Below are 109925 nucleotides of genomic sequence, written 5' to 3' on the forward strand. Positions count from 1 at the left end.
CTACGGGAAAAGCGAGACAATCAAGACCCCGCAGGAAATTTATTTGCGACGAAAGCGCAGCGACAGGAGCAGCGAAGCATGAGCGACGAGGAGGCTTGATCTCGCCCGTGGAAAGCGAGTGCCGCAGCGGAAAGCAACGGTTACTCAGATGGTAATATGTGTTTATAGATTTACTCGTTATAAGTTTAAAATGAAGAAGGCAAACGACCACCTGTAATGGTCGTTTGCCTTTTTTCTATTGAATCATAATTTGTTTCACTTTAATTTGTGGTTTGTTAAAACGATATTCGAGGAGCCCTTCTATATAGACAAAAGCTTCTTCTTGTAACCTTTCTCGTACTTGTTGATATTCTTTCGGGAATAAGGTTAAAGAGATGCTACCAAATTCATCTTCTAACTGAACAAATGCCATTAACTCCCCTTTTTTTGTACGTAATTGACGGACATCAATAATAACCCCAATACATTTTACATAACTATTTGGTGGCATCGTTCTCATTGTTTGCATCGTGACATTTACTTGCGGGCTCTGTTGACGAAGCTTTGCTACTGGATGTTCCGACAAATAAAAACCGAGTACTTCTTTTTCAAATTGTAACTTTAGCTTCTCTGACATCGGCTCCACTTGTACGTATTTTGGCTTCCCGAACGTAAGGAACAAATCAGAAAATAAGCTTTCCTCTTCATTCGGACGTACAAGCTCTGCCTGCTTGATGGCAGCTTCAATCGTTTCTAAAAGGACCGCACGATCACGTCCTAATTCATCAAGTGCCCCTGCTTTAATAAGCGGCTCGATTACTTTTCGATTAAATGTAGCCGCACTTAGCGATACGGCCAAATCAAATAAATCTTCAAATGGCTGCTGTCGCTCGTCTCGGACCGTGATGATCTTGTGTAAAAATGGCTGCGGAACTCCTTTAATGGCCGATAAACTAAATCTGATACATCCGTTTTCTACTTTAAAATGGCGGACTGATTTATGAATGGAAGGTGGTAGAATTTCAATCCCACGTTGCTTTGCTTCCGTTAAAATTTGTAATAGCTTTTCTTGATTCCCCGTGGCATTCGTTAGTAATGCCGCATAAAAATTGACCGGATAATTCGCCTTTAAATAAGCAAGTTGATATGAAATCATACTATAAGCTACGGCGTGACTTTTCGGGAATCCATAGTCAGCAAAGCGCACAATCAATGCATAAATATCTTCTGCCGTTTGGGCATCATAGCCTTGGCGAAGCGCTCCTTCTACAAAATGCGCCCGCTCTTTTTCAAGTACTTCCCGATTTTTCTTACTTACAGCACGACGGAGTAAATCCGCTTCCCCTATTGTAAATCCAGCAAACACATTCGCAATTCTCATAATTTGCTCTTGGTATACGATAACGCCATACGTTTCACGCAAAATAGGCTCTAATACTGGATGTGGCATTTCCACTCGTTCCATACGGTGCTTACGGCGCGCGTAAACGGAAATAAACTCCATTGGTCCTGGACGATACAAAGCATTTACGGCAACAATATCTAAAAAATGCGTTGGCTGTATTTCACGTAAAGCATTGCGCATCCCTTCTGATTCTAATTGGAAAATACCCGCTGTATCCCCTGTAGCAAGGAGTTGAAATGTTTTGGCATCATTCATTGGAAGTCGATTTAAGTCGAGTGTGATCTGATGGGTAAACTGAATAGAACGGCAAATTTGCTCTAAAATCGTTAAATTTCGCAACCCTAAAAAATCCATTTTTAACAGTCCACTTTTTTCAACCTCTTGCATTGGCCACTGCGTTAAATACACACCATCATGCCCTTCTTCAATCGGGATGACTTCTACAAGCGGCACAGGGCTTAACACAACACCCGCTGCATGAGTAGAAGCATTACGTGGTAACCCTTCTAAACTTTGCGCAGCAGCAAACCATTTGGCGCGAACCGGTTGCTGTCCAATCCACTCCCGCAACGCTTGCGATTCTTCATACGCTTGTGATAGTGTAATGCCTTGACGATTTGGAATCGATTTTGAAATCATTTCCAGTGCTTCATTATCAAAATGGAACATACGGGCCACATCTCGTGCAACGGCTTTAGCAGATAACGTACCAAATGTAATAATTTGCGCGACATGCTGCTTCCCATATTTTTGTGCGACATACTGTATAACTTCTTGGCGACGTGTATCTACAAAATCAATATCAATATCAGGTAAAGACACACGTTCTGGATTTAAAAACCGCTCAAATAATAAGTCGTATACAAGTGGATCGACTTGTGTAATGTGCAATGCATAGGCGACTAAAGAACTGGCGGAAGAACCACGTCCTGGTCCTGTTAAAATATTAGCTTCCCTCGCAAAACGCATAAAGTCTTCAACAATTAAAAAATAATCCGCATATCCCATCGAGTTAATAATCGCTAGCTCATACTGCAAACGCTCTCTATACGCATTCGGAATATCATCCGTTTGCAATCGATACTTTAAACCTGCCATTGCATGCTTATATAATACTTGTTCGGCTGTTTCCCCTACATCAACCGGGAATTTTGGCATATACGTTTGATGAACGCTTACATCAACTTGGCAACTAAGTAACAGTGTACGGGTATTTTCCAACCACTCTTCCCGATCACTAAATAGCGCATAAAATTCATCGGCGGTTGGTAAAAATTGATGCTTTGATTTATTACCTTGTAATGAATCACCAAGTTTTACTCCTGTATCAATGGCCCTTGCTACTTCATAAGCAAAATGGTCCTCTCGATATAAAAATGTACTTTCGTGAAGTGCGATAATATGACAGCCGATGTTCTGCGCAAGTTGCTCTATTACCTGTTCTTCTGGCGCACGCTCATTTCTTCGTGCAACACCGATATATAGCTCATCATTAAATAATGCTTTTAAGTCTTGAATAAACGAACGGCTATCTTCTCGTAGCCAGCTACACTGCTCATTCATTGCTGGAATAACAGCCACACATCCATTTGCATATCCAGATAACCAACGCCACGGAAGCAGTCCATCTTCCCGAATCGCTACCGCACTACTCATTTTCAATAAACTTTTGTAACCTGTGTTATTTTTCGCATATAGCACGAGTGAACGTGACACGTCTTCTGTAAATTGTACGTGCACCGATAACCCAATGACTGCATGAATGCCTGCCTTTTGGATTGCAGACATAAAAGGCAAAAGCCCGTACAATTTAGAATGAACCATTGCACAAGCTTCCGCCTTTTGCTGTTGTAAAAAAGGGATGAGCGTTTCTAAACGAATCGTACTTTTTAATAAATCGGCACTTGTCCGTACTTGTGGATAAACGATTGGTCGCACTATTTCATCCCCTCCTCCTATTTATCGATAGTTACGACAAAGCTCTTTTAAATCTTCAATGACACGGTCTGCCTCTTCCCAAGAATAAACAGTCGCACCCGAAGCTAACGGGTGACCCCCACCTTTATATTTCTTCGCTAATTGATTAATAATTGGTCCTTTTGAGCGTAAACGTACTCGAATCGAATCTTGTTCTTCAATGAAGATGATCCACGCACAAATCCCTTTCACATTCCCTAAAGAGCCAACAAGCAGTGATGTTTCAGCAGGCGTGACATCAAATTCTTTTAAGACATCTTGTGTTACTTTAATATAAGCAGCACCATTTTCATCAATAATAAAGTTTTGATATAAGTAGCCTTGTAAATGTAATAGCTTGCGATCCATTTCATACATACCATCATAAACCGCATTACGATCGAAATTATACTGGATTAAGTGACCGGCTGTTTCAAATGTTTTTAATGTAGCACTCGGGAACAAGAAACGTCCTGTATCGCCAACGATGCCTGCAAATAACAGACGCGCCGCTTCATCCGAAAGCGTCCAATTTTTGTACGCTTTCCCTTCCTCATAAAGTTCATAAATCATTTCTGAACAAGAGCTAGCTGACGTATCTACCCATAGGAAATCACCATATTGGTCATCATTTGGATGATGGTCGATTTTCATAAGAAAGTCCCCATTTCTGTAACGCTCGTCATCAATACGCTCTGTATTGGCTGTATCCGTTACAATGACTAATGCCCCTGTATATACTTCATCTGCTACTTTTTCAGGTGTACGCATAAATGTTAAGGAATCATCATGTTCTCCGACTGTATATACTTTTTTAGTCGGATAATTGTGTTTGATTATTTCTGCTAGTCCAAATTGCGAGCCGTATGCATCAGGATCTGGACGTACGTGTCGATGTACAATAATGCAATCATATTTTTCAATTGTGTCAATGATTTGTCTTTTCAAAACTATTCCTCCTGTTATTTAGTGAATTCCGTTCGCATTTTTCTACCAAAATCGTTACAATAATATCAGCTTTGCTTTAAAAACGGGAGGTTCACCATGAATATACTAAATTCTTTATTCGTTGTGGGTATTATCGTATCTTTCGTTGCGTACTTCTATTATAAAACGAAACAATACCGTTCAACACTACCTATTCGAAAAAAATGGTATACAGCTAAAGCTGGTGTCGCATTAGGTGTATTTATGATCTTTTTGGGGCTAAATGTACCTATTATCTACACTACCTTGATTGGTTATGCTGTTGCTAGCATTTTTATCCTCATGGGCGCAGGACTAGCATTCAGTAACTATAAACGCGCACGTCACGAAGGAATGTACGTGGAAGAAGAATACGAATTAAATAAATAAAGCAAGGGGCGTGTATAGCACGCCCCTCTTTTGTTGTATCAACGTTCTAGTAATTGGAACATCATCATCGCTTTTCCGACAAGCACGGAGCCATTGAATACTTCGAAATCCATTTTTACGAATTTACGACTCATATCTAAAATACGAGGCTTCACCATTAATACGCTCTCCATTTGCACGGGCTTAATAAAGTAAACCGTCATATTTTCAGCAACAGCGTCACCGCGCTTACGACGCTTTAAAGCAAATGCTCCCACTTCTGATAGCAACGTTGTAAAAGCACCATATGAAAGAGAACCGAACTGATTTGTCATTTGCGGGGTTACCGTAAACTCTACAACTACGTCTTCTTCTCCCATCACTTTCATTTCATTCTTTACTAAATCATCAATCGTTTCGCCATGTTGCGGCTGGCGTTGTGCTGTTTGGATCGCCTTTAATACATCTTGACGACTAATAACCCCTTGCAACACTCCGTCTTCTCCTACTACAGGAATTAAATCAATCCCTTCCCAAATCATGCGGTGACCTGCCGATGCAACACTTGTTTTCATAGAGGCGGCAATCGGATTTTTCGTCATGACCTTTTCAAGTAACTCATCATCTTCCTTACCAAGTACGTCCTTTGTTGTAATCATCCCGACTAATTTATTTTGCGTGTTCACAACTGGGAAAGCACCGTGACCTGTTTGTGCATTTTTCTTACGGAAATGCATAATCGTTTGGTCATTTCGTAAAACAGCCGTATTTTCAATCGGAATGTAAATATCTTCGATTAATAAAATATCTTTTTTAATTAGTTGGTCATAAATAGCGCGGTTAATCATTGTAGCTACTGTAAACGTATCGTAACTTGTTGAAATAATCGGCAATTCCAACTCATCCGCGAGACGTTTATTTTCATCTGTCGTATCAAAACCGCCTGTAATGAGTACCGCGGCCCCTGCTGTTAATGCTTGCTCATGCGCTTGGGTACGATTGCCGACAATCAGTAAGCTGCCTGAATCTGTGTACCGCATCATATCTTCTAACTTCATGGCCCCGATTACAAACTTTGTTAACGTTTTATGTAAGCCATCTTTTCCACCTAACACTTGTCCATCGACAATGTTTACAATTTCCGCAAAAGTTAAACGTTCGATATTCTCTTTCTTTTTCTTTTCGATCCGAATTGTTCCAACACGCTCAATTGAACTTACGAGGCGACGATTTTCGGCTTCTTTAATCGCACGGTAAGCCGTTCCCTCACTCACTTGCATTTCCTTTGCAATTTGTCGTACTGAAATTTTATCTCCAACAGGTAATGATTCTATATATTGCAAGATTTTTTCATGTTTTGTTGACACATTATCACCTATTCCTCATCATTCATTCCTGCACATAGTGTAACATATTTCTACAATTTATTACGAAAAATAAAAGAAAGCGCTTTAATTCACTGAAAATTGTTACATAGCAACAACCTTATACCTACTAAGATGTTTGAATGAAATAAAAAGTGTAAACAGAGCCTAAATTGCGGCTTTGTTTACACTTAGTGAAATACTAACTAAACTTTACATATTCACCTGGTTTTAAAATTTGGACTTCCGCATCCTCTACTAAAGACGCAAAATAGTGTGGATCTACTTTAATATAATCGAACGTGTTGTAGTGAATCGGCACGACAATTTTCGGTTTAATTAATGATACAGCATATGCTGCATCATCAGGACCCATTGTAAAGTTATCGCCAATCGGAATTAATAACACATCAACTGGATGACGTTCAGCTAATAATTTTAAATCTGAAAATAGCGCTGTATCTCCCGTATGCCAAATATTGAGCCCCTCTGCCATAAACATAATTCCACCTGGCATGCCTGTATAAATAATGTCGTTATTTTCTGTTACATATGACGAACCGTGGAAAGCTTGTGTAAACTTCACTTTCCCAAAATCAAATTGACGGGAACCACCGATATGCATCGGATGCGCATTAACCCCTTGCCAACTAATGTAATTCGCCAATTCATTCGGTGCAACGACTAGTGCGCCACTTTGTTTGGCAATCGGAATCGTGTCACCGAAATGATCATTATGACCATGCGTTAAAAGAATCGCATCGGGCATTTGTTCCTCCACTTTTAAATCGCATAATGGGTTTCCATTAATAAACGGGTCGATTAAAATCGTTTTTCCTTCCGTTTCGATTTTAACAACCGAGTGACCATGGTATGAAATTTTCATAATCCTATCCTCTCCTTGAAACTTTCTCATCGTATTTATTTCGCTAATCGTGCAAGAAACCCTTTTTTTTGATATGCTTTTATAGCAATTAACACACAATTGCAAGGAGGTACTATTATGACAAAACTTGAATTATTACAAACTTATTTAAAAGAACAACAATTGGATGCTGCTTTTATTACAACACCAGATAATGTGTTTTATTTTTCTGGCTTTCATAGCAACCCACATGAGCGCTTACTAGGGGTTATGGTCTTCCAAGAGGCAGAGCCCTTTTTAATTTGTCCACAAATGGAAGTACCGGATGCGAAGGCTACGGGCTGGTCATTCGAAGTAGTAGGACATGTTGATACAGAAAATGCATGGGATGTTGTCGCAAAAACACTGGCTAAACGTCACGTAAAAATTTCAACAATGGCTATTGAAAAAACGCACTTAACAATCGAACGTTTAGAAGAATTAGTCGCACGCTATCCAGATGCTAAATTTGCACGATTAGATGATCAAATCAATGCGATGCGCGTCATTAAATCCGAAGAAGAGCTCGTAAAAATGCGCAAAGCTGCAGAACTAGCAGACTACGCCATTCAAGTAGGCTGTGATGCAATCGCTGAAGGTAAAACAGAGATGGATGTATTAAATGAAATCGAATCAGCGATTAAAGCAAAAGGCTATGCTATGAGCTTTGATACAATGGTTCTTGCTGGGGAGAAATCCGCATCACCACACGGAGTACCAGGAAACCGTAAAATCCAACGTGGCGATATGATTTTATTTGATTTAGGTGTTATATACGAAGGCTATTGCTCAGACATTACACGTACGGTCTCTTTTGGCGAAGTGAGTGAGGCACAACGCGCTATTTATAATACGGTCCGAAAAGCAAATGAAGACGCAATTGCTGCCGTCAAACCTGGTGTAACAGCCGCTACTTTAGATCAAATTGCACGTGACGTAATTACCGAAGCAGGTTACGGAGACTATTTTACGCATCGTTTAGGTCACGGTCTTGGTATCTCGGTACACGAATTCCCTTCGATTAACGGCGCAAACGATCTTGTGCTGACAGAAGGCATGGTTTTCACAATCGAACCTGGTGTATATAAATCAGATGTCACAGGTGTTCGTATTGAAGATGATGTCGTTGTGACAAAAGATGGCGTTGAAGTATTAACAACATTCACAAAAGAATTAGTCATTATCGAAGGATAAAAAAATCCCGCAGTTGTGAATGAACTGCGGGATTTTAGTTACCCCATTAATCGATTGACTACATCACTAGCTGGTGTATATGGAAGTCCTTGCGCATCGGCTATTGCTTTGTATACGAGTTCCCCATCGATTGTATTGAGTCCAAGCATTAAAGCTGGTTGATCTACACAAGCTTGTAAGTAGCCTTTATTAGCAATTTCAAGTGCATATGGAACCGTGTTATTTGTGAGTGCCATTGTCGATGTGCGTGGTACAGCTCCCGGCATATTCGCTACTGCATAATGGACAACGCCATGTTTTACATACACGGGATCATCATGTGTCGTGACACGGTCGCTCGTTTCAAAAATCCCCCCCTGGTCAATCGCAATATCAATCACGACCGAACCCGGTTGCATCGACTTCACCATATCTTCTGTCACTAATTTTGGTGCTTTTGCTCCAGGAATTAATACGGCACCGATCACTAAATCCGATGTACGTACACTTTCGGCAATGTTAAACGGATTTGACATTAATGTTTGTACATCACGACCAAATAAATCTTCTAACTGGCGCAGGCGCTCCGCACTTAAATCAATAATCGTTACATCCGCACCCATGCCAACCGCGATTTTAGCAGCATTTGCTCCGGCTATGCCACCACCAATCACCGTTACTTTTGCACGTGGTACACCAGAAACGCCACCAAGTAAAATCCCTTTTCCACCACCCAATTTTTCTAAATATTGTGCACCAATTTGCGTTGCCATCTTCCCCGCTACTTCGCTCATCGGTGTTAATAATGGTAGTGAACGATTCGGTAATTGTACCGTTTCATATGCAATCCCGATTACTTTATTTTTCAGTAATGCCTTCGTTAGTGCTGGCTCTGGTGCTAAGTGTAAATATGTGAATAAAATAAGCCCTTCCCGTAAGTACTTATACTCGCTTTCAATGGGCTCTTTTACTTTCATAACCATATCGACATCCCAAGCTTCGGCTACTGTATTCACAATAACAGCCCCTGCACGTACATAATCTTCGTCTGTAAACGAAGAACCTAGACCTGCCCCTGTTTCAATTAACACGGTATGCCCTACAGATGTGAGCGTCATTACCCCTGCTGGCGTCATTGCGACACGATATTCATTATTTTTTATTTCTTTTGGTATGCCAATTTTCATATAAAATCCTCCCTCGTTGAACGACAATCCTTTATCCCACTTTCAGTTCTATTGTATCATTTTTTACAATAAATACATGAAAATTACAACAGAATCTTTAAATATATTTTTTCTCTTTATATCACGTAGAACATACTTAAAAAACAAGATTATTACGTAAGCAAGAAAAAAGTGAGAATATTTTTTATTTTTTGTTGCGAGGTATTTTTTTCTATAAAACATTTGATATAATGAGGATATACACATAAAGGAGGAAATGGAAAATGGCAAATCATTATAAAAATATCGTAGTAGCAGTAGACGGCTCTAAAGAAGCTGAATACGCATTCCGTAAATCAATCGATGTAGCAAAACGTAACGTAGGCTGTACTTTAAACTTAGTAAACGTAATCGATACACGCTCATTCGCAGCAATCGAAGCATACGACCGTTCAATTGCAGAGCGTGCTCAACAGCATTCTGAAGAATTACTAAGCGGCTATAAAAAGCAAGCTGAAGAAGCAGGCGTTGACAGTGTAAAAGTAGTGATTGAATATGGTTCACCAAAAAATATCATTACGAAAGAGCTTTCTAAACTTGTAGATGCAGACTTAATCATCTGTGGCGCTACTGGTCTTAACGCTGTGGAACGTTTCTTAATCGGTTCTGTATCGGAAGCAATCGTTCGTTCAGCAAAATGTGACGTACTAGTGATTCGTACACCAGAGTGATTTCCATTCATTCCAATTGAAAACACTTAAAAAAGGTTGCCGACTTTGGCAACCTTTTTCTGCTCTACACATCATAAAAAAACCGCCCTCCTGAGAAAGCGGTCACTTCATCCATTATTTATTTTCCTTCCATAGCTGTACTTTTTCAAAGAACATCGCTAGTGCTTGTTTATTCACCATATTTGGTACTTTCGCTAATAACACTTCCCTAGGTGCCTTTATGTCTGCACGTTGCTTTTGTAAAATTAAAATACTCTTCTCGTGTGCTTTACTCGAGAACATCGTTTCCGGTAATTGAATAACCGCTTGAATCCATGCATGTTTTTTAATGTATTTGTGTAAGTGTTTAGCTTGTTCCGATTCAAATAATGCTGCTGGAATGAAGAAAAACAAATAGCCGCCTTCTTTCGTATGCTTAAGCGATTGCTCAATAAAGAGATGATGCGAGTAGCTCATTCCTTCTTCCGCACACAGTTCATAATCAAGGGCCACTTCCTCATTTGGATAATAGCCTACCGGTAAATCACACACAACCGCGTCAACAGGGTCAACAAGTAGTGATTCCAATGCATCCTGTCGATATAATGAAATCGGTTGCTCCGTTAAATCGGCGGTAGCCGCCGCCAAGCGAATAAGTAGTTCATCTACTTCTACGCCTGTCGCTTCCACTTTACCATCCAATGCATTCATTAAAGTGAACATTAAATTTCCTGTCCCTAGCGCTAAATCAGCAACCGAAATCGATCCTTCTGCCAACTCTTTTTCATAAAATTGCTCAACAAAATAGCTTACTAGTAAGCCTAATGTATCAGGAGTCATCTGATGATTTGGCTGCGTATTTTTTCGCATGCCTTTTAAAATAGCAATCTGGATCGCTTTACGCATATCTTCTTTCGTTGCACCTGCTACTTCCCATTTAAATGCACCATCTAATGTCCCTTCAAGCATCGCAAGCACACCGTCTAAATACGTCATGTCTTGCTGCTCAAATTTCTCCGCTTGCTCGTTTATAATATTAAAAATTTGTTCGAACTTTTCCACGTAAAAACTTCCTTTCGAAATGAAAGAACCCACCCGAATGAGTGAGTTCGTCATGGTTCTTTGTTCACTTTACTACAAAAATGAAAAAAAGAATATTATTTCGTTAGCTCTTTTACAGCTGCAACGGCTGCCTCGTAGTTTGGATGATTTGTTGCTTCTGATACGTACTCTACATATGTTACTTGATCATTAGCATCTACTACGAATACAGCGCGAGTTAATAAGCGAAGGGATTCGATTAAAACGCCATACGCTTCACCAAATGAGCCTGCACGGTGATCAGAAACTGTTACGACATTTTCGATACCCGCTGCACCACACCAGCGTTTTTGTGCGAATGGCAAGTCCATAGATACTGTGTAAATAACTACATTGTCACCAAGCTCTGCAGCTGCTTCATTGAATTTACGTGTTTGTGCATCACATACACCCGTATCAAGTGAAGGCACTACGCTAAATAGACGGATTTTCCCTGCTGAATCCTTTAATGTTACTTCTGATAAATCGTTAGCTAATACTTTGAAATCTGGCGCAGTGTCGCCTACTTTCACTTCGTTACCAATTAATGTTACTGGGTTATTTTTGAATGTTGTTTGTACCAATTTAAAACGCCTCCTTAGTTATGTATTTAATCTTACTAGAATCGCCTTCCTTCATGCAACTGCCAAAGCTTCTAAAAAAACGAAAAACCACCTACGGATAGGCAGTTTTCCAAAGTTACATAGAAGTTGTGGATACCGTATCGAGCTCCATTACCTCTTGTTTGAACACTTTTTTCTGAGAAAATACTTCTTCATGTACAACGACCGTATCTGCTGCAAAATCATGAATCGCTTTATGTTGCGGTGTAAAAATAACGAGTAAATACGGTACTTTTAAAAACGTATTACTAATAAAGCGCCCGATACATTCTCGAAAAATAACCGTCATCCAATCGAGCTTCTCACCATTGTCCTTTTTCACACGCAAACCAAAAATCATTTTACCGATTGTTTGGCTCCACCACTTTGTTAAAAGTACAAAATATGCATAATATACAATCGCTGAAATAATAGAGATTGGGGCATACCAGACAGAGTCATTAAAGCTCCAATCCATTAAATAAAAGATTGGATTAATGACAATCCCGATTACTGCCGAAATGACAAGCAAATCGATGATAAACGCCCAAAAGCGCATCCAAAACCCTGCTGCTTTTTGCTCATAACTCTCTATTTCTCGAACGATAGGCTCGTTAGGAATGACCGTTGTTTCTTGCTTTTCAAGCATCCAAAATCACTCCTTTCTTAATAATCACCGTATAAATACATCATGCGCGGTGAATTGCTCGTCGATAAAATCTTTTTCAATAATTGCTCTTCTTGAGATGGTCCAAAGAATGAGCTTACCTTTACACCTAATAAGCTTCCAAGGCTATCATTTGTTGTCGTATACTCAAATAACTCTGCCTCTTCTAAACCATAATCTGTTCGAAGCATCGCAATCGTATCATCTAGCTTCCCAATTTCATCTACTAAGCCTGCTCGCTTCGCCTGTGTACCACCTAAAATACGTCCGTCCGCTACTTTCTTTACGTCCGCTTCTGTCATGCCACGTCCTTGTTCAACAACATCCACAAAATCTTCATACGATTCATCAATAATCTCTTGAAGCATTGCTAACTCTTCTGCTGTTGAAGCACGCGAGCCACCGAACATATCTTTATGTGCACCGGATTTAATCGTTTCAAATTCAATCCCTACTTTTTCTGCAAGCTTTTCATAATTAAACGCTTGCATAATGACACCGATTGAGCCTGTAATTGTTTCTTTTTGGGCAAAAATTTTATCTGCTGGTGCGGAAATGTAATAGCCCCCTGAAGCGGCATATGTACCCATTGATACGTAAATTGGAATTTGTCGTTCTTCTTTAATTTGCACTAACTTTTCATAAATTTCAGCTGATTCGATGACGCCTCCACCTGGTGAGTTAACAGATAATACAATCCCTTTCACTGTCTCATCATTTAAAATGGATTCTAATTGATTCATAAACCCTTGATGGTCATACTCCACTTCTTCCCACCATGAACCCGAACCAACATCTAAAATCGTTCCTTCTACTTCTAATAATGCAATACGGTTTTCTGTATCACCAATTTCAATCGGCATTTCATACGCTACCGTATCCACCGCTTCAAACGTACTTTCAAAGCTAGAGAAAAAATCTGCCTTAAATAAAGCCATAATGGAATTTAACCCTAGGGAAAAGAATAGTAAAACTGCTGCTGCAATAAGCGCAATCCACCTTTTTGTATTCATTTAATCGCCTCCTAGTAAAGTGTATACGAATTAATTCAATAAATGTTTCGTAATTTTAAAATGTTATTTTTAGGAATAGTAACAGAACACAAATCTGCCACAATAATGCTAACTTTTTTAAAGATTGCCCGAAATGAAAAAGTTGCTTTGAGAAAATTTTTCTTCTCAAAGCAACTTTCCACAGAAACAGTTTAACTATGTTGTTTCGCAAACTCTGCATTGCGCAGTTCTACACGACGAATTTTCCCTGAAACTGTTTTTGGCAGTGCATCCACAAATTCGATTTTACGTGGATACTTATATGGTGCTGTTAAGTCTTTTACATGCTCTTGCAGTTCTCGAATAATCGTTGGACTGTTTTTCAGCTCTGGATCACGTAATACAACAAATGCTTTTACAATCGCACCACGGATTTCATCCGGACTTGCTACGACTGCACATTCCTGCACAGCTGGGTGTTTTACAAGTGCATCCTCTACTTCAAATGGCCCTATCGTGTAACCAGATGAAATGATGATATCATCACCACGGCCTTCAAACCAGAAGTAGCCATCTTCATCTTTTTGTGCACGGTCCCCTGTAATATACCAATCTCCGCGGAATTGCATACTTGTACGCTCAGGATCTCTTAAATACCCACGGAATAATGCAGGCGTTGATTTATGAACAGCAATGTTTCCAACCTCACCTGATGGTAATACATTCCCTTCGTCATCAATAATATCTACCATATTTCCTGGTGTTGGTTTCCCCATCGAACCTGGACGTGGTTCCATCCCTTTCAATGTACCAACAAGTAATGTATTTTCCGTTTGCCCATATCCATCACGCACTTGCAAGTTAAACTCACGTAAAAACGTATTGATGACTTCACGATTTAACGGTTCACCAGCTGATACAGCACTATGTAATGCCGCTAAATTATATTGTGCTAAATTTTCTACTTTTGCCATTAAACGATACTCTGTTGGTGTACAACAAAGTACGTTCACTTTATGTTGTTGTAATAACTCTAAATATGTGGCAGCATCAAATTTCCCTTTATATACGAATGCGGTTGCCCCACTACCTAACGACGCTAAAAACGGACTCCAAATCCATTTTTGCCATCCCGGTGCTGCGGTTGCCCATACAATATCACCATTCTCCACGCCTAACCAGCTTTTTGCTGTTGTACGGAGATGTGCATATCCCCATGCATGTGTATGGACTGCACTTTTTGGATTACCTGTTGTTCCACTTGTATAGGCTAAAAACGCTACATCCTCTGCCTTCGTTTGTACTCCTTCAAACGTAGTTGCTTGTCCTTTTGCCTCATCAAATAGTCGTGTCCAAGGTTCGTTTGCATCCCCAACAACATATAATTGTAAATTATGTAAATGCTCTACCTCATCAAATTCATCTACATACGTCTCATACGCAACAACCGCTTTTGCCTGTGCATGTATAATACGATAATCAATATCTTTTGCACGAAGCAATTCTGAACTTGGAATAATCGTAAGACCCGCTTTTAATGCACCTATATATGTGACATATGCTTCAAGCGAACGTGGTAACATCACGAGTAACACATCGCCTTTTTGTAATCCGTTATTTTTAAAAACGTTCGCGACTTGATTGGCCTTTTGAATGAGCTCTACATAGGTAACTTCCTCAATGGCATCATTATCATGATGAATGAGCAACGCTGTTTTCTGTTCTGTGGCGTGCTTTTCAATTTCATCTACAATGTTATACAATTCCGGTGCTAATAGATCTTCTCGCTTCATATTCGATCTCCCCCTTGTTCTGCATGTTACAATTTATATTATATCGCTATATACTTCATTCTTCAAAAAAATCCAACATTTTGAAAGGTAAATTTTTTTATAATATCTCTAAATGAGCAAAAATTCATCCTAAAAATACCATTTAAATAGTGAAAGGTTTATATCATAGCCTCCGCGCTTTGCCACAGCCTACACAGGAGCTAAAACAGGCGCGGCCTGTTTGGATCTCCTGTTACGGCTCCTGTGGCTAGGGCGCACTACGGCAAAAGTGAATACTTCTCGATATGCTAGAAAAATATTTCTTTTATCTATATAGAAGACATTTGTTTTTTAGAGTCAGAAAGAGTATTTGAAATAGGTGAGGTGAATGCGCTACCTTCGTTAAATTAGCCTACTTTTTTAACTCTAAATTTTAAAAACCGACTATATAAAAGAAATCATTTTCTTTCTATTTGCAGTGTAATTACCCAGCCTCTACCGTCATGCATGAGAATCTTTCTTTATTTTTAGCCAGGTGTGTTGATTAACAAAATATTCCCTTTATAGAAGCGCGTTTTTTAGCAAAACGTGATCAAAAATGACTTGCTAGTTGATTGCAGCGGAATCGGCGAGACTCCTACGGGAATAGCATGAGCTGAAGACCCCGCAGGAGCGAGGTACGAGCGACGAGGAGGCTGAAGCCATGTCCGTGGAAAGCGAGCCGAATGGAGCGGAAATCAACGGTTACTCAACTGGTAATATATGTTTATAAATTTGCTCATTATGAGTAATATCTTTTTCTACGGTACATACTAAAAGGAAAAAGACATCTCGTTAACACGAGATGCCTTTCCCCTTTGTTATTTTATTGACCTTTTAATTGTTGCTCAGCCATTTGGACAAGACGTTTTGTAATCTCGCCACCAACTGAACCGTTTGCACGTGCAGAAGCGTCTGCTCCTAATTGTACGCCAAACTCTTGTGCAATTTCATATTTCATTTGGTCTAATGCTTGTTGCGCACCTGGTACGCTAAGTTTGTTTGAACTACGATTGTTGTTTGTCATCGTGTTTCACCTCCTTGTGCAATTAGAATGCTCAGGAAGATATTTTTCATACACATTTTTTTAGAGGTAAATTATTCTTCAAAAAGGAATTATAGAAAGTCAGCAAATTGGTCTTCTTGACGCTTCTGTTCAGGTAACATGTGTACTTCACGATTACGTACTGCACGCTCAATATACTCATCAAATTCCGTAAAGCTTTCGTAGTGCATTACCTTTTCTAATTTCGGCTTTGTTTTCGGACTTGCTGGTGTAAAAATTGTACAGCAATCTTCATACGGTTGAATGGATGTCTCATACGTACCGATTCGTTCTGCAATATCAATAATATCTAATTTATCGTTAGCGATTAACGGACGTAAAATGGGCGTTGATGTCACATCATTAATAGCTGTTAAGCTTTCTAATGTTTGCGATGCTACTTGTCCTAACGATTCACCTGTCACAATCGCTAATGCCCCAATCTCTTCTCGCACTTTGTCCGCAATACGTAACATCATACGACGTGTTGTTGTCATCGTTACATTTTCAGGTACACGTTCTTTAATTAAAACTTGCAACTCTGTAAACGGAATAATGTGTAAACGAATTTTTGCGCCAAATTTCGTTAATTCATTTGCTAAATCTTTTACTTTTTGCAATGAATGTTGACTTGTATAAGGTGGGCTATAAAAATGAATCGCTTCTAACCGAACGCCGCGCTTCATCATTAAATAACCAGCTACAGGACTATCGATGCCACCAGATAACATCAGCAATGACTTACCATTTGAACCAACAGGCATACCACCTGCACCTGGAATCACTTGTGCCATCATATACACTGCATCTAGACGTACTTCAATACGTAGCTCTACATCCGGCTTTTTCACGTTGACCGATAAGTTTTGATAATTACGAAGAACCGTACCGCCAATTTCACGTTGAATCCCATGTGAATCTAGTGGGAAATTTTTATCTGTCCGGCGCACTTCTACTTTAAATGTAATCTCTTCCTCTTTGTAAAGTTCCATAATTTGAATGGCTAAAGCTTTCATTTGCTCCATATCTTTGTCACAGGAAGCAACCGGACTAAATGACTGAATACCGAACACTTCTGGCAGACGTTGCATTAATACATTCATTTTTCCTTCATTTTCGATTTCAATGAACATACGATCACGCTCAGCACGAATTTTTAATGGCATGATATCATGAAATGAATAACGAATATTTTCGCGTAGGCGATTAATAAAATCGTTTTTGTTACGCCCTTTCGTTGAAAGCTCACCATAACGAATTAAAATTTCTTTCCAAATCATTTGACTAAATCTCCTTTTAATTGCTTCATCACTTTAGCAAATGCTTGTTTAAATGCGGTGATATCAGCCTCTGTTGTTTGCATACCAAAACTAATCCGTAATACACCTTTTTTGAACGCTGGATCGATATTAAGTGCTTCTACAACATGACTTGTTTTCGTTTGCTTAGATGAACAAGCACTCGATGTAGAGACAATCACACCTTGTTTTTGCAATGCATTAATTAAAATTTCCCCTTTTAATCCACGTACGCTAAATGATGTGATATAAGGGGCACTTTGCTTCGTTGACAATAAATAAATGTCATGATCAAAGCCTTTTAGGAATGTGTAAATGTCTTGCTGCCATGCGGCATATTTTTGATATGTGTTGTCCATACTTTCCACTGCTAAGCGCGCTGCTTTCGCAAAAGCTACTGCTTGTGGAACAGCTACTGTACCACTACGAAGTCCAAATTCTTGACCACCGCCTACGATATAAGGAGCTATTTTAAACGATTTACGTAAAGCAATAACACCTGACCCTTTCAGCGCATGAATTTTATGACCTGAAATGGATACAATATCTGGACCCGCTTCTCCGTTAAATGCTACTGGCAATTTCCCAAAGCTTTGTACTGCATCAACATGAAACATAGCACGACTGTTTTCGTGAATAATGGTTGCTGCTTGTTCAATTGGTTGAATCGCACCCATCTCGTTATTTACGTGCATAATGCTTACTAAAATGGTATCTTTCCGTACTTTCTCACGCAGTTCATTTAACGAAATCACACCATTTGCATCTACACGTAAATAATCTACTTCAAATCCTTCTTCTTCCAAGCGTTTTACCGCTTCTAATACAGAAGGATGTTCTATTTGAGTTGTGATAATATGCTTTCCTTTATGCATGCTTACACGAGCAATGCCGAAAATCGCCATATTATTCGCTTCCGTCCCCCCTGCTGTAAAGATAATTTCTTTAGCTTCGGTATTTAAAAGCTGTGCCACTTGTTCTCTGGCACGCATTAACAACGTATTTGCTGTGACACCGGCTTCATGAATAGAGGCAGGATTTGCATAATACTGCTCATTCACTTGCACAAATGTCTTTAATATATCTGGATGCGGCTTTGTTGTTGCGCTATTATCTAAGTAAATCATACTGCTCGCCTTTCTTTATATAGCATTTATTCGAAACGTATCTCTCAAAGTTGCTTATAACTTTCCTATGTTCCAAACAAAACCACCTACACAAAATGTGCGGTGGTTTTTTGCAACGTATTTTATTATAACGCTAATCATTCAAGGATGTAACCTTTATGTTTATGATTTTAAAGCCATTTCTTCCTGCATCAGCTCTTGAACCCTTTTAAGGGCACCTGGTTCTGCGGATTCAACGGCGGCAGCTGCATCTTCAAGCGCCTTTATATAACGGCATTGATGAAATGCGTCTTCAGCTTCTCGTAATTGCATATGCATTTGCGGGTTGGACGCACGATAACGATTGCCATACTGAATAATCCGTTCGATGTACATGACATTTTCAATCATTTCTTCCGCTTTGGCCCTTACTTCCTCAATACATCTTTTCGCATTATTTAAGTTGCTGTTAATTTGCTCCATATTAAGCGGTGTTTCTTGTAAGCTTTGCATCACAATAAACAACTGTTCTTCCGCTTCTTCTAGGCGCACATCCATTTCTTCTGGAATACCAGGTATATTTGCCTTTCCTAGCATGCGTTCTGTTTCTTGCAGTAATTTACTTAATGCTTCAAGCTGTGTACGTGCCGTATTTTCATCAACACGTAAGTTTTTCAAACGGAGGGAGAAGTTTTCTTGCTCCTCATTCACACGTGCAAGCTCTTCGCTAATCTCTTCTAACTCTTCTTTTAAGCTAGAATAAGCAGATTTTTCTTCTGTTACACGCATAGCTAACAGTTCATAACGTCTATGTAACACTTCTAATTGCTTTAAGCAATTACGCGGAGTTTCTGCATCTTTTTCAGGCAAACGATAGCTATGTTGTACATATGTTGCCTCATCACTCACTTCACGTGTTATAACCATTAAATTTTGCAATGTATCGCGAAGTGGCGAGCAATGATGATCGACATATTTCTTCGCGATGACTTCTTTTTCAAGTAAGTCATAAAAATGATCAATTTCTCCATTTATTTCATCAATACGTGGCTTCACTTTTCCAATATCTAAATCCGCGATCATTTTCTTTAACTCTTCTAATTCCTTTTCAACACGATCTAAATATTCGGTCAGTTCTAAATGACGTAAATAATAATTTTGTTCTTCCATCTCTTGTTGACCCATCCGTAATTCGTGAATGGCCGTTGGAATTTTCGTTTGAACTTCGGATAATAGCGACGGGATATCGCTGAGCAATTCAAAAATCTCTTGCGCCTCTGTATTAAGTAAAAGGACAATTTCACGTGCTTGCAAGTAATTCCCTTCCGCTGTTAAAATGTCGAACTCGTCAAATTTAGGACTAAATTGCTCTAAACGCTTTTCCAACTGTTCAAGTGCGGAACCAAATGAATGTTGGTGGGCTAAAACTGTTTTACGAGCGGAGCGATGATATTCTTTCAACTGCTCCATTTCAATTCGATTTTTTTCTTCACTACCGATTAACTCTTCCAATTCAGCTAAAATTTTAAGACGTGTTTTTTCGCATTCTGCAATTTTCTCTTCAATTGCTTTTTCAATTTCAGTTGCTTTTTTAAATTTGAATCGATCTATGTATTCCTCTGCATCAAACAATAAAGCGTCAATTTTTATAACATGGACATCTGTTACTTCTACCCATGCATTGCGCCAGTTTTCAAAGAGTTCCTCTGTTTGACCGTTCATATTTAATACTTTTACTTTTGTCAACTCTTCGTAAATTGGATAATGCTGAACTTCCAGCTTTTCCTTCTCTAGCCGTGCTATAATCACATTATGTTTTCGTCTATAAAATAGACCTACTGCTAATAATGCTAATAGTACGACTGCAACAATGATGATATACTTTATCATTGTAAGCCCCCTATTCCAAAAATATCTGAATTGGCTAATGTATCTATAATAATACCATGTTTTTAGTTTTTTTGTTTTAAATAATTACAAAGTTAAGTAGGCTAATTCAACAGGAGGTATCACATATGAAAAAAGATGGACATATTCATACACCTTTTTGTCCACATGGCTCACCTGATTTATTTGAACATTATATTGAAAAAGCGATTCAGCATCAGTTTACCGAGATTACCTTTACAGAGCATGCGCCTCTTCCATCATCTTTTAATGACCCAACACCAGATCAAAACAGTGGGATGGACGCGAATCATCTTCAGAGCTATTTATCGCAACTAAATGACTTAAAATCACATTATAAAAACAAGATACATATTAATATCGGATTAGAAGTGGATTATATTAGAGGATACGAAAAAGAAACAACGGCCTTTCTGAATAAAATCGGTCCACAATTAGATGATGCTATTCTTTCTGTCCATTTTCTACAATATGAAAATGAATATTGCTGTATTGACTTCTCGGATGAAGTGTATTTACAATTTGCTGAAAAAGTCGGTGGCATCCAGCAACTGTATGGTTTATACTACGAAACCGTTCGGGCATCCATTACGGCGGATTTAGGTCCATATAAGCCAAAACGAATTGGTCATCCAACATTAATTCATAAATTTCAGCATGCACACCAGCAACAAATCGATGATGATGCACAAGTGAAAGCAATTTTTCATCTTATGAAAGAATCCAATTACGAACTCGATTTGAATAGTGCGGGGCTAAGCAAACCGTTATGTCGTGAACCTTACCCACCTTATCATTTAATCGAATACGCGAAGGAAATTAACCTTCGTTACGTTTTTGGTTCAGATGCACATACCGTCAAAGATTTGCATCAGCACTATGATATAATTTTTAAAGATTAATACAATGGAGGATTTTATGTTTACAACAATTAATTACGAAGGCTCAATTCAAGCACAATACAATACATTAGCCAAACAACTCGATGCACTCTTAACAGGTGAATGTGATCAAATTGCTAATTTAAGCAATGCATCTGCTTTGTTAAACGTATTCTTATCAGATATTAACTGGATTGGCTTTTATCTCATGAAAGAGGATGAACTAGTACTCGGACCATTCCAAGGGTTACCTGCATGTGTACGTATCCCTGTAGGTCGCGGTGTATGCGGTACAGCTGTTGCACAAAAAGAAACAGTTATTGTTGCAGATGTGCATGCATTCCCTGGTCATATTGCCTGTGATGCAGCATCTAATTCAGAAATCGTTATTCCATTAATAAAAGAAAATGAAGTCATCGGTGTACTAGATATCGATAGCCCACTTAAAAACCGCTTCTCGAAAGAAGACCAAGTAGGGCTAGAACAATTTGTCGATGTTTTAATGAAGCATATTTAGCGGAGATCATTATATTATAAAAAATATCCATACCTTTTTTCGCAAAAAAACACCAGCATGTTATTTCTAACATCCTGGTGTTTTGCTTTGTATAAAAGTTTAGCTAAAATCCATGATTTGTAATAACCTTGCTTAAGGTTGCAACTGCATGGAATCATGAAACATACGGACTTGGTTTTTGCCATTATGTTTCGCATTATATAACGCCGTATCTGCATGTAAAAATACCGATTGAAACTCTGGACGTGCTGTTTGATGCCATGTCACTAAACCGGCTGAAATAGTTACAACCGGTGTTGTGATTTGCGGGATAACAGCTACAATTTGTTCGGCAATTTTTAGCGCTTCATCATCTAAAATATTTGGGATATAAACAGACAGCTCTTCACCGCCCCAACGAGCACAAATGCCCCGTTTACCAATTGTTTTGCGCAATTGTGTGCCAATTTGAATGAGTACCTCATCGCCAATTTGATGCCCATACGTATCATTTACACGCTTAAAATTATCAATATCAATTAGCATAAACATACCCGACTCATCGCTTACTAATGATTTTTCTACATAATCATCTAAGTAACTACGTGCAAAGAGCTTTGTTAAGTGATCGCGGTCGACCATATTTTGCAGTTCGTCTCGTAAAAGAGAATTCGCAATCGCTAAAGATGAATGATGAATAAGCGATTGCATCAGTTTGAAACTATCGAAAGAGAAGAAATACGGATCTCGATGTAACACAATACTAAAACCATTAATACGCTCTTCCACAATCATCGGAATCGCCATAACCGATTTATACTTCACATCTTCAGCGATTAATCGACTAAAATCAGCAATAAACAGCGGATCATGTGTACTATCAAAATGTTTTTCTACATAGTCAATATATACATGCCCTTGTGATGATTTAAATAACCCGGTACTCGCTTCCGTTAATTCATAACGATCTCCATTCTTGAATACGAAGCAAATCTCCATCGGCTGGAATGACTTTATCAATTGCTTTTGTAAAAACAAGAGCATTTCATTAATATCTAACTTCATATTTAAACGGTGAGATGTTTCATTAATCAGTTGTAAATCACTAATCAATCGGTGTGATTGATGGTAAAGCTTCGCATTTTCTAAGGCGTTCCCAGAAGCTTGTGCGAGCATGCCAATAAACTCTTTTTGTACCTTTGAAAACTCATACGTTGTTGGTGCACTTACTTGTAGAATCCCATAAATAGCTTGTCTACCTTTAATGGGTGCATTGAGTAATCGACAGTTTAAGTCCTCGGCTAGTTCCGTTGTAATATCTCCGGAAACAAAAGCTTCAATTGTTGAAGGGCGTTCTGATAAATAATCGAATGGCTTAATATGGATCGTTGTTTGACGATCTTGATCATTAGATAAAATTAACTCAACGACTAAATCCGGAAAGTTTTCTCTAATTGTAGCTAGGACATTTTGTAAGATTAAATCAATATCCATTGTGGAATGAAAAAGATCCGTCATATTGTATAGCTTACGGTATTGATTTTCATTTAAACGGATATTTTGTGTTTCTTTCACAACGGATGTTACTCTCGAAAGTGTATCGACTAAGTCTTCAGCTATTTTCTTTTCTGAAAATAGTTGCCACTGTTCTGAAACTTTAAACAATAAAATTCCACTAGGCGGCTTTTGTTCCACTTGCAATAGCATCATGTGTGTCATTTGGTTATACGGTTCTTGCTCACTTAACAAATCAGGGATATTTACAACTTTTTCTGAGGCAAAGTAGGTATCAAAAAGTGCCCATGGAATATCCATTACTTTCGATGATTCAGTTTTCAACGGTTTTAGCACGTCTGTTTCGTAGACTAAAACGCAACTATGATGAAAACCCATATGTTTCTTTAGTACTATTAATAACGATTCAAAAAACCTATCTAATGTATCATTTTCATTTATTGAATTAACATAAAGACTCAATATATCTGATTTAATATTCGTTATAATCTGTTGATGTTCATTCATGAAATCACCTTTTCTTTCAACTTAACGAATCAATAGTATTATCTTATAACTTAGTATACACGGATTATGTCTATTTGACTATTGAAATTTATGGTTTTTTTTCTATTTAAGCCTACATCTATGGAAATATAAAGTGTAATCCATCGTTTATGGTTGTATTTTTAAATTTTTACCAGTCGTTTATCTATACTTCTTTCTTGACTCTTCATAAAAAAAAAGATACAATTTCCTTTGTGTAAAATGAACGCAGCAGTTATACAAACTTATTCTGTATTTTATTCCTCTTTTAAATAGAGGTGTAAAAGTAACTTGATCGGCTGCTCAAGCGAAATTACGTGAAAATAAAATCCAACTAAGTACGGGGTATAACTGGTTTTTGTTTTACAACAAAAAAACCAAATTTAAAGGAGGAGACTTAATATGTCTCGTTATACAGGTCCATCTTGGAAAATCTCTCGCCGTCTTGGTATTTCTTTAAGCGGCACAGGTAAAGAATTAGAAAAACGCCCATACGCACCAGGTCAACACGGTCCAAACGCTCGTGGTAAAAAATCTGAGTATGGTCTACAATTAACTGAAAAGCAAAAATTACGTCATATGTACGGTATGACTGAGCGTCAATTCAAAAACCTTTACAACAAAGCTGGTAAATTACAAGGTCTACACGGTGAAAACTTCATGATCCTTCTTGAAACTCGCCTTGACAACTTAGTTTACCGTTTAGGTTTAGCTCGCACTCGTCGTGCAGCTCGTCAATTAGTTAACCACGGTCACATCTTAGTAGATGGCAAACGCGTTGACATCCCTTCATTCTCAGTAAAACCAGGTCAAACGATTTCTCTACGTGAAAAATCTCAAAACCTTGTTGCTGTTAACGAAGCTATCGAAGTAAACAACTTCGTACCAGAATACTTAACATTCGACGCTGACAAAAAAGAAGGTACTTTCGTACGTCTTCCAGAGCGCTCTGAATTATCAGCTGAAATCAGCGAACAATTAATCGTTGAGTACTACTCTCGTTAATTTTTTAACGTTAGATTACTTCGGTTTCTTAAACCCCGCAACCTTGTTAAATCAAGTGTTTGCGGGGTTTTTTTGTATATTTTAACTTTCGGAAATTCATGATTTTTTACTGGGGTTTTGGGGGAGCACTGGGAGAGGGTAATTATAACTTTAAATTGATTAAAAACATACGGACAGGTGTATGTAATATTCTTTAAATACAGGTAAATTAACCTAAAAAAGTCACTCGATAATGAGTGACTTTTTTAATACCGTCTTAGTATCTTTTTTAATCAAACTTTTTAATTTATAAGCGCACTACCCTCTTCAGTGTATAAATGAATAACACCACTACCACTAACAAACATGATTACTTTTTCATTATTTGCTTTTAATATACGTTCTATTACATAGGAAATTTCCCACTCATGAATTTGACGCTGAGCATTCGAAATACTCGCATGATTTGATTTATCATTTTTCGTGTGTATAACACTGGTCCCTTTACGTTCGTATACTTTTGTGACTACAGCTTCGGATAATGAACCATTCGTGATTTCAACTACATCTGCACTTTTATTTGTTATATCTCGAAATGTCCGTTGATTTGAAAGGGAATTTTTATGATTAACTAGCACTGTTTAAACACTCCTTTTATAATTTTAATATTCAATATTTTTAACACTTAAAATATCTAAGAAATGAACTTTATGCACATCGCCCCACTGGTTTTGTATATGTATCAACTTGGTGTTAGCATCCATTTTTGTGACTATGCCTTTTAAGGGTTCTTCTTTTTTATAGATAGTGAAAACTTTGTACTGCTTTTCTTCCACTGCTTCAGTCAATGCAGCAGCAAGTTCCTCTAATTCAAACTCATCACGAGTTGGATGCTTCGATTCTTTGTTTTTGATGCAATTTCTTTTTTAGCTGTCACTTTCATCTACCCTTCCTATATAATGTTCCGTTCTCTTTGAATAACCGGAGCAATGGCAAGAACATTACTGATAATAAAAGTCCGTTTTTCCTGTCTTGTAAAACAGTATGCTTGAAATGTATCACCAGCTATTTTAATCATTTTTACACGACGCTTTGTGATTTTTCCGTCCTTAGCCAGGTACATCATATTTGCTGTTTGTCCTCTTTGCATTACCTTTATTAATTGTTCTTTCATTATTCCACACCTCCCAAAAAGAACGTTTGTTTGTATCAAAATTAGAACATTAATTCTTATTTGTGAATACAAAAACGAAATTATCGTAAATATTACAATAAATGAATTTACATTATTTATTTTTTAAGTTATTATTTAACTAAATATATTTTGACGAGGAAGCACCTCGCAAAAAGTCGTCTTTGTGACGACTTTTTGCGAGGTGCTTTTCTTTGTTTGATATGAGGGGGGCAATTTATATGGTATTAATAAATGTGTTAATAATTTTATTTTGTATGATCACGATTACTTCTGTTGTAGTGATTTTATATTTTTTTAAATTTAAGCAAGAAACAAAAGATAAATTGTTATTATTAATAGGATTAATATTAATTGTTAGTTTAATAGCTGTATTTGGTTTACGTACTATTTTAGTTTAAGTATAAGCGCGCTACCAGTTAAGGTAACGGGCTTATACTTATTTACGATGTTGCTGCACTGTAATATATAGGCCGAGTAAACGGTCTGTTGTCATTTCTTCATTTCGTAAATCTTTTAAGTGTGACTCCTGAATAATACCGTCCTTCACAGCTTGCACAATAAAGTTCTCTGTTTCAGTTTTTATGGCAATTGATCCTGGATTCCAATTTTGATTTTTTGACACTGTAATTTCCTCCCCATTCGATACCAAGTTTACGTGCAATGGCACCAACCTTATTAAGTGTAGCAACATCATACAAAGACTGTGGAGGGCTTACTGCGATATGTCTCGGTGATAAATATATTTTTAATGCCAGCTTTAGCACACTCCTGAAACAATAAACGACATGCTGTTTGTGCGACTAATTTTAGTTCGGATAAATCTCGCCAAGTAGTTGTTACGCTCATTGTTTATCACCTCGCAAAGACTTGATAAAGTCAAAACCACCGCTAGCAGATAATCCAGCAATTGCTCCTGCAACCATCATCGTGTAAATTGGATATTCACTGAACGGATGCAATGTTGCACCAATTAAAATACCGACCACAACAGATGTGATCGGTAAGAAACGACTTGTGATATTTAATGTTGTTTTGGCTACTTCCACAGCAGCACCGATAAATACGGCGATTGATGTTGCGATAACTAATAATACTGTTAAATCCATTTAAAACCCTCCTATACTTTTAATAACGATTCAATGAGCAAGTAAATTAAACCACCTGCAGTTAGTAATTTGATAAGCAGTTCCATATTACTGTTGAATTTTTGTTTCTTAAATTCCAATTCATCCTTTTTCTCTGCTGCGTTTAATTCATGCTCGCGAATCTCTTTTGCTTCCTCTGCTTTTTCACGGCTTTCTATAAGTTGCCACTGACGATCTGTTACTTCTTTGAATAAATTACGCGTTTCCTGATTGTCTTTGAGAATCGTGTTCTCTAATTTCGTAAAACTTTGCTCAATATTTTCAATACGTTTATCTTGTTTGACATCTTGCTTTTCAAGATGTTGCAAGCGTTTTTCATGGTCCGCTAGGCGGTGTTCGACTGTTGTGACTTGTTCCAATGTCCTCACCTCTACATAAAAAATAGCACCGCTCGGTACAATGCGTTGCTTAGGTCTTATTGTAATATAAAAAGCCCTTCACGGAAGTGGAGGGTAAAGTAAAAAGGACACGTCGCAATGACATGTCCTCAAAAACTTATTGCTTTGTAATACTTAATTTTGTAACTTTAGACGAATCTCCACTAACTAATGTGAACAAGCCACCCTGGTTGTATAATTGCAAACTTAACGTATCGCCTGCAGTTAGACTTACTGTGACTTTTTTAGTGAGATGACCTGTAGCTGTACTTACCTCACTATTAGTAAGTGAATTACCATTGTGTAGCAATCTAGAAAACATTGCTGTTAATGGAGTGAGATAAACATGATACTCAAGTTCATAAGTTCCTGATTGTTGAACTGTGAAAGTATCATTTGCGCCATTTATAATCACATCATTTAACTGTTGATCATTAGGTAATGGAATGTTTGTTCCCTGTGGCATTAACAAAATCATTGAACCAGTTGTGTTGCTTGCAGAATTTAATACTATTGAGCTATTCTCGTCTTATCCCTTCTCTATCTCTCGGTTTTATAACGAGCCTTCACCGGGCAGGCGACTTTCATCGCACACGGCGATCCGTCAGCGATAGATCTTTAAAACTTATTTCCCCAAGGAATAGAATAACACAGAAATAGGTAAAACATAGTAAACTTTTCTTAACCTTAGTTGACGCTGCGTTTGCCATCAACCTGATCTTGAGTTAATTAATAAGTTATTGCACAATATGAAACGAATGTACAAAAGAAAAGAACGCCCAAATGGACGCTCTCTAAAAAATATTGAAATAATTGGACATTACTTACCAGGTACGACGACCGTAAATTTAACTTTCGGATAACCTGTAGCAGTTATTGAAAATTCAAATGTTCCAGGTCTTACGTACACATAAGAACTAGTAATTTTACCTGGTTGTAACACATCAAAGCTATCTTGTATTTCTATTCAATGTCCGCTATTATTCTCTTGGCATTTTATTGATGTTATTTTACTTCTCCAATCTGCATTATCATGTGAAAGAATGAATACAAGTTGGCTCGAAGTCAGCGGACTTACTGGGTCTGATGTTAATGTTAGTGTGCTATTCTCGTCTTATCCTTCTCTATCTCTCAGTTTTATAACGAGCCTTCACCGGGCAGGCGACTTTCATCGCACACGGCGATCCGTCAGCGTTAGATCTTCAAAACTTATCTCCCAAAAACAGAATATCAGATGAAACTCTCAAAAAATCATAAAATAACACTAGCTACTGTTGCGTTTAAAATTCTTGCTTTGTAATTTCTTTGTACTCATCGGCAGTGATTTCACCGTATCGGTTACTCTCTATAATAATCACTACACATAACTGCTCAATTGTTACCTAATTTAATTTATAAACCATCTTCCAAAAATTCATCAGGAAGCCTCCCTTTCAACTGTATCATTTCTAGTTTTACTTATACTAATTAGTACCTAAACCTTTAATGTTGGTTTCTTTTGAATATTAGAGAGTTTTTCTTGCGCAAGTTGCATACCCAGCTCTTTAATTTGATTTTCAGATTTTACCGAAAAAGTGCTAACATCACTTTTGACAAAACTAATATTAATTTTCGCCCCCATTAAATTACCATATCACCTCTTCATAATTACGTCGCTCTTTCCCTACTTAATTTATAGAAAAAAACCTACAAAAAATGCAGGCTTTTACGATTTACTTTATAAACTTTTTATTATTAATACCCTACTACAGTATCAGTACAACGAGTAACCCAACGATCATAACAGCACCTATACTAGCAATGAGCAGTGTGAAAAAGGCCTTCCATTTTGAAAAACCGTGTATCTCAGAAATTCCAATAATCGATAAGACGAGTGTCCAAATACTTGCAACTAAAATAATAAAGCTCCCTATATACGACCATATCGCTTCTCCCATTGTTAGTCCATCATGGGGAATATTGAAAAATGTGTGTCTTGAGTACTGCATCCAAAATAACAGTACAGGCATTAACCAAATATACGGAATAACCGTTAAGCACATCGTTTGAAACATCGCTTTAAATGAAGCCTTCCCGCCGAATGCCGCCCCGATATGAGCAAGCATAAAAGCGATGACTAAATTGGCAATCATAAAATATAAGATACCCGTAATAAACGACGAATACACGACTTCGCCAAGGCTATACGGAAACGGATATTTCGTACTATATAACGATAGTAAAGCACTTGCAAATCCCCCTACTGCCCCTACATAAAGTGAATAAGAAAAGGTTTTATGATCAAGTGTATATCGGAATGTTTCGCGAGGCTTTACCATTATTGATAAAACCGGTTCACGGTCATCCATTTGTGTGTTCAGCTGTGCAGTCAAAACATATATCCTCCTAAAACTATGTATAAAACTATTATACTCATATTTTTATACAAGGGATACTTATAGCACTTCTTTTCATTCGTAACCGTATAAGTCCATCTTTCTCTCCCGCCGTAACGATCAAACCCCTCGCTAACGAATCGGCCCATTTCCTCGCATTTTCTCTAAAAAATGAACGTTTTCATTCGAAATAGAGGGCTCTACGAATAGCTACAGTGATAAAAAAGAGAGGAATTTATCAAAAAGAATGCTTATGTGGAGGACGAAAAAAGTGGATTTTGGGATAAAAAACGAAAATAATTGAGCCTTTTTTCGAGAAACTCATCGTGATTCAACATACTTGATAGGAGTCTTTATTATATATAGATAACTACCTCTCTATTTTCATAAAAAACAAATGATTCCTTCCATTTTTTCAATAGAAAAAAATTATACGCTCACTGTAAAATCATCAAAACCTCTAGTCGTCGATTTTGACATACAACTTATTTGAGGATAAGCGCCATTTAAGGAAATAGTCCCGATTTGACACTTATTTAAAATTAAGTTGTATATCGATTTCGCCAATTCACACAATCAGGGGTTAAAAATAACTCATTTTAATAAATGAACGTAAAAAATCCACTGTTACTATCAAAACTGCATATGTAAAATAGCATATGCTGAAATCATCATCTTCCTTTTAAAATAAAAAAGGGGGCTCAAAAGTAAAAACTTTCAGCCCCCTCCACTCCTTAATCATGATCCATTAAGAAATATTATTAGTTAAACTTCACCATATGGTATTTCTTTTTACCGCGACGGATAATTGTAAAGGCATCTTCTAAACGGTCTTTTGTGTCCACTACGTATTCTAGATCTTGGACTTTTTCTCCGTTTACAGAAATGGCACCGTTTGTTACATCTTCACGTGCTTGACGTTTTGACGACGAGATACTAGCTTCTACAAGTAAATCTACAATATTTTTATCTTCTTTCGCTACTTCTACTGAAGGCACACCTGAGAAAGCTACTTTCATTTCATCTACGGATAATGCTTTTAAATCACCAGAGAATAATGCAGCTGTAATGCGTTCAGCCGCTGCTAAGCCTTCTTCCCCATGGATTAATTTTGTCATTTCTTCAGCTAATGCTTTTTGTGCTTTACGTAAATGCGGTTCTTCTTGTACCGATACTTCTAACGCTTCAATTTCCTCGCGCGTTAAGAATGTGAAGATTTTTAAATATTTCACTACATCTGCATCTGCTGCGTTAATCCAGAACTGGTAAAACTCGTACGGAGATGTTTTTTCTGCATCTAACCAAACGGCACCGCCTGCTGTTTTACCGAATTTTGTCCCATCTGCTTTTGTCACTAATGGAATCGTAATACCGAATGCTTTTGCGTTTTCGTCATGTGTTTTACGGATGACTTCAAGACCTGTTGTAATGTTGCCCCACTGGTCAGAGCCACCTACTTGAATACGTACTTGATGGTTGTCGTATAAGTAGTTGAAGTCAATGCCCTGAATAATCGTGTACGCGAATTCTGTAAACGAAATCCCTGAGTCAAGACGTGAGGCAATTGTATCTTTTGCTAGCATGTAGTTGACGTTAACTAATTTTCCGTAGTCGCGTAAAAATTCAATGACGCTCATTTTGCCAATCCAGTCATGGTTGTTTACAAGCTTCGCTGCATTGTCAGTAGCCGCATTGAAATCAAATAAGCGCTCAAATTGTTTCTTTAAGCCTTGTACGTTTTGATCGATTTGCTCGGTTGTTTGTAATTGGCGTTCTTCAGAGCGTCCAGATGGGTCCCCTACCATCCCTGTTGCACCACCAACTAATAAAACCGGCTTATGCCCCGCTTGTTGGAAGCGACGAAGCGTTAACAGTGGCACGATATGACCGATGTGCATTGAATCAGCAGTTGGATCTACCCCTACGTATAAAGATACTTTCTCTTCGTTTAATAGTTTTTCCATCCCTTCAGCATCTGTTTGTTGATATAGAAGCCCACGCCATTGTAAATCTTGTAATAATTCGTTTGCCATAGTATTTCCTCCTAAAATGTCTAATTCACCCTTAAAGGGATATAATTACAAAAAGTGCAAAATTAGTGTATGCGTATAATAAAAAAGCCCTGCATGCAAAAATCGCATGCAGGGACGTTTATACATAACGCGGTACCACCCAGCTTGAAGAATTCTCTTCCACTCCAATCGTCTTAACGCGACGTACACGTTCAAGCTCCAAGAACGTAATTCATGCATCCGTTATGACTAGCTTCCACCAACCGCTAGCTCTCTATACAGGGAACGTGCTGCACTACTGCAATCTTTTCAATGCTCGAAAAACTATAAGGAATATTCTACTCAAATTTTTACAATTGTCAATATGTTGCACGATAAAATTAGAAATATGCTATAATTATTAAGATTTAGGAGGTCGATTGAGTGAAAGAATGGATCCAACAAGCATATGAAAGAATTATAAAGTTAAATAAACAAATCGAATCTTTTGCTAGTTCTACAAGAGGGCGTCGCCTACGAATTGCAGGAGACGTATTTTGGAACTTAGCTTTACTCTTGTTTATCTTTCTAGTCACAGCAGGGATTTTTGCTCTATCTGTCGGCGCTGGCTACTTCGCGTCTCTCGTAAAAGAGGAACCACTCCGTTCGCAAGCTGAAATGCGTGAACAAGTCCTTAACTATGAAGAAACAAGTGAAATTTATTTTGCAAATGACATTTATATAGGGAAGCTTCGAACAGATTTAGAACGTCGTGAGACATCTTTAGCTTCGGTTTCACCACTTGTCGTGAATGCCGTATTAGCCACAGAGGATGAATATTTCCGTGAACATAACGGAATTGTCCCAAAAGCTGTTATTCGTGGTTTACTCCAAGACGTGACAAACTCTTCCACACAAACTGGGGGATCAACATTAACACAGCAACTTATTAAAAACCAAATTTTAACAAACGAAGTCTCGTATGAACGTAAAGCAAAAGAGATTTTACTAGCCATGCGACTTGAGCATTTTATGACAAAGGAAGAAATTTTAGAAGCTTACTTAAATATCATTCCTTATGGTCGTAATTCATCAGGTAACAATATCGCAGGGATTGCCACTGCTGCTGAAGGGATTTTTGGTGTCGATGCATCTACATTAAATTTAGCACAAGCTGCTTATATTGCAGGGATTCCGCAATCACCTTATGCGTACACACCTTTTAAGCAAACTGGCGAACTAAAATCGGAAGAAGGTTTACAACCAGGGATTAACCGGATGAAAACGGTTCTTTACCGTATGCAAGAAGCTGGCTATATTACAGAAGCAGAATACGAGGAAGCTATAAACTATGACATTACACAAGACTTCCGTGAACCTGTTCCTCGAGCAACGGACTTGTATCCTTGGATTACAGCAGAAATCGAAAGTCGTGCTACAAAAATTATGGCCAAAATATTAGCGGAACGTGATGGCATTGATCCCGAGCGTTTAGATGAAGAAGAAAATCTAATGGAGAAATATGCAATTCTAGCAGACCGTGATATCCGCTCTTCGGGTTATCGCATCCACTCAACAATCGATAAAAATATGTATGATGCAATGAACGAAGCAGCCAAAAACTTTAAATACTATGGTCATACGTATACGGCTACTACAACAAATGAAGAGGGCGAAGAAATCGAGATTCAAATGCCTGTTCAAGTAGGTAGCGTATTAATGGAAAACGCCACTGGCCGTATCATTAGCTTCGTTGGAGGTCGTGACTTTGAAGTGGAAGAGCTCAATCATGCGACACAAGCTTTTCGTCCAAATGGTTCAACAATGAAACCATTACTTACCTATGGTCCGGCAATTGAATACGGCGTAATTGGAGCTGGGAGTCCTGTTGTCGATGTGAAATTCTCAATTCCTGGGTATAGTCCATCCAACTATTTGGAAAGCGAAGAGCGTGGAATTATGCCCGCACGTGAAGCTCTTGCTCACTCTCAAAACTTAACAGCACTACGCTTATATGACTCTATTTTAGATCGTAAACCTGCCACTTTTTTAGAAAAGATGGGCTTTAGTAAATTAACAGATGGCGATTATGTGAACCTTTCAACGGCAATCGGTGGCTTAACAGTCGGAACGAGCGTCGAAGAAAATACAAATGCATTTGCTACATTTGCCAATAACGGACAGTTTATCGATGCTTATATGATTGACAAAATTGTGGACCTTGATGGCAATGTGATATATGAACATAAAGCAGAGGCCGTTCAAGTATTTAGTCCAGAAACATCATATATCGTGACAGACATGATGCGTGATGTGTTAGAGTACGGTACGGGGACACGTGCAAGAAGCATGTTAAAGTTCTCAAGTGACTTTGCCGCAAAAACAGGCACAACGCAAGATTATAAAGATGTATGGCTAGTTGGGTATAATCCAAATATTACGCTAGGTGTATGGTTAGGATACGATCAACAACGTACACTCAATACGTTTAACACGACATATTTCCAACCAAGTACACGCGTCAATATGTTATGGGCATCTTTAATGAATGCTGCTTATGACACCAATAGTGAACTCGTAGGGACAAAAGAGCGATTCCAACGTCCTAAAGATGTAATAAATGCTTCATTCTGTGGTATTTCAGGGCTAGCACCTTCTGCAGCGTGTTCAAATGCCGGGCTCGTTCGCTCAGATTTATTTAACCGCAACGCCTTTATCCCATCACGGATAGATGACAGCTTTGGATCGGGGGCATCACTTGTTGAAATTGACGGCAAGTATTATCAAGCATTAAATTCAACACCAGCTGAATTTATTTCTCGTAGTGGTTTGGGTTTAAATCCAACCTTCGCAAAAAGGATGCTCGGACGCTTAGGTGGGGACCCGGCAAAATTATTACCAAACAACTCATCATTGGGCACATCCTCACTAAGTGGCAGCACATTTAATGCGGATAGTGCAGCACCGGAAGCTGTCGCTGCTTCACTAGCAGGAAACACAATGAACTGGTCAAAATCAGTATCAAATGATGTTGTCGGTTATCGTGTTTACAATGTAACAGGGGGAGCGAGGACACTCGTTTCATCCATTAGCGGATCTGGGCGACGGAGTATTACTGTTCCTGATGGGCACGCATATATAGTCGTTGCTGTTGATATTACGGGTCGTGAATCTGCTCCATCAAATCCAATTACAATAGCACCTCCAGAGCCAACAGAACCTGTTGAACCAAGTGATCCAAATAACAACGGTTCCTCTACTAACGGCAATGGCAGTGAAAATGGGAACAATGGTAATGGATCTGGAAACGAACCAAACAACAACGGAGAAAACAATAACCCAAATAATAATAACGGCAATGAATCAAATGATTCGGATGTAAATGGAGATAATGGAAACGGCAATATCCCTGAACCTGAAATACCCAATCCTCCACCATCCGATGAAGGGCTATAAAATTTAGTTATAAATACTACTTCTTTTTCATTACTTAGTAAAAAAAGCGTTAGGCAATATCATATGCCTAACGCTTTTTGATTTTTATTTTGCTAAAACGGATGTTAAAATCGCTACCGCTTCATCGATTTCTTCGTTTGAAACCGTTAACGGCGGGAGTAAACGAATGACTTTTGGACCTGCTGCAACCGTTAATAGTCCTGCCTCATCTAAAGCAGTTACGTACGGTGCTACATCCTCACCCCAACCGATTCCTAACATTAACCCTTTGCCATTCACCGTTACATGCGGCAATGCTTCTTGTAGCTTTGCAATCAGATACGCTGATTGTTCTTGTACATTTTGTAAAAACGCCTCGTTAAATACATAGTCAAGTACCGTTTGTGCAACAGCTACACCGAGTGGGTTACCACCAAATGTTGTACCATGTGTACCTGCACTAAATGTATCAAATAATTCAGCTGTACCTAAAATACCGCCGATTGGGAAGCCCCCCCCAAGACCTTTTGCCATGGATACGATATCGGGCTTTAATACCGTTTGTTCAAATGCAAAACGTGTCCCTGTACGCCCAATGCCTGTTTGTACTTCATCTACAATTAATAAAATGTCTGTCGATTGATGGATTTCATGAATCGCTGCTGCAAACTCCTCTGTTACAGCGTTTACACCGCCTTCACCTTGAATTATTTCCAGCATAATTGCCGCTGTTTCACCATCGACTGCTGCTTTTAACGCTGCTACATCATTGAATGGTAACGTGACGAACTCACTTACTAACGGACCAAATCCATTGCGCACTTTATCTTGACCTGTCGCACTCATCGCACCAAATGTACGACCATGGAATGATTGTTCGAATACGAGGATTTTATGTTTCCCTGTATGTTTACGCGCTAATTTAATCGCCGCTTCATTTGCCTCAGCACCACTGTTACAAAAGAAAGCATGTGATAAATGCACATCCTTCACAAGTGTTTCCGCTAGCTTTTCTTGCCCCGGACTTTCGAATAAGTTACTAATATGCCATAGCTTTTCACTTTGCTCCTGAATGGCTTTGACAATTGCTGGATGTGCATGACCAAGTGCACATACTGCGATACCGCTCGTAAAATCTAAATAGCGCTTACCATTTGTATCAAACACTTCTGTTCCTTTGCCTTCAACAATCGCAATCGGTCTTCTTGCATAGTTTTGAAATAATGCACCCATTCTCTTCACTTACCCTTCATTTTTAATCGTTGTCCCTGTTAATGTATCACTGACAATTTGGACAGATGGAATGCCTGCATGTAGACAAGCAACAGCACCTTGTACTTTTGGAATCATCCCACCGTAAATATGCCCTTCTTCAATCCAACCATTAATGTCTGCTTCCGTTACTTCCTTTTGATACTCATCATAAATGCGAATACCTGCAACATCTGTTACGAGCAGTAAACTTTCTGCTTTCACCGCTAAAGCGATTTCGCTTGCGACTGTATCGCCATTAATATTAAGTGCCTGCCCTTCTGTTGTTGTACCGATACAAGCGACTACTGGTACAATACCCGCTGCTGTTAGTGCATCCAGAAGCGCTGTATTCACATTTGTTACTTCCCCAACAAAACCATACGTCTCTTTGTCTAAATATGTACTCTCTAAAAGGGTACCGTCAAAGCCGTTTAATCCAACCGCTGTAATCCCCGCGGCGTTCAGCTCATGCACAAGTGCTGGATTGACTTTGCCAATTAAAGTCGATTGGACAAGGTCAATCATTTCTGCCGTTGTCACACGTAAACCGTTGACCGTATGCGATTCGATATTCGCTTTTTTTAGCTCCCGGTTAATCGCCGGGCCACCGCCATGTGTAATAATTAACTGATACCCCTCATCTTGCAATGCCTTGAAATTACGAAAGAAGGCCTCATTTAGACCTTCTAACGTACTACCCCCAAGCTTAATCACCATTTTACGAGCGGTATGCTGCGTTGATTTGAACGTAGTCATAAGTTAAATCACACCCCCATGCAAAGCCGTGTCCTTCTCCTACTTCCAACGACACGTCAATTTTCACTTCTTGTTGTTTTAAAATTTCGATTAACTCTTCTTCAGAAAATTTGATTGGCTCGCCCTTTTCTACCATTGTCGCGCCGCCAATTTTAATTGTAATTTTTTCGGGATCGACCGTTGCACCACTATAGCCAACTGCAGCAATAATGCGTCCCCAGTTTGCATCACAGCCAAATACTGCTGTTTTTACAAGTGGTGAACCGACTACTGTTTTCGCAATTTTACGTGCTTCTTCATCTGAAATCGCACCATCAACCTCTACTTCAATTAATTTCGTTGCGCCTTCTCCGTCACGTGCAATCGCTTTTGCTAAATCTTCTGCTACTAAACGTAGTGCTGTATAGAAGTTTTCCCAATCTGGATGTGCGGGTGATAGTGGCTCGTTGCCTGCTAAACCGTTTGCCATCACCACAACTGTATCATTTGTTGATGTATCACCATCTACTGTAATCGCATTAAATGTGACGTTTGTAATTTCTGATAAGGCTTTTTGTAATTCCGCTGATTCAATATTCGCATCTGTCGTAATAAAGCCTAGCATTGTCGCCATATTCGGCTCAATCATCCCAGAACCTTTCGCTGTACCTGATACGATGACTTCCTGTCCATCAATGTTCGTTGCGTAAGCTGTATTTTTCATCACTGTATCCGTTGTTAAAATCGCTTGTGCAAATTCGTTGCCGCTCTCTACATCATTATTTGGTGCTAACATGTCAACGCCTTTTTTCACTGGCGCTAGATTCATAATTTCACCGATTACACCCGTTGATGCTACCCCTACTAAATACGGTTCGATGCCCAGCTTTGCCGCAGCTAAGCTTTGCATTTCATACGCATCTGCAATCCCTTGCTTCCCTGTACACGCATTGGCATTGCCTGAGTTTACAATGATCGCCTGCATTTTCTGGGTATTGTACACGACTTCTTTTGTTACTTTTATCGGTGCAGCTTGCACGATATTTGTCGTAAATACACCTGCGACAGATGCCGGCACTTCACTGACTAAAATCGCCAAATCTTTTTTCCCTTTTTTAATACCGCAATGTACTCCCGCAGCTGTAAACCCTTTCGGTGAAACAACATTACTACTTGATAGTTTCTTTAGTTCAATCGTTGTCATAATATCCTCCTTAAATGAATAGCGGCACGACTTGTAAGCCTGTCGTTTGCGGTAAATTCATTTGTACATTCATATTTTGAATTGCCTGACCAGCAGCACCTTTGACTAAATTATCAATCACCCCGATAATGGTTGCACGGCCTGTTCGTTCATCTAACTTGGCATACACATCACAGTAGTTGGAACCTTTTACACGATTTGTGCCGACTGATCCAGCTTGGTCAATGACACGGACAAATGGGTGATTTTTATATGTTTCTTGTAAACAATTCATTAAATCTGCTTGTGTCACCCCTGGCATTACTTGTGCATAAGACGTCGCTAAAATCCCACGTGTCATCGGTACTAAATGGGTGTTAAATGAAATTTTTGTCTCTACCCCAGCAAACATACTAATTGCCTGCTCAATTTCCGGAATATGTTGATGTTCATTTATTTTATAAATCGAAAATGCTTCGTTCGCTTCGCTAAAATGAGTCGTTTGCGATGGTTTGTTCCCCGCACCCGAAATACCGCTCTTAGCATCAATGACTAAAAAGCTTGGGTCAATTAACTTTTCTTTTAGTAATGGTAAAAGTGATAACAAAACAGCCGTCGGATAACAGCCAGGATTTGCGATTAGTTTCGCTTCTTTAATCGCCGCTTCGTTCCATTCTGTTAAACCGTAAATACTTACGTCGATTGCTTCCTGCGGTGCCGGCTCCTTTTTATACCATTGCTTATAGCTTTCTACATCTTTTAGACGAAAATCACCCGATAAGTCGATTAACTTCGGCCCTTTATCGATTAATGGAGGAAATAAGCTGCTTGAAACTCCCGAAGGCGTACTTGCAAATACCACGTCAAACTCACTTAATACGTCGTAATCAATTTTTTGCAGTGGTTGATCGTTAATATCGATTAAATGAGGAAACTTCGCTGAAAAGACCGTCCCTTCCTCTGATGATGTAAATAATGTTAACTTTTCTACTTCTTTATGATTATATAAAAAACGAATTAACTCTAAACCACCATAACCAGTGGCACCGATAATTCCAACTTTCATTTCCTTCACCTCATAATGGGAAAGACACCATTCATGACACATGATACTTTCCTTTATATATTGTCAATAAACCTTGTTTAAACGATTAAGATAAAAACAGTATAGTGCTGTATAAATATTTAGTCAACTGTATTTTTATATAATCTTAAAATATTCAGAATTAACTTATCGATATGATTTACATTCCTCTTCATGTTCAACTAAATATTTAAGCAATGTAATAAGGAGATATTTCGACAGTCCTTCGAAATATCTCCTTTCACATAATCATTATAGTATGCATATAAGTGTATAAAAATTAATAACTATACAATTTTTTATTTTTTATTCCGTGTGTATCCCTATAGCCTTTATCAACCGAGGAAATTACTCTTCCATCGTTGAAAGATCGCCAGTCGGTAAGTTCAGTTCCCATGCTTTTAGGACTCGGCGCATAATTTTACCGCTACGTGTTTTTGGTAATTTATCTTTAAATTCGATTTCTCGCGGGGCTGCGTGTGCAGAAAGTCCATGTTTAACAAACTCTTTAAGATCTTCCTCTAATTGTTCAGATGGCTCCACACCTTCACGCAATGCTATGAATGCTTTAATGATTTCACCCCGCAACGGATCAGGCTTACCGATAACGCCCGCTTCTACAATATCTGGATGTTCTAATAATTTACTTTCAACCTCAAATGGACCTATACGTTCACCAGCTGTCATAATGACGTCATCAACACGTCCTTGGAACCAGAAATAGCCGTCATCATCCATATAGGCTGAATCACCAGATACATACCATTCTCCTTTTAAAAAATACGAATCATACTTTTCAGGATTATTCCAAATTTGACGCATCATACTTGGCCAACCTTTACGAATCGCTAAATTCCCCATCGTAAACGGTGGTACTTCATTCCCTTGATTATCGACAATTGTTGCATAAACTCCCGGTACGGGTTTCCCCATTGACCCTGGTTTAATGTCCATACTCGGATAGTTACAAATCATATGTCCACCCGTTTCAGTCATCCACCACGTATCATGAATACGGTGCCCCAACGCTTCTACCCCCCAGCGGATTACTTCTGGGTTTAGCGGCTCCCCAACCGATAAAACGTGACGTAGTGATGACAAATCATATCGCTCTAATACACTATGCCCCGCACCTGCAAGCATACGAAACGCTGTTGGTGCACTATACCAAACCGTTACACCGTAATCTTGAATCGCACTATACCAGGCTTGTGGACTGAAACGACCTCCTAAGATTAAGCTTGTTGCACCGTTTAACCACGGACCAAAAATGCCATAAGCTGTACCTGTTACCCAACCTGGATCAGCCGTACACCAGTAAATATCATCCTCATTTAAATCTAGTACCCATTGAGTTGTTTGATATTGTTGCACCATTGCATAATGGACATGTAGTACGCCTTTTGGTGCACCCGTTGAGCCAGACGTGTAATGAAGAACCATGCCGTCTTCTTTGTCAACCCACTCTATATTAAATTTATTGGAGGCAGATTGCATACGTTTATTAAAGTCTACGATTTTATCTGTTTCTTCAATATGATCTCCTACAAGAAAAATCGTTTTTAAATGTGGTAGCTTTTCTACCGGCACTCGTGAAAGTAGTGCTGGGGTCGTCACTAGCGCAACGGCTTCACTATCCAAAAGGCGATCATATACTGCCCCTTCCATAAATGCTTCAAATAATGGACCCACAATAACACCCATTTTTAAAGCCCCTAGTAGTGAGAAATACAATTCAGGCGAACGAGGCATGAAAATAAACATCCGATCCCCTTTTTTCATATCCGTCGCTTCTTTCAACACATTCGCTGCTTTATTTGTGAATAACTTCATGTCATGAAATGAATACGCTTCTTTGCGTACGCCATCATTGTAATAAAGTGCCACTTTATTTTTGCGATATGTTTCTGTATGACGATCAATGGCTTCATAGGCCATATTCACCTTTCCCGTTTCATACCAGCTAAATGCCTTCTCCGTTTCTTGCCAATCATGTGTTATTACTGTTTCCTCATAGCTCGTTAGGCGATGATTCCCCGGAATTGCGGCTAGTTTTTCTAACATTTTCATCCCCATGAAAATTACCCCTTTCTTCGAGAACATATATATATTTTACAATATTAAAACATTAATTAGCAAAATATTTTAAATTTTTAGATTGTTAAGTATTTCTTCACAAATGCTAGCGTATTTTTGCATAAAATCAGTTATAATAGATACATCTTACTGGGGTGGTGTAGAAATGGAACATATTAAAACATTTTACAGTATCACAAAGGAGACTAAACACGGTCCCATCATTGTTGAGGGCCCTGTCCCAGCAGAACAACTAGCCTTGTATACGTTACATGAAGGTTTAATTGCTTTCAGGCCTCCTAAACAACAACACGAAGCATTAATTGGCATCGCAAAGCTGGACGAAGGGCGTATTATTATCGCGCGCAATGGGGATGTAATCGTAGGTTACGTTACATATTTATATCCAGATCCATTGGAACGATGGGCAGAGGACCGAATCGATAATATGATTGAACTTGGCGCAATCGAAGTCATTTCAGATTATCGCGGGACAGGTGTAGGAAAAAAATTAGTTGAAGTCTCCTTTATGGCAGATGAAATGGAAGATTATCTCGTTATTACAACGGAATATTATTGGCATTGGGATTTAAAAGGAACAGGTCTTAACGTATGGGATTACCGCAAAATGATGGAGAAGATGATGAGTACCGCTCATTTTGAGTATTATGCAACAGACGACCCTGAGATTACATCCCATCCAGCGAACTGCCTGATGGCTCGAGTTGGAAAACGCGTCGGTCCCAATACAATCGAGCGATTCGACAGACTACGATTTAAAAATCGATATATGTATTAGTTCATATTTCTAATGGAATAGTTTAAGAGTATTATAAAGTTCACAACATTTATACAAAGGGGAATCGTATATGATTGTTGAAGAAATTATGCAAACTGATGTATGTACACTTAAGCCAACAGATACCGTAAATGATGCTGTCCGTTTAATGCGGGAAAAGAAAATTCGTCACCTACCTATCGTTGACGAAAATGAAACAGTTGTCGGAATTGTCACAGACCATGATATCAAAAAAGCGTTACCATCGTGCTTAAAAGAGGAAGCAAATTCAGTCACGTACGATGCACCACTGGCAGACATCATGGTGAAAGAGCCGATTATCGGTCATCCATTAGATTTTGTAGAAGAAGTCGCTCTCACATTCTATGAAAATAAAATTAGTTGTTTACCTATCGTTTCAGGTGGTCAACTTATTGGTATCGTCACAACAACCGATGTTCTCTATCGCTATATTGAGCTAACAGGGGCAAATCAACCCGCTTCTAAGCTCGATATTCGTGTCACTAATAAGCCCGGTGTGTTACACGAAATTACGAGCGTTATTAGCCAACATAAAGCCAATGTATTAAGCGTGCTCGTTTATCCAGATAGTGAAAGTGACAATACCCGCATTTTAAGTGTTCGCCTACAGGTGATCAATCCTTTAGCTATTATTGAAGACTTACGAAAGAAAGGGTTTCATGTTTTATGGCCAAACCTTCCAGGGGTAAAACTATGAAAAATGCTGTCTTTATTTATTCTCCTGATCAACTAGGCTATAAATTTTCAGACTCGCATCCGTTTAATCATAAACGCTTATTACTCACAATCGATTTATTAAAAAATATCGGTGCACTTTCCGACGATGACATTGTCCCTGCACGTATGGCAACAGATGAAGAAATTGCACTTGCTCACGATGCACAATACATTGATATTGTCAAAAAAGCAGGCCGTGGTGAACTTACACCACAACAAGGTGAAGCATATGGCATTGGAACAGAAGATACACCGATGTTTAAGGACATGCATGAAGCAAGTGCCTTACTTGTTGGTGGGACATTGCAAGCGGTTGACTATGTACTACAAGGGAAATCTCGTCATGCGTTAAACTTAGGTGGTGGATTGCATCATGGGTTCCGTGGTCGCGCATCGGGTTTTTGTATTTATAACGATAGCAGTGTGGCGATTCGTTATATGCAAGAAAAATATGGGTTACGCGTATTATATGTCGATACGGATGCCCATCATGGTGACGGTGTACAATGGGCATTTTACGATGACCCAAATGTTTGTACTTTATCCATTCATGAAACAGGACGCTATCTTTTCCCTGGTACAGGAAATATTACAGAGCGTGGAAATGGCGAAGGTTACGGTACATCCTTTAACTTCCCCATTGATGCTTTTACAGAAGATGACAGCTTCCTCGAAATTTACGAAGCTTCCATGCGCGAAGTATTTGAATTTTTCAAGCCGGACGTAGTGTTAACACAAAACGGTGCCGATGCACATTACTTTGACCCACTTACACATCTATATGGCACCATGAAAATTTATCGTGAAATACCGAAGCTTGCACATAAGCTTGCACACGAATATTGCGATGGACGATGGATTGCCGTTGGTGGGGGTGGATATGATATATGGCGTGTTGTCCCACGCGCTTGGTCACACATTTGGGTGGAAATGACCGATCAACAACATCCGGCAGGTCCACTGCCTCAAGCTTGGCTCGATCGGTGGCAGCCTGAATCACCCGTACCGTTTATCCCAACGTGGGAAGATCCAACTCCATTATATGAGCCGATTCCACGGAAAGCAGAGATCGAAGAAAAGAATGCCCAAATGCTTGCGAAGGCATTGCATATGATTCGCAATGAGAAACGATAAAAAGGTTCCGCCTCAAAATACCTTTGAGGCGGAACCTTTTATTATTGTTTCACTGAATCTCGCATTTCGATGCGGTGTGGTAGAATCACGCTTTGTTGTTCTACCTTCTCTTTATTCATTAATTTCGTCAGTAAGCGCATCGCTACTGCTCCAATATCGTATAAAGGCAAGACAACACTTGATAACTGTGGACGTACCATACGTGCTAATTTAGAGTTTTCAAAACTAATCACTTCTAAATCTGCTGGCACTTGTCTACCTGCATCTTGTGCACCGTGAATAATGCCAATAGCCAATTCATCACTCCCTGCAAAGAAAGCCGTTGGGGCATTATCAAATTGACTTACCTCTTCGTATGCTGCAATGCCGTTATCATACGTATCTTCTTCTGAAACGATCAGTGACTCATCTACTGTTAATCCAGCATCTTCTAATGCTTTTTTATACGCTGCTAGCTTATATTGCGTAACGGTATAACTTTGTGGTGCTGATATAAAGGCAATACGGGTATGGCCATTATCCAGTAGGACCTTTACCGCTTCATATGCCGCCTGATAATAGTCAATATTCACAGAAGGGACTTCTTTCAATTCATCCACTGAACCGGCTAAAACAATCGGCACAGGAGAATGATCCATCGAATCTTGAATTTTTTCTGTCACTCTATCTGTCATCATAACAATACCATCTACTTGCTTTCCGAGCATCGTATCTAAAAGTGTTAGCTCTTTCTCTTCGTTTTGGTCAGAGTTTGCTAAAATAATATTATATCGATACATTGTCGCGATATCCTCGATACCACGTGCTAATTCAGCGTATAAATTATTTGAAATATCCGGAATAATAACGCCTACCGTTGTTGTTTTTTTACTCGCTAAACCACGCGCTACGGCATTCGGCCTATATTCTAATCGCTCGATGACTTCTAAAACCTTTTTACGTGTTGCTGGCTTGACATTTTGGTTTCCGTTTACAACACGGGAGACGGTTGCCATCGATACATTTGCTTCACGTGCTACATCATAAATTGTAACAGTCAATGTATTTGCCTCCTTTATATGCAATGTCTTTACCCCATCATACGATAATTTTCTTGCTTCTTTCAATAAAAAGAGAAGGGTTTCTTCTAAAGAATAAGTAAATTGCTCGGAATTCTGTCAAAAATAATAGCTCGCTTCGCAAATTTCGCGAAACGAGCCTCAAGTAACTACGCTTTAACTTCGTATTTCTTCATGAATTTTAATACTTCTTCATAGAATGCGTCGAATGTTGGGATATCCATTTGTTGCTGCGAATCTGATAATGCTACAGATGGATCTGGGTGTACCTCAGCCATTACACCGTCCGCACCGATTGCAATCGCCGCTTTCGCACATGGTAATAATAAGTCACGACGACCTGTAGAATGCGTCACGTCAACCATTACTGGTAAATGTGTTTCTTGTTTTAAAATTGGTACAGCTGAAATATCTAACGTATTACGTGTTGCTTTTTCATACGTACGAATACCGCGCTCACAAAGGATAATGTTTTCATTTCCTTTTGACATAATGTATTCCGCTGCATGAATGAATTCATCGATTGTTGCCGCTAAACCACGCTTTAATAACACCGGTTTATTTGTTGCCCCTGCTGCTTTTAATAGCTCGAAGTTTTGCATATTACGCGCACCGATTTGAATGACATCAATATAATCTAAAGCATGCTCTAAATCTGTTGGTGTGACGATTTCTGTAATGACACCTAAACCGTATTCCTGTGACACGCGTTTTAAAATTTGTAAACCTTCTAAGCCTAGACCTTGGAAATCGTATGGCGATGTACGTGGTTTATATGCACCACCACGGATTAATTTTAAGCCTTTTGCTTGAATGGACTCTGCTACTGCCGCTACTTGCTCATAAGATTCTACTGAGCATGGACCGAATACAAATGATGGTGCACCAGCGCCAATTAATTCACCATTCACATTAATGACAGTATCTTCTGACTTTTCTTTACGCGAAACGAGTAATTCTTTCTTCTTCTCTGCCTCTAATTGCTTTAATGCCGTTTTGAAAATTTGTTTAAAAATATAATCAACTGTCATTTGATTTAAAGGACCGTTGTTATGCTCTTTAATGAGGTTTAGCATATGGCGTTCGCGTAGAGGATCATAACGATTCACACCTTGCTTTTCTTTAATCTTACCGATTTCATTTACTACTTCTGCTCGCTCATTGATTAAGCGTAAAATTTCTAGGTTTAATCCATCAATCCGACTACGTAAACCCTCTAATTCGTGTTGATTCATCATTCTTTCTCCTCTCCCCTGTACCCTGCTCTTTCAGAACGCTGAAATGTATGATACATTTTAGAATAATAACACTATTATAATAAACAAATACTAGAATGTCACGTCTTTTTAATTTAGCGCTTCAACTCGCTAAAGTATTTTTATTTATATCAAGAAAGGAAGCGGTTTCATTGACAGAAAAATTATTTGCACTTGATATCGGGACACGTTCAGTCATAGGTATCATTTTAGAAGTAAATCAAGATCATTATCATGTGACAGATATTTTAATTAAAGAACATAAAGAACGCGCAATGGTCGATGGTCAAATACATAATGTCCTCTATGTCGCTGAACTCATTACTGAAATTAAAGCACAGTTAGAAAAAAAGCATGGTCCGTTAACTAAAGTAAATGTAGCTGCTGCTGGTCGTTCATTAAAGACAGAACAAGCAAGTGTGACCATTAACATAAAAAATCGCCCAATCTTTACAGAAGAAGATATTGCGCGATTAGAACTACAGGCTGTCCAACAAGCACAGGCACAACTCTTGCAACAAAAAGAGGATGGAAAACTCAATCACTATTATTGTGTCGGTTATTCTGTACTTTATTACCGTTTAGATGGAGAAGAAATTGGTAGTTTGCTCGACCAGCAAGGAGATGAGGCAACAGTAGAAGTCATTGCTACATTTTTACCACGTGTCGTGGTAGAATCCCTACTGGCAGCATTAAAGCGAGCAAATTTAGAAATGGAAGCCTTAACACTCGAGCCCATTGCAGCGATTAACGTCTTAATCCCTTCCACAATGCGCCGTTTAAATGTAGCCCTTGTTGATATTGGTGCGGGTACATCCGATATTGCCATTACCGATAAGAGCACGATTGTCGCTTACGGTATGGTACCAACAGCTGGAGACGAAATTACAGAAGCATTAAGTGATCATTACTTGCTTGATTTCCCTGTTGCTGAAATAGCGAAGCGCCAAATGCATACCGAGGAACAAATTGCGATTCAAGATATTTTAGGATTTGATGAATTTCATCCGCGTGAGGAAGTATTAGCCGCGATTATGCCAGCCATTGAAAATTTAGCTACATCGATTGGTAATGAGATTTTACGTTTAAACAATCATGTGGCACCAAAGGCTGTTATGCTTGTCGGTGGTGGTAGTTTAACACCTAACTTAACAGAAGAGCTGTGTAAAGTATTAAATTTACCTCCAAATCGGGTCGCTGTTCGTGGCATTGATGCGATCCAAAACTTAACAAAAGATGAAGGAATCCCTGTTACACCAGAACTTGTCACACCAATTGGGATTGCGATTGCCGCGAAGAAAGCACCGATTCATTATATGACCATCACGGTTAATGAACAGATTGTACGCCTTTTCGAATTAAAAGAAATGACCGTAGCAGATGCCTTTTTAGCAGCGAATATTCGAGCAAAGCAACTGTATGGTAAACCGGGGCATGGGTTATCCCTTACGGTGAACGGGCAAGATATTTTCATTCCAGGGGAACACGGTCAGCCGGCCACGATTTTAGTAAACGGCGAAGAGGCCTCAACCAAAACACTGATTAAAAGCAGCGACCGCATTGAACTCATTGAAGGAAAAGATGGACAACCAGCAACAGCAACGGTGCGTGATATTGTAGATGGCGCCTCTTCACTATCGATTATCATTCAAGGTACGCCTTATGCAATCGAACCAAACGTATTGGTCAATGGGGAAGTCGCATTAATGGAACAGCAGCTAAAAGACCGGGATGTCATAACGTTTGAAACAGTGAATACAATCGAAGAGGTTTTTCATCATACAAACAATAGCGAATATATACACAAATTAGGAGCATTCTTTGTACATATCGATGGTAAACCAACGATGTTACCGGAGTTTTCAGCACAGTTATTTGTCAATGGTAAGCCTGCTAAGCTACATTACCCGATACAAAACGGGGATCGCATTACGTTTGAACAAGGGATGCTACCAACAGCGCAATTAATTGCCAATTCACTCCATATCAATTTAGAAGATAAAATCGTAGTGACATTCCAAAATGAACGAATCGAGCTCTCGAAAGTAGCACGAGAAGTAGTCGTAAATGGAACAGTTGTACAGCCCAATGCCACTATTTTAAACGGGGTAACACTTCAATTTAAAGAAAAAGATTTAAGTAAATGGATTTATCAAGATGTCTTCCGCTTCTCAAACTGGCAGTTACCAGTTGCCTTTAAAGGGCAGTTTAATATTTTACGCAACGGTGAGCCGTCTAGCTTCGATGCCGAAATCTTTGGTGGGGATGTATTGGCAATTCAGTTAATCGAACAACCAATCTCCTCCATAACATAAAAAAGTAAGGACTTTTCAATAAAAAGGATGGCCAGAAAGTAAAACTTTCTAGCCATCCTTTTATACAAATTAAGATTTAGACGCTTCTGAAACTTTATGATCATGTAAGTCTTCTTGCGCCGTAGCTACTACTTGGCCAATACTTGCTGTCGCTTCTGCAATTGTCTCCTCGACAGCTGCAATCAATTCATCTAGAGGTTCTTCTCCTTCAGCTGACACAGTGCCGTCATCAAAAACAGTTGGCGTTTTAGACGTTTTTGATTTTACTTTGTCGACTAATTGTGTTGACTGCTCTTTTAACTGTTGAGAAAGCTGCGCTGTTTTTTCTTTTGCTGATGCGGATAGCTCTGCGCTCTTATCTTTTAAATTGACGGCTTGATATGCCATATCTCCACGTAATTCACGGCCTGCTTTCGGTGCCAATAATAACCCCGCAGCAGCACCAACAATCCCTCCAACGAGCGCTCCAATGATAAAATCTTTCATATTCACAGACTCTTCGTCCGTATAAATGGATCGATTACTATCCACATAATATACTTGCGGTAAATTTGATGATTCTTTTCCATATTGTTGTTCACTCATAACATACACCCTCTTCACTTATTGTTTATTCTTTTCTTGAGTAGGATTATCTACTACAGCAATATCCTGCTCTTGAATTGTTTTGCGTTGGCGCCACTTATCAGCAATTTCCATCGCCACATTGCTCCACTGCACGACTTGTGCAATCTTTTCTTCATTACGTCCAACTTCTTTCGAAACAGCCGTTGTAATACGTTGAACAGATGTATTTAAACCATTAACAGAATCACCAATTCCTTTAACTGCCTGTACAACGGAATTGAGCTTTTCTGATTTCTCTGAAATATCATCCGCTAATGAATTCGTTTTTGTTAAAAGAGTTGTCGTCTCACGTGTGATCCCTTCCATTTGTCCTTCAATACCTGCCACCGTTGACGCAATATTATTTAACGTATTTTTTAGTGAGAATAATGTGACCCCTACGCTAATACATAACACTAAAAAACCAATTGCTGCAATGAGTGCCGCTATATACAGTACTACTTCCATATGATGACCTCCTATACGTAGTTATGTTTTATGTTCGACAAAATGTAAAAAAATCCTGCATCAATTATTCGAAAAAACATTGATTTAAAATCGCGGCTCTTCACCCAAACGTGTACTTGACCGCACATTCCGTTACGGGCGGACGCTTTCCGCGGGCGAGGTCGAGCCTCCTCGTCGCTCATTCTTCGCTGCTCCTGTCGCTGCGCTTTCGTCGCAAATAAATTTCCTGCGGGGTCTCGGGCCAACATGATGTTGGTCACAAAGGCGTTGTCACAGGACGTGACGGTTTTAGCCTTTGTTCTTCTACAGCTTTTCCCGCTGGAGTCGCCGCCCTTCACTCCATGTGCTTTTAGAATCCTACATTTTTTAATCAAGAACATATTTTAAATCGCTTAGCACTATTTTTGCCAAAAACAGCCTATTCTTTAACGTTAAAGAATAAGCTGTTTTACTAACCTTTGTTACATACTACCTTACTGCTCATTTCACTAAACAACTTGTTCATTTATGCACAATGTTTATATTTTATTCGCCTTTTAACAATTGCTCAAATGCATTCTGGAATTTATGTACGTCTCCTGCGCCCATAAATAAGAATACTGCATCTTTATGTGCTTGTAACACATGAATTTCCTCTGTTTTCAGGATGTCGCTGCCTTCAATGAGATTAGCTAAATCAGCAATTGTTAGGGAACCTGCTTGCTCACGTGCCGACCCAAATATATCACATAAATATACTGCATCCGCTTTCTCTAAGCTATTTGCAAATTCTTGCAAGAACGCTTGCGTACGTGTAAATGTATGCGGTTGGAAAACAGCGACAATTTCACGATCTGGATACTTTTGACGAGCTGCTTGTAGCGTTGCCGAAATTTCTGTTGGATGATGTGCATAGTCATCTACCAATACATTATTCCCTATTTTTGTTTCCGTAAAACGTCTTTTTACACCGCCATACGTATTTAATCGCTCTTGTATAAGTTCGGCTGGAATCCCTTCATAATGACATAGTGAAATAACTGCTAACGAGTTTAATACGGCATGGTCACCATAAAGTGGAATAAAGAACTTATGATAAAACTCATTGCGTACATACACTTCGAACTCTGTACCTTCTGTCGTTTTGACAATATTACGTGCAGCAAAATCATTTTCTGCTCCAAAGCCATAATAGACAACCGGTACATTCGCTTGAATTTTTTGTAGTTGTTCATCATCACCACATGCAATAATTGCTTTTTTCACTTGTAAGGCGAGTTCTTGGAAAGCGCTGTATACATCATCGATATTTTTAAAATAATCCGGATGATCAAAATCAATATTAGTCATGACTGCATAATCTGGGTGGTACGCTAAAAAGTGGCGACGGTACTCACATGCTTCCATAACAAAATAGGCTGCATCTTGTTTACCTGAACCCGTGCCATCACCAATTAAAAACGATGTCGGCATATATCCACCAATGACATGACTCATCAAACCAGTTGTGGATGTTTTACCATGTGCACCTGTAATGGCAATAGATGTATATCGACCGATATAGTCCCCTAAAAATTTATGATAGCGAATGACTTCTACACCTATTTCACGTGCTTTCACTAACTCTGAATGGTCATCTGGAAAGGCATTCCCAGCAATGACTGTCATTCCTTCTTGAATATTATTTTCATCGAATGGTTTAATTGTTATATTCCGGTCACGTAAAGGCTGCTCAGTGAAATAATACGTTTCTACGTCTGAACCTTGTACTTGCTCGCCTGCATCAAATAAAATTTGCGCTAACGAACTCATTCCAGAGCCTTTAATACCTGTAAAATGATAAAGTGTCATGTTGAAACCTCCTAGGAGTACGATACTCACAATAAATATTATGGGATAAAAGAGACACATCTCAAACAAAATAAATCAAGATTATGTCATATGCGGAGAAATATAAAAATTATACGTTCCGATTCACTAAAAAAAGATATTACAATCACTTCACCGCATTGTGTAGCAATGAGCTTGCTCTCGCAGTTAATGGTCGTCTCATAAATTTACAGACAAATTTTGATACATAGTCTTCGCTTCTTTACGAACCGAAAAAGCCTGTTCTATTATAGCACTTTTGGTAACAAACGCTATTTAAACAACTTTTCAAATTTTTCGCAAATTAAATTGTACTATTTATCACTGTACATATAAGCATTCAAGCTACTTAAAATTCTTAATGAGTAAATAAAAAATAATATATTACCATTTAGGTAACCGTTGCTTTCCGCTGCAGCACTCGCTTTCCACGGGCGAGATCAAGCCTCCTCGTCGCTCATCCTTCGCGCCTGCGGGGTCTTGATTGTCTCGCTTTTCCCGTAGGAAGCTTTGCTCTGTAGCGAAAGGCGTATGCCGTCAGCTACACTCTCGTGCCTCCGCTACAAGCAACTATTGTTCAATATAATAATCAGTTGCTAAAACTAAAGAAAGATGCTCATTCATTACGGTAGAGGCTGGGCAATTATAGTTGCAAATAGAAAGAAATTGATTTCTTTTAGAGAAGAGAACTGTTTTTCTAGTATATCGAGAAGTATTCGCTTTTTGCCGTAGCGCGCCATAGCCACAGGAGCCGGAACAGGAGATCCAAACAGGCCACGCCTGTTTTAGCTCCTGTGTAGGCTGTGGCAAAGCGCGGAGGCTACGATACTACTTTCTTTTAATACCTATCACTATCTAATTGGTATTTTTAGGATGTATTTTTGCTCATTACGAGTTAAAAATTACTAATCATTATCTTATCAGTAAAAAGACTACTTACAAAGACACATCTCGACCAAAACAGGTCGAGATGTTGGCCTTTTACTAAAAAACCGTGCATCATACACTATTCGAACATCGAAATAATCTCTGATTCCGTAATGAATACTTCCCTCGGCTTGCTACCTCTTTGTTCCGATACAAATCCATGTCGCTCAAGCATATCAACCAGTCTAGCAGCTCGATTATAACCGATTTTATAACGGCGTTGAATCGATGAAGTAGAGGCTGTTCCTTGTTCAAATACGTAACGACAAACTTCCTCAAATAACTCATCTTGCTCATCCGTAACTTCAGCTTTTTTAAGCAGTTCATCATGTTGGAAGAAATACTCTGGCTCTCCTTGCGTACGAACATAAGTAATGATTTCCTCAATCTCGTCATCCGTTACAAAGGTTCCTTGTAAACGTACTGGGGCTGGCATACCGTTTCCTAAATACAGCATATCTCCTCGACCAAGTAAGCGTTCTGCACCTTGCATATCTAAAATTGTACGCGAATCAACAGCAGAAGATACCGCAAATGCAATACGAGTAGGAATATTTGACTTAATTAAGCCTGTAATGACATCAACAGACGGACGTTGTGTTGCCACAATTAAGTGAATACCACAAGCACGTGCCTTTTGGGCAATACGACAAATGGCTTCTTCCACGTCAGCTGGTGACATCATCATTAAATCGGCAAGCTCATCAATGACAATTAAAATATACGGGAGCTTTTGGGCATGTTGGCCTGCTTTTTCAGCTTGTTGATTAAAACGCGTTAAATCACGTACACCGGCATGCATAAATAACTGATAGCGGCGTTCCATCTCTTCAACGGCCCATTTCAGTGCAGCGGTTGCCGCCTTGACATCTGTAATAACGGGACTCACTAAATGCGGAATATGATTAAACGGCGCTAACTCAACCATTTTTGGATCAATCAGCATTAATTTCAATTCATGCGGTGCTGCCTTATAAAGTAAGCTTACAAGAATCGAGTTAATACAAACAGACTTCCCTGAGCCTGTTGCACCAGCAATTAATCCATGCGGCATTTTTCGTAGATCAATCGTCACTGGTTGCCCTGTTAAATCTAGCCCTAATGCGGCTTCTAATGGCGAATCAGACGTTTGGAATCCTTCGCTATTCGTCACTTCAGACAAACGGACTGCTCGAGATACACGGTTTGGAATTTCAATACCGATCGAATGCTTCCCTGGAATTGGTGCATCAATACGGATATCTCGTGCCGCTAGTGCTAGCTTAATATCATCTGCTAAGCCGCGCACTTTACTCACTTTCGTACCATGTGCCACCGTAATTTCAAATTGAGTTACTGCTGGCCCCTGTACAATAGAAACAATTTCCGCTTCGATATGGAAATACGACAGCGCTTTAATTAAGCGCTCTCCTTGTTCATCCATCCAAGCCCAGTCTTCCGTCTTTTCTTCCGGCGGCACTAAAAAGTTTAGCGGCGGCTTTTCATAATGACGGCTGAACTTAGGGGGTGATTCAAATTCAGATTCAAGTTCGAATTGCATTTCATTTTGCTCACTTACAATCACTTTTTGCTCGGACACACCATTATTCTGCTCCATTGCAAGTTCATTTTGAACGGGTGGAACTATGTTTTGCTCGTTCGACGGCTTTTGCTCACTCACATTCATTTTTTGCTCGAATACAACGGCATTTTCATCCATTACCCACTCGTGTTGCTCAGTTTGGATTGCATTTTGCTCGGTCGACGGCTTTTGTTCAGGTACAAGGTTATGTTCCTCGATCATACTATCGTTCTGTTCACTTACCTCTACAGTATGCTGAATTTCGTTATTTTCCACTTCACGTTCTAAAACGGCAACCGCACTGTCACTTAATTGCGTACTCGTTACTACTTCATGAGCAATAGATGGCTCACCAACTGTTAGTGTATGATTTTTTATGACTATATCTGTTTCAGTCGTTGCCACACTTTCAGCCATTGCCTCCTGATTCATTTCCATATTAGCAGGCTTTTGCTTTTTCAATTGCTCTTGCAAAATTTTCTTTGCTAGTAACTTTTCCTTATCGGATTTTAACATAAGTACGTTAAATGGTAATCGACTGCCTGTTGATATTGTTTTCGATTCCTCCGTTTGTACTTGTACAAACTCATTTTGTTGGGCTTGTTCTACATGTAGCTGTCCAATATGAATGGTCGAGTTTTCAATCGTTAAATGCTTCACCTGCATATCTGATAACGGATCTTCATGCTCTTTTGCAACAATAGCCTCTTCCTTCTCTTTAGCTATCCTGTCGAAATCATGTTCTTCGTGAGATGTCAAAGCTGGTTCGATCATACTATCAGCTACTACCGGTTCAGATTCCTCTATCGACTGTCTACTTACTGACGATTCAGTAGTATGGATCTCTACTTCCTCTTGAGCTTCTCCTTCTATGAACGGCTTCTGCTCACTTAGAACATGCTCCACTTTGTCTTGCTTCGCTTCCTCCACTTCCATTTGTTTTTCAGCCATTAATTGCTCTATAGGCTTTGGCTTTTGGAAGCCATAAACAGGTGATGGTACATCCGTTGGCACGAAGCGTTTGCGACTTTCAAGCGGGTTGGTAAACTCCCGATTAACAGGCTTCTCTTCGCGCATCGGTTTTTTTGTTAAAAATTCCTTTTCATCTTTCGTAACGGAAATTTTGCGAGGTGCTGGTACAGGGCGACGCAATACATTCGAATGACCTGTACGCTTTTGACGACGTTCTAACAATCCCCTAATCCCTTGTACCTCAACATCATATATTTGAGATGTTGTGTGTTGTAAATGCTTTGGTAACTCCAGCTCTCTCTCTTCTGAAGAAGTATAGGGTTGTTGCTCACGAGCTACACGCTCTTGTTTCGGTGCTTGATGGACGATTTCATTATCCGAAATGAGTGGAAAACGAAATGCTGATTTTGACTTTTTTGGTTGCTCTTCTTCAAAATACGGCTCATCTTGCTCTTCATAGTATTCTTCATATTCTTCTACTTGCTCTATATCATCTTTAAATAGTTTGTTAAATTTATTTTTAAACCAATTCATCTACGCTCACTTCTTTCTAATTAAAGCCTAACTATTTTATTATAAGACATATTTGGGTTACATACTGCAAAAAAACCGTGTTTTGCACAAAATACATATAATAGCTTGCGCCAAAATACATATAACGTAAGAAAATTTTGTCATAAAAAGCATATCATAATATATTTCTAAAAGAAAAAGCTAGTACAGTAAAAAAATACCTGCACTAGCCTTGTAATTATTTAGTTGGTGCTACAAAAGCTGAACCTACTTCTGCATCTTCTTCTAATACTAAAATACCTTTCACTTCTGGTGCACCTGGAATCGCTAGCTCACGTGCTGAACAAAGCATCCCGAATGAATCAACGCCACGTAAGTTACCTGCTTTAATAAGTAAACCTGATGGCATGACAGCACCAATTTTCGCTACAACTACTTTTTGACCTACTTCCACATTTGGTGCACCACATACAATTTGTAATGTGTCGTCGCCAACATTTACTTTACAAACACTTAATTTGTCAGCATTTGGATGTTTTTCCTTTTCCTCTACATAACCAACAACAAATTTTGGAGAGAAGTCTACATCTAGCGAAAGATCAGCGCCATTTTCGTCAATAGCCGCTTTTAATTTCTCTACTAGTTCAGGTGTCACTTCCACATTTCCTTGTACGTCAAGTGCTACATATTTGCTAGCATTAAATAAATTAAAGCCCTTTACTTCCCCTGTTGCTTCTTCTTTTAAAATGACAATATCGCCTTTTTTCTCTACAACTGTTTTTACAATGGATTCAGTTGCTAATTGGACTAATAATACGTCACCAACGTATTGTTTGTTATAAGCTACATTCATTTCTTTTCTTGCTCCTTTGTTACTTTGTTTTTTGCTAAAATAAACATTGGCTCGAGCTTGCCGTCCTCATAAACGAACGACAGCGAGGTGATTGGTACAGTGCCAACCGTGAAATAATGCATTGTTAACTGCGCTAATACATCATACCCTACTTCTGACCGAATATCACCTATAATTAGCACATCTTGGTGTGGCACAGATACGGTCATATCCCCCTCAATCTTTTGACGCATCTCCTTGAGGAACGCTTCATTTAAAATGCGACTCGCATCATAACCATCATTATGATTGACAAAATAAAAAATACTGCCTGCTACTTCATCACGCTTGACATCAGTTCGTAATTTCTTTACAGAAAAACGGGCTGCCTCACGTACTTGTTCTACTGTGACGCCTAATTTCACTAACATGGATTCATCGATTAAACGATAGGTTGTCCCCATGTCTAGCGCATAAAAAATGCGTGTTTCCGCCGTATGCTCTGTTGTCACAAACGGACTACCTTCTTTTGAATTTCTCGGGAATGAAGCGGAACGAATAATGGGATACACTTGGGCTAATCCTTCAAACCCTTCTGCTTGCTCACGTTCCATCGCTTTAAATGTTTGTTCAATCGTATAAACAACGTCAACAATCGCTGCGTCTTTCTTTTGTGCATATTTTGCTAAAATTTCTGGCAATGAAATATTCATGCCGCGCCCAAGTATTTTATGCTCTAAACGTACTTGATCTTTCTCTTGATCAAATGCCCAGTCGAACTGTCCTTCGCCTAGTCGCTTTTTTAACTCTGTTACTAATTGTGAGGATTTCAAACAATCACTTCCTTACATAGAAATAACGGCTCACAACAGTGAACCGTCACGTGTATTTACATACTATTGTATCAAAAATGATGCCCTTTGTACGATTATTGCACTTGTACAGAACGGACAATTTCCATCATTTCCGTTAATTTCTCATCGATTTTTTTATTGGCTGAAATCGTTGTCATTTTTACGCCACCACTTGACACAACAAGCTCATACTCTTTTTCGCTATGTTCAATGACCGCCGTAAAACCAAAGGCTTCTTCAAATTCAAATGTCTCTTTTTCTATCACTTTTAAAGTGGAATCATTGATTAAATTCTCGTAATGCAAACGACTATCTTCTGCTTCAATTGTATTAACGAATAAAATAAATGAATCTTTTCCTTTGGAGAAAATATAATTCATTTCATTCGCCCCTTCTTCTACTTTATAACCAGTTGGTAAATAGACGTTAATTTTACCAATCTCAGTTGTCGGCTGTACCGACTGCGCTTCAAAAGTTGTCGCTGCGAGTGAAACGCCTTCTGTAATTTGTTCCTCTACCGTTTTTCCACAACCCGCTAATACTAGTAACATTAAACTTATCCCAATTAAATGAATCCATTTCCGATTCACCATACTCCCTCACTTTCGTTATTTATTTTAAAATTTTTACTTATTAAAACGCAAAAATGATGCTTACTGTTTCAAATAATAGAGTACTTGACCAATTAGAAGTGTAACAATATGTTCAAACATTGCTTGGCGATCAACTAGTCCGTCTGTAAAAATGCCGATTGCCCCTGCGTGATGGCGAGTATCCTTTGTTTTTGTAAAGGTATCCATGACAGGGCCAAGCTCTTCTCCAGCACGCAACTTTACAGCAATTTCTTCAGGTAACATAAAAGAAGCACCGGAACTTGAAATAACTGTTCCGTTCTTTAATGCCACCGCCCCCCAGTTACAACAATACATGTTACCGTCTATTTCATAAACGCCACCTTCTAAACCGAAGCTCAGATCTGCATTGGTCACTTGACGTGTATTAAGCGCACGATTAATGGCACCTTGTCGTGTTTCAGCATCTGAAAATGGTTGTTCAGACACACCCGATGGTACACTGACATATTCAAATACACTATTGTCAAAGTATTGAGCCGCAATTGCTTCAACTGCCGCTGTTTTCGCTTTATTTTTAGTTCCAATCGCTATTAACAAGCCGTTCATCTCCATGCATTTTTATATTACATTTTAGGCTCTTCACCAAAACATGTACTTGACCGCACATTCCGTTACGGGCGGACGCTTTCCGCGGGCGAGGTCGAGCCTCCTCGTCGCTCATTCTTCGCTCCTGCGGGGTCTCGACTTTCTCGCTTTTCCCGCAGGAAGCTTTGCTCTGTAGCGAAAGGCGAATGCCGTCAGCTACACTCGCCGCCCTTCACTCCATGTACTTTTAGATTCCTACCTTTTTTAATCAAGAACATAGTTTGATATTGAATCGCATTTTAAGGTGTATATTTAATTACATTTACATTGGCTACAATTTCCTAGCTTTTGTAAAGAATAAAGTTAACTTATACATACAATCGTTTCTTGTGAATTACATCACTTTGACTATTTTAACTGCAAAAAAGATGCCCTTCAAGTGGGCATCTTTTTTGTGTATGAAAATTATGGATATTTCTCTAAAATTCAGGTACGTAAATTAAAACTTTTCTGAAGAGATACAAATCCTCATTGTATTCATACTACATTTTTTCATAGCTAAGTAAAAGATCCCCCCCACAGCTAGTTATGTTATACATTCGAGCGAATGGAGTCGATTGTAGATTGATCTGCTGATTGTACAAGCTTTACTAATAATTCTTTCGCAGCGGCATAATCATCCACATGGATGATAGAAGCTGCCGTATGAATATAACGGGAGCAAATACCAATAACAGCTGATGGAATACCGTCGTTCGCCGTATGCACACGCCCTGCGTCTGTGCCGCCTTGCGAGACAAAATACTGATAGGGAATATGATTCGATTCAGCTGTATCTAAAATAAATTCACGCATGCCACGGTGCATGACCATCGTTGGATCATAAATCCGAAGCAATGGTCCTTTTCCAAGCTGACCGAATTGCTTTTTATCACCGGATATATCATTAGCTGGTGAAGCGTCTAAAGCAAAAAATAAGTCTGGTTTAATCATATGAGCTGATACTTGAGCGCCACGAAGACCTACTTCCTCCATCACATTCGCTCCTGAGTACACATGACTTGACACTTCTTGATCTTTTAGTTCCTTTAATAGCTCAATCGCAAGCCCACAACCATAACGGTTATCCCATGCTTTGGCCATAATCTTTTTCGGGTTTGCCATTGGTGTAAATGGGCAAACTGGCAGAATCGATTGTCCTGGACGTACACCTATCTTCAATGCATCTTCTTTACTATCTGCACCAATATCAATCAGCATATTTTTAATATCCATCGGTTTCGCGCGCTCTGCATCCGTTAAAAGATGTGGTGGGATGGACGCAATAACACCTGGAATTTCACCGTCTTTCGTGTACACAATCACGCGTTGCGCCAACATTACTTGGTTCCACCAACCGCCAAGCGTTTGGAAACGAATCATGCCGTTATCAGTAATCGAAGTAACCATAAATGCTACTTCATCCATATGACCAGCTACTAAAATTTTGGGTGCATCTTGCTTTTGTGCATAACGTACACCAAAAATACCACCTAAATGATCTTGGACGATTTCATCTGAATATTTCTCAAGCTCAGACCGCATAAAATTGCGTACTGCACGCTCATCACCTGGGGCACCCGGAAGCTCAGTCAACGTTTTAAACAGTTGCATTGTCTCTTGATTCATTTTGTAGACAACTCCTCATCGTTAATATGTACTTTTATTATAACACACCCCCTTTATATTTCGTAATCCGAACAAAATGTAGTAGTTACAATGCTATAGAAAATATTACCAACAGGCTCGCAATGCGCAAAAATACACCCTAAAAATATCAAGTGAATAGTAAAAGATATTAAAATAAAGTGTAATCATAGCCTCCGCGCTTTGCCACAGCCTACACAGGAGCTAAAACAGGCGTGGCCTGTTTGGATCTCCTGTTTCGGCTCCTGTGGCTATGGCGCGCTACGGCAAAGGTGAATACTTCTCGATATTCTAGAGAAACATTTCTCTTTTCTAAAAGAAATCCTTTTCTTTCTATTTGTAAGTATAATTGCCCCAGCCTTTACCGTAATTAATAAGAATATTTCATTATTTTTGAGCAACCCATTATTGTATTGAACAATAGTTGCTTGTAGCGAAGGTGCGAGAGTGTAGCTGACGGCATGCGCCTTTCGCTACAGAGCAATGTTTTTCTGCACCAGAAGTGAAGCGGCAGGTGCAAAGCTTCCTACGGGAACAGCGAGACAATCAAGACCCCGTAGGAGCGCAGGATGAGCGACGAGGAGGCTTGATCTCGCCCGTGGAAAGCGAGTGCCGGAGCGGAAAGCAACGGTTACTCAAATGGTAATATATGTTTTATATTTTACTTACTATGAGCAATAGGTTGCTTTTTACAACTTTTTTCACTTATGGTAAAGTAATAAAGAGATGAAGGAGGGGCTTAGGATGAAATTACGTGATTTTATGTTGGGAGTCGTAACAGGCTTGGCTGCAGCAGTTATCATTAAAGAAGTAACAGAAAAAGTGTCACCTTATAAATCGGCCAATGAAATTTTAGAAAATATTAAAGAGGACTTTAAAAAGGACTCACCGATCGACGGCTCATGGATTTACATGAAAACCGAAAACTTCACAAATGGTTTTACAGCCATCCCTGTATACCGTGGGGGCATTTCTCGTATGAAAGACGGCGAAATGGAAACATATGAATTTGCAGCCGATGCTCGTACAGGAGCTGTTGTAGATCTGCAACTCGTTAGCTAAGGGCGTCTAAAGTTCTTCCGAGACACCACAGGAGCATGATCGTTTTTTATAAATAGTAAAGGGGGCTGTTCAGCATTGAACAGTCCCTTCTTTTTGCCCATGAACTTTCTGAAGAGTAAAAAAACCGTGTTCTCCATAAGAGACACGGTCATTTATTTAACTAAATTGAATGAACGCTTCGTTTGAGCGCTTTAAGCTGTCTACGATTTCTTTTCCCGTCGCATCCCACTGAAGCATGCGGTAATATGCATCATGATAGAAAATGAATTTGTAGCCATTCTCAAACGCTTCTTTCATTATACGCTCTTTCGCAAACACGCTTGTCATCGGATAATCGTCATATGCCATGACCCATAACGGATTTTGATGCGCATGTGTCGGCATAATGTCCGCCATATGTAGTAACACTTCGCCATTTTGCTCTAAACGCACAATAGCATGCCCTTCACTATGACCACCTGTATGAATCATTTTAATACCTGGAGCTACTTCAAGCTCACCTTCATACGGTTTTACAAGGTGTTGTACTGGTTCCCAATTTTCTTTCCAATACGTATTACGTGAGCGCATGTTCGGATTACGCATTTCATCCCATTCTAGTTGTGTCACGTAAATGGTTGCATTCGGAAATGTTGGAACAAGCGTCTCACCTTCCCAATACGTTAAACCACCTGCGTGATCAAAATGCATATGCGTCATTAAAACGGCATCAATATCATCTGCTTTTAAATTAAGCTCTTGCAGACTTTCAAAAATAGTCGACTCTTCTGATACACCGTAATTACGAAGCTGTTTTTCATTTAACTTGCCAAATCCTACCCCAGTATCAATTAAATAATTTTTCCCTTCATACTGCACTAAAATCGGCTCACAAGCTAATTCGATTTGATTTTTATCATTTACAGGATACTTACGTGACCATAGCGCCTTTGGTACAACCCCAAACATCGCACCACCATCTAGCGCCGTGACACCCCCATTTAACCAAGTAAGTTTCATATTATGAAATACTAATTCATCCATCCATACATCCCCCTTAATACTATTTAGTTAAAAATTGCGATTCTAATCGATAAATCGGTTGACCTTTAGCCGAAAACTTTTCTTCATACTCTGTCATAATATTATCCTCAGGCATTTCAGCGTGTAAATCTAATGATACATAATTTAAACGCATCCCATACTGATTCATGCTTACTAAAGAATACTCGAACAATCCGCGGTTATCTGTTTTGAAATGAATTTCACCGTTATCGATTAAAACTGACTCATATAACTTCAAGAACCCTTCATGCGTTAAACGGCGCTTTGCATGACGCGTTTTTGGCCAAGGATCCGAGAAATTCAAATACACGCGAGCTACATCGCCCTTTGCAAAATATTCTTGTAACTTCGCCCCGTTTACTTTTAATAGGCGTAAGTTTGCTGGCTTATCTGCTTCGACAATACGCTCTAAAGCACATACAATCACGCTATCAAATAGCTCGATGCCGATATAGTTAATATCGGGGTTTTGCTTTGCCATGCCTAGCACAAATTGTCCTTTTCCTGTACCTACTTCAATGTGTACAGGATTGTTATTGCCAAATACTTCATGCCACTTACCTTGATAGTCCTCAGGATTCGGAATGATCACATCTGTATGCTCATTAATATAATCTAACGCCCAAGGCTTATTTCTTAATCTCACTTTTGTTTCCTCTTTTCTATAACTTACATCTATTTGCTATTATAGCGTAATTCTCTTCCTTTTGCTTTAATCCGATAATCTTTCCGCTATTTTTATTACTGCAGGACGAACATTTACGTTCAATGCAAACCCGTGATCGTTTATTTCTTCACCATCTGCGTGACACGGTAACATACGGTCACCTTGAAATTGAAACGTCTCTCCGCTCAGCTGTACAACCTGTGAAAAACGCGTATGTACGCCCAAAAAGACAGTCATGAATATCGTTAAAAACTTTAACCTAGATAATTTATGTACAATTGTTAACTCTAATTTACCATCTGTCGTAATCGAATGCGGTGAAATTTTCATTCCACCACCAAAATACGGTTGATTACTCACAGTCGCAAACCATACTTGATCATAGTGCAACCTCTGTCCCCCATGCTGTACTGTTAACGAAAACGGCTTAAACAAGAACAGTCCTAACACGATATAATACACATAGCTCAGTTTCCCCATCCCTATTTTATTCAACCATTTCTTTATATTTGACTCATTTGCTTTTATACCGACAAACGCATCAAAACCTATCCCACAGTTGTTCACAAAAAAATGTTCATTCTGACACTGTATGTGACCAATATCAATGTTTCTCACGTTTGGTTTGTGTAAAAACGATGCAATCTCCTGCGCATTGCGAAATGCAAAAAAGCCACGTGCAAAGTCATTCCCCGAACCTGCACGTATATTCCCAAGTATAATATAGTTACAATTTACACAACCATTTACTACTTCGTGAACCGTCCCATCTCCACCAATGACAATCAATAATACTTGTTGTTTATCATTTGTCGCACGTTCAGCTAACTCACGAGCGAGCAAAAAGGCATGTTTGGAATAATGTGAGATATGCGCTTCATACGGTACCGTTAACTTCCGTTTAAGGTTTTTCCATATGCGACGTCCTTTACCATTACCAGCAAATTCATTAATGATAAATGCTAGCTTCACTGCTCTTTTGATGCCTCTACATGCCAAATATCACGATGGAAGGAGGTTGTCTCGGCAGTTTTTAAAATCGCTTGTGCTGCACGGATTTGCATATGTTTCATCGGCGAAACAGATCGTTTTAACTGCTCCATCCATTGCGGAAACTTCCGTTTATCAATAAATTGTAACCCATACACCGTACCCGGATAATCAATATAGCCATTGCGTGATAAAATGACTTTTCGAATAGGGATTTCAATTCCTTCTTCTTGAAATAATCGCGTTACGATTGCCTCAGTCCGATTTAAATCAATGATGGGGCTAAGCGTTTTTTTATCAAGCTTCCCTACTTTTTTCGTCCAGAAACGCTCCCCACCACCTATGTAAACCGCTTGATTCTCTTCCTCCAATACTTTGACAACATAACAATCTGTTGGTGTCAGAATAATAATTTCCAGTTCAATAGGCGCTTTCTTTAAACGTAAAATCGGACGATAAAAAATTAAATAGCTGTCTGGTAACGTTTGCAATAACGAACGAAGCAACGTATCACGCATAAATTTTGGGTCTACATATGATTTTTCACGTAATGTCGAGCTAGCCCACTTTATTTGGAAATGGAAAAATTGATCCATAAACATATGCTTTAATTCAGCCATTGTTTGAGGGTTATATACAATATTCGGTTCGAAATGAAGCGTGGTTTCTTCCTCTGGGATATAGTCCTCATCTAGTTCCGTTGAAACATCTACTGATTCAACATCCTCATTTTTCTCGTCTTCTTTTGCACGATTTGGTAGTAATTTTTTCAAAAAGGAGAAACGTGATTTTTCTATTGGAACTTCTTCAGCTTCGACCTCTATATGTTCCCATTGCCCAATATCTCCACCTGTCTGCCATTGATATTTTACGCGCTCCCACTGCCCTTTTTTCAATCGCACAAATTGTGTTGGGTAACGAGCTAAATCGATTTGATAGCGTGAAATATAATCTTGTAGCTTCACTAATTGAGCCATATACACACTCCCCATTTTTTCCTAATTATAGCTTTTTATTATTCTACATGAAAAAAGTAGAGGTCGCTATAAGAGCCCCTCTACTTTCGTACTTATTATGCTTCAATTGGCTGTGGAATTTTTGTATCAAATTGTGCTTGTAATTTACGTGTCCACTCACCTGGCTTACCGCCACCAATTGCTGTACCGTCAATATCAATAACCGGTGTCACTTCTGAAGTTGTTGAAGATACAATGACTTCATCCATTGCAAGCAGTTGCTCTTTTGTGAAAGCTTCTTCTTTTACTGGTAGACCAATCTCTTCAGCACATTTTAAAATCACTTGGCGTGTAATACCATTTAAAATGAAGTTATCTGCTGGATGTGTGTAAAGAACGCCATCTTTCACACCATAAATGTTAGAAGATGAACCTTCTGTCACTGTTTCTCCACGGTGTAAAATCGCTTCGTAGCAACCTTTTTCATGCGCTTCCTGCTTGGCAAGTACAGCACCTAAAAGGTTTAATGATTTAATATCGCAGCGTAACCAACGAATATCTTCTACAAACGTTGTTTTTACACCGTTTTCAAAGTTTGCCACTGGGCGTGGATTTTCTTTGGCATTCCCTGTTAATACTGGCACTACATCATCGCCAGGGAAAATATGATTACGTGGACAAGCGCCACGTGTAATTTGGAAATAAATATGACCTGTATTGATCTCGTTTGCTTCCACTAATTGATGCAGTAATGTATATAGCTTGTCTTTTGTATAAGGAATTGTAATTTTAATTTTTTCTGCACTAGCGTAGAAACGTTCTACATGCTCTTCTAATGTAAATAATTGTCCGTTGTATACTTTGACTACTTCATATACGCCGTCACCAAACTGATAACCGCGATCTTCTTTATCTACTACTACCTCATTGTCCGCTACGATGCGGTCATTCCATAAACTGTAACCCACCTGTACTCATCCTTTTCTCTTCTAAGATTTATTTACTAGCTAATTTAACAATGGCTTCTGCATAAATAGCAGCGGCTTTCACTAAATTGTCTACTACAACATATTCATCTGCTTGGTGTGCTACATCCGGTTCCCCAGGATATAGCATGCCGAATGCAACGCCTTTTTTTAATACGCGTGCATACGTACCGCCACCGGTCGATAAAACTTTCGAAAAATCATTTGTATGCTTTTGATACACAGAAAGAAGCGTTTGTACAAGGTCATCATCTTCCGATACATAATGCGGCTTCGAATTTCCCGCTATATCAAGCGTAAACGGTGTGTCTGTCATATGTGCTTGTATATCCGTCATTTTCTCATCAAACGGATACGTCACAGAATAACGCATACTGATTTCAATGACGCCACCTTGTTCACCAAATGTGACAATACCAGGATTTAACGTCGTCTCCCCTGACATCTCATCCCGATATTGAAACCCGAGTACAGAACCAGTATGGTCCCCATCAAACACCTCTGTGATGAAGTGAACGAACTCAGCACCCGCCCCGATACGTAGCTCGGATTTTAAAAACTTCGCAAGTAATACAGCTGCATTGCGACCTTGCTCTGGCTCCATTGCATGCGCAGATTTTCCTTTAATAGTTATTATATAGCGGTCACCTTCTAAATTTAAAGTACCTTCTGTGCTATTTTGTGATAAAAACTTCTGAAACTTCGCACTAATCTGCTCTGACGCTTGTTTAAGCACTGCAATAGCTATGTCAGGCACCATATTCGTGCGCTTACCAGCCTCAAATGACAGAAGTACTTCTTCTCCATCCGGTGCTAACTTTTGTGTCAATACGAGATGCGCAATCCCTTTTTCAGCATTAATTAACGGAAAGTCTGCATCTGGCGCAAATCCGATCGTCGGCATTTCCTCTGTTTCAAAATAACGGTGCACACAACGGAAACCACTTTCCTCATCCGTACCAATAATCATTCGGACACGTTTAGTTAACGTAATACCCGCATCTTTCACCATTTTCATTGCAAGCCATGCTGCCATTGTTGGTCCTTTGTCATCAATTGCCCCACGTGCATATAGCTTCCTATCAACAATTCGTCCTTCAAATGGTGGATATGTCCACATCGAAGGATTCCCCGCTGGCACAACATCGACATGACATAAAATACCGAGCAGTTCTTCTCCTTCTCCCATTTCAATATGTCCAGCCATATTGTCAATATTTTTTACGGTCATGCCTTCTTGTTGCCCTTTATTTAACATAAACTGTAGTGCTTGTAGTGGCCCTGGTCCAAACGGTGCATCTGGTGTTGCTTGTTCTTCGTTTAATACACTCTCAATTTGCAACAATTCACGAAGCTCATTTAATAGCTCTTCCTGTCGTTCCTTCGCTAACTTTAACCAATCCATTTAGAACACCTCAATTTCTAATATCGCTATTTTACTCTTATTTCTTAAGATTACAACTTTCATCCCTAAAATAAACTAACTTTCCTTTTTATTTGAGTAAAATCTATTAAAAATTGTGTTGTCAATGTAAATATTCTAATATTTACACACAATATATAGAAATTTCATCGATTTTTCGCTATAATAATCTTATCAGAATATTTGTTCTGATAAAATTTAATATGAAAAGGGGCTGTCTAAGGCAGAAATTTAAAGCCTTTGTGCACCCAGCACAACTTGTCGTCCGCTAGTCTTTGCCATGAGAATTAAGATGAAGGAGTGGTTCATTAAATGATGAAACCAACTACTGATAGAATGCTTAATCGTATTAAAGACGTGTACATGTTTATTCTTGATAAAGGAGAAGTGTCTACACAGGATTTAGTCGAAGAGTTTAACATCACTCCTCGCACCATTCAAAGAGATTTGAATGTGTTAGCCTTCAACGACTTGGTTATGAGCCCAAGTCGAGGTAAATGGACAACGACGAAGAAAAAAGTAAAGCTAACTTCATAGAACAAAAAAAACAACCATGCAATAAAAAAGAATGCTCCTTTTCGTCGGGGAGCATTCTTTTTAGCTTAAACTTCTTTATTTATCCGTAAAACCATACATTGTATAGCAATCTTTCCCTCTATTTTTAGATTGATATAATGCCTTATCTGCCCGTGCAAAAAGCATCGCTTCCGTTTCCTTTTCATCTTGTTGCAGTGCTCCACCAACACTAATTGACAGGACCTCCCATGCTTCATCCGTCCCCTTCTTCATCCGAAAGGCTTGTAACACCTCATGAGCAATTGCCTCCACCCGATCAACTGTTGCATTCGGTAACACAATCGCAAATTCGTCACCGCCAAAGCGTGCGACGACTCCTTCCTTTTTCACTACGTTCTTTAAAATAGCCGCTGTATCAACTAAAATACGGTCACCTTCCATATGTCCGTGTTGATCATTGACTTGTTTAAAATTATCTAAATCGACTAAAAGGAGCCCTACTACATTGTCTTTCCGTTTTCGTTGAAGTAGCTCGTCCATTACATTTACATAAGAGGCGCGATTATTCACACCTGTGAGCGGATCAAATGTTGCTAGCCGAATCGTTTTCGTTAAAATACCACTAATGACCACGAGTAAAATTAATGACGTCACGATAGCAATCACTAAAATTAACCAGAATTGTTGTATGTTCCGCTCTAACGAAGCTAGTTCATTGCTATTCCCGTATTTCATATAAATCACACGTTTCGTTGATGCCCCCCGTACTTGCTCTGCCTGATAAGGGATAAACCTTGATATTTCCATATAACCATCTGCTAATTGATCCGTGTACTCTACAGGCTCCATCGTTTGTAATGCCTTCTCATACGCCTCTTTAAATGATTTAGCTTCATGTTCAATTTTATAATCTTCTCCTGGATTGGCATCTAAATAATAGCCTCCAGAATTTAAAATGCGCACTTCTAATAAGTCATCATACTTGTTGTTTAAATCTGTTGCTGTTTTGAAGAAGTTAAAGGTTTGAAAAAGCGGGACATTTGATGCATTCAAACCAAGCTCCAGCAAATATTTTTTGTCTGGCGTAGCTAAATAACTGTACTTCCATAATTCGCCTGTAGTCGTTGAAATATTAATCGCATCTGAATAATATTGTCCAGACAATCGTCGTTTGTCTAAGCTTGCGGAAAATTTACTACAACAAGCGGAAAAGCTGAGTCCTAAATCGGATGTAAATGTCGTATGTATTACTGTATTCGTTTCATCTAAAATATAAATTTCATAGCCATGCTGTGCCTTTAAAGCAGCCAAATCCCACTTCGACACATCTGGATTTTCCTCGTAAAGGGCAGCCATTTTACGCAGCTCTGTTTCTAATTGTTCAGACACAACAGAATCAAAGTAATAATGGGCATTATCAATGATTCTCATATCACTTAAAATATGATTTTCAATTAGCTCCCAGCTTTTTTGTTGTTCTGCTTTTATATCCTTACGCAATAATTCTTGATTTGTAAATGTTACTACAGATACTAAAATAATAGAAAAAGTAATTAAACATAAGAGTAATCGTATTTGTAATTTCTTCATAAAGTTCTACGTCTCCATTTATCTATGTAACACCAAAAGTACTTCCTATTTTCCGACATTTCTAATTATACCTTACTTTAGTACTAATATAAAAGAAAAAAGATGTTTCTTTACAAAATAGAAACATCTTTGTTATTTATTTCAATATTTTCCCCAACTCTTCTTCTGTTAATTCTCGATACTCACCAAGTTCAAGCGTTTCATCCAACAACAGAGAACCCATTGATAACCGTTTTAAATACGTGACTTTTTTACCAACGGATTCAAACATACGTTTCACTTGATGGAATTTCCCTTCTTGAATCGTTAGCTCAATCTCGGAAATCGCATCCGATGTTAAAATGACCAGTTCTCCTGGTTTTGTCACGTAACCATCATCTAGCTCAACGCCTTTACGAAATGCCTCAATATCCGCTTCCGTAACAACACCCTCAATGGTTGCATAATACGTTTTTGGAACATGCTTTTTCGGCGACAATAAATTATGCGCTAAATTGCCATCATTCGTAATAAGCAATAAACCTTCTGTATCCTTATCTAATCTTCCTACAGGAAACGGCTTAAAATGCTGCGCTAACGGATCTAGTAAATCGATCACCGTTTCGTCATATCGATCTTCTGTTGCCGAAATAACACCTGGTGGCTTATTCATCATTAAGTAAATAAACTCTGTATAAACAACCCGCTCACCGTAAACCGATACGTCTTGCGTCTCCGGATCTACTTTCATCGCTGCATCTTTAACAACAGCGCCGTCGATTGTTACTGCTTTTTCTTTTAATAATTGCTTTACTTCTTTTCGCGAACCATAGCCCATGTTCGCAAGTAGTTTATCTAAACGCATGCCGCATCCTCCTATTTAAACCCTAATTTCTGAGCGATTTTCGTTGCTCTTGCACCAAGTAATTTTTGCGCTAAGCCAATGCGGAAAGAAATTAGTCCGTATACGCCCGCTCCTACACTCACACCAACGATACAATACACGATCGCTATTAATTTTGTCTGTGGTGATAAGAATGTATTAAGTAGTGCAATGGCCAGAACAACCGATGCTGCCATGAGTCCTGTTAAAATAAAAATTAATAAAACGCGCCGACGTACCATAATTGATTGATAGTCTAATGCTTTGTGAATCACATAAATATTAATGCTAATTGTGACGCCATAACCAATTGCTGTCGCTAAAATAGCGCCGTCAACTTGTAACCACTTAATAAGTGGAATATTTAGTACAAGCTTCGTTAAAACACCGGACAATAAACTGAACACAATCCACTTTTGGTAGTCAATTCCTTGTAATAAAGAAGCCGTAACAGCAAATAAGGCAAACAAAATCGCCACTGGTGCATAATGGGCAAGTACAGCTGACCCCATCTCGCTTTCCTGATAAAGCACATGATAAATATAAGGCGAGAGTATCATAATTCCCACTACTGCAGGTACCGTAACAAATAACAATACTTGATACGTCTTATCCATCGCATGTCGTAAAGCGTTATACTTCCCAAGTGTATAATATTCCGTAATCGTTGGAATTAATGCTGCCGAGAAGCCTGTTGCAAGCATTACGGGGATAATAACAATTTTATGTGTTAAAAAGTTTAACATACTGAAATACGTATCTGTTACTTCAGCAAGCCCAATCGATATCATCGTACGGTTAAATGTAATCATATCAACCGCTTGAAATAACGGATTAGACAACCCAACAAACACAATCGGCACGGAATACTTCAAAATTTCCTGATATAAATCCGATAACGGTACTTTCTCTGCTGTTGTAATGCCTTGCTGTAGCTTTAAATCAAATTCTGGCTTTAGTTTTTTCCAATAATAAGAAAGAACGAACAATCCACCAATTGCACCGATAAACGCCGCAAATACCGCAAAGTTAATTGCTGTCGTGACATCTCCATCTAGCAAAAAGACAACGATAAATGAACCACCTAATAAAATAATAATGCGTGCAATTTGCTCAATAAGTTGTGACACAGATGTCGGCAAATAATGACCATACCCTTGAAAGAACCCGCGCAGTAAGCTCATAAATGGCACAACAATTAAGGCAAAGCTCACCCATTTAATAACATCTGCCACTTCTTCCACAGTAAAAGCTTGTTTTTTATCGCTAATAACGAGATGGGCAACCGGTGTTGACATCGCATAGAGAAATAAAAATGATATAAAACCACTTAACAGCATTAATTTCGTGCTCGAGCGAAGTAACCTTCTGCCCGTTTCATAATCGCCCATTGCATTGTACTTCGCTACAAACTTCGATACCGCAAGCGGAATCCCTGAAATCGCAATCGATAACATAATACTATATGGAATATAGGCATATTGGTATAGCACGATATTTTCTTCCCCTACAATCGCGTAGAATGGAAAAACATAAATAAGACCAAGCACTTTCGATAAAAATAGGCCGACTGTTAATATTGCCGTACCTTTCATCAATGAGGACATACAACCCTTCCAATCCTTTTTAAAATAAAAATATGTTCGCTTATGTATCATGTTATTCTAAACAATTGTACCTATGATTCACATGTTAGAAAAACACCATTCACGTCAAAATAGTGCAATAGGATGCCTTTAAAAAAACAATCTATTTGTTAGTTTACATGGCAAAACGGATTTACTCAATTCATTTCTCTAATTCGTGCTCGTAATGAGCAAAGATATATCCTAAAAATATCAGTATAATATTAAACTAAAGCGTAATCGTAGCCTCCGCGCTTTGCCACAGCCTGCACAGGAGCTAAAACAGGCGTGGCCTGTTTGGATCTCCTGTTCCGGCTCCTGTGGCTATGGCGCGCTACGGCAAAAGTAAATGCTTCTCGATATGATAGAAAAACATTTCTATTCTCTAAAAGAAATCATTTTCTTTCCATTTGTACTTATAATCGCCCAGTCTCCACTGTAATGAATGCGAATCTTTCATTATTTTTTAGCAACTTATTTTCTATTGAACAATAGTTGCTTGTAGCGGAGGTGCGAGACTCCTACGGGAAAAGCGAGGCAATCAAGACCCCGCAGGAGCGAAGCATGAGCGACGAGGAGGCTTGATCTCGCCCGTGGAAAGCGAGTGCCGGAGCGGAAAGCAACGGTTACTCAAATGGTAATATATGTTTAGTGATTTACTCATTATTAGTTCGTGTATAATAGTGGGTACGCAAATCGAAAAAGAAAGTGAGTTATTACTATGATAGACGTAATTGTAGTGGGTGGGGGTCCATCCGGCTTAATGGCCGCAATTGCAGCCGCTGAACAACATAAAAAAGTTGTACTACTAGAAAAAGGAGCGAAAGTCGGAAAAAAACTGGCTATTTCAGGCGGCGGTCGCTGTAACGTCACAAGTCGCCTATCAGTAGACGAAATCGTCAAACACATTCCAGGGAACGGTCGTTTTTTATATAGTCCTTTTACGATTTATAATAATGAAAATATTATTGAGTTTTTCGAAGGACTAGGTGTGAAATTAAAAGAAGAAGATCACGGACGTATGTTTCCCGTCTCAAACAGTGCACAAGATGTTGTAAATGCATTAGTGAATGAAATGAAACGGTTAAAAGTAGATGTTCGTTTAAATACAGTTGTTAGTAAACTACTGATGGACGATGAAAAAATTTATGGTGTTCGCCTCACTGATGGAACAGAGCTACGTGCAAAAGCAGTCGTTGTCGCGGTTGGTGGAAAGGCTGTACCACAAACAGGATCAACGGGTGACGGCTATCCATGGGCAGAGCGTGCAGGTCATACCGTAACAGAACTATATCCAACCGAAGTACCGATCACATCCAAAGAACCATTTATTCAATCACGTGAGCTACAAGGTTTAGCACTACGTGATGTTGCAGTATCTGTCCTCAATAAAAAAGGTAAAGCAATCATTACGCATCAAATGGACATGCTATTCACTCATTTTGGCTTAAGCGGTCCTGCTATTTTACGCTGCAGCCAATTTGTTGTGAAAGAACGGAAAAAAAATGGCGGAGCGCCGGTACAAATCCGTATCCAATCACTTGTAAATCACAACGAAGAGACATGCTTACAAATGCTCAATAAAACCATTAAAGATGAGCCGAAAAAAGCAGTCAAAAACTTATGGAAATCGCTCGTGCCTGAGCGCTGGTTGCTGTTTTTATTAGCACGCGCTAATATTGATGCCTCTTTAACAGGGGTGGAGCTATCACAAGACAAAATCCGCGCATTCGCTCGCGAATTAATCAGCTTTACGATGGATGTACATGGCACACAATCACTGGACAAAGCATTTGTGACAGGTGGGGGGGTTTCCGTAAAAGAGATTGAACCGAAAACAATGGCTTCAAAAGTGAAACAAGGCTTATACTTCTGCGGCGAAATTTTAGATATCCACGGCTACACAGGCGGCTATAATATTACATCTGCCCTTGTCACAGGACGCATCGCTGGCATGAGTGCCGGTGCAAGCCGCTAGGTAAGGGATTGATAGGTTCAGAATTTACCCGCGAACATATCATCTAAAAAGAAGTGAGCGCAACGAAACGCTCACTTCTTGATTTAACTACTCTTTTTCTCCAGTACATTAATACCTACGCCCATAAAAACGACCGTCATAAATAATAATAAGCTTAGTGGCTGAAGTAATTCTATGAAAGTATTAGCGCCAATGGTAACACCCTTTAAAATCTCCAAACCGTACGTAATCGGTGATATATACGATAACGCTAAAATAACTTGGGATGAAACAATTTCTAACGGCCAATAAGCACCACCGAGCATCGCAAATGGAATTGCAAGCACCGTCATAACCGTATTAAACTGTCCTGGTGTAGTCGCAATAGAAGCAACAAAAATAGCAATGGCAATGACACAAAGCAAGTATGGAATGACCGCAATGAGACTTTGTGCAAACCCTCCATAAAAATCAACCCCTACACCAAAATGAAAGATGCATAACACAATGACAATCTGCAAATAACCGAGCAAAAATGTATACGTTAAATTCGCTATATACACTTCCCATTTTTGAATACTGGCAACCGTTAATCGATTCCATACACCGTTTCTTCGCTCCATCACAAGATGATTCACACCACTTGCTACCGTATAGATGACCATAAATAGTGCAAAGCCAAACAAACTATGCAGCTTAGGATCCCATTCAAAACCTTTATCATTCCCAAAACTGTTATACTGAATAGCTAAACTCGGTTCTACTTTGGCTTGTGAAATAGCAGTTGTCACCTCTTGTTGCATTTCCTCTGGATAAGCATTTACAATCGCAAACTGTTGTACGATATTCTGATAAATGGTCTTGAGCTCATTTTGAAACAAGGTCGCATTCATAAAATCCCTCGACACGATTAAATCATAACGATAATCCTGTAAAAAAACCGCAACATCTACTTTCCCCTCTTCTACTAAAACCTTTGCCTCATCTTCTTCATAAACAGAAAATTCATAGTTCGATAATTTCCCTAATTCGTTTAATACTTGTTCTGTTTGCTTTTCATCTAATGCAGAATGAACCGCAATTGGTTGCTTTGCTTGTTGGCCAACCCCCATAATATACGCAAACACACATATGATGATCGTAATAACAATAAACTCGCTTGGCTTTCTTTTTAACAATAAAAATTTTGTTTTTAAAATATCCATCATACGACCCCACCTCTTCTCGGAAACAATACAAAGGCTACTATAAAACAAACTATCGCTAACATGCCTAATATGCCCATATAAGAGGCAATTTGGTCAAAAGTGCCCCCTTGCTGCAGCGCTAAGTAACTTTGAAGGGCTGCTCCATTCGGTGTCCAATTGCCAATTGCTGCAATCGTAGGGGCAAAACTACTAAAGCTAAAAAAGCTCCCACCTAACAAAGCTAAAATCGCCACAAATGTCGTACTAAAAGCATTCGAAGCGCCTGCAGAATTAATACGATAATTCAGCGCTGAAAGCAGTGCCGCGATAGTACCGACTACAAGTGCTAGCATAAATGTTACAACTAAATACATAGGTGCATTCGTAAATGAAATATCAAACATAAAGTAAGCTACAACAAATAAAATACCTATTTGAAGCATCGATAAAATAATGGTCGACATACAAATGGCCATTAAGTAAATCGCAGGCTGTATATTCGCTAATACAATACGGTCAAAAATGTGCATCTGCTTTTCCAAATAAGCTTGACTCGCAATGGTCCCGGCCATATATAAAATAAACATAACACTCATACTAAATGTATAATACGCACTCGTTGAAATCGGCTCTTTTTCATTCACTGTTGAGATAGAAGATGCGATTTCTATTTCTGGCAATACTACCTCCTCTGATAAATAACCATTTGACGCTAACTGAGTCATCAGTGAATACTGGTACTGATACGAATCTAAGACTCTTTGTATAACGGATGCTGTAATTTCCTTATTATCATTTAAATACACTTGAAGATTCGGTCTTTCTCCGCCAGCAAAAATAGACAGATAAAACGCCTCGGTAAATCCTTTAGGTACTTCAATAATGGCACTATAATCCCCTTTACTACGAGCATCTTCCAGTTCATTCGGTTTCAGATTCGTTACAGTCAACAGTTCCTGCATTTCCATCTCTTTAAACACTTTGTCTACAAGCATCGAAATGGGGAGCATATCGACTAAGCGATCTTCTATCTGTTCATCTACTGACATCGTCTCTACGAACGCTTGAAGCCCTTGCTGTTCATCATCCTGTTGTAGTAGCGCCACGTCAATCTGAATCGCTTCACTATCCTGCCCCATTAAAGAGCCTAATGCAAACCCAATAATATTAATTAGTACAATCGGTAACAATAGAAGAATCAGGAGCTCTTGAGGGTTACGCCATAATACTTTTAACTGTTTGCGAATAAGCGCTAAAAACATGACTTCCCCTCCTAATTCCTTAATGCACGACCTGTTAAATGTAAAAATACATCCTCCAAGGTCGGCTCTTCTACATGAAAGCTTTTTAACACGATGCCGTACTTTTCACATAACGGTAAAAGAATTGGTAGAAAGTCTGTATTTTTCGCCACAGTAAATGAAATATCAGCTTCCTTCACATGTACATTCGATAAAGCACCTTGCCCCATTAAAGCTGTAGCAAAATCATTACAATGCTTTTCTAGCTTTAATACAATCGTTTTTTCAGACGATAAAATGGCCTTAATTTCATCCTTTGACCCTGCTGCAATGATGCGTCCTTTATCCATAATATAAATCCGATCACATAAGTACTCTACTTCTTCCATGTAGTGACTTGTATAAATAATCGCTGTATTGGACTCTTTGTTGAGCCTTTTCACCGTTTCTAATATATGATTTCTTGATTGTGGGTCAATCCCGACTGTCGGTTCATCCATAATTAAATATTCTGGCTCATGCAGTAGTGCCACTCCAATATTGAGGCGACGCTTCATCCCACCGGAATAGTGTTTGACCAACTTCTTCACTTCATGCTCAAGCCCAATTTGCTTTAATACCGTATCGATACGCTCGGTTAATTTTTTCTTTGGAATTTTATAAATACTGCCGAAAAATTCTAAATTTTCTCGAGCTGTTAACTCCTCATATAATGCAATTTCTTGAGGTACAACACCTAATACTTTTCTTAGTGTACTTGGATTTTTCAGCACACTTTTATGTTGTAATAAAACATCCCCTTTTGTCGGTTGAATAAGGGTAGACATAATGGCGATCGTCGTTGATTTCCCAGCACCATTAGGTCCAAGTAAACCGACGATTTCCCCTGGCTCAATATGCAAATTCAAATGATCAACAGCATTCACCTTTTTAAATGTTTTCGTCAAATTCACAATTTCTATCATCGCAATAACCTCCTCTTATGTACTACTTTAGCAATCTACACATATTGCGACGACTAGCTAGCGTCATTTCTTCATATGACCTCCGTCACTTTTTACACAAATCCATTACGTACCGCATAAATGGCCAGCTGTGTACGGTCCCTCAGCTCCAGCTCGGTTAAAATATTCGTAATATAATTTTTCACCGTACCAACTGACAAATACAGCGTAGCGGCAATTTCCTTATTCGTTCTGCCCTCTCCAACAAGTTTAATAATGTCTACTTCACGTTCTGTAAAAGTTGTTGATTGCTCTGTTTGCATTGGCGTAATCGATTGATGTAATAATTTTGGCATCAGCTTAGCGGCAACATCTTCTTGAATGACCATCCCACCGATTAAAACACTGTGTATGCTTGCAATCAGTTTTGTTGGCTCATCAGATTTTAATAAAAAGCCACTTGCTCCGTCTTTTAATGTTTGATACGCATACTCTTCATCATCAAATGTTGTTAAAATAAGTATTTTCATATGTGGAAAGCGATGTCGAATATGCTTTGTTGCCTCTATCCCGTTCATCTCAGGCATGCGGATATCTAGTAACACAAGATCAACATGCACTTTTTCGAGCTGCTCCAATGCTTCCTTCCCATGGCTAGCTTCGGCTACAATACAAAGGGATGGATCTTGCTCAATAATCATCTTTAAACCATTTCGCACAATCAGTTGATCTTCTACTAATAAAATGTGATATGCCATTTACTTGCTCTCCTTTAGCGGAAAAGAACCTTCTACGATAAATTGCTGCTCTGTTTTATAAACTTGCAAGCGTCCACCAATTTCCTGTATTCTCTCCGTCATATTTTTTAGCCCAAAGCCAAGCACAATCGGTGTAGGTGTACTCACTTTATTTTTTACAGTAAAGCATATTTGTTGTAAGGAATCTCGGCCTAAAATAATATCAACCTCCTTCGACTCACTATATTTCATCGCATTCGTTAAACATTCCTGTAAAATGCGATATAGCACGATGCTCTGATTATTGGAAATCGCTAAGGATAATACGCCTTTTTCAATAGTAAAACGAATATGCAAACGACTTTCTATCTCTAACTTCCGAATTAATTGCAAAACGGATTCAATGCCATACGTTTCAGCCGATTTTAGCTGTCTTACCGCATAGCGTGTTTCATCAAGACTTTTTTTAGCAAGTTCTTTCACCTCATCTAGTAAATCCGTAGAGTTTTGAATCGACATCATCTCCACTTGCATGAGCAAAGCCGTTAAATTATGCCCTACTGAATCATGCATATCCCGCGCAATTTTTGTCCGTTCCTGTGCACGAACAAGCTGCTCCTGCTCAACCGATAAACGCTTTAAGGCACGATACTGTCCTAGTAACTCCTCATATAAGATGTTTTTTTCATTGGAAGCTTTAATATAGTAATGCAATAGTAACGAACAAACAGCTAATCCAATGACAAAGAACAAACTATACAGCGGCATCCACTGACCAATCGTGAAGCATATGCTCACTGCAATAATGAAACCAATAAATATACCATATGATTTAGACGGGAGCGAAAAACTCCCTTCTATCATAAAAAAAGTGATAAGTGGCAATATGTATAAAAGATCAAGTGAGGCAAATCCCCCGCCAAAAAGAATCAGTGAGATTAATACATAACTAATACCCCGCACTTTCCTCATAAGTGGTGTGGTGAAATACAATGTCAAAATAGCGGCACAAACAAAAAAAGCCGCCGTAATCGATTGTTTCGTTAAAAACGTATGGATAATGAATGTTGCAATTAAAATTAATAAACTAACATACGGCATGACCAAAAACTTCATTTACGCTCTCCTATCTAGTGTTTTTTTACACTCTTACAGCTTAATTCATTCTCTTAAATAAAAGAACAAATTTTACCACATTATAAATAATTAGTATAATAATACATCTTAGTCTAAAGATACAATGAAATCGGAACTTAAAATTAAATAAGCTTGCCCTTTCTAAAGTTTGACATTTAAATGAATATTAGTTAAATTATATTCATGAATATTTTTATTTTAATATTCACTAAAAGGTGTGGACACTAATGAAAGGAGCATTTAATGGGTAAGAATTTTACAGTGGAAGATATTCAATTGCTGAAAGAAAAGTTGCGCAAAGCTTGCGCAACTGGTTGGAAAACGAAAGGATATAAATTAACGAACATCGCTTTTCTGACGAAGGAAGTGGGCATATCAACCGGATCTTTTTACAGATTATATGAAACAAAAGAGGAACTTTTTCTAGAAGTGCTATTGATGATTCAAGATGAATTGAAAGAACAATGGCATTCGATTATGCAGACTACCTCAGGTGTTGAAGGTTTTAAAAAAGCGATGAAATGGCTGTTTGAAGAATATATAAAACATCCGAAATTGTATAACTTCAATAGTCCTGATTACGTATTATTTTTAAATAAGTTACCACAAGCAGAAATTGAAAGCTTCAGAGAAAATGATAAACATTTTCTCCATAATGTTTTAGCGCATTCAGGTCTACAGCTAAAAATTTCAAAAGAACAAGCATATGGAATCTTTAGTACATTATTATTTACTGCCACAATGGAAAAGGACTTTGGCTATAACAAGCAAGAAATATTCAGCTTTTTACTTGATAGTTCCATCCATCAAATTTTCGAAACTGATAGGGAGGAGAATAACTAATGGATCAATTACCGTACAATCTATTGTTTATCCATTTTCTACAAAATGATTCCGCAGCAATATTTAACTACACGTCATTCGCTCTCGCATTCATCGTATTCGTAGTCGGTTTATATTGTATTGCAAAAAAGAAGAAATATGGCGTTTATCTTTTAGTTTCTAGTTTATTATTACTAATCAATCCAGCTATTAGTATGTTCTTATAAATTCATTCAAACGGAGGAATTAAAATGATTAAATATTTAGATGCCACTTTCACAAAGGTAAATAAATTGGCCGGTGTTAACATGACTATTACAAAAGCTACTAAATCAAAATTAAAACTTAGTAGATATTTTACAACTACTTTAGGAGTAGGAGGCGTAACATTAGGCGTGATAAATTCTTCGATACCTTTATTAGTTTTAGGGACGATTAGTACTATCAGTTCTATTGCCACAACCATTGAAATCAGAAAAATGTAATACCCCTTTAAACAACTAAAACCACCAGTATAACTGGTGGTTTCAATGTGTAGAGGTTGTCCTACACTTTTTTTAATTAACCCCTACACTTTGAAGTGTACGAGCAATTTTTTCTGTTAAACGTGTTGTTACTTTTGGTAATACCATTTTAATCATTGGGTTTAATGCTACTGCAGCAATACCACCAGCAGTTGCTTCTACTGTGCCTGTCATTTTCGTACCGTCGCTGTGTGCTTCTGCTTGGAACTGACCGCTACCTGAGAAGTTTTCTGTAATCCCTTTAAATTCGAATTTAATATTGTTTGGTTCGCTATATTCTACAATATTTAATTCAATTTGTACTGTCTTTTTCAGGCCTTTCATATTGCCTTCAAACGTCCAAACAGATTTGTTTTCATCGATTTGCTCATGCTCTTTGTATGCCGGAACGAGTGTTGCCCATTTCTCAATTTTACTAACAAAATCCCAAACTTGGTTTACGCTTACTGGAACTGTTACTGAATGCGATGCTTGCGCCATAACTATACCAACTTTCCATCTGATTTACGTAAAAATACCTTTTACACATACAATATTACATAATAACATCGATTTGGAAAATAGGTATTTTATTATAGATAAGACACCCCAATAGTAACTACCATTATTGTGATACCTGTTCGAACCCATGAAAATTTCTTTACTACTTCAAGCTCCTCATATTTTTGAACAAAAACTAAATCAAGTATCAATATTCCCCCAATGATTAATATTAATAACCCTTTATGAAGCATAAAGTTTTGAAGTAAAAATATCGTTCCAATCGTCAAGAATAAACTAACTGCTGTCATGATCCAATAATGCTTTTTATTGGCGTATCGTATATTTCTTCCACTAATATGATAACGTTTTTTTAACCACTTCTCTGCAAGTCCATTCAGTAATAACAATATACACGTTGCTACTAAAAACGATGCCGGATTCAACTTTGGTGTATACTCTGCTAAATACGTAGCGGCATCCTCACCCGCTAAAATATAAAACTCCCCTGTTGTCACATTTTTAAATCCAACCCAAGAGGAAAAATCATAAAACTTTAATGATAATTGCTCACCAGATACTAGTTCTACCAATAAATCTTGTCCATCATGGTGCGAAAGAATAGCCGCATCACCAGGCTCTGCTTCACTTAATATTCTCTGCATAAATTGTCGATCTTGTGCACTCGTATAACGTTTAATACCTATATACCAACCATTTCTTGCAGTAAACTTTTCTTCTTCTGTTGGCAATATACTAATATAAAACGCTTTAATTGACCTATCCGATTGTTCTAGCGATGTAGTGTTCTCCCATTTTATCGTTTGACTTGGTCCAACAATGAAAAAGAGTACTAATACAGCCGCCATTCCGAGCAGCACCACTCCATATCGCCAATCCACACTTCGCTTCCTTCCCACCTTCCCTTCTATTTTCTCTTGTAATGCTGGTGTAAATCTTTGCTCTGTACCAAGTTCACGGTCAATTTGCTCCTTCCATTTAGTCATGCAGTAACACCTCCCATTGTTCTTGTTGCAACACATCCTTTAACCTCTCTCTTCCTCTACTAACCCTCGTTTTCACTGTATTTTCGCTAACTCCTAAAATGTCTGCAATTTCTCGCAGTTTATAGTCATCATAATAATGTAAAATTAACACTTCTCGATAGTTCATTGGCAATTTGAGCAAAGCATCGACTAAAATACGACGCTCATCTTGCCTAATCGCTTGTTGCTCAATCGATTGTTCTTTCGTTTTCATTTGAAACGGTGCGATGAGTTGTCTCTTTTTCGCACGCCAGCTACGAAGGTAATCATGACTTTTATGTACAGTTATTTTGACTAAGTATGTTTTTAAAGAAGAGGCTTGGCGGAAACGATCTTTTTCCTGGTAATATGCTAGAAATACATCTTGTACAACTTCTTCTGCTGCTGTCCAATCTTTCACATATAAATACGCAACCCGCATGCAGTACTCCCCATACATTTGCATGGCCTCTTGTAGCTCTTTTGTCATACCCTCACCTCTCTTTTCCTTATAGTCGCATATTTTCCCAAAATAGTTTCGAATTATCAGGAAATATTTATAAAAAAGCAGAAAAGCCATCCCTATACAGGATAGCTTTTCTGCTTTTATCGTTAACAATCACCCACCGTTTGCTTTGCTACTTTCGTAAATAAATCAAACCAATATTGGATAGCTTTTTTACATTTTATTAAAATCAACATGGAAGATAGATGCACCCTTTCTTAAGGAATGGAACCGTAGCTGGACTTTAATGTAAAAACCGTATTTTTAAATGTGCTAAAAATTGCTGTTGTGCCTCTAGATAAATATATTGCTGATCGACAATTTCTTTTAATAATTCCCGCTTTCTTTCCTCTGTAAATCCTAACGATAAAATCAGTTCACGTGCTTCTTTAGCAAATATCATATATTGTTCAAACCCATCGTCAAACTGTTCCATTACTTGGTCACGAATAGTCTTTGCTAAAACGGGACTAGTTCCCTCAGTAGAAACTGCAATGGATAAAGCACCTTTACGCCCAATGGCAGGAAAATGAAAGTTACTATTTTCCGGGTCATCCGCAATATTGATCAGCTGATTGCTTTGACAATCTACCGCCACACGTGCATTGACAGCCCGGCGATTCGTCGCAGCAATGACTAAAGAGGCACCGATACAATCGCCTTCATCAAATGGGCGCGCAAGCCATTTCACCCTGCCTTGCTCTACAAGTAACCGTAGCTCTACTAACAGCTCCGGACTAATAATAGTAATATTTGCTCCTGCTTCAAGCAGTGTTTTTGTACGACGGTATGCGATTTTTCCTCCACCGACAACGATGCATTTCTTGTTTGTTAGTTTCACACTAATCGGTAGCATCAAATCACCACCTCTTTTGTTATTGTCTTTGTATATTAAGCGTGGAAATTAGTGCCATCTGTTGTCGCTTTCACATACCCTGCACGAATGACAAAATCACCGAAACGTTCGCCTGGCGTACGTTCTTCTGCATAGCGTGCTAACATTGGCCGTAATTCCGCTAAGATTTCTGCTTCCCCAATATTTTCGCGGTATATTTTATTTAAACGATCCCCTGTAAAGCCGCCACCTAAGTATAGATTGTATTTGCCCGGTCCTTTTCCGATAAAACCGATTTCACCCATTGCTGCACGTGAACACCCATTTGGGCAACCACTCATACGAATAACAATTTCTTCATCACGTAAGCCGACTTCATCTAAAATCTCTTCCATTTTATCGATTAACGATGGTAGATAGCGCTCTGCCTCTGCCATCGCAAGACCACATGTTGGGAGTGATACACAAGCAATGGAGTTACGACGAAGTGCTGAGTAAAACTCGCCAGCCGTAATATTATATTGCTTTAAAAGCTCATCAATTTTCTTCTTTTTCTGTGGTGATACATTACCGATGACAAGATTTTGATTCCCTGTTAAACGGAATTCACCCGTATGCACTTTCGCGATTTCACGTAAGCCTGTTTTTAGCGGATAGCCTTCAAAATCTTTAATACGACCGTTTTGAATAAATAATGTATAGTGCCATTTGCCATCGTCCCCTTTCACCCAACCATAGCGGTCACCTACATGATCAAATTGAAATGGGCGTGCTTCTTGTACTTGCCATCCTAATCGGCGGTTTAACTCTTCCTTAAACCAATCTAAGCCACGCTTGTCAATTGTATATTTAAAGCGCGCATTTTTACGTTCTTTACGATTCCCGTAGTCCCGTTGAATTGTAATAATTTTTTCTGCTGTTTCAAGTAGCTTATCTGGCGTGATAAAGCCTAATAAACGTCCAAGTTGCGGGTATGTTTCATTGTCACCATGCGTCATGCCCATACCGCCACCAACTAATACGTTAAAACCGACTAGCTTTTCATCCTCCACAATCGCAATAAAGCCAATATCTTGCGAATAAATATCTGCATCATTATGAGGTGGAATGGCAATACCGATTTTAAATTTACGTGGTAAATACAGCGACCCATAAATTGGCTCTACCTCTTCTTGTGTATCCACAACCTTTTCACCGTTTAACCATAATTCATGGTAGGCTGTCGTACGCGGTAATAGATGCTCACTTAATTTTGCAGACCATTGGAATACTTCTTCATGTAATTTCGATTGGTATGGATTTGCATTACACATAACGTTACGATTTACGTCACCACATGCAGCCATGGAATCTAACAATACATCATTAATACCTTGCATAAATGTTTTGACGTTCCATTTTAAAATGCCGTGCAATTGGAATGCTTGACGTGTCGTTAATTTTAATGTGCCATTTCCAACTTCATCTGACAATTGGTCCATCACTAACCATTGTGCTGCTGTTGCCACTCCACCTGGTGTTCGAACACGTACCATGAATTGATAAGCGGGCTCCAGTTTGGATTTTGCTCGTTCATTCCGTAAATCACGGTCATCTTGCAAATAGCTACCATGGAATTTCATTAAACGATTATCATCATCTGGAATACCCGAACTAATCGGATATTCCATCGTTTTTTCTAGCGTTCCACGTAAATAATTACTTTCTTCTTTAATTCGTTCTACATCACTTAATGGTCCTTCTTGTGGTGGCAATACGATTTTTTGTGACATTGTTCTTCCCCCTTAATACACATCACGTTGATAACGTTTTTGTGCTTGTAATTCTTTCACATAATGCGTCGCTTCTTCGCGTGATACTTGTTTTTGTTGTTCAATTACTGTAATAAGTGCTTCATGTACACTGTGCCCTAACGTTTTTTCATCACCACATAAGTAAATGACTGCACCTGCTTCAATCCATTTATATACTTCCTCCGCCTGTTCCAGTAGACGATGTTGGACGTATATCTTTTCTTTTTGATCACGAGAAAAGGCAATGTTTAAGTTTGTTAATACACCTTCTTGTAACCATTTTTGCCATTCTACTTGGTATAAGAAGTCTGTGACGAAATGTTGGTCACCAAAGAACAGCCATGACTTCCCTACAACACCTTGCTCTTCTCGTTCTTGTAAAAATGAACGGAATGGGGCAATGCCTGTTCCTGCACCAATCATAATAATCGGTGTTGCTGGATCTGCTAATTTAAAGTTTGGATTTTGCTTCACGTACACGGCTAGTTGATCGCCAACTTCTACATTCGACGCTATATTACCTGACACAACACCTTCACGGTAACGACCAGCTGTTTCATAAAACACTTTGCCAATTGTTAAATGAACTTCTTCTGGATAAGCAGCATAACTGCTTGAGATAGAATATTCACGGGCTGGGATTTTGCGTAATTGCTCGACAAATTGTTGTGGTGTCCACGTCCATGGTCCAAATTCCTGCACAACATCAATCACATCACGACCGTATACATACGCTTTTAATGCTTCGCGATCTTCTAGTAACTTTGCTAATGCTTCATTTGCAGTAAATGGTACAAATTTACTGAGCAATGTTTTAGATAATGCTGTAATATCTAATTTCTTTAATGCTTCTTGTAGCGCGACTTCATTGCCTTCCAGTGTCACATGTTGTGAACCATCGAATTGTAAGGTTGTTAGTAAAAGAGCTACAAGCTGGTCGTTATTTTCAGGGACAATAGCTAGGACATCCCCTGGCTCGTATAGTAAACCCGAGCCTTCAAGCGAGAGCTCTAAGTGAACCGTTTCTTTATTGGAACCTCGCCCGTTTAAATTAATTTTCTCTAATACTTCTGCCAAAAAAGGCTGATTGCGCGAATACTCCTTACTAACATTACTTATTTGATTAGTAGGTTTTATAGTCGCACTACTACCCGTTGTTGCTAAGACACTATTTACTTGCTCAATCCACTTGTTCGCTGCTGCTTCGTAATCCACATCACAGTCAACACGCGGTACAATGCTCTTTGCACCTAATGCTTTTAAGCGTTCATCAAAGTCAATCCCCGTTTTACAGAAAAACTCATAAGACGTATCACCCAGTGCTAAAACAGAATATTTTAATTGTGGTAGTTGTGGCGCACGCTTGCTATGTAAATACTCATAGAAGCTAATCGCATTATCTGGTGGCTCCCCTTCACCGTGTGTACTCGCTACGATAAATAGATGATCTAATTTCTTTAAATTATTTACTTTGAAATCACTCATCGAAGAAACTGTTACATTATGTTCTTCACTCGCAATCGTGGCAGCTAATTTTTTCGCTAATTGTTGGCTATTCCCCGTTTGCGAACCAAATAAAATCGTAATGTCTTTTGTTTGTACTTGGATCGGTTCCGGTGCTACCTCTTGCCCAACGACTGGTACACTTGTAGCAGTGGCAGCTGATAAATAACCTGTTAACCATGCCTTTTGTTGTTCTGTTAAATTCGGAATGACCTCATTCAACAACTTCACTTGCTGTTCTGTAAATGGACTATTAATTACTTGTAATGTCACGTTTTTCGCCCCTCATTTTCATTATTTCAAACGAATTTTTTCATTTTTTTCAATTTGTACGACATAGTTATCTTGAATTACAAGTGTAATCGTGCCGTACCGCATGGAATCAACCATTTTCTTTACGTTCTCCAATGTGATTTCGACATTCTCTTTACGCGTACTCATAAATACATCTCCCTTTCCCCATTAATTGATGAATACGATCAACAAATACATGTTGCACTTGCTTGTCATAACCAAGGCAGTTACATAATATAATCGCTTGATTTACATGTTGAACCTCTGTAATTTTTGTTTCGATATGCTGCTTTAATAAGCCTGAAAATAAAAGATATGGAATAATAAATGTTTTGCGGTTTTCAGCTAATAGCCGCTGTAATGCCTGTTCAAAAGAGACACCTTTTCCATATAGGTAGCATGTCGCTACTTCATGTAAACCGGCCTTCTTCTTCAATAATGCCGCAATTTCCCCTAAATCTCTTTCCACCGCCGGATCACTACTGCCGCGTCCCACTAGCAAAACATTTGCACCTTTTACCTCTTCATCCATTTCTACTAATCGATGGTGTAATGTTTCCACCAACCGCTCATCAACGCCAAATGCTTCTCCAATTGTAAATTGTATGTGTGGAAAATGCTTTTTTGCCTCAGCTATTTCATTTGGAATATCATGATTTAAATGATTAGCTGTTAATAATAAAATCGGTGCAACAGCAATTTCAGTAGCTCCTTGCCGTACACACTTCGTCACACCTTGCAAAATAGACGGCTGTACTAGCTCAAGAAAACTTACTTGCTGAATCGGTGCATCAATTCTAGGCTTTACTTTCTCAATGAAGCGCAGTGCTTCATCAACCCCCGCTTTGACACGGGTTCCATGTGCAACGTATAAAACAGCTTGCATAGCCTCACCCCTTATACTGAAATTTCTTGACGCAGTTGTTTGTAATACTGCTCTTTTTCAAACCATTGAATTTTCTCACGTACATTTACTACATCCCCGATAATAATCATGCTTGGATTTTCGACTTGTTGATCTTTTGCAATTTGTACAATCGTCTTTAATGTACCGATTACTGTGCGTTGTATATCTGTTGTACCCCAATGAATGAGCGCAACAGGTGTATCGTCTGATTTCCCGTATTGTATAAGTTGCCCGCAAATATAAGGAAGATTCCCAACCCCCATATAAATGGCGAGTGTATCAATACCGATTAAACTTTCCCACTTAATCGAATCCGCTTTCCCTTCACGCATATGTCCTGTGACAATCGCAAAGCTTGAACTATGATCGCGATGCGTTACAGGAATCCCTGCGTAGGCCGGTGCGGCAATGCCTGCTGTAATACCAGGTACAATTTCAAATGGAATATTCGCTTCTGCTAGCACCTCTGCTTCTTCTGCTCCGCGCCCGAATACGAATGGGTCACCACCCTTTAAACGTGTTACCACTTTATCTTTTTTCCCGTGTTGTACGAGCAAACTATGAATACGCTCTTGAATAACGCCATGATATTTCGGCAGCTTTCCGACAAAGATTAATTCTGCACCTTCTTTCGCATATTCAAGTAACTGCTTGTTAATTAAACGGTCATATAAAATGACATCCGCTTCCTGAATAGCACGAAGCCCCTTTACTGTTATTAACTCTGCGTCCCCCGGTCCAGCGCCTACAATATATACTTTTCCCATTGTTATACCCCCTTTTAGGTACTAAAAAAGCAATTTTAATCTAAATACCGTATATGGAAGTACGTAAATCTAGATTAAAATTGCCTCTATTTTTTATAGTCAGCAATCGATTTTGTTTTTGGAATGAATTACATGTTAACAATACTATAAGCATATAATACCTATTAGTCAACTATGTTTTAGAATTTTTAAAAAATTTCTTCCTAAACGATAAAGAAAAGAGCTATATGTATAGGAATGTTCCTACATATAGCTCTTCATCATGTATGTTTATTTCACAACAATGTTGACTAATTTACCCGGAATAACAACGACTTTGACAATCTCTTTTCCAGCGATAAATTCTTGTACTTTTTCATCTGCTAGTGCAGCTGCTTCTAATGTTTCTTTCGAAGCATCTTTTGCTACCTTTACTTTCGCACGTACTTTCCCTAATACTTGTACAACTACTTCTACTTCGTCGTCAACAAGCTTTGACTCATCATAAGTTGGCCATTCTACGTATGAAATTGTACCTTCATGTCCTAAAATTGCCCAAAGCTCCTCTGCGATATGCGGCACGATTGGTGCAATTAACTTCACAAAGCCTTCTGCATACGCTTGTGGAATAACTTGTGCTTTATAGCAATCGTTAATGAATACCATCATTTGTGAAATGGCTGTGTTGAAGCGAATTCCTTCAATATCTTCTGTCACTTTTTTCACAGTTTGATGATATGATTTTTCAAGTGCTTTATCATCTGATACTTGCACTTTGTCCGCTAGTTTACCTTCATCTGTTACGAATAAACGCCAAATACGATCTAAGAAACGACGTGCACCATCTAAGCCATTTGTTGACCAAGCGACAGATGCCTCTAGTGGTCCCATGAACATTTCGTATAGACGAAGCGTATCTGCACCGTGACTTTCTACGATTTCATCAGGGTTTACGACATTGCCTTTTGATTTTGACATTTTTTCGTTACCTTCACCTAGAATCATCCCTTGGTTAAATAACTTTTGGAATGGCTCTTTCGTATGTACGACCCCTAAATCGTACAGTACTTTATGCCAGAAGCGAGCGTATAGTAAGTGAAGAACCGCGTGTTCTGCACCACCGATATAAATATCTACTGGTAACCAACGTTTTAGTAACTCTGGATCTGCTAGTTGCTTATCGTTGTTTGGATCGATGTAGCGTAAGAAGTACCAGCTTGAACCAGCCCATTGCGGCATTGTATTCGTTTCACGACGACCTTTTTTACCTGTCACAGGGTCTACAACATTTACCCACTCTTCAATATTGGCAAGTGGTGATTCACCTGTACCAGAAGGACGGATATTATCTGTTTTTGGTAACTCAAGTGGCAATTCATGTTCAGGTACTGTTGTCATTGTACCATCTTCCCAGTGAATCACTGGAATTGGCTCGCCCCAATAACGTTGACGTGAGAATAACCAGTCACGTAGGCGATACGAAATTTTCTTTTCACCAACGCCGTTTTGTTCTAACCATTCGATTGCTTTTTTAATACCATCTTCTTTATTTAAACCGTTTAAGAAGTCAGAATTAATATGTGAACCGTCACCTGTGAACGCTTCTTTCTCAATGTCGCCACCTTCAAGTACTGCCACGATGTCTAAGCCAAATTCTTTTGCAAATTCATAGTCGCGCTCATCATGTGCAGGAACGGCCATAATCGCACCAGTACCATATGTTGCAAGTACATAGTCAGCAATCCAAATCGGTACTTCTTTCCCGCTAATAGGGTTCACTGCATAAGCCCCTGTGAATACACCTGTTTTTTCTTTCGCTAAATCTGTACGTTCTAAGTCAGACTTCATTTTTACTTTTTCTAAATAGGCTTCAACCGCTTCTTTTTGCTCTGGTGTCGTAATTTCAGCAACTAATTTATGTTCTGGTGCAAGCACACAGTAAGTCGCACCAAATAGCGTATCTGGACGTGTTGTGAACACTTCAAAGTCGTTATCTGTACCAGCCACTGTGAATTTCACTTGTGCCCCTTCAGAACGACCAATCCAGTTACGTTGCATATCTTTAATGGATTCTGGCCAGTCTACTTCTTCTAAATCGTCGATTAAACGATCTGCATATTTTGTAATCGCCAGCATCCATTGCTTCATTGGACGACGCTCTACTGGGTGACTACCGCGCTCTGATTTACCATCGATTACTTCTTCGTTTGCAAGTACTGTACCAAGTGCTGGACACCAGTTGACAGGAATTTCATCCACATAAGCTAAATCCATTTCCACTAATTTAGTGAAAATCCATTGTGTCCATTTGTAGTAACTTGGGTCTGTTGTGTTAATTTCACGATCCCAGTCATAAGAGAAACCAAGTTCTTGAATTTGGCGCTTAAATGTTGCGATATTTTTTGCCGTAAATTCAGCTGGATCATTTCCTGTATCTAGCGCGTATTGCTCTGCTGGCAGACCAAATGCATCCCAGCCCATTGGGTGCAATACATTATAGCCGTTCATACGCTTATAACGAGATAAAATATCTGTTGCTGTGTAACCTTCTGGGTGACCTACGTGAAGACCTGCACCTGATGGATACGGGAACATATCTAATGCATAAAACTTTGGTTTTGACTCTTCATTTTCTGTTTTGAACGTTTTGTTATCTAACCAATATTGCTGCCATTTTTTTTCGATTTGCTGATGATTAAAACTCACAATAATTTCCTCCTCTATAAAGGTTTTACATTCGACTTTTTCTAGTATTCGCTTTACCGTCTATATTTTAAGCTGAATTGGCGAAATATTTCAAAAAATAAAAAAACTCGCCCCATTCCGTAAAAGAAGGGACGAGAGAATTTTAACTCCCGCGGTACCACCCACATTAGTGACACTGCACTCAGCTCAAATTTCTTAACGCGAAAACACGGCTATTCGCTACTCATTTCACGAATGGCAAACTCAGAGGCGAGTTCAGTTTATCCTCATACTAGCTCACACCAACCGCTAGCTCTCTTAAAAGTATCCAAACCTACTATTCCTCATCATAGTCGTTCATAATATTGCATTTATTTTAATGGAAGAATGTAAAAAGCACAAGTGTTTTCTTATGTTGGTTGGATTCCCACCCTTAGGTCATTGCTCTTTTGCGATTCGAACACCGATTCCGATTAATAATATACCTGTCATTTTATTAAAAATACTTTGTACAACAGGTTTCATAAACCATTTTCGAATACCGTTAATCACAAAAATGACAATCCCTAACCAGACAATCGATAAAACAATGAGAATACCTGCTAATAAAATCAATTGCGAATTTACATTAAACTCTGGTTGAATAAATTGCGGCATTAATGTGACATATAATAGTAGGGTTTTCGGGTTTAGTAAATCCGTCGTAATCCCCTGCACCATACAGCTTAAAGAGGCATTTTTATGATGACTTTGTGCAGCCTGTTCTTGCAACATCATATTTTGCGCCTTTGCACGCCATGATTGGATTCCTAAGTACACTAAATACGCTGCCCCTGCATATTTAATAAATAAGAACACAACGATGGACTTTGAAATAATAGTAGCCAAACCTAAAACTGCAAGGGTTGTCCAGACAAAAAGGGCAACGACAATTCCTACCATCGTAAAGAAGCCAGCTTTTTTTCCATGTATCATTGTATTTTTCAACACAAGAAGTGAATCCACTCCCGGCACCATGACAATCATGAGTGCCACTGCTGTAAACATCCAAATCTCCTGCATTCCGTCACTCCTCGTAAAATAATTCTTATAATTATAACTCGAGTTGAATAAAAATTCCAAGAGAGTTTTAATCCTAACAAAAGGAGCAGTACAAATGTCTATTCGAACTTCATACGTTTCAATGGGCGGTCAAATAGTAAACATGGGATAATCGCAACGATCAATACGATTGTTAAAATGACTGCCAGTACTTGCATACCATACAGATCCACCATAAAACCACCAAGTAGCGGACCAATCATACGCCCTATCGTCGTCGCACTATTGACGATACCTTGATAGAACCCTTGTCGCCCTTGAGGTGCCAGTTTATTGGCGATGGCTGGGATAACGGGTGTAAAGAACACTTCACCCAGTGTCAGTACAACCATTGCCGTCACAAACATTTTAAAATCATCCGCATAATACACAAAAACAAAAGATACTGACATGAGTAACAAACCGAATACAAGCTGATTTTTTAATTTGTCTTCCCAATGACGGACAAGCGGACGAATAATTGGTTGTACCGCCACAATGAGCAAACCGTTAATTGTCCACAGTACACTATACTGCGATAAACTCATCCCCAGCTCCTGTGTATAAGAAGAAATGGTCGCACTCCATTGCGTATAAGATAGCCAACATAAAATCAGTGACGTGCTTAAAATTAAAATCGCATAAAGTGGCGCCTTTACATGAACGCCCCCTCCCTCAGCAATAATATTTTTAGGCGCCATACCGTCTATATCAAAACGTCTATACGTTGTAATCACAATCATAAAGAAAATAGAATATGTAGCTAAATTCGTAATAAACACATACTCAAAATTCATATCTGCAATAATCCCTGCCAATGCCGGTCCAATCGCTACTCCTACATTATTCGTTAAAAATAATGTATTAAATGCGCGTCTTCCACCTTCTGACCATGTACTGCCAATTAGTGCATACATCGATGGAAAGATGATCCCTGACGTAAAACCTAAGAAAGTTAAAAACACAACGTATTGTGTGAAGTCATGCCATATTGTGAGTAGTCCTAACACCGCAAGATTCGCAGTTACACCAAAGAAGATTGTTTTAAAACCACCGATACGGTCAAACAAATAGCCCCCAAGTAAATTCCCAAAAACACCAGCCAACGAATTAAGCATTAACACGATGCCCGCCATCGTTAACGTTTTGCCTAAATGATTATGAATATATATGCTGTTTAAAGGCCATAAAAAAGAGCTGCCAACTGTATTAAAAAACATCCCAACAATTAAAAACCATACACGCTTTGGCACAATCCGTCCTCCATTTACTTCGATTCACAAAATATCAGTCTATGCCTGTTTGTTGAAATATACAAGAAGAAATTTTTTCTATTCAAAGCCTCTTTCAAACTATTTTAAAATTACGTTTTATTTTTTATAGCATCTCATAACGAGCAAATTTATAAACATATACTACCAGTTGAGTAACCGTTGATTTCCGCTCCATTCGGCTCGCTTTCCACGGGCATGGCTTCAGCCTCCTCGTCGCTCGTACCTCGCTCCTGCGGGGTCTTCAGCTCATACTTTTCCCGTAGGAGTCTCGCCGATTCCGCTTCAATCAACTGGCAAGTCATTTTTGATCATGTTTTGCGTAAAAATACGCTTCTATAAAGGAACTATTTTGTTAATTAACACACCTCGCTAAAAATAAAGGAAAATTCTCATTTATTACGGTAGAGACTGGGTAATTACACTTGCAAATAGAAAGAAAATGATTTCCTTTATATAGTCGGTTTTTAAAATTTAGAGTTAAAAAAGTAGGCTGATTTAACAAAGGTCGTGCATTCACCTATTTCAAATACTCTTTCTGACTCTAAAAAAAACAAATGCCTTCTATATAGATAAGAGAAATATTTTTCTAGCACATCGAGAAGCATTGACTTTTGCCGTAGCCACAGGAGCCGGAACAGGAGATCCAAACAGGACACGCCTGTTTTAGCTCCTGTGTAGGCTGTGGCAAAGCGCGGAGGCTATGATACAAACCTTTCATTATTTAAATGGTATTTTTAGGATGAATTTTTGCTCATTTAGAGTAACATAATGATTAGCCAATGACTTGTTTTCCTCTACATGTTAGAATAAAGCGTTAGAGGAGTGACATATATGACAGAAACAAATTTCCCCTTCCCATCTGATGGGAAGCGTTATTATACATGGAATCGCTATCTGCGAAATGAGTTCGGTAAAAAAGTTTATAAAGTCGCACTAGATGCTGGCTTTGATTGTCCAAACCGAGATGGTACGGTTGCCTTTGGTGGTTGTACGTTTTGTTCGGCTGCGGGATCTGGTGATTTTGCTGGGAATAAAGTCGATCCAATCCCCGTACAATTCGAAAAAATTAAAGCAAAGATGGAGAACAAGTGGAAAGATGGCTTAACAATGGCTTACTTCCAGGCCTATACAAATACCCATGCACCACTTGAAGTATTAAAGGAAAAATTCGAAGCAGCACTTGCTTGTGAAGGCGTTATGGGATTAAGTATTGCGACACGCCCGGACTGTTTACCAGATGATGTCGTTGAATATTTAGCCGAGTTAAATAAGCGGACGTATCTTTGGGTCGAATTAGGTTTACAAACTGTACACGAAAAGACAGCAAACTTAATTAACCGCGCACATGATTACCAAACATATGTAGAAGGTGTAGAAAAATTACGTAAGCACAATATTCGAATCGTATCACATATTATTAACGGCTTACCGCTGGAAGATTACGAGATGATGATGGAAACGGCACGTGAAGTGGCAAAGCTCGATGTACAAGGAATTAAAATTCACTTACTTCATTTATTAAAAGGCACGCCGCTCGTCAAACAATATGAAAAAGGCATGCTTGAGTTTATGGAGCAAGATGCCTATATTCAGCTAGTAGCTGACCAGTTGGAAGTGCTACCTCCTAATATGATTATTCACCGCATTACGGGGGACGGACCGATTGATTTAATGATTGGACCGATGTGGAGTGTCAATAAATGGGAAGTATTAAATGGAATTGATGCAGAGCTTGCACGTCGCGACTCATGGCAAGGGAAATACTACAAGGCGGACACGGCAAAATGAAACTAGAACGGGTACTTCAATACGCACAAACATTATTAAAGTCGGCGATTCAAGAAGGCGATATTGCTGTAGATGCCACAGCTGGCAATGGACATGACACACTATTTCTAGCGCAACTTGTTGGGGATGATGGCTTTGTCTATGCATTCGATGTACAAAAACAAGCGGTCGATGCCACATTACACCGTCTACTTGACCATGCACTAGAGCACCGTGCACTTGTACTGAATGATGGACATGAAAACGTAGCAAAACACGTGACAAAACCGGTTGCTGGCGCTATTTTCAACCTTGGTTACTTACCTGGAAGTGACCATAACATCATTACGCGTCCAAATACAACGATTCAAGCACTCGAAAGTTTACTAACACTATTAAAGGTTGGCGGCATCATTGTATTAGTCATTTATCACGGGCATGAAGGCGGCAAAGAGGAACGTGATGAGGTCATTCGTTTTGTAAGCAATCTACCTCAAAAATACATCCACGTCCTACGTTATGAATTTTTAAATCAAAAAAACAATCCACCATTTATTATCGCATTAGAAAAAGTAAAAGAATATACAACCGAGAGCTGAGGGACACACCCTTAGCTCTTTTTAGGGACATTTGCTTGTATCAAACACCCACTTCCATTCATCAGAATATTCTAAGTTAGTAGCATTTATGGTATAGTAATTTCATAATTTTTAGAATTCAACAAAAAGTAGGTGTCTTATAATTGATAAATATCTCGTTATTTGTAGTCATGTGTATGTTGTTGATTATTTTGCCTGGACCTGATACGGCGGTGTCTACTAAAAATACGTTAGTCGTGGGGCGAGTTGGTGGGCTAAAAACAATGCTCGGTTCATGCTGTGGCTTACTTATTCATACATTCGCTGCAGTTGTCGGACTATCCGCAATCGTTGTGAAATCAGCTTATTTATTTGCTACTATTAAATACGTAGGGGCGGTTTATTTATGCTATTTGGGGATCAAAACATTGTGGGCGATGAGAAATCTCCAGAAGCAACAGCTGGAGGATTTAGAAGAAAGCAATAAATATACGGGGCACTCATGCTTTAAACAAGGTTTTTTAACCAATGTCACGAATCCAAAGGTGGCCGTATTTTTCTTAACTTTCTTACCTCAATTTGTTGATGGCACAAGCAATACATTCGGTCCATTTTTAATGATGGGACTGATTTATACAGGATTAACCGCTTTATGGTTTGTATTTTACGTCTATTTATTAGATAAAATTAGCGCCTTTATGAAAAAGCCAAAAACAAAAATGGTGATTGAAGGTTTAACTGGTGCTGTATTAGTTGGATTTGGTATAAAGCTCGCATTAGAGAAGTAACAAAGAGGGTCAGAAAGTAACAACTTTCTGATCCTCTTTGCTATTTCTTAAGAAAATCTTCAGAAAGCTTCATCCTATATCTTCAGATTCAGCTTGTACACTTAACTTATTAAAATATAAAGGAATGAGCATATGATTACAGTTCAATCATTACATCATGCATTTATGATTGGCAAAAAGGGTAAGGAAAAAAAGGTAGAAGTATTAAAAGGCATTGATTTTAATGTGGAGCAAGGAGAAATTGTCTCCATTGTCGGAAAAAGCGGCTCTGGGAAGTCGACACTACTGCAAGTCATCGCAGGCTTTTTAAAGCCGAATAATGGCTCTATTCAAATAAACGACATTGAAACCGCCCATTTTACTGAGAAGCAAAGTGCTGCTTTTCGTTTACAGCACTTCGGTTTTATCTTTCAAAATTTCCAGCTGTTACCTGGACAGAATGTGGCGGAAAACATTGAATTACCACTTAAGCTAAAAGGGATTAGCCCTACAATTCGTCAGAAAAAAGTACAGGATATGCTAAAACGAGTCGGCTTAACAGACGTGGCCGATCATTATCCAAATGAGCTCTCTGGTGGACAGCAGCAGCGCGTATCCATTGCACGTGCTATGATTACTGACCCACCGATTGTATTAGCAGATGAACCAACTGGTAGTTTAGATATGCAAACCGAACAAGAAATTTTACAGCTCATGCAACAATTAAACAAAGAAAGCAACGTCACATTCGTCATTATTACCCATGATGAGGAAGTGGCTTCTATCGCCAACCGAATCTTGCGGATGTCGGACGGATTATTAATGGAGGAAATTTAAGATGCTATTTAAAGATCAATTACAATTTGTCTGGCAACATATGAAAAAAAATAAACTACGTGTCACAACAACTGTACTAGCCGCAATGATTGGCTGTGCCTTTTTAATTGTCCTCGCGTCCATCGGCTTTGGTATACAAGATACGATGCGAAATGAATTGTTAAACCAAGAAGAAATTACAGAAATCCAACTTTGGGGTGAAGAAAGCTTATCTGCCAAAGATGAACAATGGATTAATAACTTAGAGCACGTGAATGTCGTACTAAAAAAAGCAGACATTAGTGGCGTTGTACAATCGACGTTTGAGGATCGAACGGGTCATTCGCAAGGGATTATGATCGATATGGATGCACAGGCAAAGCTTCCATCTAACTTAAGTGCTGGCCGACTACCACAAGCGTCGAATGAAATCGTAGTTGGCTATCATTATGCACAAAGCTTATTAAACAAAGCAGATGAAGCAGAGATTGAGCGAAAATCAAAGGAAGCAGAAGCGAACGGAACATGGTATAACGGAGAAGAGGAAGGCTACAAAGGCGATATTTTAGGGAAGGAAGTCGTTTTAACACTGACACTAGACGAGGATGGTACACTTTCTGAGCCAACAACCTTTACTATTGTCGGTATATTAAAAGCACCTTCTTACGAGTGGTACCAAGATACCTCTATTCAATTTGGACAAGATCTTATGACTACATTCCCACAGTTAATGACCTATCCATCTTCAAGGATTTATGTAGATTCTTTAGAACATGTAATGCCTGTGTTAACAAAGTTAAAAGAACAAGGCTATCAAGTATATTCTGTTGTGGAACAATTAGAGGAAATGGATTTATTCTTCTTAATCTTTAAAATTGGTCTTGTGTTCATCGGAACGATTGCCGTATTAATTGCCTCTATCGGTATTTTTAATACGATGACCATGGCTGTCACAGAGCGAACACGTGAAATCGGGGTATTAAAGGCGATTGGTGCCTCACCAGCACTCATTCAACGCTTATTTTTAATGGAAAGTGCATTTATCGGGCTATTAGGAACAAGCTTAGCGATTATTGTATCGTACGCGATTAGTTTTAGTGCTAATGCTATTTTACCACATGTACTAGCCTTTGCTTTATCAGATGCCGATTTAACAAGTTATGATATTACGTTCTCTACCATTCCATTGAGCCTAGTGGTGATTGCCGGTAGCATTAGCCTACTTGTAGCGATTTTATCTGGCTGGCGACCAGCACATAAAGCAACGAAGATCGAAGTAATCCATGCATTACGTCAAGAATTATAAAAAACAAGGATGAGCATCTGCGCTCATCCTTGTTTTCTTCATTCGTAGATTACAATCTCTTCCTTAAACTGCAATGTATTTGGATAATCGTAAAAATATATTTTTACTGGGTTTTTCATTTGTGGTGGATACGTATATTCCACTTCGTTCCATGAACTAGAAAATGATTCCATTTCAAAGCGTTTGCCATTTGCATCTATGGCATGACTAAGACGCACCTCTTTTCCCTCTTCTGTGCCAATCTTGATGAGGCTATCTTGCTTTACTTCAAATGTTACGTTTCCTATTGCTGGCTGCTTTAAAACTTCTTGCTTGATGAAATCTACTTCAATATAATTATCGTCCTTTGGTAACACATTCATATTTTCAATTTCAATTGTAAGTGGACCACTGGCTTCAAGTGCTTTGCTGTCAAATAAATAAGTCACTTCACCGTAAGAAATATCGCCTAAAGCTATTAACCCACCTTCTAATGTATTGAACGGCTTACCTTGCTCATTTAAAACACGTACATTACCAAGGGATAAAATTTGCATTGAGTTGCTATTAGCCGCTGTTATACGAAGACGCGTTGCTGTTGGTGTGACCGTTACATCTTCTACAATCAGCTTTTGTCCCTCATATGAAAGGTTTCGCTTAATGTTGTATATACGCTTTTTCACAACATCATTTTTTATGGTAAATGGGATTTTAAAAGTTGTGTTCTCCTTATCTCCAAATGTCATTTGAAGCTCAAAGTTCTTCTGATTAGGTAAATCCTCACCTTCAACAAATTTATAAATGACATCCTCTACAGATTTTTGCGTCTCCCCATCGACCGACCAACCGTAAGTAACTGTCCCATCTATTCTCTTACCATCCTGTAAAATTGTTACCTGTTTTATAGGAAGTTCTGAAATATCATACGGTGCTTCCAGTGCGTAATGAATTTTCATTCCTGTTTCGTCAGCTATTACCCCTTTTACTGTGAGGGTTAAATGATTTTTAGTTTCTGTAATATGAAGCTCCTCGTAATCGTGTTGTTGATTGTCTGTTATAAATGACACAACGTCCGCGAAACCTGGAACACGCTTTGCGGTATCTGCAACGAGCGGAATATAACGTATAGAAAGGATAAGTGCCAGCGCAACAGTAGCTGTGAGCACTGTATAATAACGCCAATTGTTTGCTCGATGCTTTTCCTGTTGTACTTCTTTGAAGGCTATTTTTCTAGTTTTCGCCAACTGACCTTTTGGTACTTTAATTTGATCTAATTCTTTATTTAGCTTTTCAGCATCAAATGGGGTCATCATCCTCTCCCTCCTTGGCCAAATAGTAGTCGTAGCTTTCGTAGTGCATGATGTACACGTGATTTTACCGTACCTTCAGGGATATTTTGTACGTGTGCAATATCTTTATTTGTCCGCTGCTCCACATACTTTAAATAAATGGCCTGCTGCTCTTGCGCTGGCAACTGTCTAATTAAATCGAGTACTTCAAAATTGGTTTCGTGTATGTAGCTTGATTCGACATCGTGAGATACATAATGGACTTGTTTCTTTTTCATATCGAGGCAAATATTAATTAACACACGTACGAGCCATGTACCTACGTATGCAGGTTCTTTTACTTGATGCATTTTCTTTAGTGCCCGGTACGCTAACTCTTGCATGGCGTCAAGTGCATCATGTTCATTGCGTAAATACGCATAGGCTGTTCGATACAATGTTTCCTCGTATACTTCTAGCAGAGCAAGAATGGCTTGTTGGTCTCCCTTGATGGCACGCTTCGCTATTTCCTCCATAATCCCACCTTCTTTACTTTCTTTATGTATTAGACAGGGCTATTTTATAAATCGTTCAATCTCTTTATGAAAAATTTTATGTTTGTCTATTAATCTATTCAGTTTGTCTATTAATAGGTGAATGTTGTCTATTAACGTGTTCACTTTGTCTATTAACATACACATTTTGTCTATTAATTCCCACAAAATAAAGAGCTGCTTCAAAAGGTTCGAAGCAGCTCTTACTTTATTATTTTTTATTTCGATTTTCCCAGAATGTTGCATTTTTAATGCCTAATTTAATCGGATCAAATACTGGGTCTTTGCCTTCTTTCTTTTGTTTCTCGTAATCTTTTAATGCAACGATCGCTGGTTTCATAATGATTAAGATAGCAATGACGTTAATCCATACCATTAAACCAAGCCCGACATCGCCCATCGCCCACGCTAAGTCCGATGTACGTACGGTACCGTAGAACGCTGTTGCGATAATGACGATTTTCGCAATCCAAATCCCAATTTTTTCTGCCGTACCAGAGAGTAGATAGGCAACGTTTGTTTCTGCGATATAGTAGTACGCCATGATGGTTGTGAAAGCAAAGAAGAATAATGCAATCGCTACGAATGGTGCACCAAAGCCTGGTAACGCTTCATCTACTGCATATTGTGTATACGCTGCACCCTCTTTAATTGTTTGCGCATAAGAAATTTGTGCATCACCTGTATAATCTTCATTACCAAATTCACCTGTGAAAAGTGTTGGGTAAATTTCATATGGCTCATCGTTGACCATATGCACTTCACCATCCACCATTACCGGTATTTTTTCTGCACTTTCATCGTGTACATTGTACATACCTGTAAATAAAATCATAAATGCCGTAGCCGAACAGATTAGTAATGTATCAATATAAACTGATGCCGCCTGTACTAACCCTTGCTTTGCTGGGTGAGATACTTCTGCAGCTGCCGCAGGGTGCGCTCCTGTCCCTTGACCCGCTTCATTGGAATAAATACCACGCTTTACGCCCCAAGCAATGGCAGAACCTATAATACCACCAAATATTTCCTGAGCGCCAAATGCACTTGAGAAAATAAGTGCAATGACACGTGGTACCTCGCCAATATTCATGGCAATAATGACAATCGCCATTAAAATATACGCTAAAGCCATAAACGGTACAATGACTTGTGCTGCATTCGCAATCGATTTAACCCCACCAATAATAATAACCCCAAGTAAAATAGCAATAATTAGACCGATAATCCAATTATCAATTCCGAATGCATTATTCATTGCCCCAGCAATCGCATTTGATTGAACACCAGGCATTAAAACAAGCATTGCTAGTAATGCTGCTACTGCAAAAATAACAGCAAACCACTTTTGCCCCATGCCTTTTTCAATATAGAACGCTGGACCACCACGATATTCTGTTTCTCTCTCTTCTTTGTAGATTTGTGCCAATGTCGACTCTACGTACGCAGTCGCTGCTCCGATAAAAGCAATTGCCCACATCCAGAACACTGCACCTGGGCCACCCATCCCAATGGCTGTGGCAGTACCTGCAATATTACCGGTACCTACGCGACCTGATAGCGCAATAGACATCGCTTGGAAGGAGGAAATTCCTTTTTCCGATTTTTCCCCTTTAAACATGAGAGTGAACATCTCTTTAATATGGCGGACTTGAAGGAATCGAGTAATGATGGAGAAGAAAAGACCGATTAACATGATCCCATAAATAAACCAAGGTCCCCAAAAAATATTGTTCAAAAAGGTAACAATACTTTCCATATAATACCCCCTTTGTTTTGAAATAGTTTATTAGTTTGAAATACACTATATTACAAAAAGAACCGTCATTCAACCAATTTTTTTAAAATTTAAAATAGTTAATCCCGAAATTAAATACAAAAAAACACAATAGGCTCACCCTACTGCGTTTTTATAGTTAATCAATAATATAGCCTAGTGATCGCAGACTATTATGCATAAAGTCTTTTGTTAATAAAAATACTTCTTCCCGTTCAAACTCAAAAAATAAACTACTTAAGCATTCTGGCCACTCTTTGAATTGAAAACTTTTCGAGTTTTGTTGCACAAGCCATTGTTTAGAGGCAGTTGTATCTGTAATTTTATCTCGCCCACCTGTCATGACAAGTAATGGGATCGAAGAAATCTTTACTTCGGGGTCTTTTAACATTTTTAATAACTGTTGAAGCTCACGATACCATTTCACTGTCACAACGGTGTTAAACGGTATTTCATCTTTCATTTCACCATATACTTCAAAATTACGTGTTAATCGATTATGGGTAATCTCATGCGTTAACTTTACACTTGATGTAATAGCACTTAAACTTGATAACGCTTTGGATAGTTTTCCTGGTTCTAATTTTAGTTGCAACCAAGGTGACACCATAATGAGACCTGCACATTCCACTTTATTTCGGTATACAGCACGTGCTGCAATTGTAGCACCCAGCCCATTTCCAATAATAAATACCGGCAAATTATCGGTCTGAGCGACTTCTACTAATTGTTTTGCATATGTGTAGTACTCACTAAAATCTTCATCATGATAGCGATGATTTTTTGTTTGTACACCATGCCCCGGTAAATCTCCCATGACAACGTGAAATCCTGTGCTGCGCAATTTTTCAATCAGCCACGCATACCATGCATAATGCTCATAAGCGCCATGAAAAATAGCAACAACCGCTTTCGGCTGCCCCTCAGCTTCCCATTTCCACATTGGACTTCCTCCTAAAACTCTCGTTCATTATGTTTAAAAAGTGTGAAAGTAACTGCTTCTCCATCATTTTCGCTACCTCCATTGTCTAACCTAATTCGGCACGAATGCTTATCTCACACTTTAACTAGAAAATAGTCATACTTTTTTGCCTTATCAAAAAGTTTGTTTATTTCGTTTCATATATTTGATACGATAATTATATATATTAGCTTGAAATGAGGAGATTGAATATGATTTACCCTTATAAAGATAAAAATCCGAACATAGACCCATCCGCATTTATTGCTGATTATGTGACGATTACTGGTGACGTTACTATCGGAGCAGAAACATCAATTTGGTTTAATACATCGATTCGCGGCGATGTGGCCCCAACTATTATTGGCAATCGTGTAAGCGTCCAAGACTTAAGTTGCTTGCACCAGAGCCCAAACAATCCTTTAATTATTGAAGATGAAGCAACGATTGGCCATCAAGTAACATTACATGGCTGTGTTGTACGTAAGCGCGCATTAATTGGTATGGGTTCAATTATTTTAGATGGCGCTGAAATTGGCGAAGGCGCTTTTATTGGTGCCGGTAGCTTAGTCCCTCCAGGCAAAAAAATCCCACCAAATACATTAGCGATGGGACGTCCTGCGAAAGTCGTGCGTGACATTACGCCTGAAGATCGCGAAGATATGGACCGCATTATTCGCGAATACGTTGAAAAAGGACAGTTCTATAAATCACTTCAAAAATAATGCATTGAACATATAATAAAAGACTAATATATTTCATTTTATCAAAAAAATATTAAATATTCATTAAATAGTGGTCAAATGATTAGATAGTAACATATCCAAATAAAAAATGGGCGTTTTACGGACGCCCATTTCTTTATTGAAGTGTTTTGACTAATTCATTGAAAACACCTTTATATGTGATATTTAGTTCCTCTAAATATTCCACGGTCTTCATTGCTTCTGATGGAGTAATTTTGTCTGCGCTGTCGCTGAATTCATATGTTGACGTAGTTTGTCCCCATAGTTCACCAGTTGTCGGGTTAACCCATCGTTCCCCTAAATCTTCAAGTCCATTTAACATCGAAACAGCGGCTTTTAAATATTTTTCATCATTCGTTATTTTATAAGCCTCAAATAACACATTCATTTTGGAAATAATCTGTTTTAATGAAGCATGTGATTTTTTCACTTCTTTATTTTTCCGAAGGGCCATATAATCTGTAATATAGTAACCATTTCGTGTATGAATCACATTTCCTCTAGCTCTCTGCGCAGCTAAAAAATCAGCATAATCAAGCATGGCACTACTTAATGCCTCATCATGTAGTACATCTTGTGTATCGTATAAAAATTGATGTATCACTTCATTTTCTTGTGCATTTATATAAGGGGCTTGTATATTATACTGTTCCTTTAAAAGACCGCTTGTGTACTCCGTGACAAATGCATCTTGCTTACCCGATTCTTTATACTCTACTAGCTTATTTACTAAAACAACTAGCATATTATAGTAGAAGCGTTCTTCTGTTTCTTGATAGTTCTCTAAAATCGCATCATTCGCCATATTGAATAAGTTTCTACCGTATACATTTTCTAAAGCTGGCTCAGTATCCGTATGTAATTTTGACATCATACCATTTATTGTTAACCATTTTATGGAGCTGTGCTGCTCTGCATTTGATAGCTCTTTATATGCTGTCGCATTACTTTCATTTTCAAAAAGCGGCTCTGCTGAAATCATCATCCAACTTTCTGAAATGTCGTTTTTAGCTGTTGTCTTCATTGAGAAAGGAATGACTAACCCTCCGTCTAATTGCTCGACTTCTCCAAACTGATTTTCTTCTATTAACTGTCGTACTTTCGAAACATTTCCAGTATCATTTTCTTCAGTAATTTTTTTAGATACATAATTATGAGAAAGCAGCATTGATTTCGTTAAATCATTTGCTTTATATAAATTATAGATTCCTTTGACATTGGTTGTCTCATCTACCCCATAAGCTTCATCTGTAGATGTATACGCCTCTGCCATCATATCGAACTTCTCATAGCGGTCTGTTCCTTTAACCGTTAAAGTAACTGGTAAATCCATTTGGTTGCCACGCCCATTGATAAACTCAAAAAACAAAACCTTATCGCCATTATCTATGACTTTCTCGACAATTTTCAACGTCCCCGCTAGAAAAACACCTTGTCTTACTTTATAGATAGAAGTGTGATCAGATGAATGAATTTTTTCTTCCTGAGAAACTGTCACTTCTTTTAATTTAAAACCGTCAATTTCTAATTGAATGGCTGTATTATCGATTTCGATTTGCTGAACCGTTCCATATGTACCACCATAAATGATTGCAGCTACTAAAACAATTGCTGTCGCTAGTATTAAGCCAATTTTTTTTATATTCATAATTCCCTCTCCTTCTATGCTCTCTATTATAAAGGAGAGCTTGGTTCATTACCAACCTTCCCCTGTTTATTTTTTACATGATTAGCTATTTCGGAATAACACTTACAAATTATTGCATCTTTTTATATGAATAGCACTCTTTTCAAGTTAGCATCTACTCCTTAGAAAGAGCCTTTATAGCGTAAGTTATAATATCAAGCGTGTTGATTTCCGCTAAGGCTGACCCGCTTTCCGCAGGCACGGCTTCCACTAAAATAGCACGCTTAGTACCTTCTAGTATTTGTATAATCGCCCCCTCTGAATTTTTCACTTAAATTAAAAATAAGCCGCCACATTTGTGACGGCTTTTACCTTATTCCCTGCAAAGAAATGGTATGGTAATTATAATCCTGCTTTTTCGCGTAACAGCTCTGCTTTGTCTGTTTTTTCCCATGGTACATCTAAATCTGTACGACCGAAATGACCATATGCCGCTGTTTGTTTATAGATTGGACGACGTAAATCAAGCATTTGAATAATGCCTGCTGGACGTAAATCAAATAATTCGCGTACCCATTCTACCATTTTACTTTCTTCTACTTTCCCTGTGCCAAATGTGTCAACTGCGATTGATACTGGACGCGCTACTCCAATTGCGTATGCCAGCTGCACTTCTGCACGATCTGCTAAACCAGCTGCTACAATATTTTTTGCTACATAACGTGCTGCATATGCTGCGGAACGGTCAACTTTTGTTGCATCCTTACCAGAGAATGCACCGCCACCATGACGAGCATAACCACCGTATGTATCCACGATAATTTTACGGCCTGTTAAACCAGCATCCCCTTTTGGTCCGCCAATTACGAAACGACCAGTTGGGTTGATGAAGTATTTTGTATTATCATCAATTAACTCCGCCGGTACAACAGCATGAATCACAAGTTCTTTTACATCTTTTTGGATTTGCTCTAATGTTATATCTTCATCATGTTGTGTAGATAATACAATTGTATCAACACGTACAGGCGTATTGTTTTCATCATATTCTATAGTTACTTGTGTTTTACCATCTGGACGAAGGTATGATAGCTCGCCACATTTACGTACTTCTGTTAAGCGACGTGCTAATTTATGTGCTAAGCTAATCGGCAGCGGCATAAGCTCTGGTGTTTCATTGCATGCATAACCAAACATTAAACCTTGGTCACCAGCACCAATTGCTTCAAGTTCTTCGTCAGACATTGAACCTTCACGTGCTTCAAGCGCTTGGTCCACACCTTGTGCAATGTCAGGTGATTGTTCGCCAATTGCAACTAATACAGCTAAATTTTCAGCATCGAAACCGTACTTACCGCGTGTGTAACCAATTTCTGCTACTGTATCGCGCACAATACCTTTAATATCAACATACGTTGAAGTTGTAATCTCACCAGATACTAATACAAGTCCTGTTGTGACAGTCGTTTCACACGCTACACGTGCATTAGGATCTGCGGCTAAAATCGCATCTAAGATAGCATCTGAGATTTGGTCACAGATTTTATCTGGATGCCCTTCTGTTACACTTTCTGATGTAAACAGTCGACGGTTTGTCATTTGTTTTCCTCCTAAAATTGCCCTGCGCAAAGACGCAATATTGATACGGTACTCATTACCCATGTAAGTCTATCCGTACGGATTGAAACTCAAGCCCGTTGCTAACTTTTACACGAGGATTTAGAAAAGCATTATAATAATGAAAAAATTCCAAATGCTGAATTTTTTCTTATAAAAACAAAAAACCCTTTCACTCATTCATCGAGCGAAAGGAATTAACTTTTCGTTACCTTTCACTCTTATCGTTCAAGGAATATGTCCTTGCATCAGGTTGGCACCAACACGTTACGTTTATACGTATTGCAGGTTGCCGGGCTTCATCGGGCCTTGACCCTCCACCAACTCGGGATAAGAGTATCCGTTCAATTTCCCATATTACGAAATTTGTTTTATTATGTCAAACGTTTTATAATCGTTTTAAGAATTATAAAAAATTCACAAAATAAATTAAGAATTAGTATAGATTATTAAAAGCAATGTGTTATACTATTTTTGAATTAAGAATAAACTGCCCTTATCTAAGGGAACTATATAAAAAAGGATGGTATTTAATCGATGAATTCAGTAGAAATCAACAACGAACTGAAGGATTTATTAAGCGGGACAAATGTACAAGTACAACTTTCTGTACCACAATTAGTTGAAAAAGCAACTTCACGCGGTGAAGCTACATTAACAGTTGACGGCGCATTACGTGCTGAAACTGGTAAATATACAGGTCGTTCACCTAAAGATAAGTATATGGTCGAAGAAGAAGGTTCAAAGGACAAAATTGATTGGGGCAAAGTAAACCAACCGATTTCAGCTGAAATTTTCGATAACCTATACGTAAAAGTGGTTAACTACTTAAAAGAGAAAGACGAGTTATTCGTATTCAAAGGATTTGCAGGAGCTGACAAAGACTCTCAGCTATCAATTCAAGTTGTAAACGAGTATGCTTGGCATAATCTTTTCTGTCATCAATTATTCATCCGTCCAACAGCTGAAGAATTAGCTGCTCATGTAGCTGATTTCACAATCGTTTCAGCTCCATCTTTCAAAGCTGATCCTGCTGTTGATGGTACACAATCTGAGACTTTCATCATTACGTCAATGGAAAAGAAAATCATTTTAATCGGTGGTACTGAATATGCTGGTGAAATGAAAAAATCCATCTTCGGTATTATGAACTACTTATTACCAGAGCAAGGTATCTTCCCAATGCACTGTTCTGCAAACGTTGGTGAAGCTGGTGACGTAGCATTATTCTTCGGCTTATCTGGTACTGGTAAAACAACTTTATCAGCTGACGCTGACCGCAAATTAATCGGTGACGATGAGCACGGTTGGTCTGACAATGGTGTATTCAACATCGAAGGCGGATGTTACGCAAAAACAATTAACCTTTCTGCTGAAAAAGAGCCAGAAATTTACAATGCTATTAAATTTGGTGCTGTTTTAGAAAACGTAGTAGTTGATGCAGAAACACGTGTATGTGACTACGATGATGGCTCATTAACTGAAAACACTCGTGTAGCGTATCCAATCGACTACATTGAAAATATCGTAACACCATCTGTTGCAGGTCACCCAAAAACAATCGTATTCTTAACTGCGGATGCTTTCGGTGTGTTACCTCCAATCTCTAAATTAACAAAAGAGCAAGCAATGTATCACTTCTTAAGTGGTTTCACTTCAAAATTAGCTGGTACAGAGCGTGGCGTAACAGAGCCAGAACCAGTATTCTCTACGTGCTTCGGTTCTCCATTCTTACCACTTCCAGCAACAGTGTATGCTGATCAACTAGGGAAGAAAATTGACGAGCACGGTTCACAAGTATTCTTAGTAAACACTGGCTGGACTGGTGGCGAGTACGGCGTAGGTTCTCGTATGAAACTTTCTTACACACGTGCAATGGTTCGCGCGGCTATCGAAGGAAAATTAAACGATGCGGAAACAATTCAAGATGGCGTATTCGGATTAAACATCCCTGTAGCTGTTGAAGGCGTTCCAACAGAAGTATTAAACCCACGTGATGCTTGGGCTGACAAAGCTGCATACGATAAAAAAGCAGCTGAGCTTGCTGAGTTATTTAGCAATAACTTTAAAAAATTCACAAATGTTGATGAAGCAATCGTGAAAAAAGGCGGCCCATTAGTTTAATGTTTTATTGGAAATGACATAACGTTTTTTTAAACTTTATATCATAGATACGGCTATGCGATTTTGCATAGCCGTTTTTTATTTAGGTTCTATAATAAATGTTGGGGTTTTCATACAATTTATGAAAAATAAAATGCACAACATCACCTGTTTTACTATACT

At 38.7% G+C, this 109925-nt stretch carries 97 protein-coding genes, 1 riboswitch and 2 other annotated features; of the genes, 24 read left to right on the top strand and 73 right to left on the bottom strand.

The window, feature by feature from the left end; all coding sequences use genetic code 11:
- Positions 1-235: 235 nt before the first annotated feature.
- Together dnaE and AC3II9_RS12055 are read right to left on the bottom strand one after the other, a co-directional pair.
- Positions 236-3322: a DNA polymerase III subunit alpha gene (dnaE, locus tag AC3II9_RS12050; protein WP_489155749.1), complete on the bottom strand. Its 3087-nt coding sequence runs from the start codon at positions 3320-3322 to the stop codon at positions 236-238.
- Between the two features lie 21 nt (positions 3323-3343).
- Positions 3344-4288, bottom strand: a complete 945-nt coding sequence (locus AC3II9_RS12055) for a DHH family phosphoesterase (RefSeq protein WP_489155750.1) — start codon at positions 4286-4288, stop codon at positions 3344-3346.
- Positions 4289-4384: 96 nt separating this feature from the next.
- On the opposite strand from AC3II9_RS12055, the gene AC3II9_RS12060 reads away from it, so the two are divergent.
- Entirely contained in the window at positions 4385-4696 is a 312-nt protein-coding gene (locus AC3II9_RS12060) for a YtpI family protein (RefSeq protein WP_489155752.1), read from the top strand.
- Positions 4697-4734: 38 nt separating this feature from the next.
- Here the strand turns inward: AC3II9_RS12060 and AC3II9_RS12065 are convergent, their stop codons facing one another.
- Together AC3II9_RS12065 and AC3II9_RS12070 are read right to left on the bottom strand one after the other, a co-directional pair.
- Positions 4735-6042 (bottom strand): DRTGG domain-containing protein, encoded by a 1308-nt coding sequence (locus AC3II9_RS12065; protein WP_391368820.1) that lies wholly within the window; start codon positions 6040-6042, stop codon positions 4735-4737.
- 199 nt (positions 6043-6241) lie between these two features.
- A complete protein-coding gene (locus AC3II9_RS12070; RefSeq protein WP_489155753.1) occupies positions 6242-6925 on the bottom strand; it encodes a metal-dependent hydrolase in 684 nt (227 codons plus the stop codon).
- 117 nt (positions 6926-7042) lie between these two features.
- On the opposite strand from AC3II9_RS12070, the gene AC3II9_RS12075 reads away from it, so the two are divergent.
- Positions 7043-8137, top strand: coding sequence for a M24 family metallopeptidase (locus tag AC3II9_RS12075; RefSeq protein ID WP_489155755.1), 1095 nt, complete (start codon positions 7043-7045; stop codon positions 8135-8137).
- 38 nt (positions 8138-8175) lie between these two features.
- Here the strand turns inward: AC3II9_RS12075 and ald are convergent, their stop codons facing one another.
- On the bottom strand, positions 8176-9303 hold the full coding sequence (gene ald / locus AC3II9_RS12080) for an alanine dehydrogenase (protein WP_489155756.1): 1128 nt from the start codon (positions 9301-9303) through the stop codon (positions 8176-8178).
- Positions 9304-9566: 263 nt separating this feature from the next.
- Between ald and AC3II9_RS12085 the strand changes: the two genes are divergently transcribed.
- A complete protein-coding gene (locus tag AC3II9_RS12085) occupies positions 9567-10013 on the top strand; it encodes a universal stress protein (protein ID WP_489155758.1) in 447 nt (148 codons plus the stop codon).
- A 114-nt stretch (positions 10014-10127) separates the two neighbouring features.
- Here AC3II9_RS12085 and AC3II9_RS12090 read toward each other — a convergent pair whose 3' ends face one another.
- The 9 genes from AC3II9_RS12090 to ezrA form a co-directional block, all read right to left on the bottom strand.
- Positions 10128-11054 (bottom strand): class I SAM-dependent methyltransferase, encoded by a 927-nt coding sequence (locus tag AC3II9_RS12090; RefSeq protein ID WP_489155760.1) that lies wholly within the window; start codon positions 11052-11054, stop codon positions 10128-10130.
- A 95-nt stretch (positions 11055-11149) separates the two neighbouring features.
- Complete coding sequence (tpx, locus tag AC3II9_RS12095) at positions 11150-11656, bottom strand: thiol peroxidase (protein ID WP_489155762.1); 507 nt, start codon at positions 11654-11656, stop codon at positions 11150-11152.
- A gap of 115 nt (positions 11657-11771) precedes the next feature.
- On the bottom strand, positions 11772-12323 hold the full coding sequence (locus AC3II9_RS12100; RefSeq protein ID WP_489155764.1) for an RDD family protein: 552 nt from the start codon (positions 12321-12323) through the stop codon (positions 11772-11774).
- Between the two features lie 17 nt (positions 12324-12340).
- A complete protein-coding gene (sppA, locus tag AC3II9_RS12105) occupies positions 12341-13354 on the bottom strand; it encodes a signal peptide peptidase SppA (protein WP_489155766.1) in 1014 nt (337 codons plus the stop codon).
- A 191-nt stretch (positions 13355-13545) separates the two neighbouring features.
- A complete protein-coding gene (gene mbcS / locus AC3II9_RS12110) occupies positions 13546-15126 on the bottom strand; it encodes an acyl-CoA synthetase MbcS (protein WP_489155767.1) in 1581 nt (526 codons plus the stop codon).
- 844 nt (positions 15127-15970) lie between these two features.
- Positions 15971-16171: an alpha/beta-type small acid-soluble spore protein gene (locus tag AC3II9_RS12115; RefSeq protein WP_391368783.1), complete on the bottom strand. Its 201-nt coding sequence runs from the start codon at positions 16169-16171 to the stop codon at positions 15971-15973.
- An 89-nt stretch (positions 16172-16260) separates the two neighbouring features.
- Positions 16261-17469: a tRNA uracil 4-sulfurtransferase ThiI gene (gene thiI / locus AC3II9_RS12120; protein ID WP_489155769.1), complete on the bottom strand. Its 1209-nt coding sequence runs from the start codon at positions 17467-17469 to the stop codon at positions 16261-16263.
- Entirely contained in the window at positions 17466-18614 is a 1149-nt protein-coding gene (locus AC3II9_RS12125; protein ID WP_489155771.1) for a cysteine desulfurase family protein, read from the bottom strand. Before AC3II9_RS12125 ends, thiI begins: the two co-directional genes overlap by 4 nt.
- A gap of 162 nt (positions 18615-18776) precedes the next feature.
- The gene (gene ezrA, locus AC3II9_RS12130; RefSeq protein WP_489155773.1) at positions 18777-20483 is read right to left on the bottom strand and encodes a septation ring formation regulator EzrA; all 1707 of its coding nucleotides are present in this window, start codon (positions 20481-20483) and stop codon (positions 18777-18779) included.
- 125 nt (positions 20484-20608) lie between these two features.
- On the opposite strand from ezrA, the gene hisJ reads away from it, so the two are divergent.
- The gene (gene hisJ, locus AC3II9_RS12135) at positions 20609-21403 is read left to right on the top strand and encodes a histidinol-phosphatase HisJ (RefSeq protein WP_489155775.1); all 795 of its coding nucleotides are present in this window, start codon (positions 20609-20611) and stop codon (positions 21401-21403) included.
- 16 nt (positions 21404-21419) lie between these two features.
- Positions 21420-21899: a GAF domain-containing protein gene (locus AC3II9_RS12140; RefSeq protein ID WP_489155777.1), complete on the top strand. Its 480-nt coding sequence runs from the start codon at positions 21420-21422 to the stop codon at positions 21897-21899.
- A gap of 132 nt (positions 21900-22031) precedes the next feature.
- Here AC3II9_RS12140 and AC3II9_RS12145 read toward each other — a convergent pair whose 3' ends face one another.
- Complete coding sequence (locus AC3II9_RS12145) at positions 22032-23717, bottom strand: sensor domain-containing diguanylate cyclase (RefSeq protein WP_489155779.1); 1686 nt, start codon at positions 23715-23717, stop codon at positions 22032-22034.
- A gap of 603 nt (positions 23718-24320) precedes the next feature.
- Between AC3II9_RS12145 and rpsD the strand changes: the two genes are divergently transcribed.
- Positions 24321-24923 (top strand): 30S ribosomal protein S4, encoded by a 603-nt coding sequence (gene rpsD / locus AC3II9_RS12150; RefSeq protein ID WP_391368763.1) that lies wholly within the window; start codon positions 24321-24323, stop codon positions 24921-24923.
- 281 nt (positions 24924-25204) lie between these two features.
- Here rpsD and AC3II9_RS12155 read toward each other — a convergent pair whose 3' ends face one another.
- The 10 genes from AC3II9_RS12155 to tyrS all read right to left on the bottom strand — a co-directional run bounded on the left by AC3II9_RS12155 (position 25205) and on the right by tyrS (position 32027).
- Positions 25205-25540: a DUF1827 family protein gene (locus AC3II9_RS12155; RefSeq protein ID WP_489155781.1), complete on the bottom strand. Its 336-nt coding sequence runs from the start codon at positions 25538-25540 to the stop codon at positions 25205-25207.
- Between the two features lie 24 nt (positions 25541-25564).
- Positions 25565-25816: a YolD-like family protein gene (locus AC3II9_RS12160; RefSeq protein WP_489155904.1), complete on the bottom strand. Its 252-nt coding sequence runs from the start codon at positions 25814-25816 to the stop codon at positions 25565-25567.
- Between the two features lie 38 nt (positions 25817-25854).
- Positions 25855-26076, bottom strand: coding sequence for a transcriptional regulator (locus AC3II9_RS12165; RefSeq protein WP_489155782.1), 222 nt, complete (start codon positions 26074-26076; stop codon positions 25855-25857).
- A 457-nt stretch (positions 26077-26533) separates the two neighbouring features.
- Positions 26534-26719: a hypothetical protein gene (locus AC3II9_RS12170; RefSeq protein ID WP_489155784.1), complete on the bottom strand. Its 186-nt coding sequence runs from the start codon at positions 26717-26719 to the stop codon at positions 26534-26536.
- A 220-nt stretch (positions 26720-26939) separates the two neighbouring features.
- Entirely contained in the window at positions 26940-27203 is a 264-nt protein-coding gene (locus AC3II9_RS12175) for a holin (RefSeq protein WP_489155786.1), read from the bottom strand.
- Positions 27204-27214: 11 nt separating this feature from the next.
- Positions 27215-27601 (bottom strand): hypothetical protein, encoded by a 387-nt coding sequence (locus AC3II9_RS12180; RefSeq protein ID WP_489155788.1) that lies wholly within the window; start codon positions 27599-27601, stop codon positions 27215-27217.
- A 136-nt stretch (positions 27602-27737) separates the two neighbouring features.
- A complete protein-coding gene (locus AC3II9_RS12185; RefSeq protein ID WP_489155906.1) occupies positions 27738-28133 on the bottom strand; it encodes a BclA C-terminal domain-containing protein in 396 nt (131 codons plus the stop codon).
- 960 nt (positions 28134-29093) lie between these two features.
- Positions 29094-29240 carry a hypothetical protein gene (locus tag AC3II9_RS12190; protein ID WP_489155790.1) on the bottom strand — a complete coding sequence of 49 codons (147 nt, stop codon included), beginning with the start codon at positions 29238-29240 and terminating at the stop codon, positions 29094-29096.
- Positions 29241-29364: 124 nt separating this feature from the next.
- Positions 29365-29991 carry a YIP1 family protein gene (locus AC3II9_RS12195; RefSeq protein ID WP_489155792.1) on the bottom strand — a complete coding sequence of 209 codons (627 nt, stop codon included), beginning with the start codon at positions 29989-29991 and terminating at the stop codon, positions 29365-29367.
- A gap of 764 nt (positions 29992-30755) precedes the next feature.
- On the bottom strand, positions 30756-32027 hold the full coding sequence (gene tyrS, locus AC3II9_RS12200) for a tyrosine--tRNA ligase (RefSeq protein WP_489155793.1): 1272 nt from the start codon (positions 32025-32027) through the stop codon (positions 30756-30758).
- Between the two features lie 107 nt (positions 32028-32134).
- Positions 32135-32328 (bottom strand) — a binding site (T-box leader).
- A gap of 101 nt (positions 32329-32429) precedes the next feature.
- On the opposite strand from tyrS, the gene AC3II9_RS12205 reads away from it, so the two are divergent.
- Entirely contained in the window at positions 32430-35441 is a 3012-nt protein-coding gene (locus AC3II9_RS12205; RefSeq protein WP_489155795.1) for a transglycosylase domain-containing protein, read from the top strand.
- Between the two features lie 84 nt (positions 35442-35525).
- Here AC3II9_RS12205 and argD read toward each other — a convergent pair whose 3' ends face one another.
- The 5 genes from argD to acsA all read right to left on the bottom strand — a co-directional run bounded on the left by argD (position 35526) and on the right by acsA (position 41752).
- A complete protein-coding gene (gene argD / locus AC3II9_RS12210) occupies positions 35526-36653 on the bottom strand; it encodes an acetylornithine transaminase (RefSeq protein WP_489155797.1) in 1128 nt (375 codons plus the stop codon).
- Positions 36654-36662: 9 nt separating this feature from the next.
- The gene (argB, locus tag AC3II9_RS12215; RefSeq protein ID WP_489155799.1) at positions 36663-37430 is read right to left on the bottom strand and encodes an acetylglutamate kinase; all 768 of its coding nucleotides are present in this window, start codon (positions 37428-37430) and stop codon (positions 36663-36665) included.
- Positions 37393-38613 (bottom strand): bifunctional glutamate N-acetyltransferase/amino-acid acetyltransferase ArgJ, encoded by a 1221-nt coding sequence (argJ, locus tag AC3II9_RS12220; RefSeq protein ID WP_489155801.1) that lies wholly within the window; start codon positions 38611-38613, stop codon positions 37393-37395. The genes argB and argJ overlap by 38 nt, the downstream gene beginning before the upstream one ends.
- A gap of 10 nt (positions 38614-38623) precedes the next feature.
- A complete protein-coding gene (argC, locus tag AC3II9_RS12225; RefSeq protein ID WP_489155802.1) occupies positions 38624-39658 on the bottom strand; it encodes an N-acetyl-gamma-glutamyl-phosphate reductase in 1035 nt (344 codons plus the stop codon).
- 366 nt (positions 39659-40024) lie between these two features.
- On the bottom strand, positions 40025-41752 hold the full coding sequence (gene acsA, locus AC3II9_RS12230; RefSeq protein WP_489155804.1) for an acetate--CoA ligase: 1728 nt from the start codon (positions 41750-41752) through the stop codon (positions 40025-40027).
- Between the two features lie 166 nt (positions 41753-41918).
- Between acsA and AC3II9_RS12235 the strand changes: the two genes are divergently transcribed.
- The 3 genes from AC3II9_RS12235 to AC3II9_RS12245 all read left to right on the top strand — a co-directional run bounded on the left by AC3II9_RS12235 (position 41919) and on the right by AC3II9_RS12245 (position 44423).
- On the top strand, positions 41919-42551 hold the full coding sequence (locus AC3II9_RS12235; RefSeq protein WP_489155806.1) for a GNAT family N-acetyltransferase: 633 nt from the start codon (positions 41919-41921) through the stop codon (positions 42549-42551).
- 70 nt (positions 42552-42621) lie between these two features.
- Positions 42622-43269: an acetoin utilization AcuB family protein gene (locus tag AC3II9_RS12240; RefSeq protein ID WP_489155808.1), complete on the top strand. Its 648-nt coding sequence runs from the start codon at positions 42622-42624 to the stop codon at positions 43267-43269.
- Positions 43266-44423, top strand: a complete 1158-nt coding sequence (locus tag AC3II9_RS12245; protein WP_489155810.1) for an acetoin utilization protein AcuC — start codon at positions 43266-43268, stop codon at positions 44421-44423. Before AC3II9_RS12240 ends, AC3II9_RS12245 begins: the two co-directional genes overlap by 4 nt.
- Positions 44424-44464: 41 nt before the next feature.
- Here AC3II9_RS12245 and ccpA read toward each other — a convergent pair whose 3' ends face one another.
- The gene (gene ccpA, locus AC3II9_RS12250) at positions 44465-45463 is read right to left on the bottom strand and encodes a catabolite control protein A (protein ID WP_489155812.1); all 999 of its coding nucleotides are present in this window, start codon (positions 45461-45463) and stop codon (positions 44465-44467) included.
- Positions 45464-45630: 167 nt separating this feature from the next.
- On the bottom strand, positions 45631-46716 hold the full coding sequence (locus tag AC3II9_RS12255) for a bifunctional 3-deoxy-7-phosphoheptulonate synthase/chorismate mutase (RefSeq protein ID WP_489155813.1): 1086 nt from the start codon (positions 46714-46716) through the stop codon (positions 45631-45633).
- Positions 46717-46889: 173 nt separating this feature from the next.
- Here AC3II9_RS12255 and pilM point away from each other — a divergent pair, with 173 nt between their 5' ends.
- The gene (gene pilM, locus AC3II9_RS12260; RefSeq protein WP_489155814.1) at positions 46890-49052 is read left to right on the top strand and encodes a pilus assembly protein PilM; all 2163 of its coding nucleotides are present in this window, start codon (positions 46890-46892) and stop codon (positions 49050-49052) included.
- A gap of 69 nt (positions 49053-49121) precedes the next feature.
- Here pilM and AC3II9_RS12265 read toward each other — a convergent pair whose 3' ends face one another.
- The 9 genes from AC3II9_RS12265 to AC3II9_RS12305 all read right to left on the bottom strand — a co-directional run bounded on the left by AC3II9_RS12265 (position 49122) and on the right by AC3II9_RS12305 (position 60461).
- Positions 49122-49637, bottom strand: coding sequence for a YtxH domain-containing protein (locus tag AC3II9_RS12265; RefSeq protein ID WP_489155816.1), 516 nt, complete (start codon positions 49635-49637; stop codon positions 49122-49124).
- Between the two features lie 18 nt (positions 49638-49655).
- On the bottom strand, positions 49656-50126 hold the full coding sequence (locus AC3II9_RS12270) for a DUF948 domain-containing protein (RefSeq protein WP_489155818.1): 471 nt from the start codon (positions 50124-50126) through the stop codon (positions 49656-49658).
- 525 nt (positions 50127-50651) lie between these two features.
- Entirely contained in the window at positions 50652-51956 is a 1305-nt protein-coding gene (gene murC / locus AC3II9_RS12275) for a UDP-N-acetylmuramate--L-alanine ligase (protein ID WP_489155820.1), read from the bottom strand.
- Between the two features lie 1024 nt (positions 51957-52980).
- Positions 52981-55968, bottom strand: coding sequence for a DNA translocase FtsK (locus tag AC3II9_RS12280; protein ID WP_489155822.1), 2988 nt, complete (start codon positions 55966-55968; stop codon positions 52981-52983).
- Between the two features lie 217 nt (positions 55969-56185).
- The gene (gene ytpR / locus AC3II9_RS12285) at positions 56186-56800 is read right to left on the bottom strand and encodes a YtpR family tRNA-binding protein (protein WP_489155824.1); all 615 of its coding nucleotides are present in this window, start codon (positions 56798-56800) and stop codon (positions 56186-56188) included.
- Complete coding sequence (locus AC3II9_RS12290) at positions 56797-57612, bottom strand: DUF1444 family protein (protein WP_489155826.1); 816 nt, start codon at positions 57610-57612, stop codon at positions 56797-56799. Before AC3II9_RS12290 ends, ytpR begins: the two co-directional genes overlap by 4 nt.
- A 95-nt stretch (positions 57613-57707) precedes the next feature.
- Positions 57708-58223, bottom strand: coding sequence for a hypothetical protein (locus AC3II9_RS12295; RefSeq protein ID WP_489155827.1), 516 nt, complete (start codon positions 58221-58223; stop codon positions 57708-57710).
- Positions 58224-58286: 63 nt separating this feature from the next.
- Positions 58287-58805, bottom strand: coding sequence for a DUF84 family protein (locus tag AC3II9_RS12300; protein WP_489155829.1), 519 nt, complete (start codon positions 58803-58805; stop codon positions 58287-58289).
- Positions 58806-59384: 579 nt separating this feature from the next.
- Entirely contained in the window at positions 59385-60461 is a 1077-nt protein-coding gene (locus AC3II9_RS12305; protein ID WP_489155830.1) for a M42 family metallopeptidase, read from the bottom strand.
- A gap of 762 nt (positions 60462-61223) precedes the next feature.
- Here AC3II9_RS12305 and AC3II9_RS12310 point away from each other — a divergent pair.
- Positions 61224-61541: a hypothetical protein gene (locus tag AC3II9_RS12310; protein ID WP_391368515.1), complete on the top strand. Its 318-nt coding sequence runs from the start codon at positions 61224-61226 to the stop codon at positions 61539-61541.
- A gap of 156 nt (positions 61542-61697) precedes the next feature.
- Here the strand turns inward: AC3II9_RS12310 and AC3II9_RS12315 are convergent, their stop codons facing one another.
- The 6 genes from AC3II9_RS12315 to pepV form a co-directional block, all read right to left on the bottom strand.
- Complete coding sequence (locus AC3II9_RS12315) at positions 61698-62564, bottom strand: YtnP family quorum-quenching lactonase (RefSeq protein WP_489155832.1); 867 nt, start codon at positions 62562-62564, stop codon at positions 61698-61700.
- A gap of 19 nt (positions 62565-62583) precedes the next feature.
- Positions 62584-63231, bottom strand: coding sequence for a tRNA (guanosine(46)-N7)-methyltransferase TrmB (trmB, locus tag AC3II9_RS12320; protein WP_489155833.1), 648 nt, complete (start codon positions 63229-63231; stop codon positions 62584-62586).
- 66 nt (positions 63232-63297) lie between these two features.
- The gene (locus AC3II9_RS12325; protein ID WP_489155834.1) at positions 63298-64224 is read right to left on the bottom strand and encodes a diacylglycerol/lipid kinase family protein; all 927 of its coding nucleotides are present in this window, start codon (positions 64222-64224) and stop codon (positions 63298-63300) included.
- A complete protein-coding gene (locus tag AC3II9_RS12330) occupies positions 64221-65219 on the bottom strand; it encodes a nuclease-related domain-containing protein (RefSeq protein WP_489155836.1) in 999 nt (332 codons plus the stop codon). Before AC3II9_RS12330 ends, AC3II9_RS12325 begins: the two co-directional genes overlap by 4 nt.
- A gap of 95 nt (positions 65220-65314) precedes the next feature.
- Positions 65315-66166, bottom strand: a complete 852-nt coding sequence (gene dat / locus AC3II9_RS12335; protein ID WP_489155838.1) for a D-amino-acid transaminase — start codon at positions 66164-66166, stop codon at positions 65315-65317.
- A 28-nt stretch (positions 66167-66194) separates the two neighbouring features.
- Positions 66195-67589, bottom strand: a complete 1395-nt coding sequence (gene pepV, locus AC3II9_RS12340; RefSeq protein ID WP_489155840.1) for a dipeptidase PepV — start codon at positions 67587-67589, stop codon at positions 66195-66197.
- Positions 67590-67922: 333 nt separating this feature from the next.
- Between pepV and AC3II9_RS12345 the strand changes: the two genes are divergently transcribed.
- Positions 67923-68144 (top strand): DeoR family transcriptional regulator, encoded by a 222-nt coding sequence (locus AC3II9_RS12345; protein ID WP_391369330.1) that lies wholly within the window; start codon positions 67923-67925, stop codon positions 68142-68144.
- Between the two features lie 75 nt (positions 68145-68219).
- On the opposite strand, the gene AC3II9_RS12350 is transcribed toward AC3II9_RS12345, so the two are convergent.
- The 3 genes from AC3II9_RS12350 to AC3II9_RS12360 all read right to left on the bottom strand — a co-directional run bounded on the left by AC3II9_RS12350 (position 68220) and on the right by AC3II9_RS12360 (position 72182).
- Positions 68220-69713 (bottom strand): GGDEF domain-containing protein, encoded by a 1494-nt coding sequence (locus AC3II9_RS12350; RefSeq protein ID WP_489155842.1) that lies wholly within the window; start codon positions 69711-69713, stop codon positions 68220-68222.
- A gap of 136 nt (positions 69714-69849) precedes the next feature.
- Positions 69850-70557 (bottom strand): pseudouridine synthase, encoded by a 708-nt coding sequence (locus tag AC3II9_RS12355; protein ID WP_489155843.1) that lies wholly within the window; start codon positions 70555-70557, stop codon positions 69850-69852.
- An 11-nt stretch (positions 70558-70568) separates the two neighbouring features.
- A complete protein-coding gene (locus tag AC3II9_RS12360) occupies positions 70569-72182 on the bottom strand; it encodes a putative polysaccharide biosynthesis protein (RefSeq protein ID WP_489155845.1) in 1614 nt (537 codons plus the stop codon).
- A 739-nt stretch (positions 72183-72921) separates the two neighbouring features.
- Between AC3II9_RS12360 and AC3II9_RS12365 the strand changes: the two genes are divergently transcribed.
- The gene (locus AC3II9_RS12365) at positions 72922-74178 is read left to right on the top strand and encodes a BaiN/RdsA family NAD(P)/FAD-dependent oxidoreductase (RefSeq protein ID WP_489155847.1); all 1257 of its coding nucleotides are present in this window, start codon (positions 72922-72924) and stop codon (positions 74176-74178) included.
- A gap of 83 nt (positions 74179-74261) precedes the next feature.
- Here the strand turns inward: AC3II9_RS12365 and AC3II9_RS12370 are convergent, their stop codons facing one another.
- The 5 genes from AC3II9_RS12370 to AC3II9_RS12390 all read right to left on the bottom strand — a co-directional run bounded on the left by AC3II9_RS12370 (position 74262) and on the right by AC3II9_RS12390 (position 79382).
- Positions 74262-75362 (bottom strand): ABC transporter permease, encoded by a 1101-nt coding sequence (locus AC3II9_RS12370; protein ID WP_489155848.1) that lies wholly within the window; start codon positions 75360-75362, stop codon positions 74262-74264.
- Positions 75362-76606, bottom strand: a complete 1245-nt coding sequence (locus AC3II9_RS12375) for an ABC transporter permease (protein WP_489155850.1) — start codon at positions 76604-76606, stop codon at positions 75362-75364. Before AC3II9_RS12375 ends, AC3II9_RS12370 begins: the two co-directional genes overlap by 1 nt.
- A gap of 11 nt (positions 76607-76617) precedes the next feature.
- Positions 76618-77550 (bottom strand): ABC transporter ATP-binding protein, encoded by a 933-nt coding sequence (locus tag AC3II9_RS12380; RefSeq protein ID WP_489155852.1) that lies wholly within the window; start codon positions 77548-77550, stop codon positions 76618-76620.
- Positions 77551-77642: 92 nt separating this feature from the next.
- A complete protein-coding gene (locus tag AC3II9_RS12385) occupies positions 77643-78287 on the bottom strand; it encodes a response regulator (RefSeq protein WP_489155854.1) in 645 nt (214 codons plus the stop codon).
- Positions 78288-79382, bottom strand: coding sequence for a sensor histidine kinase (locus AC3II9_RS12390; RefSeq protein WP_489155856.1), 1095 nt, complete (start codon positions 79380-79382; stop codon positions 78288-78290). It abuts the gene before it with no gap.
- Positions 79383-79646: 264 nt separating this feature from the next.
- Between AC3II9_RS12390 and AC3II9_RS12395 the strand changes: the two genes are divergently transcribed.
- Genes AC3II9_RS12395 through AC3II9_RS12405 form a run of 3 tightly spaced genes read left to right on the top strand, consistent with a single transcriptional unit; the run spans position 79647 to position 80710 of the window.
- The gene (locus AC3II9_RS12395) at positions 79647-80246 is read left to right on the top strand and encodes a TetR/AcrR family transcriptional regulator (RefSeq protein ID WP_489155858.1); all 600 of its coding nucleotides are present in this window, start codon (positions 79647-79649) and stop codon (positions 80244-80246) included.
- On the top strand, positions 80246-80452 hold the full coding sequence (locus AC3II9_RS12400; protein WP_489155860.1) for a hypothetical protein: 207 nt from the start codon (positions 80246-80248) through the stop codon (positions 80450-80452). The genes AC3II9_RS12395 and AC3II9_RS12400 overlap by 1 nt, the downstream gene beginning before the upstream one ends.
- Before the next feature lie 24 nt (positions 80453-80476).
- Positions 80477-80710, top strand: coding sequence for a hypothetical protein (locus tag AC3II9_RS12405; protein WP_489155862.1), 234 nt, complete (start codon positions 80477-80479; stop codon positions 80708-80710).
- Positions 80711-80782: 72 nt separating this feature from the next.
- Here the strand turns inward: AC3II9_RS12405 and AC3II9_RS12410 are convergent, their stop codons facing one another.
- The 12 genes from AC3II9_RS12410 to AC3II9_RS12465 all read right to left on the bottom strand — a co-directional run bounded on the left by AC3II9_RS12410 (position 80783) and on the right by AC3II9_RS12465 (position 93855).
- Positions 80783-81229, bottom strand: a complete 447-nt coding sequence (locus tag AC3II9_RS12410; RefSeq protein WP_489155863.1) for an SRPBCC family protein — start codon at positions 81227-81229, stop codon at positions 80783-80785.
- A 92-nt stretch (positions 81230-81321) separates the two neighbouring features.
- Positions 81322-82236, bottom strand: a complete 915-nt coding sequence (locus AC3II9_RS12415; RefSeq protein WP_489155865.1) for a hypothetical protein — start codon at positions 82234-82236, stop codon at positions 81322-81324.
- Complete coding sequence (locus AC3II9_RS12420) at positions 82229-82744, bottom strand: sigma-70 family RNA polymerase sigma factor (RefSeq protein WP_489155867.1); 516 nt, start codon at positions 82742-82744, stop codon at positions 82229-82231. The genes AC3II9_RS12415 and AC3II9_RS12420 overlap by 8 nt, the downstream gene beginning before the upstream one ends.
- 259 nt (positions 82745-83003) lie before the next feature.
- On the bottom strand, positions 83004-83615 hold the full coding sequence (locus AC3II9_RS12425; RefSeq protein WP_489155869.1) for a precorrin-2 dehydrogenase/sirohydrochlorin ferrochelatase family protein: 612 nt from the start codon (positions 83613-83615) through the stop codon (positions 83004-83006).
- Positions 83616-83650: 35 nt separating this feature from the next.
- Entirely contained in the window at positions 83651-85366 is a 1716-nt protein-coding gene (gene cysI, locus AC3II9_RS12430; protein ID WP_489155871.1) for an assimilatory sulfite reductase (NADPH) hemoprotein subunit, read from the bottom strand.
- A 12-nt stretch (positions 85367-85378) separates the two neighbouring features.
- On the bottom strand, positions 85379-87163 hold the full coding sequence (locus tag AC3II9_RS12435; protein ID WP_489155873.1) for an assimilatory sulfite reductase (NADPH) flavoprotein subunit: 1785 nt from the start codon (positions 87161-87163) through the stop codon (positions 85379-85381).
- Positions 87164-87184: 21 nt separating this feature from the next.
- Positions 87185-87331 carry a YezD family protein gene (locus AC3II9_RS12440; RefSeq protein ID WP_391368447.1) on the bottom strand — a complete coding sequence of 49 codons (147 nt, stop codon included), beginning with the start codon at positions 87329-87331 and terminating at the stop codon, positions 87185-87187.
- Positions 87318-88070: a sirohydrochlorin chelatase gene (locus tag AC3II9_RS12445; RefSeq protein ID WP_489155875.1), complete on the bottom strand. Its 753-nt coding sequence runs from the start codon at positions 88068-88070 to the stop codon at positions 87318-87320. Before AC3II9_RS12445 ends, AC3II9_RS12440 begins: the two co-directional genes overlap by 14 nt.
- 11 nt (positions 88071-88081) lie before the next feature.
- Positions 88082-88858, bottom strand: coding sequence for a uroporphyrinogen-III C-methyltransferase (cobA, locus tag AC3II9_RS12450; protein ID WP_489155877.1), 777 nt, complete (start codon positions 88856-88858; stop codon positions 88082-88084).
- 270 nt (positions 88859-89128) lie between these two features.
- On the bottom strand, positions 89129-91543 hold the full coding sequence (gene leuS / locus AC3II9_RS12455) for a leucine--tRNA ligase (RefSeq protein ID WP_489155879.1): 2415 nt from the start codon (positions 91541-91543) through the stop codon (positions 89129-89131).
- Positions 91544-91667: 124 nt separating this feature from the next.
- Positions 91668-91882, bottom strand: a binding site (T-box leader).
- A 78-nt stretch (positions 91883-91960) separates the two neighbouring features.
- Positions 91961-92584: a LysE family translocator gene (locus AC3II9_RS12460; RefSeq protein WP_489155881.1), complete on the bottom strand. Its 624-nt coding sequence runs from the start codon at positions 92582-92584 to the stop codon at positions 91961-91963.
- A 98-nt stretch (positions 92585-92682) separates the two neighbouring features.
- Positions 92683-93855, bottom strand: coding sequence for an MDR family MFS transporter (locus AC3II9_RS12465; protein ID WP_489155883.1), 1173 nt, complete (start codon positions 93853-93855; stop codon positions 92683-92685).
- A gap of 852 nt (positions 93856-94707) precedes the next feature.
- On the opposite strand from AC3II9_RS12465, the gene mnmL reads away from it, so the two are divergent.
- From mnmL to AC3II9_RS12490, 5 genes are all read left to right on the top strand, one after another.
- Positions 94708-95664, top strand: coding sequence for a tRNA modification radical SAM protein MnmL/YtqA (gene mnmL / locus AC3II9_RS12470; RefSeq protein WP_489155885.1), 957 nt, complete (start codon positions 94708-94710; stop codon positions 95662-95664).
- Positions 95661-96242: a tRNA 5-(aminomethyl)-2-thiouridylate-methyltransferase MnmM gene (gene mnmM / locus AC3II9_RS12475; RefSeq protein WP_489155887.1), complete on the top strand. Its 582-nt coding sequence runs from the start codon at positions 95661-95663 to the stop codon at positions 96240-96242. Before mnmL ends, mnmM begins: the two co-directional genes overlap by 4 nt.
- Before the next feature lie 170 nt (positions 96243-96412).
- Entirely contained in the window at positions 96413-97009 is a 597-nt protein-coding gene (locus tag AC3II9_RS12480) for a LysE family translocator (RefSeq protein ID WP_489155908.1), read from the top strand.
- A 132-nt stretch (positions 97010-97141) separates the two neighbouring features.
- Entirely contained in the window at positions 97142-97825 is a 684-nt protein-coding gene (locus tag AC3II9_RS12485; protein ID WP_489155889.1) for an ABC transporter ATP-binding protein, read from the top strand.
- 1 nt (position 97826) lies between these two features.
- Positions 97827-99110, top strand: coding sequence for an ABC transporter permease (locus AC3II9_RS12490; protein WP_489155890.1), 1284 nt, complete (start codon positions 97827-97829; stop codon positions 99108-99110).
- 38 nt (positions 99111-99148) lie between these two features.
- Here the strand turns inward: AC3II9_RS12490 and AC3II9_RS12495 are convergent, their stop codons facing one another.
- The 4 genes from AC3II9_RS12495 to AC3II9_RS12510 form a co-directional block, all read right to left on the bottom strand.
- Complete coding sequence (locus AC3II9_RS12495) at positions 99149-100402, bottom strand: DUF4179 domain-containing protein (RefSeq protein ID WP_489155892.1); 1254 nt, start codon at positions 100400-100402, stop codon at positions 99149-99151.
- Positions 100399-100893 (bottom strand): sigma-70 family RNA polymerase sigma factor, encoded by a 495-nt coding sequence (locus AC3II9_RS12500; RefSeq protein ID WP_489155893.1) that lies wholly within the window; start codon positions 100891-100893, stop codon positions 100399-100401. Before AC3II9_RS12500 ends, AC3II9_RS12495 begins: the two co-directional genes overlap by 4 nt.
- A 229-nt stretch (positions 100894-101122) precedes the next feature.
- Positions 101123-102670, bottom strand: a complete 1548-nt coding sequence (locus AC3II9_RS12505) for an alanine/glycine:cation symporter family protein (protein ID WP_489155895.1) — start codon at positions 102668-102670, stop codon at positions 101123-101125.
- A 157-nt stretch (positions 102671-102827) separates the two neighbouring features.
- Positions 102828-103631, bottom strand: coding sequence for an alpha/beta fold hydrolase (locus AC3II9_RS12510; RefSeq protein WP_489155897.1), 804 nt, complete (start codon positions 103629-103631; stop codon positions 102828-102830).
- Between the two features lie 230 nt (positions 103632-103861).
- Here AC3II9_RS12510 and AC3II9_RS12515 point away from each other — a divergent pair, with 230 nt between their 5' ends.
- Positions 103862-104374, top strand: a complete 513-nt coding sequence (locus AC3II9_RS12515) for a gamma carbonic anhydrase (RefSeq protein ID WP_431027608.1) — start codon at positions 103862-103864, stop codon at positions 104372-104374.
- A 136-nt stretch (positions 104375-104510) separates the two neighbouring features.
- Here AC3II9_RS12515 and AC3II9_RS12520 read toward each other — a convergent pair whose 3' ends face one another.
- Together AC3II9_RS12520 and metK are read right to left on the bottom strand one after the other, a co-directional pair.
- Positions 104511-106043, bottom strand: a complete 1533-nt coding sequence (locus AC3II9_RS12520) for a hypothetical protein (RefSeq protein WP_489155898.1) — start codon at positions 106041-106043, stop codon at positions 104511-104513.
- 381 nt (positions 106044-106424) lie between these two features.
- Positions 106425-107621 carry a methionine adenosyltransferase gene (gene metK, locus AC3II9_RS12525; protein WP_489155900.1) on the bottom strand — a complete coding sequence of 399 codons (1197 nt, stop codon included), beginning with the start codon at positions 107619-107621 and terminating at the stop codon, positions 106425-106427.
- Between the two features lie 236 nt (positions 107622-107857).
- Positions 107858-107976: riboswitch (SAM riboswitch) on the bottom strand.
- Positions 107977-108176: 200 nt separating this feature from the next.
- On the opposite strand from metK, the gene pckA reads away from it, so the two are divergent.
- Positions 108177-109763 carry a phosphoenolpyruvate carboxykinase (ATP) gene (pckA, locus tag AC3II9_RS12530; RefSeq protein WP_489155902.1) on the top strand — a complete coding sequence of 529 codons (1587 nt, stop codon included), beginning with the start codon at positions 108177-108179 and terminating at the stop codon, positions 109761-109763.
- Positions 109764-109925 lie beyond the last annotated feature (162 nt).

The sequence above is a fragment of the Lysinibacillus sp. RU7 genome (genome assembly GCF_057837305.1).

Coding starts and splice junctions, on each gene's coding strand:
- pckA (WP_489155902.1), top strand. CDS start 108,177: ATGAATTCAGTAGAAATCAACAACGAACTGAAGGATTTATTAAGCGGG.
- AC3II9_RS12380 (WP_489155852.1), bottom strand. CDS start 77,550: ATGATAGAAATTGTGAATTTGACGAAAACATTTAAAAAGGTGAATGCT.
- AC3II9_RS12520 (WP_489155898.1), bottom strand. CDS start 106,043: ATGAATATAAAAAAAATTGGCTTAATACTAGCGACAGCAATTGTTTTA.
- AC3II9_RS12400 (WP_489155860.1), top strand. CDS start 80,246: ATGGATCAATTACCGTACAATCTATTGTTTATCCATTTTCTACAAAAT.
- AC3II9_RS12240 (WP_489155808.1), top strand. CDS start 42,622: ATGATTGTTGAAGAAATTATGCAAACTGATGTATGTACACTTAAGCCA.
- acsA (WP_489155804.1), bottom strand. CDS start 41,752: ATGGGGATGAAAATGTTAGAAAAACTAGCCGCAATTCCGGGGAATCAT.
- AC3II9_RS12370 (WP_489155848.1), bottom strand. CDS start 75,362: ATGGATATTTTAAAAACAAAATTTTTATTGTTAAAAAGAAAGCCAAGC.
- AC3II9_RS12480 (WP_489155908.1), top strand. CDS start 96,413: ATGTGTATGTTGTTGATTATTTTGCCTGGACCTGATACGGCGGTGTCT.
- AC3II9_RS12415 (WP_489155865.1), bottom strand. CDS start 82,236: ATGACTAAATGGAAGGAGCAAATTGACCGTGAACTTGGTACAGAGCAA.
- murC (WP_489155820.1), bottom strand. CDS start 51,956: ATGACACTTTATCATTTTACAGGTATTAAAGGCTCTGGAATGAGTTCG.
- AC3II9_RS12265 (WP_489155816.1), bottom strand. CDS start 49,637: ATGAGTGAACAACAATATGGAAAAGAATCATCAAATTTACCGCAAGTA.
- AC3II9_RS12440 (WP_391368447.1), bottom strand. CDS start 87,331: ATGAGTACGCGTAAAGAGAATGTCGAAATCACATTGGAGAACGTAAAG.
- AC3II9_RS12255 (WP_489155813.1), bottom strand. CDS start 46,716: ATGAATCAACACGAATTAGAGGGTTTACGTAGTCGGATTGATGGATTA.
- argJ (WP_489155801.1), bottom strand. CDS start 38,613: ATGACAACGATTGAACTAAAGAAACTATCAAGTAGTAATGTTGTTTCA.
- AC3II9_RS12100 (WP_489155764.1), bottom strand. CDS start 12,323: ATGCTTGAAAAGCAAGAAACAACGGTCATTCCTAACGAGCCTATCGTT.
- AC3II9_RS12190 (WP_489155790.1), bottom strand. CDS start 29,240: ATGGGGGCGAAAATTAATATTAGTTTTGTCAAAAGTGATGTTAGCACT.
- AC3II9_RS12410 (WP_489155863.1), bottom strand. CDS start 81,229: ATGGCGCAAGCATCGCATTCAGTAACAGTTCCAGTAAGCGTAAACCAA.
- AC3II9_RS12395 (WP_489155858.1), top strand. CDS start 79,647: ATGGGTAAGAATTTTACAGTGGAAGATATTCAATTGCTGAAAGAAAAG.
- AC3II9_RS12495 (WP_489155892.1), bottom strand. CDS start 100,402: ATGATGACCCCATTTGATGCTGAAAAGCTAAATAAAGAATTAGATCAA.
- AC3II9_RS12515 (WP_431027608.1), top strand. CDS start 103,862: ATGATTTACCCTTATAAAGATAAAAATCCGAACATAGACCCATCCGCA.
- AC3II9_RS12420 (WP_489155867.1), bottom strand. CDS start 82,744: ATGACAAAAGAGCTACAAGAGGCCATGCAAATGTATGGGGAGTACTGC.
- AC3II9_RS12060 (WP_489155752.1), top strand. CDS start 4,385: ATGAATATACTAAATTCTTTATTCGTTGTGGGTATTATCGTATCTTTC.
- AC3II9_RS12390 (WP_489155856.1), bottom strand. CDS start 79,382: ATGAAGTTTTTGGTCATGCCGTATGTTAGTTTATTAATTTTAATTGCA.
- sppA (WP_489155766.1), bottom strand. CDS start 13,354: ATGAATACAAAAAGGTGGATTGCGCTTATTGCAGCAGCAGTTTTACTA.
- AC3II9_RS12510 (WP_489155897.1), bottom strand. CDS start 103,631: ATGTGGAAATGGGAAGCTGAGGGGCAGCCGAAAGCGGTTGTTGCTATT.
- AC3II9_RS12355 (WP_489155843.1), bottom strand. CDS start 70,557: ATGCGTTTAGATAAACTACTTGCGAACATGGGCTATGGTTCGCGAAAA.
- AC3II9_RS12385 (WP_489155854.1), bottom strand. CDS start 78,287: ATGGCATATCACATTTTATTAGTAGAAGATCAACTGATTGTGCGAAAT.
- argB (WP_489155799.1), bottom strand. CDS start 37,430: ATGACTACGTTCAAATCAACGCAGCATACCGCTCGTAAAATGGTGATT.
- argC (WP_489155802.1), bottom strand. CDS start 39,658: ATGAAAGTTGGAATTATCGGTGCCACTGGTTATGGTGGTTTAGAGTTA.
- AC3II9_RS12245 (WP_489155810.1), top strand. CDS start 43,266: ATGAAAAATGCTGTCTTTATTTATTCTCCTGATCAACTAGGCTATAAA.
- hisJ (WP_489155775.1), top strand. CDS start 20,609: ATGAAAAAAGATGGACATATTCATACACCTTTTTGTCCACATGGCTCA.
- tyrS (WP_489155793.1), bottom strand. CDS start 32,027: ATGGCAAACGAATTATTACAAGATTTACAATGGCGTGGGCTTCTATAT.
- pepV (WP_489155840.1), bottom strand. CDS start 67,589: ATGGATTGGTTAAAGTTAGCGAAGGAACGACAGGAAGAGCTATTAAAT.
- AC3II9_RS12175 (WP_489155786.1), bottom strand. CDS start 27,203: ATGGATTTAACAGTATTATTAGTTATCGCAACATCAATCGCCGTATTT.
- AC3II9_RS12070 (WP_489155753.1), bottom strand. CDS start 6,925: ATGAAAATTTCATACCATGGTCACTCGGTTGTTAAAATCGAAACGGAA.
- ytpR (WP_489155824.1), bottom strand. CDS start 56,800: ATGAATGTAGCTTATAACAAACAATACGTTGGTGACGTATTATTAGTC.
- AC3II9_RS12075 (WP_489155755.1), top strand. CDS start 7,043: ATGACAAAACTTGAATTATTACAAACTTATTTAAAAGAACAACAATTG.
- AC3II9_RS12425 (WP_489155869.1), bottom strand. CDS start 83,615: ATGCTACCGATTAGTGTGAAACTAACAAACAAGAAATGCATCGTTGTC.
- ald (WP_489155756.1), bottom strand. CDS start 9,303: ATGAAAATTGGCATACCAAAAGAAATAAAAAATAATGAATATCGTGTC.
- AC3II9_RS12365 (WP_489155847.1), top strand. CDS start 72,922: ATGATAGACGTAATTGTAGTGGGTGGGGGTCCATCCGGCTTAATGGCC.
- AC3II9_RS12345 (WP_391369330.1), top strand. CDS start 67,923: ATGAAACCAACTACTGATAGAATGCTTAATCGTATTAAAGACGTGTAC.
- mnmL (WP_489155885.1), top strand. CDS start 94,708: ATGACAGAAACAAATTTCCCCTTCCCATCTGATGGGAAGCGTTATTAT.
- argD (WP_489155797.1), bottom strand. CDS start 36,653: ATGGGTGCATTATTTCAAAACTATGCAAGAAGACCGATTGCGATTGTT.
- AC3II9_RS12375 (WP_489155850.1), bottom strand. CDS start 76,606: ATGTTTTTAGCGCTTATTCGCAAACAGTTAAAAGTATTATGGCGTAAC.
- AC3II9_RS12490 (WP_489155890.1), top strand. CDS start 97,827: ATGCTATTTAAAGATCAATTACAATTTGTCTGGCAACATATGAAAAAA.
- mnmM (WP_489155887.1), top strand. CDS start 95,661: ATGAAACTAGAACGGGTACTTCAATACGCACAAACATTATTAAAGTCG.
- AC3II9_RS12280 (WP_489155822.1), bottom strand. CDS start 55,968: ATGAATTGGTTTAAAAATAAATTTAACAAACTATTTAAAGATGATATA.
- AC3II9_RS12500 (WP_489155893.1), bottom strand. CDS start 100,893: ATGGAGGAAATAGCGAAGCGTGCCATCAAGGGAGACCAACAAGCCATT.
- AC3II9_RS12085 (WP_489155758.1), top strand. CDS start 9,567: ATGGCAAATCATTATAAAAATATCGTAGTAGCAGTAGACGGCTCTAAA.
- AC3II9_RS12315 (WP_489155832.1), bottom strand. CDS start 62,564: ATGGATGAATTAGTATTTCATAATATGAAACTTACTTGGTTAAATGGG.
- AC3II9_RS12115 (WP_391368783.1), bottom strand. CDS start 16,171: ATGACAAACAACAATCGTAGTTCAAACAAACTTAGCGTACCAGGTGCG.
- AC3II9_RS12350 (WP_489155842.1), bottom strand. CDS start 69,713: ATGAAGAAATTACAAATACGATTACTCTTATGTTTAATTACTTTTTCT.
- mbcS (WP_489155767.1), bottom strand. CDS start 15,126: ATGAAGCGAGAAGATCTATTAGCACCGGAATTGTATAACATTGTAGAT.
- AC3II9_RS12360 (WP_489155845.1), bottom strand. CDS start 72,182: ATGTCCTCATTGATGAAAGGTACGGCAATATTAACAGTCGGCCTATTT.
- AC3II9_RS12310 (WP_391368515.1), top strand. CDS start 61,224: ATGAAATTACGTGATTTTATGTTGGGAGTCGTAACAGGCTTGGCTGCA.
- rpsD (WP_391368763.1), top strand. CDS start 24,321: ATGTCTCGTTATACAGGTCCATCTTGGAAAATCTCTCGCCGTCTTGGT.
- cobA (WP_489155877.1), bottom strand. CDS start 88,858: ATGGGAAAAGTATATATTGTAGGCGCTGGACCGGGGGACGCAGAGTTA.
- AC3II9_RS12330 (WP_489155836.1), bottom strand. CDS start 65,219: ATGGCTCAATTAGTGAAGCTACAAGATTATATTTCACGCTATCAAATC.
- cysI (WP_489155871.1), bottom strand. CDS start 85,366: ATGTCACAAAAAATCGTATTGCCACCACAAGAAGGACCATTAAGTGAT.
- thiI (WP_489155769.1), bottom strand. CDS start 17,469: ATGATTTGGAAAGAAATTTTAATTCGTTATGGTGAGCTTTCAACGAAA.
- AC3II9_RS12305 (WP_489155830.1), bottom strand. CDS start 60,461: ATGAATCAAGAGACAATGCAACTGTTTAAAACGTTGACTGAGCTTCCG.
- AC3II9_RS12125 (WP_489155771.1), bottom strand. CDS start 18,614: ATGATTTACTTAGATAATAGCGCAACAACAAAGCCGCATCCAGATATA.
- AC3II9_RS12140 (WP_489155777.1), top strand. CDS start 21,420: ATGTTTACAACAATTAATTACGAAGGCTCAATTCAAGCACAATACAAT.
- AC3II9_RS12165 (WP_489155782.1), bottom strand. CDS start 26,076: ATGAAAGAACAATTAATAAAGGTAATGCAAAGAGGACAAACAGCAAAT.
- AC3II9_RS12235 (WP_489155806.1), top strand. CDS start 41,919: ATGGAACATATTAAAACATTTTACAGTATCACAAAGGAGACTAAACAC.
- AC3II9_RS12445 (WP_489155875.1), bottom strand. CDS start 88,070: ATGCAAGCTGTTTTATACGTTGCACATGGAACCCGTGTCAAAGCGGGG.
- metK (WP_489155900.1), bottom strand. CDS start 107,621: ATGACAAACCGTCGACTGTTTACATCAGAAAGTGTAACAGAAGGGCAT.
- AC3II9_RS12505 (WP_489155895.1), bottom strand. CDS start 102,670: ATGGAAAGTATTGTTACCTTTTTGAACAATATTTTTTGGGGACCTTGG.
- AC3II9_RS12460 (WP_489155881.1), bottom strand. CDS start 92,584: ATGCAGGAGATTTGGATGTTTACAGCAGTGGCACTCATGATTGTCATG.
- AC3II9_RS12485 (WP_489155889.1), top strand. CDS start 97,142: ATGATTACAGTTCAATCATTACATCATGCATTTATGATTGGCAAAAAG.
- AC3II9_RS12270 (WP_489155818.1), bottom strand. CDS start 50,126: ATGGAAGTAGTACTGTATATAGCGGCACTCATTGCAGCAATTGGTTTT.
- ezrA (WP_489155773.1), bottom strand. CDS start 20,483: ATGATAAAGTATATCATCATTGTTGCAGTCGTACTATTAGCATTATTA.
- AC3II9_RS12405 (WP_489155862.1), top strand. CDS start 80,477: ATGATTAAATATTTAGATGCCACTTTCACAAAGGTAAATAAATTGGCC.